Here is a 115343-nt window from a genome sequence, read left to right as displayed (position 1 = left end):
GGGAGGGCCGAGGGGCTAGTACTTTGGTCGTAGACAGTCCTTGTGACGAACGGCGTGGCGGGGACGGACGGCGCAGCGCGCGAGCCCCTCTCCCCCCGGGAGAGGGGGGGATGAGGGTACGGGTGCGAAGCCCTCGCGAAGCCAGCCTGCGCACGAGGCTACGCCCGTACCCTCATCCGCCCCTGCGGGGCACCTTCTCCCGGTGGGAGAAGGGAGAGGCGCGCGCCCCTCTCCCCCCGGGAGAGGGGTTGGGGTGAGGGTACGGGGGCGAAGCCCTGGCGAACCCAGCCTGCGCACGAGGCTGCGCCCGTACCCTCATCCGCCCCTACGGGGCACCTTCTCCCGGTGGGAGAAAGGAAAGGCGCGAGCCCCTCTCCCCTCGGGAGAGGGGTTGGGGTGAGGGTCCGGGGCGCAGCCCTCGCGAAGCCAGCCTGCGCACGAGGCTGCGCCCGTACCCTCATCCGCCCCTACGGGGCACCTTCTCCCGGTGGGAGAAGGAAAAGGCGCGAGCCCCTCTCCCCCCGGGAGAGGGGTTGGGGTGAGGGTACGGGGCGAAGCCCTCGCGAAGCCAGCCTGCGCACGAGGCTGCGCCCGTACCCTTATCCGCCCCTGCGGGGCACCTTCTCCCGGTGGGAGAAGCGAACCAGTCGCCGCAGACGATGGAACGATGGGTTGCGCCGGTCGCGGTTGGCCGCGGTGGCGGCGGCACCCACAGTAGGGAGCTCATCAGGAGATCGTCCGCCATGACCGCTTCCACCACCGTCGCCCCCGCGCGCATCCTGCGTGCCATTCGTGGCCACGCCACCGCCGACGGCGATGGGGTCAAGCTGACCCGCGTCATCGGCGGCGGTGCGCTGCCCGAACTGGATCCGTTCCTGCTGCTCGACGAGTTCGGCACCGACCGGGCCGAGGACTACATCGGGGGTTTCCCCAGCCATCCGCACCGTGGCTTCGAGACCGTCACCTACATGCTCGACGGGCGCATGCGGCACAAGGACAACCATGGCAACGAGGGCCTGCTGACCCCGGGCAGCGTGCAATGGATGACCGCCGGCCGCGGCCTGGTGCATTCGGAGATGCCGGAGCAGGAGCACGGGCGCATGCGCGGCTTCCAGCTGTGGGTGAACCTGCCGGCGCGCGAGAAGATGACCGCGCCGCGCTACCAGGAATTCGCGCCCGAGCGCATCCCGGTGGCGCAGCCGGCGCCGGGGGTGACGGTCAAGGTGATCGCCGGCCAGGTCGGCGAGGTGCACGGCCCGATCGCGCAGCCGGCCACCGATCCGCTGTATCTGGACATCGCGCTGGATGCCGGCACGCGCTGGGCGTTCGAGCTGCCGTCCGGGCACAACGCCTTCGCCTACATGTTCGAGGGCGAGGCGGCGCTGGGCGAGGGCGAGGCGGCGCGCGTGCTGCCGGCGCAGACGCTGGCGGTGCTCGGCGGCGGCGACCTGCTGCAGGTGCAGGCCGGGACGCAGGGCGCGCGGCTGATCCTGGTCGCCGGACGGCCGTTGCGCGAGCCGGTCGCGCGGCATGGGCCGTTCGTGATGAACACGCGCCAGGAACTGATGCAGGCCTTCGTGGATTTCCAGGAAGGGCGCTTCTGAGCGCGCGTTCGCGCCGCATGTGGTGCGAGGGTTTGTTTCCTCGTAGCAGCGGCTTCAGCCGCGACGGCGTTATTGGGAATGCCTTTCGCGGCTGAAGCCGCTGCTACGGGAGACCGCAGTGCGTGGCGCAGTGCGCCGCCTCAGCGCTCCAGCGCCAGGCTCGACTGGCGCATGTCCAGGCCCTGCACCAGCGATTGCAGTGTCTGCAGTTCCTGGGCGTCGGCGGCATCGATCCACACCTGTGCGTACTGGTCCTTCTTCAGTTCCGCAACCGTGATGCGGCGTGTGGCCTGGTTCGGCAACTCGACACCGCCCACATCCGGCCGGTACCAATACACCGCTTCGCCGGCGATGGCACCCTTTTCCTCGCGCAGCGTGCGCTGCAGCGGAATGTTCGGGTCGCGCGCGGTGAGCATCATGCCCAGCACCTGACGTCCGTCGGCGTCGCTGGCGCGGCAGACGATGAAGCCCTTGTCGCTGCGTTCGCTCCATTGCAGTTTGCTCTGCGGCGGCAGCGGTGGGCAGTTCTGTGCCTGCTGCGCGGTGGCGGCAGCGGCGGGCAACGCCGCCGCAGCGGTCAGCAGCGCCTTGCGCAAGAGTGTCTTCATTCGCGATGTTCCCCATACGCCGCGATGCGACGCGTTCGATCCATACGCACGCCTGCGGCGTCGTCTGCGGGAGCGCCCATCCTGTGCGGGATCCCGGCAGTGCATCCCCCGACGCAGTGCGTGTCCCGTGTGCGGTCACGCGTGCGCGGCCGCGTCTGCACCATAGCCCAGCATGGCCGCGCTGACAATTGGGATGCGGATTCCGGAACATCCGTACGCGTGGTACGGCATGCCGGCACCCGCCCGGCTGCGCCGATCAGGCGGTTGCGGGCGCGGATCGCGGGGGGACGAGGGCGGTGGCGCGTCGCGTGTGTGGGGGCGGTGGCCCGATGCAGGCCTGCCGCCGGCTCAGCGGCCGGGTTCGGGCAACGGGATGAATTCCTGGTCGTCGCCGGGGATCGTCCCGAAGCGGCCCTCGCGCCAATCCTGCTTGGCCTGCTCGATGCGTTCCACCGAACTGGAGACGAAGTTCCACCAGAGGTGGCGCGGGCCATCCAGCGGTTCCCCGCCCATCAGCATGGCCTTCAGCGGGGTTTTTGCGCGCAACCGCCCGCGCGCGCCGGGCTCGGGCAGGACCAGGTGCCGCGCCGGAATGTCCACGCCGTCCAGTTGCGCCTCGCCTTCCAGGATGTACAGCGAGCGCTCGACGTGCCGCGCGTCCAGGTCGATGTCGGCGTCCGCCTCCAGGTCCAGGGCCACGTTGAGGGTGTCGGCGAACACGGTGACCGGCGATTCCTCGCCGTAGGCGCGGCCGGCGATCACCCGCAGCCACGCGCCGTCGCGGCGCTGCTGCGGCAGGCTGGCCGCGGCATGGTGGTAGAACGCCGGTGCGGTTTCTTCCGCCGATTTCGGCAGCGCCACCCAGGTCTGCATGCCGTGCAGCGGATGTGCATGCTCACGCAGCGTGGTCGGTGTGCGTTCGGAGTGGGAGATGCCGCGGCCGGCGGTCATCCAGTTGACGTCGCCGGCGCGGATCACCTGGTCGGAGCCGAGCGAATCGCGGTGGCCGATCTCGCCGGACCACAGGAAGGTGACCGTGGCCAGGCCGATGTGCGGATGCGGGCGCACGTCCACGCCGTGGCCCGGCTCGAACACCGCCGGGCCCATGTGGTCGATGAAGACGAAGGGGCCGACGCTGCGCGCCTGCACGCTGGGGACGGCGCGGCGCACTTCGAAGCCGCCGATATCGTGGACGCGGGGGGCGATCAGGGTGGGCATGCCGGCGCTCGTGGTGGCAGGAACGGAGCGCAAGCTTCGCATGCGAACGCGTGGCACGGACGCCGGCGGCGCAAGACGCAATGTTCCGCGTGCCGCGGCGCCTGGTGTGCGCCTCTCTTGCGCAGGTGATGCGCGTTCGCAGGTGCGCATCGCGACACGACGCAGGCGACAGGCGACTGCGTGGATCCACGCCCCCGGGCGGGGGCGACCGATCGACGACGCCGGTGGGGACAACGCCATGTGGTTTCAATCCAACGCGTCCGCTTCGGACGCGACACGACAGTGCGGATGCGGCGATTCTGCCTTCGCAGTCGCGCCAGCGGATGCCGAGGCTACAGCAAGCCCGGCTGGGCGATCGCCACCTCGCCGCGGCGCGATGCCAGCCGATCGGCCAGCCGGGTCGGTTCCGGCAGGCGGTAGCCGCGCAGATAGCGCTGGGTCCACTGCAGCGCGCTGTCCACCGCCACACGATGGCCGGGCGAGACGATCAGCGGATTGCAGCGCAGCTTGCTGCGCAGCGCCCAGCCCACCACCTCGCCGCGATGCACGATGGGGCTGTGGTCGCCGGCCTGCGCGCCGGGCTCCTCGAAGCGGCCGGCCAGCAGGGTCTTGGCCACGCCGATGCTGGGCAGCCCGGTGACCACGCCGAAGTGCGCGGCGATGCCGAGCCGGCGCGGATGGGCGATGCCCTGGCCGTCGACGAACACCAGGTCCGGCCGCTGCCGCAGCAGACCCAGCGCAGCCAGCAAGGCCGGCAGTTCGCGGAAGCTGAGCAGGCCGGGCACGTAGGCCATCGAGGTGGGCACGCGGGCGATCTCGGCCTGGTGCGGCTGCAGGGTCTGCGCGTCGAGCAGTACCGCGGCGGCGCGGGTGACCTGGCCGTCATCCTCGAAGCCGACGTCGAAGCCGGCCAGCCAGCGCGGCGGGTCGGGCACCTCGTCCTGCAGGCTGACCTGGCGCGCCAGCGTCGCCTGCAGCGCGCGCGCCTGCACGATGCTGCCGTCCCAGTCGCCGAATACGGAGTGCGAAGAAGTGTCCATGCGCCGATGATCGCGCCGCCTTCGTGGCTGGGGTGTGGAGGGGCTGGGAATCGGGAATGGGGAATGGGGAATGGGGAATGGGGAATCGCAACGGCTTTGTTCTCCAGCAAGCCGGACAGCCAAGCGCCGCCTGCTGGTCAGAGCCGCGCGGGAACCGCTTCAACGATTCCCCATTCCCGATTCCCCATTCCCAGCCAAGAGCTACAATCCAGGGCCGCACGACCCACGCATCCCCCAACGGAGACCGTCGCAGTGACCCGCAAACTCGTACTGTTGCGCCATGGCCAGAGCCAGTGGAACCTGGATAACCGCTTCACCGGCTGGGTCGACGTCGACCTGACCGAGCAGGGCCGCCAGGAAGCCGTGGCCGCCGGCCGGCTGATGCGCGAGGAGGGGCTGCAGTTCGACGTCGCCCATACCTCGGTGCTCAAGCGCGCCATCCACACCTTGCAGGGCGCGCTGAAGGAGCTCGACCAGGACTGGCTGCCGGTGCACAAGAGCTGGCGTCTCAACGAGCGCCACTACGGCGGCCTGCAGGGTCTGGACAAGGCCGAGACCGCGGCCAAGCACGGCGAGGACCAGGTCAAGATCTGGCGCCGCTCCTACGACATCCCGCCGCCGCCGATGGACGCCGAGGATCCGGGCCATCCGCTGCATGACCGCCGCTATGCCACCCTGGACCGCAACGCGCTGCCGGCCACCGAGTCGCTGGCGACCACGCTCGAGCGCGTGCTGCCGTACTGGCACGACGCCATCGCGCCGCAGCTCAAGGCCGGGCAGACCGTGCTGGTCACCGCCCACGGCAACTCGCTGCGCGCGCTGTACAAGTACTTGAACGACGTCTCGCGCGAAGAAATCCTCGAACTCAACATCCCCACCGGCATCCCGCTGCTGTTCGAACTGGACGACAGCCTGCAGGTGCAGTCCTACCGCTACCTGGGCGACCCGGAAGCGGCCAAGAAGGCCGCCGAAGCGGTGGCCAATCAGGGCAAGGCGAAGTAAGCACCAGGATCGGCACGCGGCCGGCAGGAGAACGCGATGGGTGGATTCAGTATCTGGCATTGGCTCATCCTGCTGGTCTTGCTCGCCTTGCCGCTGCTGGTCGGCATGGTGGTGTGGCTGGCGATCCGCGCCCAGCGGCGCCGGCCGGCCGCGGCGGCGCCGTCGTTGCCTCCCGTCGACTCGGTCGAGCAGCGCCTGCGCGCGCTGGAGCAGCTGAAGGCGCAGGGGCTGATCGATGCGGCGGAGTACACGCGCCGGCGCGAGCAGATCCTGGCCGCGTTGTGAGTGTGTGATGCCTCGGCAGGCGCCGCGTTCTCGCGGCCTGCCAAGCGGAAGCGCGGTGTCGACGCCGCGCCGCGTGTTGCATGCAGCGCGCGTTGCCGCAGCTGCGCGGCAACGGCGTAACCCCGGACTACCCTTACCAGACGCAACTGGTGAGCAGCAGCCCGGGCTGCACGTCCACCCAGCGCAGACGGTGCGCTTGTCCGGCCGGCAAGGCCGGCGCCAGCGGCGTGGCGATCCGCGTCTCCACGCTGCCGCTGGCCGGGTCGCAGCCTTCGATGCGCAAGGCGTCGAAATCGAAGAAGCGGCCGACGGTCGCCGCGGTGGCCTTGTAGAAACTCTCTTTCGCCGAGAAGCCCAGGGTCAGCGCATACGGCCAGCCGCGGACGCGGGCGAGCGCAGCCAATGCGTCACAGTCGCTGGCGTCCAGGGCCACGCTGCGGATCGCCTCGAGCTGGTCCGCCGCCACCACACGTTCGATATCCAAGCCGATGCCGTTGGCGCCGGCGAACGTCGGCATGGCGATGGCGACCGCCACGCCGTCGGTATGCGAGAGGCTGCCAAGGAAACCGTCTGGCCAGAGCGGGGCGCGGTCGGGGCCGATCGGAAGGTCGGTGGCCGTGCTGCCGGCCGCCTGCAGCGCGGCGCGCGCCGCGCGCCGTCCGGCCAGGTACTCGGCCTGACGTTTGCGCACGCTGCGCGCGATCGACGGCGGCTGCTGCACCCGGTGGCGCTGGAAATCGTCGTTGTCGAAGGCATCGACCTCGAACGGCAGCAGCCAGGCGTCCGGCACGGCGATGCGATGCGCGCCGAGGGCGAGGCGGGCGAACGGCGGGGCGGCGAGGGCCAGGGCATCCATGGCCCTAGCTTAGAGCGTGCGCTGGCCGTGCGGCGCGTGCGATGCGGCCGGTGAGGCGCCGCATGGCAGGCATCGCTGTGGTGACCTGTTTCCGCAAGGATTCATCCGAATGCAGCTTGTCCGGCAGGAACGGCGCTTGTCCCCTTCTGCGGGATCAGCCGCGACCGGCGTTCCCGGTAACGCCGGTCGCGGCTGAAGCCGCTCCTGCAGCAGACGTTCCGTAGCGTTGCCTTCAGCCGTCGCTGGCGTCCACCCACACCCGCATTTCGCCCTCGCCGCGATTGGCCCAGGCGAAGTAGGGCACGAAGGTCAGGGGCTGCGGCTGCCGCGTCGGCGGCGGCGCATCGTAGCAGTACAGCGGTGCGGCCGCGGCGTCGACGTCGCCGTGCAGGCGTTCGCCGGTGGCTTGCAGCAGCACCTGGCCGGCGAGCGCGCCGGTGCCGGGTACGGCCTGCAGCGTGGCGTTGGCCGGCAGGCGCAGCTGATGCAGGTCGGCGCCGTTGTCGGCCTGCTCCAAGCAGTACACCAGCGGCCCGCGTTGCACCGCGACCTTGCCGGCCAGGTGGCGCACGCGCGGGTGCCCGCTGACCCGCATCGGCGGCATCGGCAGGCGCAGCTGCAAGGTGGCGCCGGACTGCCAGCGCCGGCGCAGCACGCAGTAGCCGTGCTGGCGGTGCGCGTCGATCGCCACCGGCTCGCCGTTGAGCAGCAACTGCGGCGCCTGGCACCAGTCCGGCAGGCGCAGCGCCAGCGCCGCCTCCACCGGGGCGCCGCACTCCACCTCGAAGGCGATCGTGTCCTGCCACGGATATTCGCCGCGCTGGCGCAGGGTCAGGGTCTGCCCGCCGACCTCGAACCGCGCGTCGCTGCCGACATAGAGGTTCACGTACAGCGTGTCGTCGCGGCGGGTGTAGAGGTAGTGGCCGAGCGAGGTCAGCACGCGGGCGATGTTGGGCGGGCAGCAGGCGCAGCCGAACCAGCGCTGGCGCACGGGCTTCACATGATCGAAGGTGTGGTTGCCGTGCACGGTGGGCGGGTGCACTTCCAGCGGGTTGACGTAGAAGAAGTGACGCCCGTCCAGAGCCATGCCGCCCAGCACGGTGTTGTACAGCGCCCGCTCCATCACGTCGGCGTAGCGGCCATCCGGCGCCAGCTGCAGCATGCGGTTGGCGAACATCATCAGCCCGATCGAGGCGCAGCTCTCGTTGTAGGCGGTGTCGTTGGGCAGGTCGTAGTCGACGCTGAAGGCTTCGCCGTAGCTCTGCGCACCGATCGCGCCGGTCAGGTACATCTGTCGCTGGGTGGCGTTGTCCCACAGGCGCTCGCAGGCCGCGCGCAGGGTGGCGTCGCCGCTGTGCCGGGCCAGGTGCGCCACGCCGGCGTACAGGTACACGAAGCGCACCGCATGGCCGACCGCGGTGTCCTGCAGCGCCACCGGCAGATGCGCCTGGCTGTAGGCCTTGTCCTGGATCATCCAGGCCGGGCCGTGCCCGCCCCAGAAGAAAGTCTGGCCGCGCTTGGCGTACTCCTCGTCGTAGTAGTGCGGCGCGGTGCCGCGTTGTTCGACGAAGTAGCGCGCCAGTGCCAGGTAGCGCGCCTCGCCCGTGGCCTCGTACAGGCGCATCAGTGCCAGTTCGATCTCCGGATGCCCGGGGTAGCCGTGCAACTGCGTGGGGCCGGGGCCGAAGGTGGCGTCGATGTGGTCGGCGAGCCGGCACACGATGTCGAGCAGGGTGCGTTTGCCGGTGGCCTGGAAGTAGGCCACGCCGGCCTCGATCATGTGCCCGGCGCAGTACAGCTCGTGGCACTCGGCCAGGTTGGTCCAGCGTTCCTGCGGCGCCTTCACCGTGAAGTAGGTGTTGAGGTAGCCGTCGGCCTGCTGCGCGGCGCCGATCAGCTCGATGGTGGCGTCGGCGTCGCGCTCCAGCGCCGGATCGGGATGCTGTGCGAGCAGGTAGGCCACCGCTTCCAGCCATTTGGCCACGTCGCTGTCCTGGAACACCATGCCGTAGAACGCGCCGTCGCTGCGGCCGGCGGCGATGCGGAAGTTCTCGATGGCATGGCTGGGTTCGGCATCGGCGACGTTGTCGTTGAGCGCGTCCCACTGGTAGGGCAGCACCACCTCCTGCACCAGGCGCTGGTAGCGCTGCCAGAACGGATCGGCGATGCGCAGGTGGGCGAGCGGCAGTTCCGGGGACGGCACGGGCGAATGCGGCATGGAGCGGAGATCCTGGAGAGTGGGGAAGGTCAGGGCACCGGGCGTGCGGCCAGATCGGCGGCGATGCTCGCCAGCAGCGGCCGGCGCAGCCGGCAGCGCAGGATCACCGCGGCCAGCAGCAGGTGCAGGCCGGCGGGGATCAGCGTTTCCAGCAGGGTGATGGCCTGCAGCGAGGCGGGGCTCTGCTGCGCGGCGCCGGCGCGGTAGCCGGCGTAGACGAACAGCGCGCTGATCACCACTGCGCTCGAGGCCCAGGCCAGCTTGATGCAGAACAGGTTGAAGGCGAAGTTGATGCCCGAGGAACGCACCCGGTTCTTCCAGGCGCCGTAGTCGTCAGCGAAGGCCATCAGCGAGAAGTGCAGCGGCAGCGCGAAGCCCAGCACCAGGCAGTGCACGAAGATCACCCCCAGCCACAGCGTCTGCTGCGCCGGTCCGGTCGGCAGCCACCATTGCGCCACGCCGAACGCGGCCAGCGCCAGGTTGGTGTGCAGGTACAGCGCCAGCGGATCGAAGCGGCGGCACAGCGCGTTGACCACGATCGCGCCGAGTACCGTGGCCAGCGCCACCATCGCGAAGAACAGCGAGGCGTAGCCGCTGCTGCCGCCGAGCACGTAGGTGATGAAGTACAGATAGGCGCCGCCGCGGATGTTGTAGACGTTGATCAGCAGGAACGACATCAGCAGCACCAGCCGCAACTGGTCGTTCTGCAGCAGGCCACGCAGATGTGCGCCGATGCCGGCGCCGCCGAGCAGGCTGACCGGCACGCGTTCGCGCACGGCGAAGAAGCAGCACAGGAACATCGCCACCGCCAGCACCGCCAGCACGCCCACGCCGAGCTGGTAGCCGCGCGCGGCGTCGCCATTGCCCAGTTCCCGCACCAGCCACGGCAGCCCGACCGACACCAGGAAGCCGGCGATGCCGCACAGCACGAAGCGCCAGGATTGCGCCGAGACCACGTCGCGGTGGTCGCCGGTCATGCTGTTGATCAGCGCGCAGTAGGGCACGTTGATCGCGGTGTAGCACAGCGACAGCAGGAAGTAGCTGGCGAAGGCGTAGGCGATCTTGGCGCCGGCGCTCAGCTGCGGCGCGCTGAAGGTCAGCACGCAGGCGATGCCGATCGGCACGGCGACCCACAGTTGCCAGGCGCGGAACCGGCCCCAGCGGCTGCGGGTACGGTCGGCGATCAGGCCCATCACCGGATCGGACACCGCGTCGGCCACGCGCAGCACGGTGAACAGGGTGCCGACCAGCGCCGGGGTCAGGCCGAACACGTCGGTGTAGAAGAAGGTGAGGAAGTTGGCGATCAGGCAGGTGACCACCGTGCCGCCGGCATCGCCGAGGCCGTAGCCGAACTTCTCCAGGCGCGACAGACGCGGCGTGGTCGCGGCCGGTGCGGCGTCTGCGGTGGCGTGGCCGATGGCGGTCGCGGTCAACGTAACGGCTCCTGGCGCGCCCGGTCCGGCGCCAGCGCAAAGTGGCATGGCGGCGCACCCGCGACAAGAGTCTGTGCGGTATAAAACCGGTACGATTCCGACCACGGCGGCCGCGGCGTCCTTGCGCGGCATCGTTCATTTGAATGCTGCAGTGCAGCGTCGCGCAGGCAAGGGGAGACGTTTCCGACATGCTCGAATTCGCCGTCGCCTATCCGATCCGGGTCCAGAACGGAGGACTGTTCATTTCCCGCGGCGTGGGTGCGCATCCGGCGCGGGTGATCCAGTCCTACGAGCTGATCTTCGTCGAGCGCGGCATCCTCTCGATTCGCGAACAGGACAACGACTTCCACGTCGGCCCCGGCGAGACACTGTTGCTGTGGCCCGGCCGCGCGCACGCCGGCCTGGGCCAGTTCCCGGACGACCTGCGGTTCTATTGGGTGCATTTCGAACTGGAACCGGGCGCGGCGCAGGCGGACAACGCGGTGGCGCTGTCGATGCCGCAGCGCACTGCGATCCGCGATCCGGATCGCTTCGTCGGCCTGTTTCGCTGGTTCCTGGCCGAGCAGGAGGAACGGCGCACGCTGCCGATGCTGGAGCCGATCGTGCTGTCGATGCTGCAATGCGTGGCCGGCGCCTGGCCGGATCCGCACGATTCCGAACGCGCCGGGGTGGCGCTGGCGTACCGTGCCAAGCAACTGATCGGCACGCAGTTCCACACCGCGCTCACCGCCTCGTCGCTGGCCGCGCAACTGCACTGCAATCCGGATTATCTGGGCCGCATCTACCGGCGCAGCTTCGGCACCACGCTGACCGAGGCGATCCACCGCCAGCGCATCGCCTTCGCCGAGAAGCTGCTGCTGGTCAACACCTGCGCGGTGGACGACGTGGCGCAGCGCGCCGGCTTCAGCGACAGCGGCTACTTCCGCCGCGTGTTCCGCCAGCGCCTGGGCATGACCCCCAGTGCGTATCGGCGGCTGTACTGCAAGGAGCACATCAATTCGGGGTGAGGGGGGCTTGCGGGCGCATGTGCGTCGCCGCTTGCCGCGAACCTGCTTGCGCCGCTGCGCGCTGCAAGGTGTGTGGCAGGGACAGGGCTTGGCTGCCCGCGTTTGCAGGAGCGGCTTCAGCCGCGACCGACATTCATGGGAATGCTTCGTCGCGGCTGAAGCGGCTCCTGCGGCAGGGTGGTGCGGCGGCCGGCTGGGCTAGCTCAGCTGCTGGCCGATCTCGCGCGCCATCGCGTTGAGCGGCAGGATCTTCTCCGCGCCGCCGCGCTTGATCGCTTCCTTGGGCATGCCGAACACCACGCTGCTCTGTTCGTCCTGGGCCACGGTGCGTGCGCCGGCCTGGCGCATCTCCAGCAGGCCGACCGCGCCGTCGTCGCCCATGCCGGTCATGATGATGCCCAGCGCGTTGCCGCCGGCGGCGCGCGCGGCGGAGCGGAACAGCACGTCCACCGATGGCCGGTGCCGGTTCACCGGCGGCCCGTCCAGCACTTCGACGAAGTACTGCGCGCCGCTGCGCCGCAGCAGCATGTGCTTGCCGCCCGGCGCGATCAGCGCGCGTCCCGGCACCACGCGGTCGTTGTTGGCCGCTTCCTTCACCGAGATCTGGCACAGCGTGTCCAGGCGCGCGGCGAAGGCGGCGGTGAATTTCTCCGGCATGTGCTGGACGATGACGATGCCGGGGCTGACCCGCGGCAGCGCGGTCAGCACTTCCTCCAGCGCCTGGGTGCCGCCGGTGGAGGTGCCGATCGCCACCACCCGTTCGGTGGTCTGCGACAGCGCGCGGCCGCCCTGTGCGGGCAGGATCACGTCGGCGGTGTGCTTGATCTCAGGTTCTACCACTGGCGTGGCCGGCCGCGCCGACAGGCGCTTGACGTTGGCGCGCGCGGCGCTCTTCACCGTGGCGATCATTTCCTCAGCCGAGTCGGTGAGGAACTGTTTGAGACCGAGCTTGGGCTTGGTCACCACCGCCACCGCGCCGGCGGCCAGCGCGTCCATGGTCACCCGCGCGCCCTTCTCGGTGAGCGTGGAGCAGATCACCACCGGGGTGGGGCGTTCGCTCATGATCTTGCGCAGGAAGGTGATGCCGTCCATCTTCGGCATCTCCACGTCCAGCACGATCACGTCCGGCCACTGCTGGCGCATCTTGTCCATCGCCAGCAGCGGGTCGGCCGCGGCGGCGATGACCTCGATGCCGGGCGCGTCGTTGAGCACGGCGACCAGCACCTGGCGCACCACCGCCGAATCGTCGATCACCATGGCCTTGATCGTGGTCATGCGGGGTTCCCTCCTGGGACGTCGTGGTTCATGGCTTGCGGTACACCGACGGCGCGATCTGCACCACGTCGCCGTTGACGTCGTTGAGGCTTTCGGAGTGGCCGATGCAGAAGATGCCGCCGCGCTTGAGCGTGCCGAGCACCCGCGCCACCACTTCGCGCTTGGTCTGGCCGTTGAAGTAGATCATCACGTTGCGCAGGAACACCACGTCGAACTGGCCCAGGTTGGGCAGCGTCGCGTTGAGGTTGGCGTGCAGGAAGCGCACATGGTCGCGGATCTTGCGGTCGATCAGCATGCTGCCCTCGTACTCGCCGCGGCCCTTGAGGCAGTAGCGCTTGAGCATGGCCGGCGGCATGTGCTCGATGCGCAGCAGCGGATAATGGCCGGTCCGCGCCTTGGCCAGCACGCGCGTGCTGATGTCGGTGCCGACCACCTCGTAGGGGCGGCCCTGCAGGGTATCGTCCAGCACCATGGCCATGCTGTAGGCCTCCTCGCCGCTGGAACTGGCCGCGCTCCAGCAACGGAACGGCGTACTGCCGGTATGCGCGGCGGCGATGCTGCGCAGCAGGTCGAAGTGCTTGGGTTCGCGGAAGAAATAGGTTTCGTTGGTGGTCAGCAGATCGATCGCGGTCTGCACCTCGCCGCTGCCCTCGCGGCTTTCCAGCAGCTTGAGGTACTGGGTGTAGGTCTGCAGCGAATGCGCCTTCAGGCGCTTGCCCAGGCGTCCGCACAGCATGGCCTTCTTGGCCGGCGAGATGGTGATGCCGGCGGCGTCGAAGATGAAGCGCTGGAACCGGCCGAATTCCTGCTCGGTGATGGTGTCGTGGCTGGTCATGGTCATGGCCGGTCGGTCAGTGGGGAGGGGCGGGAGCGGGGACGCTGGCGTTGCCGGTGGGGCCGTGTTCCTGCAGCAGGCGCTGGTGCTCCAGCAGCCAGGCGTGCAGCGCGCCGCCCCCCAACGGGCGCGCCAGCAGGTAGCCCTGGCCGAAGTCGCAGCCCAGCTCCTGCAGCAGGGTCCAGTCCTCCACCGTTTCGATGCCCTCGGCGACGGTGCTCAGGCCCAGCCGCTGGGCCATGCCCAGCGCCGATTCGAGGACCGTGCGCAGGTTGCGGCTGCGGTGCGCGTCGTGGACGAAGATGCGGTCGATCTTCAGTTCGGTGAAGGGGATGCGGGTGAGCTGCTGCAGCGAGGAGAAGCCGGTGCCGTAGTCGTCCAGCGACAGGCCGAAGCCCTGCAGCCGCAGCCGTGCCAGCATGCCCAGTGCGCTGCCGCAGACCAGCGAGCTTTCGGTGATTTCCAGCACCAGGTCCGACGGCGCCAGCCCATGCTGGCGCAGCAGCCCGAGCAGTTCGTCGAGCAGGTTCGGGTCCTGCAGCATGCTCGGCGACAGGTTCAACGCCAGGGTCAGCTGGAACCCGTCCTGTTTCCACGCCGCCAGCCGTGCCATCGCCTGGTCGGCGACGCAGGCGGTGAGCGCATGGATCAGGCCTTCGCGCTCGGCCACGGCGATGAAGCGGTCCGGCGCGATCGGCCCGGCGCTGGGATGGCGCCAGCGCGCCAGCGCTTCCACGCCGCCGACCCGGCCGCTGCGCATGTCCACCTTAGGCTGGTAGGCCACCTCGATCTCGCCGCGTTGCAGTGCCTCGCGCAGCATCGCCGCCATGGTCGCCTCGCCGGGCGCCTCGGCGTCGTCACGTGGTGCCGGTGCGCTCGGCGCGTGGGCGCGCACCGCGGCCGCGAGCTGGGCGGCGCGCAGCGGTTTCTCCAGCCCCGCCAACACCTGCAGGCCGTTGCTGCGCCCGACCTGCAGCACCGAGTCGATCAGGGCCGCGCCGCGCTGCGAGGCGACCACGATCGGCACGCGCACGCTGCAGCGGGCCAGTGCGTCGAGCAATTGCACGCCGTCCATGCCGGGCATTTCCAGATCCACGATCAACAGCCCCAGCGGCGGCCCCTGGGTCACCCGTGCCAGCGCGGCATGGCCGTCGGCCGCGCCTTCCACCGCCACCGCCCCCATGCGCTGGCACAGGGCCAGCGCATGTTCGCGCTGGACCTGGCTGTCGTCGACCACCAGGACCGTGCCGAAGTGGTGCAGGGCGGCGGTGTCGGGGGACGTGGGCATGCGAAATCCGTTTCGAGGAAAGGGCGGGGCGCTAAGTGGCAACGGCCGCTCAGGCGGCGATGCCTTCTTCCAGGTGGGCGTCGAGCGCGGTCATGCTGGCGAACTCCTGGGGCGCCAGCACCGCATCGGCGGCGAGCAGGATCACGAAGCGCTCGCCGACCTTGCCCATGCCGTGGATGAAATCGCGGCGGATGCCGGTCCCGAAGGCCGGCGGCGGCGCGATGTCGGCGGTGGCGATCTCCAGCACCTCGCTGACCGCATCCACCAGCAGGCCCAGCACCTGGCGTTCCTCGCCGCTGGCCACCTCGATGATGACGATGCAGGTGCGCTTGCTGATCTCGCTGGGCGCGCGGCCGAAGCGTTGCTGCAGGTCCACCACCGGCACCACGGCGCCACGCAGGTTGATCACCCCGCGCAACGCGGGCGGCATCATCGGCACGTCGGTCGGCGTGCGGTACTCGATGATCTCCTTGATGCCGAGGATGCCGACGCCGAACATTTCCTTGCCGAGCAGGAAGGTCAGGAACTGGTCCGTGGCCAGGTCGCCGGCGTCGGAGGGTGAGAGCGAAGCGGGAGCGTTCATGGCCATGTCTCAGAAGGTTTCGAAGTGGGCTTCGTCGAGCGAATCCGCCAGGACCAGCTGGCCGTTGGCGACGCGCGCGATCGGCTTGGGACCGGCCTGCCCGTTGCGGCCGCGCCCGGCGCCGGGACGTCGCGCCGCGGTCCTGGCCGGCGGGGCGCCCTGCACCTTGAAGAAGCTCATCAACTGCTGCAGCTGTTCGGCCTGCGCGCTCATCTCCTCGGCCGTGGCGGCCAGCTCCTCGGAGTTGGACGCGGCCTGCTGGGTGGTCTGGTTGAGTTGGCCGACCGCGGCATTGATCTGACCGACGCCGGAGGTCTGCTCCTCGGAGGCGGCGGTGATCTCCTGCACCAGGTCGGAGGTGCGCTTGATCGACGGCACCATCTCGTCCAGCAGCTTGCCGGCGTTCTCGGCCAGTTCCACGCTGGAGCTGGCGACGTCGCCGATCTCCTGCGCCGCGATCTGGCTGCGTTCGGCCAGCTTGCGCACTTCCGCGGCGACCACCGCAAAGCCCTTGCCGTGCTCGCCGGCACGCGCGGCCTCGATCGCCGCGTTCAGCGCCAGCAGGTTGGTCTGGTAGGCGATGTCGTCGATGATGCCGATCTTCTGCGCGATCTGCTTCATCGCCTGCACGGTCGCCCGCACCGATTCGCCGCCGTCCAGCGCCTGGCTGGAAGCCTTGCTGGCCATGCCGTCGGTGATCTTGGCGTTTTCGGTGTTCTGCGAGATCGACGCGGTCATCTGCTCCAGCGAGGCGCTGGTCTCTTCGACGCCGGCGGCCTGCTCGCTGGCCGCCTGGCTCAGCGACTGCGCGGTGGCGCTGACCTCTTCCGACGCGCTGGCCAGCGATTCGGCATTGCCGTTGACCTCGCTGACCACCTGCGACAGGCGGGCGATGGTGTCGTTGATGTAGTTCTTCATTTCGGCGTAGGCGCCGTCGTAGTGCTTGTCGATGCTCTGGGTCAGGTCGCCCTCGGCCAGGCCGCCCATCACCCGCACCACGTCCTGGATGCTGCCGCCGGTCGTGGTCGCCAGATCGTTCAGGCCCTGGCCCATCTCACGCTGGAACCCGGCCAGGCCATCCAGCGCGATCCGCTCGGAGAAGTCGCCGCGGTTGGCGGCCGCGACCACACGGCGCTGGCCGTCGATCACCAGCTTCAGCCGCTCGACCATGGTTCGCATCGCATACAGCGCGCTGCCGCTGTCGTTGGCGCGTACCGCCACCTCCAGGTTGAGGTCGCCCTGCGCCACCTTGTTGGCGATCTCGGCCACATAGGCCGGCTCGCCGCCCAGCAGGCGGGTGAGGATGCGCACGATGAAGAACGCCACGACCGCGCCCAGCAGCACCGCCGCCACGATGGTCGCGATGATCAGTGAGCGCGCGGACGCATAGAGTTCGTCGCCGCGGTCGCTGGCGTCCTGGCCGCCCTTGACGTTCAGGTCCACCAGCTTGTCGATCGCGTCGGCGGTGCTGCGGAAGATCTGCCGCTGCTCACCGTTCAGCACGGCCGTCGCCTCCTGGGTCTTGCCCTGCGCGGTGAGCGCCAGCAATTGCTTGTGCAATTCGGTGTAGCGATCGAAGTTCTTGGCGAAATCCGCGTACAGCGCCTGCTCCTCGGGCGAGGAGATCAGCGGGACATAGGTCTTCCTGTTGTTCTCGAACGCCTCCAGTGTCTTGAGCATGCGCGTGTCGTAATCCTGCATCTCGGCTGGACTGGTGGCGACGACCCGCTGCAACTCGAGCAGACGCAGCTTGTTGAAGTTCGCGCTCATCTCCTCGACGTTGCGCACGCTGGGCATCCAGTTGGTGGCGAGCTCCGTGGACGAGCCGTTGATCCTGGCCATCTGCATCGTGGCGAAAATGCCGGTCCCCAACAGCAGCAGCAACACTAGGCCGAAGCCGATGCCGATGCGCGTGCCGATCTTCATGTGCTGGAACATCGTGATCCCCCTGGATGTGATGTCGTGAAAGTGGATGTCAGAACGTATCGAAATGGGCTTCGTCCGGCCCCGACACCAGTGCCAGGCCGACCTCGCCGAACCCACGCTTGCGCGCCGGCGCCGCCCTGCGGGACGGACCGGCGGTGACTGCCTTCGGACGCCGCGGCGCCACGACCTGGTTGGTACGGAAGAAACTCATCAACTGCTGCAACTGCTCGGCCTGCCCGCTCATTTCCTCGGCCGTGGCGGCCAGCTCCTCGGAGTTGGCCGCGGCCTGCTGGGTGGTCTGGTTGAGCTGGCCGACCGCGGCGTTGATCTGGCCGACGCCGGAGGTCTGTTCCTCGGAGGCGGCGGTGATCTCCTGCACCAGGTCGGAGGTGCGGCGGATCGACGGCACCATCTGCTCCAGCAGCTTGCCGGCGTTCTCGGCCAGCTCCACGCTGGACTCGGCGACCTGGCCGATTTCCTGCGCGGCCACCTGGCTGCGCTCGGCCAGCTTGCGCACTTCGGCGGCGACCACGGCGAAGCCCTTGCCGTGCTCGCCGGCGCGCGCGGCCTCGATCGCCGCGTTCAGCGCCAGCAGGTTGGTCTGGTAGGCGATGTCGTCGATGATGCCGATCTTCTGCGCGATCTGCTTCATCGCGGTCACCGTCGAGCGCACCGCATCGCCGCCTTCGTTGGCTTCGCGCGCGGCCTTGGCCGCCATGCCGTCGGTGACCTTGGCGTTCTCGGTGTTCTGTGCGATGGACGCGGTCATCTGCTCCAGCGAGGCGCTGGTCTCCTCCACGCCGGCGGCCTGTTCGCTGGCCGCCTGGCTCAGCGACTGCGCCGTGGCGCTGACCTGCTCGGAGGCGCTGGCCAGTGCTTCGGCATTGATGTTCACCTCGCCGACCACCTGCGCCAGGCGCGCGACGGTGGCGTTGATGCTGTCGCACAGTTCCTTCAGCTGGCCCCGGCACTGCACGTCCGCCAGCCGGGTCAGGTCGCCGGCCTCGATCGCCTTGAGCACGGCGCCGGCTTCGTTCAGCGGGCCGATCACCGTGTCCAGGGTCAGGTTGACGCCGTCGACGATGCGGCGGAAGTCGCCATGGTGCAGGCTGCCGTCGGCACGTACGTCCAGACGGCCGGCCGCGGCGGCATCGACCAGCAGGCTGGTGTCGCGGATCAGCGCGCGCAGGTTGGAACGCACCTGCTCGATCGTGTCGTTGATGAACGCCTTCTTGCCCGGGAGGGCTTCCAACGGCGCGTCGAAGTTGCCGCGGCCGAATTCGGCGATGCAGGCCATCGCCTTCTTCTTGGTGGCGATGTGGTCGCCGACCATGCAGTTGATGCCGTCGGCCATGCTGCGGAAATCGCCTTCAAAGCGGTGGCTCTCGATCACCACGTCGATGTCGCCGGCGTCGTGCTGCGCGGACATGTGCTTCATCTGCGCGATCAGTCCCTGCATGTTGCGCCGCACCTGCTCGATGATCTCGTTGATGAAGACCTTCTTGCCCGGCAGCGTCTCCAGCGGCGCATCGAAATTGCCGCGACCGAACTCGGCCACGCAGGCCAACGCTTTCTTCTTGGTGGCGATGTGATCGCCGACCATGCGGTTGACGCCTTCGGCGATGACCTTGAACTCGCCCTCGAAGCGATGGCTCTCGATCACCACGTCGATGTCGCCGGCATCGTGCTCGCGCGACATGCGCACGATCTCGTCGTTGATCTGACGCATGCCGGTCTGCACCTGGCGCAGTGCCAGCAGCACCTCGCAGGCTTGGTCGTTGCGCACCGTCGGCATCACCACCTCGAAGTTGCCGGTGGCGAAGCGCGCCAGGGTGGTGGTGGCGATCCGCAGCGAGCGGGTGATGGCGTGGACGGTAAAGGCCAGTACCGCGGCGGCGAGCACGGTGGCGCCGATGCCCAGCGCCAGGGTCTGCCCGGCGGGCAGGCCGAGGGCGAACCCGCACACGGCGGCGGCCAATGGCAGCACGATGGCGATGGCCGAGCCGCTCCACAGCTTGGATGACAGCGAAAGGGAGTTGGACATGCCGTGGTACCTGTGCGGGATAGAGAGGCACCGGCCTGCCGGGCCGGTGCGGAGATGGATCAGAACGAGACGAACGCGGCTTCTTCCAGGCGTGCGGCCTGCGCCGTGGCGGCAGGCCCGCCGAAGCTGCGCGCACGTGGCCCGCGTTGCATCGGCGTCGGCAGCCGCCGCGGCTGCGGGGCCGGTGCCGGGGTGGGCGTGGCGCCGGTGGTGAAGAAGCTCATGAGCGTTTGCAACTGTTCGGCCTGGCTGCTTACTTCTTCGGCCGTGGCGGCCAATTCTTCAGCGTTGGCAGCGGATTGCTGTGTTGTCTGGCTGAGCTGCACTACCGCGGTGTTGATCTGGCCGACGCCGGAGCTCTGCTCTTCTGAGGCGGCGGTGATCTCCTGCACCAGGTCGGAGGTGCGGCGGATCGACGGTTCCATCTCGCCGAGCAGACGCCCGGCGGTCTCGGCCAGGTTCACGCTGGTGCTGGCGACGTCGCTGATCTCGTGCGCGGCGACCTGGCTGCGCTCGGCCAGCTTGCGCACCTCGGCGGCGACCACCGCGAAGCCCTTGCCGTGCTCGCCGGCGCGCGCGGCCTCGATCGCCGCGTTCAGCGCCAACAGGTTGGTCTGGTAGGCGATGTCGTCGATGATGCCGATCTTGCGTGCGATCTCCTTCATCGCCGAGACGGTGGCGCGGACCGCCTCGCCGCTTTCGGCGGCCTCGCGCGAGGCCTTGGCGGCCATGCCGTCGGTGATCTTGGCGTTCTCCGCGTTCTGCGCGATGGAGCCGGTCATCTGCTCCAGCGAGGCGCTGGTCTCCTCCACGCCGGCGGCCTGTTCGCTGGCCGCCTGGCTCAGCGACTGCGCGGTGGAGGACAGTTCCTCGGCGGCGCTGGCCAGGGTGACAGCGTTGCCGTTGACCTCGTTGACGATGCTGGTGAGCTTGTCGATGGTGGCGTTGACGTAGCGCTGCATGTCGGCGAAGGCACCCTCGTAGTGGCCCTGCACCTGGCGGCTGAGGTCGCCCTCGGCCATCGCGCCCATCACCTTGATCACGTCGCCGACGCTGCGCAGGTTGCCGCGGGTCTGTTCGATGATCTCGTTGATGAAGGCCTTCTTGCCCGGCAACTGCGGCATCGGCGCGTCGAAATTGCCGCGGCCGAACTCGGCGACCACGCCCAGCGCCTGCTTCTTGACCGCGATGTGCGCGGCGACCATGCGGTTGATGGCCTTGCCGATCGCGCAGAATTCACCGTCCAGATGGGTGCAGTCGATCTGCACGTCGATGTCGCCCTTGTCGTGCTCGTCGGACATGCGCGCGATCTCGCCGATCAGGCGCTTGAAGTTGCCGCGCACCTGCTCGATGGTGTCGTTGATGAAGGCCTTCTTGCCCGGCAGCGGCGGCATGGTCGCGTCGAAGTTGCCGCGGCCGAACTCGGCGACCACGCCCATCGCCTGCTTCTTGACCGCGATGTGGCTGCCGACCATGCGGTTGATGCCGTCGGCCATGCCGCGGAAGTCGCCCTGGAAGTGGGCGCTGTCGATGCTGGCGTCGATCTCGCCGGCCTCGTGCTGCTCGGAGACGCGGCGCATTTCGGCGATCAGGCCGAGCATGTTGCGCCGCACCTGCTCGATGGTGTCGTTGATGTAGGCCTTCTTGTCCGGGAACGCGGCCAGCGGCGCGGCGAAGTTGCCGCGGCCGAACTCGCCCACGCAATCGATCGCCTGCTTGCAGACGCCGATGTGGGCGCCGACCAGTTGGTTGATGTCGCCGGCCACGGCCCGATAGGCGCCGCTGGACTGCGCGGCATCCAGCATCACGTCGCAGTCGCCGGCGGCGTGCGCGCGGGTCATGTGCGCGACGTCGGCCTGCAACTGCCGCAGCGGTCGCTGCGCGGCGAGCAGGGCCTGGCCGATCTCGCTGCCGCCGGCGGTCGCGTCCACGCGCTCCAGTTCGCCCTGCGCCAGCGCCTGCAGACCGGTGCGGGCCAGGTCCAGTTCGCGCTGCGCGGCAGCGGACGTTTGCTGCGCCGAACGCACGCTGCCGGCCAGCACCAGGCCGGCGACCAGCGTGGCCACGGCGACCGCAGCCCAGGCGAGGCCGCCGGCCAGCGGCAGCGCCAGCGCCGCGACGGCCGCGGCGGCGGGCAGGGCGACGGCGACGACCGCGGCCGTCGGCAGGGTGGTAAGGGGCGTCCGGTTCTGGGACATGACGGCGATTCCTGGTTGATGGCGTGACGTAGGAATGGCGGCAGGCGATGCGACGGTTCAGGCCGCCAGCGATTCGGTGCCGGGTTGCAACTGGCCGATGAGCGACGGCACGTCCAGGATCAGGGCGACCCCGCCGCTGCCGAGGATGCTGGAGCCGCTGATGCCCTTGACCTGGGCGAAGACCTTGGAGAGCGGCTTGATCACGGTCTGCCACTCGCCCAGCAGGGTGTCGACCACCAGGCCGAACCGCTGCGAGCCCTGGCGGATCACCACGATGCTCTCGCGCGCCGGCGGCGCGCCGGCGATGGCGAACAGCGAGCGCAGGCGCACGTAGGGCAGCACGTTGCCGCGCAGGTCGATGTACTCGCTCTGGTAGTTCGGTGCGAACTCCACGCATTCCTCGACCACGTCCAGCGGCACCACGAACACCGACTTGCCGACCCCGACCTGGAAGCCGTTGATGATCGCCAGGGTCAGCGGCAGCCGCACCGAGATGGTGGTGCCGACGTCCTGCTGGCTGCTGATGTCGACGCTGCCGCGCAGCGCGGCGATGTTGCGCTTGACCACGTCCATGCCGACGCCGCGGCCGGACAGGTTGGTGACCTTCTCGGCGGTGGAGAAGCCCGGCTCGAAGATCAGCGCGAACACCTCGCGGTCGGAGAGCTGGCGGCCGGCTTCGATCAGGCCGCGTTCCAGCGCCTTGGCCAGGATCCGGTCGCGGTTGAGGCCGCCGCCGTCGTCGCTGATCTGGATGACGATGCTGCCGGAATCGTGGAAGGCGTTGAGGCGTACCGTGCCGCGCACCGGCTTGCCGCGCGCCTGGCGCACCTCGGCCGGTTCGATGCCGTGATCCATGGCGTTGCGCACCAGGTGGGTCAGCGGATCGGCGATCTTCTCCACCACCGACTTGTCCAGCTCGGTGTCCTCGCCATTGACTACCAGCGCGATGTCCTTGCCCAGTTCGCGGGCCACGTCGTGGACCACGCGGTGGAAGCGGCTGAAGGTGCCGCCGATCTTGACCATGCGCAGTTGCAGCGCGCTTTCGCGCACCTCCTCGACCAGGCCGGCGAGGATCGAGGTGGATTCCAGCAACTGCGCATCGCCGGTGCGCTGCGCGTTGGCGCCGGTGCTGGCGACCGCGATGATCAGCTCGCCGACCAGGTCGATCATGCGGTCGAGCTTGTCGGCGTCGACGCGGATCGAGCCGCCTTCGCCGCGCGCGCCGGCGGCCTTGGCGGGGCCGGCATTGGCGGCGGGGGCCGCTGCCGCGGCCGGCGCATTGGGCATGGCCGGTGCGGCTGCAGCCGGCGCGGCCTCCGGTGTGGCGGCACTCTCGAAACCGGCGAAGTCGTCGGCGCTGGCCTGGCTGCCGGCCTCGGCCACCAGCAGCGGCAGATCCAGGTTGGCGGCGTCGCCGTACGGGTCCACCGCCAGCACCTGCAGGTCGCAGTCGTCGCGCACGAATTCGAAGATGTCCTCGATCGCGGCCTGCTGCGCGTCGCTGCGCAGCAGGATGTCGAAGCCCAGGTAGCAGGCCTCAGGTTCCAGGTCCGGCAGCGCCGGCACGCGCTCGTGACGGGTGCGCACCGCTTCCAGGCTGCCGAGGCTGCGCAGGCAGCGGATCAGGTGCAGCGGCGAGTTGCCGAAGCGCAGCGCATCGGTGAACAACTGCAGCGAGATCCGCCAGTAGCCGGTCTGCGCCGGCGCCGCGGGCGTTGCGGTGGCGCTGGCCTTGGCGGCCGGCGCGGCAGCAGGGTGCAGGTAGGTCTGCAGGCGTTCCAGCAGCGGCGCACCCTCGGTGGCCAGCGTGGCTTCGTCGGCCTCGGCGCCGGCGGCCGCTTCCACCAGGGTGCGGATGTGGTCGCAGCAGGCCAGCATCAGTTGGATGAGGTCCGAGTCCAGCGCGACCGCGTGCTCGCGCACCAGGTCCAGCACGCTCTCCACCACATGGGTGAAGCCGACCAGTTGCGCCAGATCGAACAGGCCGCCGGAGCCCTTGATGGTATGGGCGGCGCGGAAGATCGCGTTGACCGCGTCGGGACCGGCTTCGCCGCGCTCGGCTTCCAGCAGGTTGCGTTCCATGTCCTCGAGCAGGTCGCGGCTCTCGGCGATGAAGGTCTGCAGCAATTGATCCATGTTCATGTCGTGCTGCCGATTAGTGAAGAGTGTCGTCGCCGACGCGCTCGAACGCGTCGCCCAGGCCGAGCAGGTCCAGCGCGTCGCCGACCGCTGTGGTGCAGCCCTCGAGCTGGAATGGCCGTCCCAGCGCGCGCAGCGCGGCCTGGGTGGCCAGCAGCAGTTGCACGCCGGTGGCGTCGATGTCGTTCACCGCCTGCACCTGCAGGCGCAGGCCGCCGGGATGCTCCAGCGCGGGCAGCAGCAGCGGCTTCAGTTCGGCCGCATGGCGGATGGTCATGTCGCCGTCCACGATCAACTGCAGCGGCGGATCCTGTTCGTCGGGGGGCGTCGAGCGCATGGCGGGTCTCCGGCAGTGGCGAGTGGAAAGCCGGCGCCACGCCGTGAAGGGCGTGTGCAGGCCTGGGTACCAGCGATATCGGCGCGGACGGGAAATATTTAGAGATATTTAGCCCGCGTGAAGCATTTGTCTCGCAGGCCGCACGCGAGCCTGAGTGGTTCAGGCCGGTGCCAGGACGCGCATCCCATAACCGCGCCGATGCGGTCGGTCCTTACGTTTCTGCATGCGCCGTGCCAGTCGCGGCAACGGGGAAGGCGTCAAAAAGCCGCGCCATACGTGCGACGTGGCGGCGGTCTTCACGTGAAGACCGCTGCAGGCCAGGGAACACAGCGGTGCGAGCGCCCATACGCCACCGAACGTTGTGGCGGTCCGGGGCGGGGGCGGGGCAGAGGGGTGCGGGGTCGCGGCAGCGGGCCGCGTGCGGGGGGCGGCGCGGGCGGACGCGCCCGCGTCGCTCAGCGTGGCGACAGCGCGGTCAGCAGGCCGCGCGCGGCATTGAAGCGGTCGGCCGCCTCCGGCAGCGGCAGCTTGAGCTTCAGCTTGTCCGGGCCATCCATCGCATACAGCTTGGGCTGCTTCTGGATCATCTGGATGATGGTCATCGGATCCACGTTGGGCTTGGCCTCGAACACCAGGCGCCCGCCGTGCTCGCCAAGTTCCAGCTTGCGGATGCCCAGCACGTTGGCCTGCAGCTTCAGTTCGGCGATCGCGAACAGGTGTTTCACCGGATCCGGCAGCAGGCCGAAGCGGTCGATCATCTCCACCTGCAGTTCGCGCAGGCCGTCGCTGTCGCGGGCGCTAGAGATGCGCTTGTACAGGGTCAGGCGGGTATGCACGTCGGGCAGGTAGTCGTCCGGGATCAGTGCGGGCACGTGCAGTTCCACCTCGGCGCCGCGCGCTTCCTCGCCGGCATCCAGGTCCGGCAGCTTGCCCTGGCGGATGCTGCGCACCGCGCGTTCCAGCAGTTCGGTGTACAGGCTGAAGCCGACCTCGGCCATCTGCCCGCTCTGGTCCTCGCCCAGCAGTTCGCCGGCGCCGCGGATCTCCAGATCGTGGGTGGCCAGGGTGAAGCCGGCGCCCAGTTCGTCCATCGAGGCGATGGCGTCCAGCCGCTTCTGCGCATCGGGGGTGATGCTGCGCCGGTCCGGTACCAGCAGGTAGGCGTAGGCGCGATGGTGCGAACGGCCGACGCGGCCGCGCAACTGGTGCAACTGCGCCAGGCCGAAGCGGTCGGCGCGGTTGATGACGATGGTGTTGGCGTTGGGGATGTCGATGCCCGATTCGATGATCGTGGTCGACAGCAGCACGTTGAAGCGCTGCTTCTGGAAATCCAGCATCACCTTTTCCAGATCGCGCTCGGGCATCTGCCCGTGGGCGATGCCGATGCGCGCCTCCGGCACCAGTTCGCTCAGCTCGCGCTGCATGCGGCCGATGCTCTCCACGTCGTTGTGCAGGAAGTACAGCTGGCCGCCGCGCGCCAGTTCGCGCTGGAAGGCTTCGCGCAACAGCGCGTTGTCCCACTGGGTGACGAAGGTCTGCACCGCCAGCCGGTTCGGCGGCGGCGTGGCGATGATCGACAGGTCGCGCAGGCCGGCCATGGCCATGTTCAAGGTACGCGGGATCGGCGTGGCGGTCAGGGTCAGCAGGTGCACGTTGGCGCGCAGCGCCTTCAGCGCTTCCTTCTGGCGCACGCCGAAGCGTTGCTCCTCGTCGACGATGACCATGCCCAGGTCCTTGAACTTCACGTCCGGCTGCAGCAGGCGATGGGTGCCGACGATCACGTCGATGCTGCCGGCGGCGACCTTCTCCAACTCGGCCTTGATCTCCTTGCTGCTCTTGAAGCGCGACAGCACCTCGACCTTGAGCGGGTAGTCGGCGAAGCGGTCGCGGAAGTTGCGGTAGTGCTGTTCGGCCAGCAGCGTGGTCGGCACCAGCACCGCCACCTGCTTGCCGGCGCTGGCCGCGGCGAAGGCCGCGCGCACCGCGACCTCGGTCTTGCCGAAGCCGACGTCGCCGCAGACCACGCGGTCCATCGGCTGGCTGCTGGCCAGGTCGCGCAGGGTGGCGTCGATCGCGGCCAACTGGTCGGGGGTTTCCTCGAACGGGAAGCCGGCGGCGAACGGCTCGTACATCGCCCGGTCCACCTGCAGCGCCAGTCCGGCGCGGGCCTGCCGGCGCGCCTGGATCTCCAGCAGCTCCGCGGCCACGTCGCGCACCTTCTCGGCGGCCTTGCGCTTGGCCTTGGTCCATTGTTCGCCGCCCAGCGAATGCAGCGGCGCGGTCTCGGCCGAGGCGCCGGAGTAGCGGCTGATCAGGTGCAACTGCGCGACCGGCACGTACAACCGGTCGCCCTTGGCGTATTCGATTTCCAGGAACTCGCCGGGCATGCCGCCGGCATCGAGCACGATCAGCCCGCGGTAGCGGCCGACGCCGTGGTCCTCGTGCACGATCGGCGCGCCCTCGGACAATTCGCCGAGGTCGCGGATGATCGCTTCCGGCTCGCGCCCCACACGGCGGCTGCGCCGCGGCTGGCTGGCACGCTCGGGGAACAACTGGCGCTCGGTCAACACCGCGATCCGCGGCTCCTCCAGCGCGAAGCCGTCGTCGAGCGGCGCAACCGCGATGGCGAAACGTGCAGCAGAAAGCCTCTCTCCCTCCGGGAGAGGGGTTGGGGTGAGGGTCCGACCGCTAGTGGAGTTCGTCTGCGCAACCGTGGAACTTGCCGAAGCACCCGCCTTCTTCGTTCCCGACCGCGCAGACGCCGCACCCTCATCCGGCGCTTCGCGCCACCTTCTCCCGGTGGGAGAAGGGAGGAATGCCGCAAAGCTCGGCAACACCTCCGGCTTCAACTCCGCGGCCGCCAACACTTCCAGCAGCGCCTCGCGGCGGCCCGGCGAATCGGCGGCGATCAGCACCCGGCCCGGGTAGTGATCGAGGAAGCTCTTCAGCGCCGCGCCCGGCGCGGCGTCCTTGGCCGCTACCGGCAGCGGCGGCAGCGGCTGGTCGCCAAGGGCCTGTGCCTCGTCGATGCGCGGGTGGTCGGCGGCCCACACGTCGATGCGCGGCAGCCCGTTGAGGCGCTCGCGCAGCGCGTCCGGCGCCTGGTACAGCTCCTCCGGCGCCAGCAGCGGGCGCTCCACGTCGTGGCGGCGCTGCTCGTAGCGGGCCTGGGTCTGCGCCCAGAACGCATCGGCCGCGGCACCCACGCCCGGTGCGATCAGCGGCAGCACGTGCTCGCCCAGATAATCGAACAGGGTGGCGGTGGCCTCGCGTGCGCCGCTGCTGCGGGTGTCCTGGAAGAACAGCGGCAGGTAGTACTCGATGCCCGACGGCGCCAGCCCGGCCTTCAGGTCCTGGTACAGCGCACTGCGCCGGGTGTCGACATCGAAGCGTTCGCGCAGCGCGGTCAATACCCGCTCCACGCTGACGTCGTCCATCGGCACTTCGCGCCCGGGCAGCATGCGCACCGCCTGCACATGGTCCAGCGAGCGCTGCGATTCCGGGTCGAAGGCGCGGATCGAATCGATGTCCTCGTCCAGCAGTTCGATCCGCAGCGGCGCGTCGGTGCCCATCGGGTACACGTCGAGCAGGCCGCCGCGCACGGCGAAGTCGCCCGGGTCCATCACCTGCGGCACGTTGCGGTATCCCGCGCTTTCCAGTCGGCGCTTCTCCGCGTCCAGGTCCAGGCGCTGGCCCACGCGCAGGTCGAAACTGCCGCCGACGATGTAGCGCAGCGGCGCCACCCGCTGCATCAGCGTCTGCACCGGCACCACCACGATGCCCTGGGTCAGCGTCGGCAGCCGGTGCAGCGCGGCCAGGCGCTGGCTGACGATGTCCGGGTGCGGACTGAACTGGTCGTAGGGCAGGGTTTCCCAGTCCGGGAACGGCACCACCGGCAGGCTCGGATCGTCGCCGAGCAAGCTGTGCAGGTCGGCTTCGAGCTGATGCGCGCTCTGGTTGTCGCGTGCGACCACCAGCAACGGCCCGCGGTGCGCGGACGCCGCGCAGGCGATGTGCCAGGCCAGAGCAGTGGAGGACGCGGGGGCGCGCCAGTGCGCGCGGAGCTGGCCGGACTTGGGCAGCGGCGGAACGGGGAAGGGAAGGGGCGGCATGGACCAACTAGTTTAGCAAGGTCGGGACCCGGGGCCCGGGACCGGGGACACGTAAGAGCAGGAGCTGAAGCTGCCTGCTGAGCTCTGGCTTTTCCGGGTCCCGGGTCCCGGGTCCGGAGTTTTCAGCTACCCAGTTCCAGCACCACCCGCACCAGGTCCGGATTGTCCGGATGCGGCATGCGCTGGAAGCCCAGCGACTCGGCCAACTGCAGCATCGGCACGTTGCGTTCGAGCACATCGCCGTAGAGCCGGTCCAGGTACTTGCGGCGCGCCCACTTGACCAGCTTGCGCATCAGCTGCCGGCCCAGCCCTTGACCCGAGACGAAGCTGCTGACCAGGATCGCGTACTGCGCCTCGCGGGTACCCGGGTTGATCGCGGCGCGCGCCACCGCACCGACCACGGCTTCGCCAGGCGGCAGCGGCTCGGCCGCGACCAGGATCAGTTCCGACTTCGGATTGGGATGGGTGAGGCGTTGCGCCATGTCCTCGGTCAGTTCCTGCGTCGAATGCAGGAAGCGCTCGCGGATCTCGGTCGGCCCGAGCAGGCCGAAGGCACCTTGCAGCGGCGCGCTGTCCTCCGGCCGGATCGGACGGATCAGCAGTTCGCGCCCACTGGGCAGGGTGAAGGTTTCATGCCACGGAGGCATGCGGTTGCGGGTAGCCATGGCCGTATGATCCTCGACGAAGCCTGGATTCTCGCATTACCAAAACCTTACGCCCGTGAACGCAGCGTCCTGCCGATGTGCCGTTCGGGCGGTCTTGCTAGAGTGGCGCTTCGTTCAAGGGAATGCGCGACGATGAAGACATCGCATGCCGTGGCCGTCTCCGCGGCGATCGGGCTGGGCCTGGCCACGCTGCTGGTGGGGCTGCTGGTGGGCGGTGGCAGATGGCTGCTGCGCGTGCAGCACCACGACACGCCGACCGCCACCACCGCCGCTCCAGTCGCCGATGCGGAGCAGCTGGCGACACAGGCATTGGCCCCGTACCAGGCGCGGCTGCAGGCCACGCGCCGGCCGGTGGTGCAACTGCAACTGCGGCCGATGGCGCAGGACGATCGCCTGGCCAGCAAGGTCGGCGGGCGCCCCTACTGGACCGGTGACAAGCCGTATCCGCATGCGGCCGATGGCCAGCCGCTGGCGCTGCTGGCGCAGATCGATCTGGCGCGGATGCCGCCGCTGCCCGGCTACCCGCGCCAGGGCATGCTGCAGTTCTTCATCGGCGGCGACGACGACTTCTATGGGGCCAACTTCGGTGGTGCGCGCAGTGACCTGGCCGCGCTGAGCGAACAACGCAATTTCCGCGTGGTGTACTGGCCGCAGCCGAAGGCGTCGGCGCGGCAGGCCGAGGTGCCGTTGCCAGCGGCCGACACGTTGCCGTTCGATCCGGCGCGGCCGCGGGCGATGCGGTTCGACGCCGGCGAGGAAACCATCGGCAGCAGCGATGTGCGCTTCGAGCAGGTGCTGGGCAAACCACTGGAGGAGGTGGCCGCGGCCTATGCCAAGCGCCACGCGGTGTCGCAGGATACGGTGGACGACGCGCTGTTCGATGCGCTGAGCCGTGGCGGCAACAAGCTCGGCGGCTACCCGGAGTTCACCCAGCAAGACCCGCGAACCCTGCAGGACAAGCAGGTCCTGCTGCTGCAGTTGGACAGCGACGAGGAGATGATGTGGGGCGACAGCGGCGTCGCCAACTTCTTCATCGATCCGGACGACCTGCGGCGCGGCGATTTCAGCCGCATCGCCTACAACTGGGATTGCTTCTGAGCGCGCGCGTGCGCCGCCCCGCGTACCTCATGCTTCGCGCTTGAGCCATTCCAGGCGCGTGCTGGCACCGGCTTCGCCCAGGTGCGCCTTCAGCGGCGGCAGCGCCTGCGCCAGCGCCTGCTCGAACTGCCAGGGCGGATTGAGCAGCAACATGCCGCTGCCGTTGAGCCGCAACGGCGAATCGTCCGGGCGCACCTGCAGTTCGGCGACCAGTGCCGACGCCACCGGCAGGGCCGCGGCCTTGCGGAAGAACGGCTGCAGGCTGCGGCGCTGCTTGATCGGATACCACACCGCGCACACCGCCTGCGGCCAGCGGCTCAGCGTTTCGCGCAGCGCGGTCACGATCAGCGGGTACTCGGCGTCCTGCGCTTCGTAGGGCGGATCGATCAGCACCAGCCCGCGGCCGATCCGGTTGGCCCCGGACTTGGGCGGCAGGAATGCCTTGATCGCCGCATAGCCGTCGCCGGCATGCACCTGCACACGGCGGTCGTGGGCGAACAACGCCTTGAGTTCGGCGGCTTCCTCGGGCTGCAGTTCGCAGGCGGCCAGCCGGTCCTGCGCGCGCAGCGCCTGCGCCACCAGCAGCGGCGAACCAGGGTAGGCGACCAGGGCACCGACCGGATTGTCGGCCTGCACCGCGCGCAGGTAGCGCTCCACCACGTCGGGCAGGGTCGGCTGGCCCATCAACCGCAGCACGCCGGCGGCGGCCTCGCCGGTCTTGCGCGCCTCGTTGGCCGCGAACAGATAGCGGCCGCGCCCGGCGTGGGTATCGAGCACAAAGAACGGGCTGTCCTTGCGCTTGAACGCATCGAGCAGCGCCAGCAGCACGATGTGCTTGAGGACATCGGCATGGTTGCCGGCGTGGAAGGCGTGGCGGTAATTCATCCGCGCAGTGTACGGGGCGCCACGCCGGCCGGCCACGCCTGCCGAGGTGCCGGGCGGGGCGGGTCCGCGGCCGCGGTACACTAGCCGGGCGACCGCTGGCGGCCGCACGGCGCCTAACGGGCATGAGGCCGGAAGGTGTGGACGATGGGCCTGTGCATCCGGGCGCAGGCGTCGTCGGAGCGTTCGGGTGCGCAGTGCCGATACCGCGTGGGCGGCCGGCGGGTCCACGGTTCGCATGCGCATGTCTTCTCCCCTGTTGCTCGGTGTCCTGGCGTTGGCGCTGCCGTTCGCCGCCTGCGGTGCCTCCCGTGCCGAAGCCGCGCCCTCGGGCGCAGCGCAAGCTGCGGCGTTCGATGCGCTGATCGAGGATGTCGGTGCGCACGGCAAGGACATGGCCGCCGACGAGCAGGCCTACCGCGTCGCGCATGCGCGCCTGCAGGCGCTGCTGCCCGCCGGCGACCCGGTGCGGCGGGCGCGCCTGGACGCCTTCGACTGCCAGCATTTTCCGCAGGGCCCGGCCGCGGCGGTGGAGCAGGCGCGGCGCGGCGAGCGCGGCGCGATCGCGCGCACCCATGTGCAGGTCCGCCTGGAGTACCTGCTGTGCGAAACCTATGCGCTCTACAACGACGGCCAGCGCCCGGCCTATCTGCGGCCCGCCACCACGATCCTGGCGCTGACCGACGCGCAGCGGTTCCCGCGACTGCGCGCGGCGGCCCTGCGCATGCGTGCCTTCGCCGAGCGCGACGCCGGCCACTACGCGCAGTCGCTGCGTACCTTGCAGGAACTGCGCGCGCTTGACGCACGGCGCGATGGCGGCTGGGTCGCGCTGCTGACCCTGATCGGCATTGCCGACGCCTACCTGGACATGGGCCTGCCGGATCTGTCGCAGCAGGTCGTCGCCGAGGTCCTGCAGCGGGCCAGGCAGGGCGATGGCGGCTACATGCAGGCGCTGGCGGTGGAGCGCGAAGGCGCCATCGCCGAGCAACGCGGCGATCTGCCGGCGGCGCTGGCTGCCTACCTGCGCGCGGCCGAGCTGCATGGCCGACATCCGCTGGAGGGGTCGCAGGCGTCGCTGTTGCTGCGCGCGGCCCGGGTCAACGCGTTGCTGGGCAACCTGCCGCAGGCGCGGGCGCAGCGGCAGCAGGCCGAAGCGCAACTGGTCGCAATGGGCGCCACGCGGCTGATGCGCGCGCGTCGCGATTACGTCGATGCGCTGATCGCCGAGCGCAGCGGCGATGCGCGGGCCGCGCTGGCGCTGGCCGACCAGGCCGAGCAGGGCTACCGCGCCAACGGCGACCTGCGCAGCCTCAGCGACGTGCTGGACCTCAAGGCCACCGCCTTGCGCGCGCTGGGCGCCTGGCGCCAGGCACTGGATGCGCGCGAGGCGCAGATGCGCGTGCAGCAGGAACTGGACACGCGCATGCAGCGCGAGCAATCGCAGTTCCTGATCGCCGAATCGGAAAGCCGCGAGCGCGACCTGGCGGCGCTGCAACTGGCGCAGAAGGCGGAAACCCAGCGTAACCGGCTGCAGGCGATGGAGCGCGAGGCGACCCTGCGGCGCGCGTTGCTGGGCGCGGCGCTGCTGTTGCTGGCGGTGCTCGTCGGGGTGTTGTTCCTGACCCTCGGGCGCCTGCGCGGCGCCCGCCGCGAAGTGCGGGTCGACAGCCTTACCGGCGTCGCCTCGCGGCGCCAGGTGCTGGCCGAACTCGACACTGCGCTGGCGGCGCTGCCACGCGGCGGGCGCATGCCGCTGTCGGTGCTGGCGCTGGACGTGGACCACTTCAAGCGGATCAACGACGAACACGGCCATGCGGCGGGCGACCAGGTGCTGCGGCTGGTCGCCACCACCCTGCGGCAGAGCCTGCGCAGGAACGACAGCTTCGGCCGGACCGGCGGCGAGGAATTCCTGGCGCTGCTGCCCGGCGCCACCTGTGCCGAGGCACGGGAGCTGGCCGGGCTGCTGCGCGAGGTGCTGGAGCGGCAGTCGTTCGACGCGGTCGTGCCGGGCCTGCGCCTGACCGTCAGCATCGGCATCGCCGAGGCCGGCGCCGGCGAGAGCAGCCAGGCGCTGCTGGCGCGCGCCGATGCCGCGCTGTACCGGGCCAAGCACGGCGGCCGCAACCGGGTGGAACTGGCGTCGGCGCCGGGCGCGGCCAACGCGCGCGGCGGCAGCGACAGCTGACGCGCCGCAGGTGCGCGTCGGGTTCCGTGCCGATCCACGAGCGGTGCCGCGGAATGGCCGGACGGACTGCCGCGGCGCCCGCGCGACGGCTATGCTGCGCGCCATGTCCACGCCTGCCGCCGCCAGTGTCCTCGTGGTCGAGGACGAATCCGCCATCGCCGACACCGTACTGTACGCGCTGCGCAGCGAGGGCTACGCGGTGCGGCATTGCCAGCTCGGGCGCGAGGCCCTGGCGCAGCTGCGCGAGGGCGGCATCGACGTGGTGGTGCTGGACGTCGGCCTGCCGGACCTGAGCGGGTTCGAGGTGTGCCGCACGCTGCGCGGTTTCAGCCAGGTGCCGGTGCTGTTCCTGACCGCGCGCAACGAGGAGATCGACCGCGTGCTCGGCCTGGAACTGGGCGCCGACGACTACATGGCCAAGCCGTTCTCGCCGCGCGAGCTGGTGGCGCGGGTGCGGGCGCGGTTGCGGCGCCCGGCGGTGGTCGTCGGCGATGCCGAGGCCGGCTGGCAGCAGCACGGCGATTTCGCCATCGACCGCGACGGCCGCCGCATCCGCTGGCGCGCTGCGGTGCTGGACCTGACCCGCTACGAGTACGCGTTGCTGGCAGCGCTGCTGCAGCGGCCCGGCGCCATCCTCAGTCGCGCGCAACTGATGGACCGCGGCTGGGACAGCAGCGCCGACAGCGCCGACCGCACCGTCGACACCCATATCAAGACCCTGCGCGCCAAGCTGCGCGCGGCCGGCGCCACCGACGATCCGATCCGCACCCACCGCGGCCTCGGCTACGCGCTGGAGGCCTGAGGTGCGGCTGGGGCTGAAGCTGTTCCTGGGCTTCTTCCTGATCGTCGGCGTGGCCGCCTTCTTCGTGATGCGGGTGTTCGTCAACGAGGTCAAGCCGGGCGTGCGCCAGGCGATGGAATCGACCCTGGTGGACGCGGCCAACGTGCTGGCGCAGATGGCCGCGCAGGATCTCAAGGACGGGCGCATCGCCAGCGGCCGTTTCGCCCGCGACCTGGCCGCGGCGCAGCGGCGCGATCCGCGCGCGATGGTCTGGCGTTTTCCCAAGCACAGCGTCGACTACCGCGTCACCCTCACCGATGCGGCGGGCATCGTGGTGTTCGATTCGCGCGGACAGGACATCGGCCGCGACAACTCGCGCTGGAACGATGTGTACCGCACCCTGCGCGGCGAGTACGGCGCCCGCTCCAGCCCCGAGGCCGACGGCGACCCCAACCACACGGTGATGCACGTGGCCGCGCCGGTCTACGATCCGGCCGACCCGCAGCGGCTGATTGGCGTGCTGACCCTGTCCCAGCCCAACCGCAGCATCGAGCCGTTCATCGTCGCCAGCCAGCGCAGCATCCTGCTGCGCGGCGCCTGGCTGATCGGCATCTCGGCGCTGATCGGGATCCTGATGACCTGGGGCCTGCTGCGCGGCATCGGCCGGCTCAACCGCTATGCGCAGGCGGTCAGTGCCGGTGCGCCGGTGCCGCCGCCGCCGCCGCGCCGCGATGAGATCGGCGATCTCGGCCGTGCGCTGGAGACCATGCGCCGCAAGCTGGAGGGCAAGCAGTACGTCGAGCAGTACGTGCAGTCGCTGACCCACGAGATGAAGAGCCCGCTGGCCGCGATCCGCGGCGCGGCGGAACTGCTGCAGGAGCCGCTGCCGGAACCGGAGCGGCAGCGCTTCGTGCGCAACATCGCCGAGCAGCAGCAGCGCCTCACCGAGACCATCGACAAGCTGCTGGCGCTGGCCGAGGTGGAACAGCACGGCTGGCTGCAGCGGCGCGAACCGGTGGCGCTGGCGCCGCTGTGCGCGGACTTGGCCGAAGCGCTGGCGCCGCAATTGCAGGCGTGCGGCCTTCAGCTGCAGGTGCAGGCGCCGGATCCGACCCTGGTTGTGTCAGGCGATCCCTACCTGCTGCGTCAGGCGCTGCACAACCTGCTCGACAACGCCATCGCCTTTTCGCCGGAGGGCGCGGTCATCGTGCTGCGTGCCGAACGCGGCGCCGACGCGCGCGTGCTGCTGACGGTGGAGGACGCCGGCCCGGGCGTTCCCGACTACGCGCTGGAGCGGGTGTTCGAGCGCTTCTACTCGCTGGCGCGCCCGGCCACCGGCCAGCGCAGCTCCGGCCTCGGCCTGCCGTTCGTGCGCGAGGTGGCGCGCCTGCACGGCGGCGACGCCAGGCTGCGCAACCGCGACGGCGGCGGCGCGGTGGCCTGCCTGGCGTTGCCGCTGGCCTGAGCCGGATCGATTCGCGCGAGAGCGCGTGAAGCGCGGTGCCGGGGCTGCCGCGTCGGGACTGAAGTCCCTCCCACAGTGGGGCGCCGCGTCGACGGGATGCCGGACACCAATCCCGATTCCCCAATCCCCAATCCCGGCTCCTCCCACTTCACACCCACTTCAAATTCGCCTCAAACCCCACCCACGCAGCGGTCGCATGCTGGCCCCCTCCCAACCGAGAGGTCGCCATGAAATCCCTGAAGCTGCTGTTGCGATTCGCCACCATCGGCGGATTGATCCTGTTGTTGCTGATCCCGCTGCTGATGATTCGCGGCACCGTGCAGGACCGCCAGCATTACCGCGACGAGGCGGTGGAACGGGTGTCGCAGAGCAAGGCCGGCGAGCAGCGCCTGCTCGGCCCGCTGCGGGTGATCCCGTGGACCCAGGAACGTGAGGTCGCCGTGCTCGACGCCGACGGCAAGCGGGTGACCAAGCGCGAGACCGAGGCCGGCTACGTGCTGCAGGCGCCGCGGCGGCTGCAGGTCGAAGGCGAACTGAAGCCCGCGCAGCGCCACATCGGCCTGTTCAAGGTGCAGGTGTATAGCTGGCATGCGCGGCTCAAGGCCGAGTTCGACGATCTCGACTATGCCGCTGTCGATCGCCGCCAGTACGGCACGCCGTATCTGGCGATCGGCCTGCAGGACGTGCGCGGCCTGGTCGGCACGCCGAATCTGCGCGCCGACGGCCGCGCGCTGCCGCTGCAGCCGGGCTCGGAAGGGCTGTCCAACATCTCCAAGGGCGTGCACGCGGTGTTGCCGGCATTGCGCGATACGCAGCAGGGCCGGCTGACCGACCTGCACGACGTGCAGATGGAATTCGTGCTCGACGGCACCCAGGCGCTGTCGATCGTGCCGGTCGGCGACGACAACCAGATCGCGCTGAACTCGCCGTGGCCGCATCCGCTGTTCGGCGGCCGCTTCCTGCCCAACGAGCGCCGCATCACCGCGCAGGGGTTCCAGGCGAGCTGGGCGCTGTCGTCGCTGGCGACCGGCGCGCAGGCGCAGCTGGCCTCCGGCGGACAGGATCTCGACGCCTTGCGCGTGGACCTGGTCGACCCGGTGGACGTGTATACCCAGGCCGAGCGCGCCAGCAAGTACGGCCTGCTGTTCGTGGTGCTGACCTTCGTCGCCTTCGGCCTGTTCGAGCTGATCAAGCGCCTGCCGATCCATCCGCTGCAGTACCTGCTGGTGGGCCTGGCGCTGGCGATCTTCTTCCTGCTGCTGCTCAGCCTGTCCGAGCACATCCCGTTCTGGCAGGCGTATCTGGTCTCGGCGGTGGCCTGCATCGGGCTGCAGTTCTTCTACCTGTCCGGGGTCTTGCGCAGCCGCCTGCGCGCGGCCGGCTTCGCCAGCATGCTCACCGTGCTGTACGGCGCGCTGTACGGCCTGCTGGCCTCGGAAGACAACGCCTTGCTGATGGGCTCGCTGCTGTTGTTCGGCATCCTCGGCGCGATCATGTGGATCACCCGCCGGATCGACTGGTACGAACTCGGCGCGTCGCTGCGCTGAGCCGTCGGGGGAGAACCGGACATGGTCGCGCATCGTCATCTGCATCGGCGTCTGCAGGCGCTGCTGCCGCCCGCCCTGGAGACCCATGGCCTGCATCCCGGCAACCTGCCGGGGGCGCTCGCGCGCAGCGCGCAGGCCGCGCTGGTCACCGCCGCCGATCGCGGCGGGGCCCTGTGGCTGCGCTTGAGCGAACGCAGCCGCGCCGCCCTGGCCGGCGACGCGGTGGCGTTCCTGGCCGGCGCGCTGCAGGCGCGTGCGGCCTTGCCGGGCGAAGCCGCGCCGTGGCGCTACTGCCCCTGGCGCGCGGTGCGCCGGGATCCTGCCTGGGCGATGGACGTGGAGCGGTGCGGGGACACGCCTGCGCCGGGGTTCGTGACCTGGGAAGCGGAAGGCCGCGCGCGCTTGCTGGTGCTGCCGGCACAGGCCGCGCTGCTGTGCCGCTGGTGGCGCTGAGGCAGGGCACCCGCATCGATCGCTGCCACGGCGGGCGGATCGGTCGGATGGTCATCGGCCATTGACGGCAGAAACACCGACGGTGGCGGCACGGATGCCGCCACGGGTCACAGGACGGGCAGGGACGCCCACGCAGGGAGGCGGCAAGGGCGCACACGCCAAGGCGCCGCGAGCAGGGCAAGGAAGCGCGTGCGCCACAGGACGGGCAGGACGCCCGCGCAAGGACGCGGCAAGGAGGCACATGCAAGGGCATCGCCAGGCAGGCAGCGCCAGGGAAACGCTTGCGGTAGAGTGCACGGATGCACTCTCCGCTCTCCATTCAGCGCCTGCGCGGTGCCGGGATCGTGCCGTTCCTGGACGCGGTCGCGCAGCTGCGCATCGTGGTGTTCCGCGACTGGCCCTACCTCTACGACGGCGACCTGGGCTACGAACGCGAGTACCTGGCCGCCTATGCGGCGTCGCCCGACAGCGTGTTCGTGCTGGCGCGCGACGGCGAGCAGGTGGTCGGCGCCTCCACCGGGCTGCCGCTGGTCGACGACACCGAGGCGTTCGCCGCGGCCTTCGCCGGCAGCGGCATCGACCCGGCCGAGGTGTTCTATTTCGGCGAATCGGTGCTGTTGCCGCAGTACCGCGGGCGCGGCGTCGGCCATGCCTTCTTCGACGAGCGCGAGGCGCATGCGCGCGCGCTCGGTCGCTTCCGCCTGACCGCGTTCTGTTCGGTGGAGCGGGCGCCCGACGACCCGCGGCGGCCGCCGGAGTATCGCGGCAACGACGTGTTCTGGCGCAAGCGCGGCTACCTGCCACAGCCGGCGTTGCGCATGCATCTGCCGTGGAACGAGGTCGACCGCGGCGAGACGCCGCATACCCTGGGTTTCTGGACCCGCGCGCTGGAGCCTGCCGCATGAAAGTCGCCGTCGCCAAGTATCCGATCGGCGCGCCCGCCGACTTCACCACCTTCGCCGACAAGCAGGCCGCCTTGCTCGGCGAGGCCGCGCAGGCCGGCGCGCAGCTGGCGGTGCTGCCCGAGTACCTGTCGCTGGAACTGGCCGCGACCTTCGGCGCCGAGGTGTCGGCGCGGCTGCCGGCCTCGCTGGCGGCGATCCAGGCATTGCATGCGCCGTACCTGGCCCTGTTCGCCGACCTGGCGCAGCGCCATCGCCTGCACGTGGTCGCCGGCAGCTTCCTGCTCGACATGGGCCAGGGACGCTACCGCAACCGCGCCTACTGGTTCACCCCGGACGGCGGCCACGGCTGGCAGGACAAGCTGCAACTGACCGGCTTCGAGAAGGCCACCGGCCTGATCGACGGCGGCGAGGCGCTGAAGGTGTTCGAGGCCGAGGGCGTGCGCGCCGGCGTGGCGGTGTGCTACGACAGCGAGTTTCCGCTGCCGGTGCGTGCCCAGTACGAGGCCGGGGCGCGGCTGCTGGTGGTGCCCAGTTGCACTGACACCGAGGCCGGCGCCACCCGCGTGCGCGTGGGTTGCCTGGCGCGGGCGCTGGAGAACCGCATCTTCGTCGCTCAGTCGGTGACCGCCGGCGTCGCCGAGTGGAGCCCGGCGCTGGACGTGAACACCGGCGAGGCCACGCTGTACGCGCCGATGGACGCCGGCTTCCCGGCCGACGGCATCGTCGCGCAGACCCATGGCGAGCAGGTCTGGGCGATCGCCGAGCTGGACTTCGCCGCGTTCGAGGCCAGCCGCGCCAATGCGCAAGTGGCCAACGACCGCGACTGGCGCGGGCAACTGGCACCGGCCGTGCTGCGCGCGGAGCTGAGCCGCTTCGCATAGGAGCGTTTCCCGCAACGTGCCGCGCCTCGGCGTGCCATGCCCTGTTCCCGGGGCGAGACGCTGCTTTACCAATCCCGAATCACCAATCCCCAATCCCGCGGCGCCAGCAGGCGCCGCCCCGGCAAGGTAAAATCGCCCGATTCCCGTCGTTTCGAGCGTTCCATGGCCTGCCGCACCCGTTTTGCCCCCAGTCCCACCGGTTATCTGCACATCGGCGGCGCGCGCACCGCGCTGTATTGCTGGCTGGAGGCGCGCCACCGCGGCGGCGAATTCGTGCTGCGGATCGAGGACACCGACCGCGAGCGCAGCACCCAGGCGGCGATCGACGCGATCCTGGAGGCGATGGAGTGGCTGGGCCTGGATTACGACGAAGGCCCGATCTACCAGACCCGGCGCCTGGATCGCTACCGCGAGGTCGCCGAGCAGTTGCTGGCGCAGGGTCAGGCCTACTACGCCTACGAGACCCGCGAGGAACTGGATGCCATGCGCGAAGCGGCGATGGCGCGGCAGGAAAAGCCGCGCTACAACGGCGCCGCGCGCGAACTGAACCTGCCGCACCGCGACGATCCCAACCGGGTGATCCGCTTCAAGAACCCGACCGAGGGCGTGGTGGCGTTCGACGACCTGATCAAGGGCCGCATCGAGATCGCCAACAGCGAACTGGACGACATGGTGATCTTCCGTCCCGACGGCTATCCCACCTATAACTTCGCGGTGGTGGTGGACGACTGGGACATGGGCATCACCGAGGTGATCCGCGGCGACGACCACATCAACAACACCCCGCGGCAGATCAACATCTACCAGGCGCTGGGCGCGCCGGTGCCGAAGTTCGCGCACATGCCGATGATCCTGGACGAGCAGGGCGCCAAGCTGTCCAAGCGCACCGGCGCGGCCGACGTGATGCAGTACAAGGACGCCGGCTACCTGCCGCACGCGCTGATCAACTACCTGGCGCGGCTGGGCTGGTCGCACGGCGACCAGGAACTGTTCGGGCGCCAGGAGCTGATCGACCTGTTCGACGTCAAGGACGTCAACTCCAAGGCCGCGCGCCTGGACATGGCCAAGCTCGGCTGGGTCAACCAGCACTACCTCAAGAGCGACGACCCGGCGACGATCGCGCCGCAGCTGGAGTTCCAGTTGCGCAAGCTCGGCATCGACCCGGCCGCCGGCCCGGCTGCGGCCGAGGTGGTGGTGGCGCTGCGCGAGCGCGTGCAGACGCTCAAGGAAATGGCCGAGAAGGCCGAGGTCTGGTATCGCCCGCTGACCCGCTACGACGACGCGGCGGTGGCCAAGCATTTCAAGCCGGGCGCCGAACTGGCGCTGGGCAAGGCCCGCGAACTGCTGGCCGCGCTGCCGCAGTGGAACCTGGACGGCGTCGCCGCCGCGCTGCACGACACCGCCGCCGCCCTGGAGATCGGCATGGGCAAGGTGGCGCAGCCGCTGCGCGTGGCCATCACCGGCACCCAGGTCAGTCCGGACATCTCGCAGACCGTGTACCTGGCCGGTCGCGAGGAGGCCTTGAAACGCATCGACGCCGCGCTCATCAAGATCCCAGCGGGAAGCTGATTCCCGGGAGACCGCCATGTCCAGCAAGAAGACCGCCTGCACCGAGCCGCACCACCACGTCCACGACGCTGCCGACTTCGTCAAGGTGGTGGAGCGGGTGAGCCGCGAGCGCGGTCTGCGCCTGACCCCGATCCGCGCCAACGTGCTGCGGCTGATCGCCGAGGCCGGGCGCCCGGTCAAGGCCTACGACCTGCTGGAATGGGTGCGCGAAGGCAAGGGCGTGGGTGCCGACGCGCCGCCCACGGTGTACCGCGCGCTGGATTTCCTGATGGCCAACGGCTTCGTGCACAAGCTCGAGTCGGTCAACGCCTTCGTCGCCTGCCACCATCCGAGCAGTGCCCAGCATTCGGTGCCGTTCCTGATCTGCGACCGCTGCCACAGCGCGGTGGAGCTGGAGGACCGCGACGTGGTCAGCCAGCTGGAGCAGCGCGCCAAGGCCCTGGGATTCCAGCCGCAGGCGCAGACCCTGGAAGTGCACGGTCTTTGCGCGAAGTGCGCGGGCTGAGCCGGCGCAATTTGATGGGCGCTGCGTAGCGACCGGGTAGGGCGTTCGATCGATCTGAGCCTGGCTGCCGCACGCGTTGCAGCCCCGGTGTTGCGCCGTCGCGGATAGGGCGGTTCCCCGTCCCCGTCGTTCTCTTGGCCGGCCCGGTTGCGGCCTTTTCGTGTCTCGCAGCGCCGCACGCCGATCGCTCAATCCTGCGCCGCGGCGCGCCCACCCTCGCGCACCTGCTCCCAGTCCAGTCCGAACCGCGCCAGGTACTTGCGCAGGCGGTCGGCGTCGTTGGTGCTGGCGCGCTGCGTGCGGGACACGGCGAACAGTTCGCGTCCGGCCTGCGACAGCGACTTGGCGGTCGCGCAGACCCGCACCACGTCTTCCAGTTGCACGCGGTCGAAACGGTCCAGTTGCGCTGCCACGTCGCCGAGCAGGGCGTCCAGCGGCGAGGGCGGGGTGCCGTCGCGCCATTGCCGGCGCAGGCGCGCGATTTCCTCCTCCACCAGTTCGAGTTGGATGCGCCCGGCATTGGCCAGCGTCGCCAGGCGCATCACCGAGGCGCTGAGGTCGCGGAAGTTGCCGGACCAGCGCGCCTCCGCGCCGGTGGCGAAGGCAAGATAGCGGCTGCGCGCCTCACGATTGAAGGTCACCCGCTGGTGCTGCTCGCGCGACCAGCGCTCCAGTTCGAAGTCCAGGTTCGGCTCGATGTCCTCGCGGCGTTCGGCCAGGCCGGGCAGGTGGTAGGTCCACAGGTTCAGGCGCGCCAGCAGGTCCTCGCGGAAACGGCCCTGCGCGACGTGCTGGTGCAGGTCGCGGTTGGTGCCGGCGATCAGCTGGAATTCGCTTTCCACCTCGCGGTCGCTGCCGACCGGCAGGAAGCGTTTCTCCTCCAGCGCCCGCAGCAGCATGGCCTGCTCGTCCAGGCCCAGTTCGCCGATCTCGTCGAGGAACAGCAGGCCCTGGTGCGCCGAGCGCAGCAGCCCCGGGCGGTCGCTGACCGCGCCGGTGTAGGCGCCCTTGGTATGGCCGAACAGCGCGCTCATGGCGCCGTCGCCACGCAGGGTGGCGCAATTGACCTCGACGAAACGCCCCGGCAACTGGTGCTTGAGCTTCTTCAGTTCGAACACGCGCTTGGCCAACTGGCTCTTGCCGGCGCCGGTCGGCCCCATCAGCAGCATCGGCGCCCTGGAGCGCGTGGCCACGGTCTCGATCTGTTCGATCATGCGGTTGAACGCCGCATTGCGCGTGGCGATGCCGCTCTTCAGCAGTGCGCGGTCCTGCAATTGCTGCTGCTGGAAGCGCTGCGCGATGCGGTCGTAGCGCGACAGGTCCAGGTCGATCACGGCGTAGGCGCCGGCCTCGCCGCTGCCCTGTTTGCGCGGCGGCGAGGTCTGCAGCAGGCGCCCGGGGAAGTGCCGGCTCTCGGTCAGCAGAAAGCCGCAGATCTGGCTGACATGGCTGCCGGTGGTGATGTGCAGGTAGTAGTCCTCTTCGTCCGGGCGGAACGTGTAGCCGGCGAAGAAGTCGTGCAGGGTGGCGTACACCCCTTCGAAATCCCAGGGATCGGCCAGGTAGGTGTCGTGCAGGTGCACCTGTGTGTCGGGCGAGACCTGGCCCAGATCCTCGCGTACCACCTCCGCCAGTTTCTGGTAGCGGCGCAGGTCGGTCAGCAGTTCCAGGCGGCTGAGCAGGAAGTCCTCGTGCATCCCCAGCGCCACCGTCGGGCGCCACTTCTCCCAGCGCCCGGGGCCGCTACCGGAATCCAGCTGGGTGCCGAGCATGCCGAACACCACCTGTGGCCTATCCATATCCATCCTTATAAAAGTCTCGCTGAAGTTATAGGAATATTCGGCGTCGAACAAGCGGGGGTCGCCGCTTGATTCTCGATTTTCTTTTTTTAATCAATGCGTTGAGGTGCTCTCGAAAAAGTTGGCACGGCCATTGCGATACCTTGGCATCACCAACGCGGGCCGTTCCCGCCAGGAGCCTGACATGGCCAACCTCTCTCTGTTCTCTTCCTCGCGTGGCGCGCTGCTGCCCCCGGCGACCGTGCGCAACGACGCCGGTGGCGCCGCGTATGCGCGTTCGCCGCAGGCGGCGCTGGCGCTGTACGCGGCCACCGGCTGCTTGAACGGCACGTTCTATGCGGGTGCCGAGGTGCAACTGCAGCAAGTACTCGGGCTGTGCGCGCAGGTCGATCCGGCCTTCGTCGCGCAGACCGCGATCTACGCACGCCAGGTCGCGCACATGAAGGACATGCCGGCATTGTTGTTGGCCACGTTGACCACCCGCGATCCGGACCTGTTCGCACGGGCCTTCCCGCGCGTGATCGACAACGGCCGCCTGCTGCGCAACTTCGTGCAGATCTTGCGCAGCGGGCAACTGGGGCGCAAGTCGCTGGGGTCGAGGCCCAAGCGCCTGGTGCGGCAGTGGCTGCAGCAGGCGTCGGCGCAGACCATCGTGCAGGCGGCGATCGGCCAGCAGCCGTCGCTGGCCGATGTGATCCGCATGGTTCACCCGAAGCCGGCCGACGCCGAGCGCGAGGCGCTGTACGCCTGGGTCGTGGGCAAGCCGTACCGCGAGGACGCGCTGCCGGCGATGCTGCAGGCGTACGAGGCGTTCAAGCGCGCACCGTCCGGCCCGTTGCCGGAGTTGCCGTTCCAGTACTACACCGCCCTGCCGCTGACCGCGGCGCATTGGGCGGCCCTGGCCCGCAACGCCTCGTGGCAGACCCTGCGCATGAACCTCAACACCTTCGCGCGGCATGGGGTGTTCGAGGATCCGGCGATGGTGGCGCAGGTCGCGGCACGCTTGCGCGATCCGGCGCAGATCCAGCGCGCTCGGGTGTTTCCGTACCAGTTGCTGGTGGCCAGCACCGCGGCCAGTCAGTTGCCGCCGCCGATCGGCCAGGCGCTGCGCGAGGCGATGGAGATCGCGACGCGGCAGGTGCCGCGGCTGGACGGCAATGTGGTGGTGGCAGTGGATGTGTCCGGCTCGATGGCGGCGCCGGTGACCGGTTTCCGCCGTGGCGCCAGCAGCAGCGTGCGCTGCGTGGATGTCGCTGCGCTGATCGCGGCCTGCGTGCAGCGGGTCAATCCGCGCGCCACGGTGTTGCCGTTCGACACCGAGGTGCGGTCGCTGCCCTTGCGGCAGCGCCAGGACGTGATCGCGCAGGCGCAGCAACTGGCCGCGTTGTGCGGTGGCGGGACCAGCGTCAGCGCGCCGCTGCTGCAGTTGAACGCGCAGCGTGCGCCGGTCGATCTGCTGGTGCTGGTGTCGGACAACGAGAGTTGGCGCGACACCCGTAGCGGCGCGACCGCGACCATGCAGGCCTGGGCCGAGTTGAAGGCGCGGTGCCCGCAGGCACGCATGGTCTGCATCGACCTGCAGCCGGTGGCCACCAGCCAGACGGTCGAACGCGACGACATCCTGCATGTCGGCGGCTTCAGCGACGTGGTGTTCGACCTGCTGGCCACGTTCGCGGCCGAAGGCGCCGGCGCCAAGCGCTGGGTCGAGCGGATCGGCTCGATCGTGGTGTGAGGCCTTGAAGGAACGTGTTACCCGGCGGGCAATGGGGCCCGCCGGGCTGCGGGAGAACCAAGATTCGCGTTGACGGAGGCGGCGATGGCAGCCTCCATGTTTCGCCGCCGGCGTCCACGAATGCCGATGGAACTACAGCCTCCGAAGCTCCATGTCGCGGGTTCGATTCCCGCCCACTCCAGGGATGGGGTCGGTAGCTCAGTTGGTAGAGCGGGAATGTTCCATCTCTCTTGTCGCGGACGTCGTCGGTCCTGTTGTGTGCGTTGCATGGAAGCACTGGACCCGGCGGGCAATGGGGCCCGCCGGGCTACAGGAGAACCAAGATTCGCGTTGACGGAGGCGGCGATGGCGGCCTCCATGTTTCGCCGCCGGCGTCCACGAATGCCGATGGAACTACAGCCTCTTAAGCTCCAGGTCGCGGGTTCGAGTCCCGCCCACCCTACGATGGGGTGGTAGCTCAGTTGGACAGAGCGGGAACGTTCCATCTCTCTTGTCGTGGCCGTCGTCGGTCCTGTTGTGCGCGTTGCCTGGCGGATGCAGGCGGAACTCCATCGGTCGCGGGTTCGAATCCCGCCCGCCCTATGGCGGTAGCTCAGCGGTAGAGCGAACGTTCCGCACATGGACTTGCCGCGTGAGGCGATGCGTTGGTTTTGCGGTGAATGCAGGTGGAACTCCATCTGGTAGCCCTTTAAGGGTCGGGTTCGAGCCCCGGCCGCACGGCAGCTATGCCGCCATGCGGAAGGTTCCACCCTCCCTCGTCACCGCGTTTTTTTTTTGAACATGCGTTACACAAGGAGCAACACCATGAACACCGAGCAGTACGACGTCATCGCGCAGCCGGGAGCGGCGCCGATCAAGCTGTGGACCCGCGGCGTGCCGCTGGAGGACGAGGCGCGCCAGCAGCTGCAGAACATCGCCAAGCTGCCCTTCATCCATCGCTGGATCGCGGTGATGCCGGACGTGCACCTGGGCAAGGGCGCGACCGTCGGCTCGGTGGTGCCGACCATCGGCGCGATCGTGCCGGCCGCGGTGGGTGTGGACATCGGCTGCGGGATGATCGCCGCGCGCACCTCGCTGGTCGCCAGCGACCTGCCGGATAATCTGGCGCCGATCCGCAGCGCGATCGAGCGCGCGGTGCCGCACGGGCGCACGCCCGGCGCGCGCGACAAGGGCGCGTGGCAGACGCCGCCAGGTGCGGCCGTGGACGGCTGGGCGCAGCTGGCCAGCGACTTCGCGCTGATCTGCGAGCGTCATCCGCGCCTGCGCAAGACCAACAACCTGCAGCATCTCGGCACCCTCGGCACCGGCAACCACTTCGTCGAGATGTGCCTGGACGAGGCGCAGCGGGTCTGGTTCATGCTGCACTCCGGTTCGCGCGGCGTCGGCAATGCGATCGGCAACCACTTCATCCAGCTCGCCAAGGAGGAAATGCGGCGCTGGATGATCAACCTGCCGGACCAGGACCTGGCCTATCTGCCGGAAGGCAGCCAGTACTACGGCGACTATGTGTTCGCGGTGGACTGGGCGCAGCGCTATGCGCGGATCAACCGCGAGATCATGATGCGCAGCGTGGTCGAGGCGGTCCGTACCGTCATTGCCAAGCCGTTAGAGGCGCAGGCCGAGGCGGTGAACTGCCACCACAACTACGTCAGCCGCGAGCATCACTTCGGCAAGGACGTGTTCGTGACCCGCAAGGGCGCGGTGAGCGCGCGCAAGGGCGAGCTGGGTATCATTCCGGGCAGCATGGGCGCCAAGAGCTTCATCGTGCGCGGGCTGGGCAATGCCGACAGCTTCCACAGCTGCAGCCATGGGGCCGGCCGGGTGATGAGCCGCACCGAGGCGCGTCGCCGCATCAGTGTCGACGAGCACGTCAAGGCCACCGCGCATGTGGAGTGTCGCAAGGACCAGGACGTGGTGGACGAGTCGCCGGCGGCCTACAAGCCGATCGAGGCGGTGATGGCCGCGCAGCGTGACCTGGTGGAGATCGTGCACACCCTGCGGCAGGTGGTGTGCGTCAAGGGCTAGTCACAGGTGCCGGCCGGCACGCACTGCGGTCGGTCGGCGCCGATCGTCCGCGCGGGTTGGCCCGCACGGGCGTTTTCAACGATGGATTGCGTTGCAATGGACATGATCGAACTCGACGGTGCGGCGGGCGGCGGGCAACTGCTGCGCACCGCGCTGACGCTCAGCCTGTGCACCGGCACCGGCTTCACCTTCCGCAACATCCGTGGCGCGCGTCCGCGGCCGGGCCTGATGCGCCAGCACCTGACCGCGGTCGTGGCGGCCGCCACGGTCGGCCAGGCGCGCACGCACGGGGCGCAGATTGGTGCGACCACGCTGCGCTTCGAGCCGGGAGCGGTGGTGCCCGGCGACTATCAGTTCGCCACCGGCAGTGCCGGCTCGACCACGCTGGTGCTGCAGACGGTGCTGCCGGCGCTGTGGCGCACCGCCGCGCCGTCGCGTCTGACTCTGGAGGGCGGCACCCACAACCCGCTGGCGCCCTGCGCCGATTTTCTCGCCGAGACCTGGCTGCCGGCGCTGCAGCGCCTGGGCGTGAGCGCTGCGCTGACGCTGGACCGGCACGGCTTCTATCCGGCCGGCGGCGGCGCGCTGCGGGCCAGCATCGCGCCCTGTGCGCAGTTGCAGCAGGTCTGCTTCGATGCGCGAGGCGACCTGCAGGCGATCGAGGCGCAGGTGCTGGTCTCGGGCCTGTCCGGCAAGATCGGCCGGCGCGAACTGGCGGTGCTGGCCGAGCGACTTGGCGTGGACGCCAATCCGCGCCACGTGCACAGCGTGCGTCCGGCGCAGGGCCCGGGCAACACCGCGCTGGTGCGGGTGCGGCATGCGGCGCACATGGAGGTCTTCGCCGGCCACGGCGAGCGCGGTGTCTCCGCCGAGCAGGTCGGCGAACGCCTGGCGGCGCAGGTGCGCCACTACCTGGACAGCGGCGCCTGCGTCGGCGAGCACCTCGCCGACCAGTTGCTGCTGCCGATGGCGTTGGCTGGCGGCGGCGCCTTCACCACCGACACGGTCAGCGCGCACCTGTCCAGCAATGCCCGCCTGATCGAGAAATTCCTGCCAGTGGAGATCGCTTGGGAGCCGGTGGATGCGCGGCAGTGGCGGGTGGTCGTGTCCAGCTGATGGCAGCCACCGGCGGGTAGTGCCACCTTGCCGGCGCCTGCAGGCTGCAGGCTGCAGGATGTGAGATGCCCACAGCGGTGCTGTCTACGCGCGGCGCCGTTTGATGCCGGATGCAGGACCATAATGACGCGGCGCGGGCGCAGTCCCGCGCGGTGCCGGCGGTGTGCCGGCTTCCTGCCGCAGGATCAGGCGCAATGGAGGATGCACATGGACAAGAACGTGCGCGTGCTGTGCTGGATGTTGTCATCGACGCTGCTGCCGATCGCGCAGGCAATGGCTGATCCCCCCACCGAACTCATGCAGCCGCTGCCCGCGTCGCTGATCTTCAACGACGACAACGGCAAGATCCTCGGGACGTCCGGGCCGCAGCAGCCCACCGCGTACGCCCTGGCGCAATGGGGCGCCAATCCGAACAGTTCGGATACCTTGCAGCCGGTGATCGGCGGTTCGGCGCAGGGCTGGCAGGCCGAGAGCGTGCGTGCGCGGGTGAAGTACTACCCGGTCTACGCTGGTCACGCCAACGCCTACGAACTGGCGCAGGCCGACAACAAGTGCGCCGGTTCGGATCCGGGCAATCCGAATCCATACGACGGCGAGAAGGATCTGTTCCTGGTGACCGCCGATTCGAGGTTCTGGGGCAGTAACGCACTGCTGGGTTTCACGCCGAGCGCGCCGCTGTCCAGTCTTGGCGCCATTCGCGTGCGCGTCGGGTTGAGCAGGACCTACGAAGACGATGTCCGCTGCGGCGGGACGGCGCCCAGCGGCACCGGCTATGCCTTCAGTTTCATCCTCGGCAATACGCAGGGACAGACCCTGTTCTACCAGATCGACCTGGGCCATACCGGCGCGCCCCCTGCGCAGGATCCGTCCACGCCGTGGTGCCCGCATGGGTACGAAGACACGCAGAGTCTGGACTTCTGCCTGGACGACGACATCCGCAACATGGGCGGGCAGTGGAACCTCGCCGGCACGGCAACGTCCAACGATGTCGATTTCCTGCCCAGGCTGCTGCAGGTCATCGGCAAGGGCCACACCAAGCCGGTGCGCGACAAGCAGGGCAATCCCATCAACCTGGACCGCGATCCGAGCCACTGGACGCTGACGTCGGTGTACATGGGCCATATCACCCAGGGCAAGACCATCAGCACCACGATCTGGTACGACCCCAGCGTCAAGACCTGGCCAGGTGGCACCTTCTGCAGTGCGGCAGGCACGCTGACCCAGTACACCTGCAACATGAGCGCGCAGGATGCGAACCAGCTTGGCGCGGGATGGGTCGCAGTCGGCAATGCCTGCTATCACCGCAACGCGGGCACGTCCTGTCCGCCGTGACGTGTGGCGGTAGCGTGCTACACGCGTTCCGGTGCGGCGTTGCCGCGCTGGAAATCGGAGCGACGGCGTAGCGGAGCCCCGCAGCGAGTGCCTGAGAACCGCGTTGCGCGTCCCGGGTTGCTATTCTGATCGGCGCTACCGCATTGCCAGGAAGGTCGTTCCGATGCGCACTCCCGTCGCTTCCGTCCCGATCGCGCCCGACCGGGCGCGTGCGCTGTGGCTGCATGCGCAGCGCCTGACCACGCCGGCACCGTTCGGCAGCGGTGCCGAAGCGGTGCGGCAGGCGACCGCGCACCTGGGCTATGTGCAGATCGACACCATCCACGTGATCGCGCGCAGCCACCACCACGTGCTGTACACGCGCATTCCCGAGTACCGCGAACGGGATCTGGAACGGGCGCAGTCGCAGGACAAGTCGCTGTTCGAGTACTGGACCCATGCCTTGGCCTACGTGCCGGTCGCCGACTACCGCATGTACGTGGCGCAGATGGCGCGCCGACGTGCACAGGCCGACGCCCGGGGCGCGGTGGATGCGCAGGACTATGCGCGGTTGTTGCGGCGCATCCGCAACGAGGGGCCGTTGTCGATCCGCGACATCGACGACGAGGTGCTGGTCGAGAAGACCCACCCCTGGGGCAGCCGCAAGCCGTCGCGGGCCGCGTTGCAGTACGGTTTCTTCAGCGGCGACCTGGTGGTCAGCCAGCGCAGCGGCATGCTCAAGACGTACGAATTGGCCACGCGGCATTTTGGCTGGCGGCAGCGGCCGCGTGCGGTCAGCGACGCGCAATATGCGCGTTACCTGCTGCAGCGAGCGTTGCGCGCGCAGGGCATCGTCGGCGTGGACTCGGTCTGTTATGGCGAGACCGCCGCCAAACCGGCGGTGCGAGCGTTGATCGCCGCGGAAGTGGCGCGCAAGCGCCTGATCCCGGTGCATCTGCAGGGCCAGGAAGGTGTGGCCCTGTGGGCCGAGCCGGAGCTGCTGGACAGTAAACCGCCGCCACCGGATCCGACGCGGGCGCAGTTGCTGTCGCCGTTCGATCCGCTGGTGATCCAGCGCAAACGGTTGCAGCAGTTCTTCGGCTATACCCATCGCTTCGAGGCCTATGTGCCGGCGCCACAGCGGGTACTGGGCTACTTCGCGCTGCCGGTGCTGGTCGGCGACCGCATCGTCGCCGCGCTCGACCTGAAGATGGACCGTCGCGCCGGCCGCCTGCTGATCCAGCAATGGACCTGGCTGGCGCCGCAGCGACCGGCGCTGCAGGCGAGGATCGACGCGGCGTTGCAGCGGTTCGAACGCTTCCATCTGCTGTAGCCGGGTGCTGCTGCCGCAGGGGTATGGCTTGCGGCGGTGCAACTCGCGCCAAGGGCATCCGCGGCGCAGCGCCGGACTTCGGCAGGATGCCGCGCATTCCCGATCGCATGCCTACTTCGGTTGTTGCCCAAACGTACCGCTGTTGCCGCGAACCGACGCTCACACGCGGCGGCCAGGGTCACCTCGCGACCACAGGCTGCCGCTTAGGCTCGGGTTTCCCACGTTGCCTGTGCCGCCGCATGTCCGCTGCCCGACACTGTCTCCATGCTGCAATCGACGCCTGCCGCCGCGGCACGCCCGCGGTCCTGGCCGTGGCGATGGCCCGCGAAGGCTCCACCTACGCGCATGCCGGGGCGATGGCCTTGTTCGGCCCCGATGGTACGCAGCAGGGTTGGCTCAGCGGCGGTTGCCTGGAGCCGGAGATCGCGCGCTGCGCCGCGGAGGCCGCCGTCGCCGGCATGCCGGTGTGGATGGAGATCGATACGCGCGAGGACGAAGACCTGCTGTCGGGTTCGTCCGCCGGTTGCCGGGGCCGCCTGCACTTGGCCTTGCTGCCGCTGCTCGCCTTGCCGGGCTTCGACGGGCTGGCCCAGGCCTGGCTGCAGGGGCGCGGTGGATTGACCCTGGCGCTGGAGGCCGACGGTCGCATCGCCGCCAGCGTGGCCGAGCAGGCGTTGCGGTGGTGCCTGCCTTGGCACACGCTGTCTGCGGCGCCGCCGCGCGTCGGCGAAGTGCAGGTGCCGCCGCCGCCGAGGGTCAGCGTCTTCGGTGCCGGCCCGGAAACCACCGTGTTGCTGCCGCTGCTGCGTCAATTGGGTTGGATGACGACCCTGGTCGAGCAGCGGCCGCGCTGGTCTGCGTTGGCGGCGCTGGCCGACCGCGCCCTGGCATGCACGCCGACCCGCGCCCTGGCCGACTGTGACGGCAGCGATGCGGCACTGGTGATGCACCACAATTTCGAACTGGATCGTGAAGCGCTGGACGCGTTGGCCAGTAGCGCGATCCCGTTCCTCGGCCTGCTGGGACCGGTGCGGCGGCGCGAGGACCTGTTCCGTTTGCTGAGCCCGACACAACGCGCGCAGTTGTCGCCGCGCCTGCATTCGCCGATCGGGCTGCGCCTGGGAGGCAATGGCGCAGAAGCGATCGCGCTGAGCATCGCCGCGCAGTTGCAGGCCAGCCGGGCGAAGCCGCCGCGGCTGAGTGCGGTCGCGCAGGCGAGCGACAGGCCGCGGCGATCGCACCGCGATGCGCTGACGGCAGCGCCGCGATTGCTGGCCGAGGGTGCCAGGTGATGGCGCAGGCGCACGCGGCGCTGATCCTGGCCGCGGGTGGCAGCCGCCGCCTCGGCCGTCCCAAGCAGACGCTGACCAGCGACGGCGAGCCGCTGCTGCGCAAGGTCGTGCGCCTGGCGCTGTCCACGGCGCCGGCGCGCTGCGTGGTGGTGCTGGGTGCGCAGGCCGAGGCGCTGCACCCGCTGCTGGAGGGATTGCCGGTGGGATGCGTGCGCAATCCGGACTGGTCCACCGGCATGGGCGGCAGCCTGGACTGCCTGCGTGCGGCGGTAGGCGACGATGCCGCGATCACCCATAGCCTGGTGCTCGGTTGCGACCAGCCGGCGTTGGCAGCGGCGCATCTGCAGGATCTGCTGGCGGCGGCCGCACGGGCGGCGTCCGGTTGCGCGGTGAGTGCCTACGCCGGCGTGCGTGGCATGCCCGCGGTGGTGGCGCAGCAGCGCTGGCGCGGGCTGCCATTGGGCGGCGACCAGGGCTTGCGCACGCTGTTCGCGACGCTGGCACCGGATAGCCTCGGTTGCATCGTCGCGCCGGCATTGGCGCTGGACCTGGACACGCCGGAGGATGTACAGGCGGCAGTGGCGAAAGGGTGGCTGGATCCATAGCGGTCGCCGCAGGGCGCGACGTAGCGATGGTTCCTGCAGGACTTGCTGCGGGATGCGATAGATGCAGCGAAGGCTTCCGTCAGACAACGGGCGACGTTGGATGGCGTCCTACTTTGCTCTTTGCAACGGAATGCCACCTCTGATTACTACGGAAGCGGTGTCGCAGGAGCGGCTTCAGCCGCGACAGGCGCCATGGGTAACGTCTGTCGCGGCTGAAGCCGCTCCCACGAGGGATAGGGCGAACGGCGCAGCACGCGGCGCTCGTGCTCAGCCGATCAACTTGTCCGGGGTGATCGGCAGGTCGCGGATGCGCTTGCCGGTGGCGTGGAACACGGCGTTGGCGATGGCTGCGGGAATGCCGACCATGCCCAGTTCGCCCATGCCCTTGACCCCGAGCGGGTTGACGATGGTGTCGTCCTCTTCGACGAACATGGTCTGGATCTCGTGCACGTCGGCGTTGACCGGCACGTGATAGTCGGCCAGCGAGGCGTTGAGCATGCGCCCGTAGCGATGGTCGATCTCGGTGCCTTCGCTGAGCGCCATGCCGATGCCCATCACCACGCCGCCGATTTCCTGGCTGTGCGAGGTCAGCGGATTCATGATCTTGCCGCAGGCGGTGGCTTCGATGACCCGCGTCACCTGCACCATGCCGGTGTCCGGATCGACCTTGACCTCGATGAACTGCGCGCCGTGTGCGGCGGTGGCGTACTGCTTGCGCTCGGCCGAGGGCTTGGATTCGTGCACCACCTCCAGTTCCTGCAGGCCGTGCTGGCGCATCAGCTTGGCGACCTCCAGGCCGGCCTCGGGCTTGCCGGTCGGACGCAGCTGGCCATCGACCAGTTCCACCGCATCCATATCCAGCCCGCTGAATGCGGCCTGCCCATCCTGCCTGGCCAGTTCCAGCAGCTTGCCGCGGATCTCGCGCGCCGCGCCGTGGATTGCGCTGCCGACGCTGGCGGTGGTCCACGAGCCGCCCTGCGCCGGCGCCTTCGGCAGGCGCGTGTCGCCCAGTTCGAACTGCACGCGCTTGGCGTCGATGCCCAGATACTCGGCGGCGATCAGGGTCATCACCGTGTAGGTGCCGGGGCCGATGTCGGAGGTGGCACTGCCGACCCGGGCGCTGCCGTCGGCCTTCAGCACCACCCGAGCCAGCGCCGGCATCTGCATCGACGCCCAGGTGCCGGTGGCCATGCCCCAGCCGACCAGCAGGCGGCCGTCGCGCATGGAGCGCGGCTCGGGCGTGCGCTTGCTCCAGCCGAAGGTCTCGGCGGCGAGCGCGTAGCATTCGCGAAGCGCCTTGCTCGAGAACGGCTTGCCGCTCTCCGGATCGGTCTCGGCGTAGTTGGCCAGGCGCAGTTGCAGCGGGTCCATCTTCAGCGCGTAGGCCAGTTCGTCCATCGCGCACTCGATGCCGAACATCTGGCTGATGGTGCCGGGCGCGCGCATCGCCTGCGGCGTCGGCAGATCGGTCTCCACCACCTCGAAGCGGTCCTCCACGTTGGGACAGGCGTACAGCGAGCGCGCGTTGCGGAAGATGGCCTCGTTGAACGCCTCGATGCGCGAGGTGTTGAGTACGTGCCGGTAGCGGATCGCCTGCAGCGTGCCCGCGGCGTCGGCGCCCAGGCCCAGTTCCACGCGGTAATACGGGCGGTAGCCATGGCCGCTGAACATCTGCCGCCGGGTGTAGACGATCTTCACCGGCAGGCCGACCGCCTTGGAGACCGCGCCGAGCAGGAAGGTGTAGTAGTTGGGCCGCAGGCAGGAGCCGAACGCGCCGCCGACGAACAGCGAGACTACGTTGACCTTGTCCACCGGAATGCCGAAGTAGCCGGCCAGCTGCTCGCGGTCCTGGTAGACGTTCTGGCTCTTGTTGACCACGGTCAGGGTGTCGCCGATCCAGTAGCCGATGCCGCCGTGCGGCTCCATCGGGTTGTGGTGCTCGACCGGCATCGTGTACGCGGCCTCCAGCTTCACCGGCGCGGCGGCGAACGCGGCCGCCGGGTTGCCGCGCGGCTTGGGCGAGTCTTCCGGGGTCGGATCGTGCGCCTGGTCGAGCAGCGCGTCGAAATCGGTGTGCGCGGCTTCGGTGGCGTACTCCACCTGGATCAGCCGCGACGCATGCCGCGCCTGCTCGAAGGTGGCGGCCACCACCACGGCGATCGGCTGCGCATTGAAATGGATGCGGTCGTCGACCAGGGCACGGAACGACAGATCCTCGCCTTTCTTCTTGACCGCGTCGGAGACCGGCTTGATCGCATTGAGATGGGTCAGCACCTTGATCACGCCCGGCGCGGCTTCGGCGGCGCGGGTGTCGATGCGCACGATGCGGCCCTTGGCGATGGTGCTGGTGAGGATGTAGCCGTGGACCAGATGCGGGATCTGGAACTCCGCCGCATAGCGCGCCTTGCCGGTGACCTTGGCGTAGCCGTCGACGCGGCGCATTTCCTTGCCGATGTAGTTCATTGCCGGTTCTCCGGTTGGCCGCTCACGCGGCGTCGCTGCCGCTGGCGCGGTGCAGGGCGCGGATCATCGCGTGCGTGCCCATCGGGATCTTGTAGGCGTTGTGCGCCAGCGGCCGTGCCGCGGCCATCTCGGCCTGCGCGGCGGCGGCGAAGGCGGCCTCGCCGACATGCTGCCCGACCAGCGCACGTTCGGCGGCGCGTGCGCGCCAGGGTTTGTGCGCCACCCCTCCCATGGCGATGCGCGCGTCGCGGATGCGCCCGTCCGGTTCCAGTGTCAGCGCCGCGGCCACCGAGATCAGTGCGAATGCGTAGCTGGCCCGGTCGCGTACCTTCAGATAGTGGCTGTGCGCGGCGAAGCTCTGCGCCGGCAGGATGATGGACTCGATCAGTTCGCCATGCGCGAGCTGGTTGTCGACATCGGCGCGCGCCTCGGGCAGCAGGTGGAATTCGGGGAACGGGATCTCGCGCTGGGTGCCGGCCGGCGTACGCACCTGCACCGTCGCGTCCAGCGCGGCCAGCGCCACGCACATGTCCGACGGATGCACCGCCACGCAATGCGCGCTGTGGCCGAAGATCGCGTGGGTGCGGTTGAGCCCCTCGCGCGCGCCGCAACCGCTGCCGGGTTCGCGCTTGTTGCAGGGTAGGGCGGTGTCGTAGAAGTAGCCGCAGCGCGTGCGCTGCAGCAGGTTGCCGCCGTTGCTGGCCATGTTGCGCAGTTGCATCGTGGCCCCGGCCAGGATCGCCTGGCTCAGCAACGGATAGCGTTGACGCACCAGCGGATGGTTGGCGGTCTGCGTGTTGTTGGCGAGCGCGCCCAGGCGCAGGCCGCCGTCGGCGGTTTCGGCGATCTCGGCCAGGCCCTTGAGCCGGGTCAGGTCGACGATCTCGTCGGCACCGGTCACCCCTTCCTTCATCAGGTCGAGCAGGTTGGTGCCGCCGCCGAGGAAGCGCGCGTTCGGGTTGGCGGCGACACGGCGCACCGCGTCCTCCGGCGAGGTCGCGCGCTGGTACTTAAACGGCGTCATCGGCCACCTCCTTCGCCATCTTCAGGGCGGTCAGTTCGGACTGGTCGACATAGCGCCAGGTCAGCGGCCGCGGCGCGCCGCCGCTGTGCACGTCCTGGATGGCGGCGACGATCTTCGGGTAGGCGCCGCAGCGGCAGATGTTGCCGCTCATCCGCTCGCGCACCTCGGCGTCGCTGAGTTCGGTGACCGGCAGGCTGACGTCGGCGCTGACGTGGCTGGCATCGCCGCGCCTGATCTCGTTCAACAGCGCCACCGCCGAGCAGATCTGCCCAGGCGTGCAGTAGCCGCACTGGAACCCATCGTGCTGCACGAACGCGTCCTGCATCGGGTGCAGTCGCTCGCCGTCGGCCAGACCCTCGATGGTGGTGATCTGCGTGTCTTCTGCCTGTGCGGCCAAGGTCAGGCAGGAGAGGCGGCGCTCGCCGTCGACGATCACCGTGCAGGCACCGCACTGGCCGTGGTCGCAGCCCTTCTTGGTGCCGGTCATTGCCAGATGTTCGCGCAGCGCGTCCAGCAGCGTGGTCCGTGGATCCAGCTGCAGGGCGTGGCGCTGACCGTTGACCTCCAGGACCACGGGCAAGGCGTTCTGCGGCGGCGCGGCCTTGGCGACGGGGGCGGCGAACGCGGCCTCGCTGAAGAGGATCTGTCCGCCCGCGCTGCTGAGGCCGGCGGCCGAGAGCAGGGCGAGGAATTCGCGGCGCGAGAGGCCGTTGATGCCGAGCCGGCGCGCGAGCGCGGCTTCGTCCTCGCTCAGCGGGGTGTTGCGCGCGCTGTCGGCGGCGCCGGACGCGTCATCGGTACGGTGGGGCTCATGCTGCATCGGTCTCTCCTGCCTGGGGGACCGCCACCGCGCGCGCCGTGGCGCAGCAGGGAGCGAGTCGACCTGGGTAGCGGCGCTGCCATCGCGACGCCGACGTGCGGGCACGCATCGGCACCCGAGCGCGAGCATCGCGGCGGGACCGCGAAGGGACTGCGAAGAGAACGCGAAGGGAGGGTGTCGAGGCAGTGATACGGACGGGTGGCCGTACTGGATCGGGATGCGCGTGCATGCGCTCCTGCAGATGCCATCGCCGCCACGACAGGCGCGCGATTGCGCCTGTCATGGTCGGCGCCACGCGACGCCGGTGCAGCGATGGCGTCGCGTGCGTCTGCGATGCGGCAGGCGCTACCAGCGATACGCCACCGATGCCTGATACTGGCGGCCGGCGATCGGGCGGCCCATGAACACGCCGCCGGTGGCCGCGCCGGGCACGCGGACATTGCCTTCGGTCAGGCCCAGCGTGTCGGTCACGTTGCTGCCGCTGACGGTGAACTCCCAGTGCTCGCCGCTGTGCAGGCTGGCACCGACGTCGAGCATGTCGTAGGACGGCAGGCGCTGGCTGTTGGCCAGGTCGGCGTAGCGTTCGCCGATGTAGGAATAGGTGGCGAACACGCGCAGGTCGCCGAACGGCAGCATCCAGTAGTAGCTCGGCGTCAGCCGGAACTGGCGCTTGGGCTGGCGCATGACCTGGTTGCCGGTGTATTCGCGGTAATTGCGGTACTTCGCGTCCAGCCACACCCCCGTCCCGGCCAGTTCGAAGCCGCCGAACGGGCGGATCGCGCCTTCCACCTCCAGGCCGTAGGCACGCGAATCGCCGACCGTGGTGAAGTTGCTGCCGTTGGCCAGGAAGGCCTGGAACGGCGAATTCCTGAAGGTGTTGTAGAACGCGGTGAGGTACAGATCGTAGTTGGCCGCGCCGGACTTCAATCCCAGTTCGTATTGCCGGATGTCCTGCACCTTGGTCTGGCCGTCGCGCAGATTGTCGAAGCCGGGAAACTTGACCCCGGAATTGACCCGCGCGAACACGCTGTTGTGCGCGTCGAGCTTGACGTTCAGGCCGGCGGTCCACGACAGCGCATTGTCGTCCTGGTCGATGCGTCGCGCGCTCGGCAGCGAGATCGAAGTGGCATTGTCGTAGAGCGTGGCCGGATTGCCGTCCAGGTCCACGGTGGCGGTGTCGTGCACGGTGCCGGCGACGTGCTGGCGTTCGTAGCGCACGCCCAGGTCCAGGCGCAGGCGCTCGTCCAGTTCCCATTCGTCGGCGACGAACACCGCGGCGTTCTCGCCCTCGTAATGCGCGCGCAGCGCCAGGAAGGCGGTGCTGGTGAAGCCGTCGCGCGTCGGCTGGCGGCCGTCGTCCAGGGTCACGTCGATGCGCCGCGCATGGTTCTGCGCGGTCAGCAGCATGGTATTGCCGAGGTACCAGGTGTCGTTGGAGGTGTACCTGGCGTAATAGCTGCCCACGGTCAGCGTATTGCCGGCGAACAGCGCGCGGCTCAGGCGCAGGTCGTTGGTGAAGGAGTTCAGGCGCTTGTCCACCGACCACCAGCCGGCTTCCAGCACTTGTTGGTCCGGATCGACCGCGCCGCCGCCGTTGGTATAGCGCGCGCTGCCGGTGCTGCCGTAGCCGGCGATGAAGTCGCCCAGTCGCTGCGGCGCGTTGCCGGTGAACAGCGCATAGGTCGGTGCGGTGCCGCCCATGACGTTGAAACGGTCGGCGACGGTCCAGTCGCCCACCTCCCAGTTCAGTTCGCCGCCGAACACGTCGATGTTGACGCCGCGGCCGTCGCCGAGGTCGCGCCGGATGGTCTGGCCGTTGGGGCCGACCGGCAGGGTGACGTTGCGGAAGTCGTCGCTCAGCAGCGTGCCGCGCTGAGCATTGAGGCCGGGGAAGCTGGACAGGTCGTTGCCGTTGTTGCGCGACAGCAACGGGATCGCGGTGTAGAAGGCGTTGTTGTCGTCGGTATGGCGCGCATAGAACGACAGTTCGCCGCTGTCCCAGCGCTTGCTCAGGGTCGCGCTGAACTGGCCGCCCTTGTCGGCGGGGAACTGCGGGTCGCGCACGCCGTCGGTCTCGCGGAAGAAGCCGCCGACGCTGTAGTACCAGCCGTTGCCCATCGGCCCGCTGTCGAACAGATCGATGCGGCGCAGTGCATCGCTGCCGCCGGTGAGGCGTACGCTGCCTTCCGGCTCGTCCTGGCCTTTCTTCTGGATGAAGTTGACGGTGATGCCGGCCTGGCCGTTGGAGAAGATCGGGCTGGAACCGCCGCGCAGCACCTCCATGCGTTCGATGGTGTCGTCGGTGCGGAACAGCGTGGAGTTTTCCAGGAACGACAGGGTCGGCGGCGGGAACAGCGGCGCGCCATCGAGCTGGAAAGTGACGAACGGCGCATCGCCTTCGGAGGGCATGCCGCGCACGAAGATGTTGGCGCCGGTGCCGCCGCCGCTGGGTTCGGCCCACACGCCCGGCACGATCTTCAGCAGGTCGGCGCTGCTCTGCGGCACCGCCTGCTGGATCTGTTCGGGTGTGGCGGTGGTGATCGAGAAGCTGGCGTCGCGCTTGCGCAGGCCGCTGAAGCGCGCAGTGCCGCTGACGACCACGGTATCCAGGGTGGTGGCGTCGGGTTGCGTTGCCGGCGCGGTGGGTGCGTCGGCGGTCTGCGCCAACGCGGGGGGCGCGAGCAGGACGGCGGCGATGGACAGGGGCAGCAGATGGCGAAGCGGCGCAAGATGCATGAAGAATCTCTCCTTTCTTCATTCGGAACGATCGGCCGGGATGCGGCACGCGCGTGCAGCGCGCGGCCGCGTCGCATCGGCCGGTACGGCGCGAAGCAGGGGGCGACGCGCGGCGCCCTTTGTAACGCCGTCGGGCGAGCGGAGCGTTGTGCAGCGCGGTACCGGCCGCGTTTGCGTGACAGGTTGCCCAGGCAGGTCGACATCGCACCGCAACCTACGGCGTGCGCTGCGCAGGGCGGCGTCGCTTCGGTTGGTCATGCGTGTGGTCATGCGTGGGGTCGCAGGAAAGGCGCAGCCGTGCCAGAAACGATCGCGGAACGCCGATCGCGGTCGATTTCCAGAAGGGCACAACGCGCCGCTCCTGCGCAGCGTGCATCCGGGGCGATGGCCGTCGCCATCGTCGCCACGCGCCGCTTGCTATCGTGACGCGCTGCGCGTCCAGGAGTGTCCTGCAATGAAGAACTGGCTGTTCCTGCTGGTGGCCATCCTCGCCGAGGTGGTCGCGACCTCGGCGCTGAAGGCCAGCGAGGGCTTCACCCGGCTGTGGCCGACGCTGCTGTCGCTGTGCGGCTATGGCATCGCCTTCTACCTGCTGTCGCTGACCCTGCGCAGCGTGCCGGTGGGCGTGCCCTATGCGCTCTGGTCGGGCATCGGCATCGTGTTGATCTCGCTGCTGGCGTGGTGGCGGTTCGGCCAGGCGCTGGACCCGCCGGCGATCGTCGGCATGGCGCTGATCGTCGCCGGCGTGGTGGTGATCAACGTGTTCTCGCGCAGCGCGCCGCATTAGCGAAAAAAAAGAGGCCGCCCGAAGGCGGCCTCGTCACGCTGCAGCGAAGCTGCCCGATCAGAAGAACAGGCGCACGCCGAACGAGGCGCTGCGGCCGGGCAGCATGACGTCGTCCTTGAGGAACGAGGTATGCACGCGCGCATCCTGGTTGGTCAGGTTGTTGCCGTCCAGGAACACTTCCCAGGCGGTGCTGCCGGCATCGACGTGATAGGCCAGATGCGCATCGACCAGGGTATAGCCGGCGGTGGGCGTCTCGTTGACCGCCACCTTGTCCTGCTTCTGGTAGCGGGTGGCGCCCAGCGCGGCGCGCCAGTTGCTCGCGTCCCAGCGCAGCTGCGCGCCGTAGCGCGCCGGCGCGATGCGCGGCAGGTTGCCGCCGTCCTTCAGGCGTGCGCGCACGGTGTCGCCGAACACCCGCAGGTCCCAGGCGCCGCTGTCGTTGTCGGCCAGGTGGAAGGTGGCCTCGCCCTCGAAACCATGGAACACCGCATCGGCCTGGGTCCACTGGCGGATCGGCAGGAAATCGTTGTCCTCCTCGTGGAACCACTGGCCGCCGGTGTCGACGATGTAGATGAAGTCGTCGTAGCGGTTGTAGTAGCCGGCCACCTTGGCGTCGACCCAGTCGTTCTTGAAGATCAGGCCCAGTTCGGCCTGGTTGGCCTTCTCGGTCTTCAGGTCGGGGTTGCCGATCTCGTAGGCGAGGGTGGCGATGTGCGGTCCGTTGGCGAACAGTTCTTCTTCGGCCGGGGCGCGCTCGGCGTGGTCGAGGTTGGCGGTCAGACGCCACTGCTCGTTGAAGCGGAAGCCGCCGCTCAGCGACAGGCTCTTCGGAGTGAAATCGCGGTCCACGCCGGTGTCGGTCTCGTACTTGGTCCTGTCCACGCGCGCGCCGACCTCGGCCTGCACGCGGTCCCAGCTGTTGCGCGCCAGCGCGAACACGCCGACGGCGCGGGTGTCGGTCTTCGGCACGAAGGCTTCTTCGCCGGTGGCCTGGAAGGTCGAGTCGCTGCCTTGCACGCCGACCGCGGTCTGCCAGCCGCCGCCCAGGCCGAAGGAGGCCTCCACGCGGCCTTCGTTGGCGCGCTTGTCGAACTTGGTGCCCACTTCCGCGCCTTCGAATTCTGTGTGGGTGTAGGCGGTGTGGCCGAAGCTGTAGCGCAGTGCGCTGCCGTCGCCCCACGGGTCGTTCAGCGCACCCTTGAGCTCGAAACGGTCCTGGTGCAGCTGCAGCGACACGCCACGCTCGCCGGCGGCCGGATCGCCGGGCTCGCCGGGGTTGCCGTAGTTGTCGCGGAAGCGCGAGATCGACACGCCGACGAAGCCCCAGTCGCCGGCCAGCGAACTGCCGATCGAGCCGACCTTGGACTTGACGAACGAGTTGAGCTGCGGGCCCTGCGGCGTGTCGTAGTCCTTCAGGTTGCGGTACACGCCGTCGGCATGGATCGACAGGCCGCTGCCGTTGCCGGCATCGACGCGGAACATGTCGGTGTTGCCGCTCTTGTCGCCGCCTTCCCAGCGCGCTTCGGCACGACCGTGCACGCCGTCGACCGGAGTCTCGGCGATGCGCCCGTCGACCACGTTGACCACGCCGCCGATCGCGCCGGAGCCGTACAGCAGGGTGGACGGGCCCTTCAGCACTTCGATCTGGTCGGCCAGGAACGGCTCAACGGCAGGCGAATGATCCTGGCTGACCGTGGACACGTCCTGCGAGGACAGGCCGTCGTTGAGCACCGCCACGCGCGGGCCGTCGAGGCCGCGGATGATCGGCCGGCCCACGCCGGGGCCGAAGTTGGAGCTCTGCACGCCCGGCAGGCTGGCCACGGTCTCGCCGATGCTGGCGCCGCGGTTCTCGTCCAGGCGCTCGCCGGCCAGCACGTCCACCGGCTGGCTCAACGCACCGGCGGCATCGCGCAGCGGGCTGGCGGTGACCACCACCTGGTCCATGTCCTTCACGTGCCGGTCCTGCCTGTGGCCTGCGCCGTGGCGGCTGTCGCTGGCCGGCGGCGTGGCGTCGGTCGCGGTCGTCGTGGTGGTCGGGTCGGCGGCCAGGGCAAGCGACGGGCTCAGCAGGCCAAGCAGGGCCAGGGACAGGGCAGAACGGCGGAACTGGACGGCACGGGGAGAGGGCATGGGCATTCCACTAGGAGGGACAGTCGGGGGCGACGTGCGCGCTGCCGGCACCGCACAGCGGCGGTGGACGGTCGGGGAAGGGGCGCGGGACGCGCTGGTCGCCGGCGGCCGAATGTTATATTATTCCGTAACACTTTCAACCCGTGCCGACCGTCATGTCCTCATCGTTCGATCTGCGTGCCGCGCTCGACCGCCTCGGCGCCACCGGTTCGCTGCTGTGCGCGGTGCATTGCGCGGTGTTGCCGCTGGCGCTGGCGGTGCTGCCGTCGCTGGGTCTGGCGATGTGGCTGGGCGAGGGCGTGGAGCGCACCCTGGTCCTGTTCGTGACCTGCCTGGGCCTGTTCAGTCTGGTGCTCGGGTATCGCCGGCACCGCGTGTGGCAGGCGCTGGGATTGCTCATCCTCGGCCTGCTGGCCCTATGGGCCGGGCTGCTGGTGCCGGCGCTGCATCATGCGGTGGCGCCGCACGCGGCGATCATGACCTTCGGCGGCACCCTGGTCGGCCTGGCGCACCTGCTCAACCTGCGCTTGAACCACGGCCACGTGCACGACGCAAGCTGCGCCCATTGAGCGCACGTGGTAGGCTTGCCGCCCTTGCGCGAGGGCGCTGACCGCGTTGGCCTCGCCAAACCCCGTGCATCTCGCGGGGGTTTTCGCAAACACATTCAGGAGTCGATGAGCATGGGTAAGGGTGACCGCAAGACCGCCAAGGGCAAGCGCTACAACGCCAGCTACGGCAATTCGCGCTCGCACAGCGTGAGCAAGGTGGCCGTGGGCGCTGCATCGCCGGCCGCGAAGAAGTCGGTGGTCAAGGCGCCGGCGGTGAAGAAGGCCGTGGCCAAGAAGACGGTCGCCAAGGCCGGCTGAGCCAGCCACTGGTTGCGACGAAGAACGCGGCGCTTGCGCCGCGTTTTTTTATGTCTGTCTGTTTTTACCTTGGCCGTCGCTGCCAGGCGGCAGGCGGCGGTCTTGCGTCGGAAGCGGGCAGCAGTGGCGCGCGTTCCGATCGCACCAGCGCCTGGCACGCGCCGCCAATCAGTGCGGACGCGGCGCGCTGGGGCCGTCGTCGCGGTCGTCGTGCTCGCTGCCGGCCAGGTCGGCCACCAGCGAGGTCGGCGTTTCCTCTTCGGCAGGCGGCGTGGGCGCCGGCGGTGGCGCCACCAGCAACAGTTCGGCCAGGCCGCGGTAGATCGGCGTGCGGCAGACCAGCGCCGAAGCGCCGCGGGCGATCAGCACCGTCGCCAGGATCGGCAGCAGCATGTCGCTGCTGTCGGTGAGTTCCAGCGAGATCACCGCCGAGGTCAGTGGCGCCTGGGTCACGCCGGTGAGATAGGCGCACATGCCCAGCAGCACGAAGATGCGCGGGTCCACGCCCGGCATCAGCACGGCCAGGTTGTGGCCGAGCCCGGCGCCGACCGCCAGGGCCGGCGAGAACAGGCCGCCGGGGATGCCGGCCACGTAGGACACCAGGTTCGCCAGCAGTTTCATCAGGCCGAATTCGTGGCCGACGCTGGCGTGCCCCTGCACCAGGCTGCGCGCCTGCTCGTAGCCGGTGCCGAACGCGCCGGCGCCGAAGATCAGGCCCAGCAGCACCAGCGCCAGACCGCACAATGCGGCCAGCAGCACCGGCTGGCGCCGGCGCAGCTCGCCCAGCCAGCGCGGCTTGCCGGCGACGGTGAGCAGCACCATGCGCGCGAAGGCGCCGCCGAGCAGGCCGGCGACCACGCCGCACAGCAGGATCGCCAGCCACGCCTTGCCCAGCGGCAGGCCGGCGGTGGCGACCCGGCCGAAGTAGGTGTAGTCGCCGAGCAGGCCCAGCGAAATCACGCCGCCGACGATCACCGCGGTCAGCAAGGTGCCGGAGAAGTGGTGCTCGAAGCGTCCGCTCAGTTCCTCGATGGCGAACACCACGCCGGCCAGCGGCGTGTTGAACGCCGCGGCGATGCCGGCGGCGCCGCCGGCCAGCAGGAAATGGCTGGCCTGGCGCGCATCGCGAAAGCCGAACCAGCGCCCGAACACGTACATCAGGCTGGCGCCGACGTGCACGGTGGGACCTTCGCGGCCGATCGAGGCGCCGCCGAACAGGGCCATGGTGGTCAGCATCAGCTTGCCCGCGGACACGCGCAGCGACAGGTTGGCCTGGCGGAAGCCGTCGTCGGGACGTTCCAGCGCGGCGATCACCTGCGGGATGCCGCTGCCGCGGGTGGGGCGCAGCGCGCCGTTGGTCAGCCAGGCCAGCAGGGCGAACACGCTCGGGGTCAGCAGCAGCGCCCACCATGGCGAATGCGCGGTGACGCGCTGGAACACGTGGAAGGCGGCGTCGCTGGCCTTGGCGAAGACGATGGAGACCAGGGCCACCGCTACCGCGCCGCCCCACAGCACGGCGCGCTGCTTCCAGCTCTCCTGCGAGATCAGCGGGCGCAGACGATGGCGCAGGCGCGGCGGTTGCGCGGAGTCGGGCGAATGCATGCCGCCATTGTCGCACGCGTTGCCATGGGCGGGCGTGGCTGCGCCGCGACCGTTGTCGTGGCGCTCAGGGCGTGTCACCCATTCCCGAGTATGCCGCGCGCCTGCCAGACCCAACCCGAAGGGCCGCGCTTGCGCGCGCCCGTGGTCGCGTCATCGCTCGGGCGTGGACGCACGTCCACTTCCTCGCTCTTCCTTGCCACAGGCACGCGCAAGCGCAGCGCGGCATGCTCGGGGAATGGTGGCCCCCCTAGCGCAGCGCCGGCAGCAGCGCCTGCGGATCGCCGTCGTTGGGGGCGGCGGGAATGCCGAGCAGGCGGGTCAGCAGCGGGTAGACGTCGACGTTGTCGATCGGCGCCAGGGTGACGCCCTGGCGGAACGCCGGGCCGCGGGCGACGAACACCGCGCGCATCGACGGCAGTGCCGGGTCGTAGCCGTGGGAGCCGCGCAGGCTGCGCGGCTTCTCGGCGATGCGCGCACGCGGCAGCGCATCCCAGCCCTCGTGCATCTGGCACACGATCGGCGGGATGCGCGGATTGCTGCCGTAGTGCCAGCGCGCCGGCAGTTCGCCCTTGCGCCAGCAGTCGTACTGCGGATGCGCGCCGAGCAGGCGCGCCTCGACCGCGGCTTCCTGGCCCGGGCGCGGAACGATGCCCACCGATTGCCCGTAGCTGATCACCGTGACCTGTTGCGGCGGGACCATCTCCTCGACCGCCAGCACCTGCTTGGGCGGCACCGCGGCCATGCCGTGGTCGGAGACCAGCACCAGGTTGATCCGGTCCAGTTCGCCGCGCTGCGCCAGGCCGTCGAGCAGATGTCCGATCGCCGCATCGATCCTGGCGACGGCCTGCGCGTATTCCCGCGACTCCGGGCCATGCTCGTGGCCGGCTTCGTCCACCTGTTCGAAGTACAGGGTCAGCAGCTGCGGACGCGGCGCGCTGGGATCGTCGAGCCAGCCCAGCACCTGGTCAACTCGCGCGTTCGGCGGCATGTCCGCGTCGAAGGCCTGGCGGCGGCTGGGGCGCACGCCCTGGATGGCCGCCTCGCTGCCCGGCCAGGCCCAGGTCGCCGCGTGCAGGCCCGCCTTCTCGACGCCGACCCAGATCGGCTCGCCGCCCCACCAGCGGCCATCGCTGACCGCGGCGCGATCGCTGAGCTGGAACGTGCCCAGCAGCGGGTCCTGCATGCTGTTGTGGACGATGCCGTGATGGTCCGGGCGCAGGCCGGTGGCGATGGTGTAGTGGTTGGGGAAGGTCAGCGACGGATAGGAGGGCGTCATCCACTGCGCGCGCACGCCGTCGTGGACCATGCGGCTCAGGTTCGGGGTGATGCCGCGATCGAGCATGTCCGCGCGCAGGCCGTCGATCGAGATCAGCAGCACCGGCGTGGGCAGCCTCGCCGGTGCGGCGGCGCTGGGTGCGGCGGCCGCGTGCGGCGACGTGGAGGGGGGGGAGGCGCAGGCACCGAGCAGCAGGGTGGCGCAGACGAGCGTGGAACGCAGGACGGAGGACATCATCGCGGCATCATAAGGCGCGGACGGTGACGTGGCGAAGACAGCGCCTGCCGCGCGCGTGCATCGGTATCCGGGGCGCGCGATGCCGCAGCGCTCGCGGCGCCGCCGCCGCAGGCTGCGACGCTCAGCCGAACAGCGGGGCCATGGTGCCGGCGGCCGCATCGCCGCCATCGCGTCGCTCCAGCGCCAGCAGCGCGGCCTTGGTCGGCAGGCCGCCACCGAAGCCGGTGAGCGCGCCGTTGGCGCCGATCACCCGGTGGCAGGGCAGCACGATCGGCAACGGGTTGCGGCCATTGGCGGCACCGACCGCGCGCACCGCACGCGGCTGGCCCACATGCTGCGCCAGTTGCGCGTAGCTCCAGGTCGCGCCGAACGGGATCTCGGCCAGCGCCAGCCACACCCGCCGCTGGAAGTCGGTGCCGTGCGGCGCCAGCGGCAGGTCGAAGTGCTCGCGCTCGCCGGCGAAGTAGGCCAGCAACTGCTCGCGCGCGGCACGCACGGGCGCCGGATCGTGGATCCAGTCGGCGCGGCCGCGGGCGTCGTAGCGGTTCTCGGGGAACAGGATGTGACGCACGCCATCGCTGCCGACAGCGACGGTGAGCATGCCGATCGGGGTGTCGAAACGGTCGTAGGACAGCGGGGACGCGGTCATGCGCGGGTCTCCTCGGGAGGGTCGTTGGCCAGGTGCCACAGGTGCAGCACCGCGTAGGCGCGCCAGGGACGCCAGGCCTGCCCGCGTGCCTCGGTGGCGCGTTCGCTCAGGCGTGCGCCGTCCGCGCCGAGCATGCGCTGCAGGACCAGGTCGCCGGCGGGGAAGGCGTCGGGCTGGCCGAGCGCGCGCAGGGCGATGTACTGCGCGGTCCAGGCGCCGATGCCGGGCAAGGTGATGGCGTGGGCGACGAAGTCGTCAAGGCGCTGGCCGGCACGGAACGACAGACGGCCGTCCAGCACCGCCTGCGCCAGCGCACGGATCGTCGCCGCACGCGAGCGCGGCAGGCCGATGGCTTCCAGCGGCGCGTCGCGCAGTGCCTGCGGGGTCGGGAAGGCGCGGTCCAGCCCCGGCGGCTGGCCGGGCCGCGCGGCGCCGTGCCGATCGACCAGGCGCGCGGCCAGGGTCGCCGCGCCGGCCACGCTGACCTGCTGGCCGAGCACCGCGCGTACCGCCACTTCGAACCCGTCCCAACCGCCTGGCACACGCAATCCGGGGCGCCGGGCGATGGCGCACGCCAGCAGCGGATCCTCGCCGAGCGTGGCGTGCACCGCGCGCAGGTCGGCATCCAGGTCGAACACGCGGCGCACCCGGCGCACGATGTCGGGAATGGCGCGCGGATCGGCCGCGGCGATGTGCAGGCGCAGTTCGTGGCGCTGCGGATCGGCCTCGACACGGATGCAAGTGGAGGCCTCGCAGGGGCCGAGCACGCGCTCGTAGCTGGCCTCGCCGATGCGCTCGATGCCGGGGATCGCACGCTTGCGCAGGAACGCCAGCATCGCCGGGAAGTCCAGCGGCGGCCGATAGCCCAGGCGCAGCACCAGATCGCCGCCGGGACTGTCGGTGCGCTGCTTGCGGATCGCCGAGGGTGGCATGCCGCAGCCGTCGAGGAACGCGGCGTTGAAGCGGCGCAGGCTGTTGAAGCCGGCCGCCAGCGCCACCTGGGTGATCGGCAAGGCGGTTTCGGTGAGCAGTTGCTTGGCCAGCAACAGGCGCCGGGTCGCGTGCACCGCTGCCGGGGTGGCGCCGAGCTGGGCCACGAACAGGCGCTGCAGCTGGCGCGCGCTGATGCCCAGTTCGGCCGCCAGCGCGGCGACGCTGGCGTCCTGCAGCGCGCCCTCGGCGATCAGCGCCAGTGCGCGCCGCACCACTTCTTCGCCCAGGTGCTGCTGCGCCTCCGGCGAGAGTTCGGGGCGGCAGCGCAGGCACGGCCGGTAGCCGGCTGCCGCGGCCGCGGCGGCGCTGGGGTAGTAGCGCACGTTGCTGCGCTTGGGCGGCGGCGCCGGGCACACCGGCCGGCAGTAGATGCCGGTGCTGCGCACGGCGGTGAAGAACACGCCGTCGAAGCGCGCGTCGCGGGACTGGCGGGCGCGGTCGTAGAGGGCGTGATCGGTGGCGGCGAGGGCAGGCATGGCGCCAGTCTAGTCGGCCCCAGCGCAGCGCACTGGCCGTTTTCGGACAGCAATGCCGCGGCTGTCGCGTGGCCGCGGTGCCCGCGGTTTAGGCGCAGTTGGGGAGGTTCCGCGCGGCGGCACTAGACTAGGTCCACAGGCGCCTGGCGCCTGTCTTTTTCGTCTCGTCCGTGGATCCTCCGTTTGGCCGCTCCGTTCAGACTCTGCTGGTTGTCGCTGTGTTGCCTGGGCCTGTTGGCCTGCGGGCAGCAGCCGGCGTCGGCACCGCGGACCGTCGCCGACAGCCCCTCCGCCGATGGCGAGCACATGGTCTCGATCGGTGCGCCGCCGGCACCGCCGCCGCATGCGGTCGCGCCCAAGCGCGACCCGCAGGCCTGGGACGAGGCCACCCTGGAGAATGGCGAGGCCTTCATCAGCTGCGACACCGACTATGCCGCCGACGCCGGCGATGGCCAGCCGCTGGCCGGGCTGGACCGGCCAGCCGTGGAGGCGGCGCTGGCGCCGTGCCGCGAGCGTGGGCTGATGCGGGTGCGCTATGTCGGCAAGATCAACGCCGGCTTCGCCGAGATGGTGCGGCGCCTGGCCGAGGTGGCCAGGCAGACCGGCATCGGCAAGCGCGTGCTCGACCTCGATTCCAGCGGCGGCCAGGTCGAGGCGGCGATCCGCGCCGGCGATGCGATCGGCGAATCCGGCTGGACCGTGTGGGTGCGCGAAGGTTCGGTCTGCCACAGCGCCTGCGTGTTCGTGCTGGCCGCCGGCGACAACCGGCTGATCTCCGGCAAGGTCGGCATCCACCGGATGATGCGGATCAGCTCCACTGCGACCTCGCGCGCCGAGCTCAACCGCGAGTTGCAGGAGGTCTATGGCAACGTCAAGGACTACCTGGAGCGCAACGGCGTGGCGGTGGCGGTGGCCGACCTGATGATGACCGTGCCCAACCGTAGCCTGCGCCTGCTCAGCAGCGACGAGCTCAAGCAGTACGGGCTCGACGGTACCAACGCGGTGCAGGACGACCTGGAGCGGATCAAGCAGTTGCGCAAGTGCGGCGACGATTTCGTGCGGCGCAAGGATGCGTTCCTGGTCGCCTTCGACCAGGAGTGCAAGACCAAAAAAGACGTGGACCTTGAGAGCCTGACCGCCTGCGGCCAGGCGCTGAAGCAGCGCTTCGGGTTCCCGGACCAGGCCTGTCCGGCGGAAAGCCCGCTGTCGGAGATCGACGTGGCGACGCTGCCGCTGGCCTCGCCCGGCGCCTGAACGGCCGCTGCGGCGTGTGCCGCCCATTCACGTGGCGGGCATGGACGCGGGGCTAGCGTCGCCGCATCCCATCCCGGAGCGCGCGCATGGCCGCCGGAACCCGCTTGATGCTGCGGCTGTACCTGCCCCCGGCGTTGCTGGCGTTGGGCGGCTTCGCGATCGCCGAAGTGCTGCTGCACCTCGCCAACGGCCTGCATGCGCCGTGGCTGGCGCGGACCGCCTCGCTGCTGAGTCTGCTCGCCCTGCTGGCGGCGACCGCGTGGGCGCTGTGGGCGAGCTGGCGTGCCTGGCACAGGCAGCGCTATGCCGCCCCAGCCGCGGCCGCGGGAGTGGCGAGCGAGAATACGGTAGTGGCGAGCGAGGAGACGCCATAGGGCCGCTGCGCTGGCCCGCGCAGGCCGCGTAGACTGCGGCCCTTGCCACCGCCGCTGCCGAGCGATGTCCTTGTCCATCTCCGTCCCGTTCCGCCTCACGCTCGTCCTGCTGGCCCTCGTCGCTGGCGCAGCTTCCGCGCAGACCGCGCCCCCGGCATCGTCCGCGCCCGCGCCGACGACTGCCCCGCCAGCGGCACCTGCCGCACCTGCTGCCGCGCCTGCGGCGGCACCGAAACCGGCGCCGCGCCATGCCGCCGCTGCCGCACCCGCACCCGGGCCGCTGGCCAAGCAGGATGCGCAGATGGCGCAGGCCGGCCTGCGCGCCGCGCAACTGGTCGATGCCGGACGCACCGGCGAGCTGTGGGAAGGCGCCTCTGTTGTGGCGAAGAAGGCGGTGACGCGTGCGGTGTTCGTGCGCGAGATCGACGCCGCACGTGCGCGGCTGGGCGCGCTGCTCGGCCGCGGCGTCGCCAGCGTGGCGCGGGTGCAGTACGCCGCCGGCTCGCAGGTGCCGCCGGGCACCTACGTCAACATCAGCTTCCCCAGCCGCTTCGCCAATGCGCCGCAGCCGGTGCGCGAGCTGGTGTCGTTGCGGCTGGACGAGGACAAGACCTGGCGCCTGGTCGGTTATCACGTGGCCATGCCCGATTGAGCGGCATGCTGCGCGCCGTCTTCCTTTCCTCCGAGGCTCCGATGCCCATCGAAATCCGCATGCTGGCCTGGGCGATCCTGCTCGGGATCGCGCAACTGCTGCTCGCCTCCGCCTTCGTCACCGCGCAGCGCGGGCTGAAGTGGAACGCCGGCGCGCGCGATGCGCCGCAACCGCCGCCGGCCGGCGTGGCCGGGCGCCTGGACCGCGCGCTGCGCAACTTCCTGGAAACCTTCCCCTTCTTCGCCGCCGCGGCGGTGGCGGTGGCGGCGCTGGGCAAGGGCGATGCGCACACCGCGCTGTCGGCGCAGATTTACCTGTGGGCGCGTGTGGCGTACGTGCCGCTGTACGCGGCGGGCGTGCCGTACGTGCGCAGCCTGGTGTGGGTGGTGTCGCTGTGGGCGATCCTGCAGCTGGTGTGGGCGCTGTTCTGAGCCCCGCGGGCTGCGACCGATCGTCGCAGCGCTGATCCAGATCAAGGACGCGGTGCGCGGCGGTCGTATCCTGGCCGGGTCCGATCACGGAGTCGCCGCATGCAAGTGGATATCGCCATCGTCGGGGCCGGCCCTGCCGGCCTGTGCTTCGCCCGCTCGCTGGCCGGCAGCGGCCTGTCGCTGGCGCTGATCGAGCCGCAGCCGCGCGCGGCGCTGGCGGAGGCCGCCTTCGACGGCCGCGAGATCGCCCTGACCCATGCCTCGCGAGCATTGCTGGATCAGTTGGACCTGTGGCCGCGGATCGACCCGCAGGCGATCGCGCCGCTGCGCGATGCGCGGGTGATGAACGGTTCCTCGCCGTTCGCACTGACCTTCGCGGCGGGCGAGGGCGGCCGTGGCGATCTCGGCTGGCTGGTGCCCAATCATCTGATCCGCCGCGCCGCGTTCGCCGCGGTGCAGGACCAGCCCGGTCTGACCTTGCTCGATGGTGTCTCGGTGCAGGCATTGCGCCGCGACGCGCGCCAGGCGCAGTTGCAGCTCTCCGACGGGCGCAGCGTGGCGGCGCGGCTGGTGGTGGCGGCCGACAGCCGTTTTTCCAGCACGCGGCGCATGAGCGGGATCGGCGCGCAGTTGCGCGATTTCGGCCGAACCATGCTGGTGTGTCGGGTGCGCCACGAGCGCCCGCACCATCAGACCGCCTGGGAGTGGTTCGGTTACGGCCGCACCATGGCGCTGCTGCCGCTGCACGGCAACGAGGCCTCGGCAGTGCTGACCCTGCCGCCGGAACGCGCGCAGGCGCTGCTGCAGATGGACGAGGCGGCGTTGGGGGCGGAGATCAGTAGCTGCTTCGAGCATCGCCTGGGCGCAATGACGCCACTGGTGCGGCCGCAGGCGTATCCGTTGGTGGCCGTCTATGCGCAGCGCTTCGTCGCCGAGCGCTATGCCTTGATCGGCGACGCCGCGGTGGGCATGCATCCGGTGACCGCGCATGGGTTCAACTTCGGCCTGCAGAGCCAGGCGCGGCTGGCGCGTGCGCTGCACGACGCGGTCGCGCGCGGCGGCGACATCGCCGCGCCGGCCTTGCTGGCCGGTTACCAGCGCGGGCACCGCCTGGCCACGCGGCCGCTGTACGAAGCGACCAACGCGATTGCCGCGCTGTACACCGACGACCGCCTGCCGGCGCGCGCGCTGCGCAGCGCCGCGCTGCGCGTGGCCGACCGGGTCGCGCCGTTCAAGCGTGCCATCGCGGCGCACCTGACCCAGCGCGTGGCGGCCATGGCGCGCTGAGGCGGCGGTCGTGCCGATGCATGCGTGCGTGTCTATCGGTGCTCGGCGCGGCTTGCTTTCAATCCCGAATCCCGAATCCCGAATCCCGATCTCAGCGGCGGCTAGCTGGCGTCGGCGTGCCGCTGTTCCGCACCGGCGACCAGCGCGTCGAGGGCGCTCTGCAGGTCGCCGCTGCGCTGCGCCGCTTCGATCGGCGCGATGGCCCAGGCGCAGCCGGCGTGGCGCAGGTGCTGGCGCCAGTCGCCGGTCCAGCCCTCCAGTTCGTCCAGCGCCAGGGAGATGGAACCGCCGCGCTCCGCGTGGCCGCCGCGGATGGACTGGCCCAGGCGGAACGGCTGCGCTGCGTCGGGGTCGAGCTGCGCGATGTACACGTCGTGGTGCGGATCTTCCGCAGACGGCGCGATGTTGCGGATGCCCAGCGTGATCAGCATCGTGCGGGGATCCGCGCTGTCCGGCGCCACCGGCCGGCGAGTGGCAGGCCAGGGGCGCCGATGGCGGTCATGCCTTGCCGAGCACCTGCACCTGCGCGTCGCCCAGCTGTACCACCTGGCCCGCGCGCACCTTGCAGGCCTTGCGCAGTTCGACCTCGCCATCCACGCGCACTTGGCCGTCGCTGATCACGGCCTTGGCCGCGCCGCCGCTGTCGCACAGGCCGGTCAGTTTCAACAGGTGCTTGAGTTCCACGTAGTCGCTTTCTAGCTGGAGATCGATGGTCTGCATTGGGGCTTGCTCGGAAATCGGCGCCCATTGTCGGTCATTCGCGGGCAAAACGCCCGCCATGTCGGCGGCTGGGGGCTGTCGCCGCTGCCGCAGCCCGCGGCGCCGCGCCTGCTGCAGGCGGCCGCGGTGGCCGGCGTCCGGCAGTGCGGAGAGGGTCACGCCTGAACGGTGTCGTTCACCTGCTTTCGACATGCGGCCCGGCAGGGCGCACAATAGGGGCTTCTTTGCGCCTGCCGGTTCTCTGCGGCGCCCCCGGAGTCTCCCATGTCCCAAGATACCCCCGCGCCGCTGCTGTTCGCAGATCTCGGCCTCTCCCCTGCTGTGATGAAGGCGGTCGCCGACGTCGGCTACGAGTCGCCGTCGCCGATCCAGGCCGCCACCATCCCGGCGCTGCTGACCGGCCGCGACCTGCTCGGCCAGGCGCAGACCGGCACCGGCAAGACCGCCGCGTTCGCGCTGCCGATCCTGTCGCGGCTGGATTTCGCCCAGCGCAAGCCGCAGGCGCTGGTGCTGGCGCCCACCCGCGAACTGGCGATCCAGGTGGCCGAGGCGTTCCACCGCTACGCCGCGGCGATCCCCGGCTTCCAGGTGCTGCCGGTGTACGGCGGCCAGCCCTACGTGCAGCAGCTGTCGGCGCTCAAGCGCGGCGTGCACGTGGTGGTGGGCACCCCGGGGCGGGTGATCGATCACCTGGACCGCGGCACCCTGGACCTGTCCGAGCTGAAGACGCTGGTGCTCGACGAGGCCGATGAGATGCTGCGCATGGGCTTCATCGACGACGTCGAGGCGGTGCTGAAGAAGCTGCCGGAATCGCGCCAGGTGGCGCTGTTCTCGGCGACCATGCCGCCGGCGATCAAGCGCATCGCGCAGACCTATCTGAACGACCCGGCCGAGGTGATCATCGCCTCCAAGACCACCACCTCGGCCAACATCCGCCAGCGCTACTGGGCAGTGAGCGGGCTGCACAAGCTCGACGCGCTGACCCGGATCCTGGAGGTCGAACCGTTCGACGCGATGATCATCTTCGCCCGCACCAAGGCCGGCACCGACGAGCTGGCGCAGAAGCTGCAGGCGCGCGGCCTGGCCGCGGCGGCGATCAACGGCGACATCCAGCAGGCGCAGCGCGAGCGGGTGATCCAGCAGCTCAAGGACGGCAAGCTCGACGTCCTGGTCGCCACCGACGTGGCCGCGCGCGGCCTGGACGTGGAGCGGATCAGCCACGTGCTGAACTACGACATCCCCTACGACACCGAAAGCTACGTGCACCGTATCGGCCGCACCGGCCGGGCCGGGCGCAGCGGCGAAGCGATCCTGTTCGTCAGCCCGCGCGAGCGCGGCATGCTGCGCGCGATCGAGCGCGCCACCCGCCAGCCGATCGAGGAAATGCAGCTGCCCAGCGTCGACGCGGTCAACGACCAGCGCGTGAGCCGCTTCATGGAGAAGATCAGCGAGACCATCGCCGCCGGCGGCATCGACATGTACCGCGATCTGCTGCAGAAGTTCGAGGCCGAGAAGAACGTGCCGATGGTGGAAGTGGCCGCGGCGCTGGCGCGCCTGCTGCAGGGCGAGACGCCGCTGCTGCTGGCCCCGGACCGTCCGCGTCCGCCGCAGGGCGAGCGTTTCGAGCGCCGCGAGCGGCCCGAGCGTGGCGAGCGCCCGGACCGTCCCCGGTTCGAGCCGAAGTTCGAGCGCGAGCCGCGTGCGCCGCGTCGCGACGACGGCGAGCGCCCGGCGCGTCCGGCCCCGGCCGCGCGTGGCGAGGATTTCGACTACCACCGCGACGTCGGCAGCTTCGAGGCGCCGCGCCGCGACAAGGCGCCGAAAGCGCCGCGCGGCGCGCCGGAAGTGGGCATGGAGACCTACCGCATCGAGGTCGGTCACCAGCATGGGGTCAAGCCGGCCAACATCGTCGGCGCGATCGCCAACGAAGCCGGGCTGGAGAGCAAGTACATCGGCCGCATCGACATCCACGACGACCATTCGGTGCTGGACCTGCCGGCGGACATGCCGCGCGAATTGCTGACGCACCTGAAGAAGGTCTGGGTGTCCGGCCAGCAACTGCAGATGCGCAAGCTCGAGGGCGACGATGCCGGCGGCGCGCCGTTCAAGCCGAAGTTCGCCCGTACCGGCAAGCCCGGCGGCAAGCCCAACGCCGCCGGCCCGCGCCCGGCCGGCCGCTTCGCCGCCGACCGCCCGCCGCGCAAGGGGCCGCCGAAGCGCTGAGAGGCGGGGAATAGGGAGTAGGGAATCGGGAATGGGGGCGTCCCCGCTGCCGTTCCCTGCCGTCGTTCCCGACGCTAGCCATGGCCCAGTCGGCAGCAGCCCGCTGTTGCCATTCCCCATTCCCCATTCCCAGCTCCCAGCCCATGTCCGTCCGCCTCAACAAGCACATCGCCGAGACCGGTTTTTGCTCGCGCCGGGAGGCCGATCGGCTGATCGCCGCGCGCCGGGTCACCGTCAACGGCCAGCCGGGTGGGGTCGGTTCGGTGGTGGGCGAGGGCGACGAGGTCAAGGTCGACGGGCAGCCGCTGCGCGCGCGCGCCAAGGCCAAGAGCGGGCGCCGCCACGTCTACATCGCGCTGAACAAGCCGGTCGGGGTGACCTGCACCACCGAGAGCGCGGTCAAGGGCAACATCGTCGACTTCGTCGGCCACGAGCAGCGCATCTTCCCGATCGGGCGCCTGGACAAGGAGTCCGAGGGGCTGATCCTGATGACCAGCAACGGCGACATCGTCAACGAGATCCTGCGCGCCGAGAACCGTCACCAGAAGGAATACCTGGTGGCGGTGAACAAGCCGGTCACCGACGAATTCCTGCGCGGCATGGCGCGCGGGGTGCGCGTGCACGACCAGATGACCCTGCCGTGCCGCACCGCGCGGATCGCCAAGTTCGGCTTCCGCATCGTGCTGGAGCAGGGGCTCAACCGGCAGATCCGCTTGATGGCCGCGGCGTTCGACTACCGGGTCACCCAGTTGCGCCGCGTGCGCATCGACAACATCAAGCTCGGCGCGCTGAAGCCGGGCCAGTGGCGCAATCTCACCGAACAGGAACTGCGCGGCCTGCTGCCGCAGCGCCAGGAGTGGTAACCACGTCGCAGTGTCGGCGTTCGGCTGACGCCGCGCGGCCCAACCGTACAGGCGGCGCGCCCGCCAGGGCTGGCGTCCGTCGCGGATTTGGCCATACTGCGCAACGCGAACCATCGCCGCCGCCGGGTATTCCGTGATCAAGCCCCGCAAGCCCGACAACGAAGCCGCACGCCTGCAGGCGTTGCACGCATTGCAGATCCTCGACACCGAACCGGAAGCGTCCTACGACGATCTGGTCGGCATCGCCGCCAAGCTGTGCGACACGCCCTCGGCGCTGATCTCGCTGGTCGATGACGAGCGCCAGTGGCTGAAGGCGCAGCGCAACGTCTGCCTGTTGAGCACCGCACGCGACGAGTCGTTCTGCGGCCACACCATCCTGACCCCGGAGCAGGTCATGGTGGTCGCCGACGCCACCGCCGATGCGCGCTTCCAGCACAATCCGCTGGTCACCGAGGGCGGGGTGCGCTTCTACGCTGGCGCGCCGCTGCTGACCCGCGAGGGCCTGCCGGTCGGCACGGTGTGCGTGCTCGACAACCGTCCGCGCACCCTGCAGCCGGAACAACTGGCGGCGCTGCAGGCGCTGTCGCGGCAGGTGATGCAGCTGATCGAACTGCGCCGCAGCAGCCATGCGCTGGCGCTGCAGTTGCGCGAACGCGCCTGGTACGAGCAACAGCTGCTGCAATACCAGGAATCGCTGGAATCGCTCAACGCCGAACTGCTGGAACAGGCGCGCACCGATCCGCTGACCGGCCTGCTCAACCGCCGCGCCTTCGCCACCGCGTTGATGATCCATGCCGAGGCGGCGCAGCCGGGTTCGGCGCCGCTCAGCGTGGCGATCCTGGATCTGGACTACTTCAAGAGCGTCAACGACCTGCATGGTCACGACAAGGGCGATGAGGCGCTGCTGGCGCTGGCCGACATGCTGCGCGCGCGCCTGCCGCCCGAGAGCGTCGTGGCGCGCTACGGCGGCGGCGAGTTCGCGCTGTTGCTGCCGGGGATGGACGCGGCGCAGGCCATGCGCGCCTGCGAGCGCCTGCGCCAGGACACCAGTCTGCTGCAGCTCGGCGTGCCGCTCACCGCCAGCATCGGCGTGGCCACGCTGCAGGGTCGCGAAAGCGCCGAGGACCTGCTCAAGCGCGCCGACCAGGGCCTGTACCAGGCCAAGCGTGCCGGCCGCGACTGCGTGTCGCTGGCGGCGTAGGTACGCCACGTCATTCCGGGACGATCCTCAGGTTCCTCCTTGTTCTACGGGAAAAATTCCCCCGCAGGGGTAGGCGCGTCGCCTCGCGAACGCAGACGACGCAGACGCTTTCGCGCCGTACCCTCACCCCAACCCCTCTCCCGGGGGGAGAGGGGCTAGTTCCCGAGCATGCTGCGCCCTTCGCGTTGGCCTGCGGTGATGCCGCAACTGCGCGGAGCGGGGCCAATCCCGACTCCCCAATCCCCAATCCCCAATCCCGAAGTGAGCGCCCCCGTGCTCACTCCACCACGTTCTTCGCCTCGCAGGTGGCCAGCAGCTCCGGGTGCTGCACCGGACGCGTGCGGGTCAGCAGCGGATGCAGGAACACCGCGCCCAGGATCACCGCCACGCCGAGGTAGAACAGCCCGGTGAGCTGGCGCTGCTCGTCCAGCAGCACGATCGCGAACACGATCGCGTAGACCGGTTCCAGGTTGGTGACCAGTTGCACCGCGTAGGCGCTGAGCCGGCGCAATGCGACCAGGGCCAGGGCGAACGGCAGCAGCGTGCACAGCAGCGCCAGCGCCAGCAGCAGCGCGGTGTCGTGCAGGCTGGGCAGCACCAGCAAGGGCCCGCTCAACGCCGGCAGCACGAACGGCAGCAACGGCGCCAGCGCGGTCAGGGTCAGGGTGCCGGCGCCCAGTTCCAGCGCGGTCACGGTCAGCGGATCGGCATGGTCGACCAGGCGCTTGTTGAGCGAGCCGAAGGCCGCCACCAGCAGCGCCGACACCGCGCCGACGGCGACACCGGCGCGCATCCCGTGCGGTACCCCGCCGACCACCAGGGCCACGCCAGGCAGCACCGCCAGGCCGAAGGCCAGTTCGCTGGGGCGGAACGGCCGTTTCGCCACCCAGGGTTCGATCACCGCGGTGAACACCGGCGCCAGCGCGATGCAGGTCGCTGCGACCGAGGCGTTGGCCAGCTTGATCGCGCCGTAGAACGTGAGCCAGTGCAGGCCGACCAGGGCGCCGACGATGGCATAGCCCAGCGCCAGTTTCGGCGTCAGCGCCGCCAGTCCGCGCCACACCCGCGGCAGCAGCGCCAGCGCGGCCACCACCATCAGCATCCGCCACCACACCAGCGGCAGCGCGGGCAGGGTGATCAGCTTGCCGAGAATCGCGGTGATTCCCCACAGCAGGACGCAGAAATGGATTTGCAGCTGGGCTTTGGTGGTGGGGTGCATCGGCATCCGCGTATTGTCGCGCAAAGCGCGCCGCCACGGTCGCGGATCGCCACACGGGTCAGGCGTCTGGCACCGGCGGCGACGCGTTCCGCGCCATCCTGCGCGCATAGGCGGCGGTGAGCGGCGGCACCAGCAGCGCCGTCACCACCACCGAGGTCGCCACCAGTGCGGTCGCGGCCGGCGCGGTGGCCCGGAACTGCGGCGCCACCGCCGCCACCAGCGCGGGCGTGGCCACCGCCGCGCCGGCGGTGCTGGAGGCGGCGAGGCCGGCGCTGCCGTTGCCGCCGGCCAGCCAGCGATCGGCCAGCAGCAGCGGGATCCCGGTCGCCACCATCACCAGCAGGCCCAGCGCGACCCCGGCCACGCCGGCATGGGCGACCATGCGCAGGTCCAGGGTATTGCCCAGGGCGAAGGCGAAGAACGGGATCAGCGCCGGCACCGCACGCGCGAACAGGGCGCGCAGCGCCGGGTCCAGATTGCCGAGCGCGAAACCGGCCAGCAGCGGCAGCACCGCGCCGAGCAGCAGCCGCGGCTCGAAGTTGGCGACGCCGGCGGTGCCGAGGATCAGCATGGTCACCAGCGGCCCGGATTCCAGCGACATCAGCGCCATCGCGCCGGCCTCGCCGCGGCGGCCGTACTGCTGCATGAGCGCGGCGAACAGGCCGGCATTGGTCATGTCCATCGCCGCGACCAGTGCCAGCACCGACATGCCGCTCCAGATGCCGGAGACGATGCCGCCCGGCGGCAGCAGTCGCGCGGCGATCACCGCGGTCAGCCACGCCACCGCGATCTTGGTCAGCACCAGCACGCCGGAGGCGCGCAACACGCGGCCGCCGCTGCGCAGCCGGATCGAGGCGCCCAGGCAGAAGCACCACACCGCCAGGATCGGCACCAGCCCGCCGATCAGGCCTTCGGTGAAGGAGCCGAACCAGGCGCCGGCCTGCGGCCACACGGTGTGGCAGAGCGCGCCGAGCAGCAGCGGCGCCAGCATCATGCCGCCGGGAAGACGTTCGAGCGTGTGCTTGATCCGCATCGAGGGACTCCGCGTGTGCAGGCGCGGCCCGCGGCCGCGGCCCGGCGACGGCGCCGGACGGGCGGTGTTGTACCCCAGCGCGGCGACCGCCAGGTGTCGCCGGGTGCGCGCGCTCGGGGTCCGGTTCAGCCGTCTTGCGACCGCGGCGGCGACGGTCGCGCTTGCGCCGTGCCGGGCGTCGCGTACGCGTGGTCGAGCGCGTCACGCCTGTGCGGCGGACCCCAGCATCTTCAGCAGGGCCATCGCCGCGGCGGGATTACGCTCCTTGGCGGCGCTGATGAAGTAGACGAAGACCTCGCGCGGCGTGGTCTTGGCCACGGCCGTATCGGCGTGCGGCAGCGCCTGCGGATCCTCGCCGCGGCGCCAGGCTTGCGCGTGCGCGGCCCAGGCCTGCAGTTCCTTGGGCGGGTAGCCATGGGCGAGGTCGGCGCGACTGCGCATCAGCCGCGCATAGACGAAGTCGGCGCCCAGGTCGGCGAAGGAGGGGAACTCGGGCGAATCGGTGAACACCGTGGCCACGCCGTGCCGGCGCGTCAGGTGCAGCAGTTCCGGTCCGACGCAGGCCGGATCGCGCACTTCCAGCACGTGGCGCAGACGGCGTCCGTCGGTCCTGCGCGGCAGCAGGTCCAGGAACGCGGCCAGGTCGTCCAGGTCCAGGCGGTGGCCGTGCTCGAACTGCCACAGCAGCGGGCCGAGGCGGTCGCCGAGGCTGGCGATGCCGCCGACGAAATCCTCGATCTGCGTGCCGGCGCCGGCCAGCCGCCGCAATGCGGTGATGCGCTTGGGCGCCTTGGCCGAGAACAGGAAGCCCGGCGGCGTCTCGTCGCGCCAGCGCGCATAGGTCTCCGGCTTCTGCGCGCCGTAGTAGGTGCCGTTGATCTCGATGCTGGTGACGTGGCGGCTGGCGTATTCCAGCTCGCGGCGCTGCACCAGGCCCTGCGGATAGAACATGCCGCCGCGCCATGGTGCGTAGGTCCAGCCGCCGATGCCGATACGGATGCCGTCCGGCGCGGCCGGGGCGGAGTCGAAGAGGTCGTTCATGCGGGCGTGTCCGGCGGCAGGCGGGGAGCGATTGTGCCGCAGCGTGGCGTTGCGGGGTGTGGTCGTGGGAGCCGGCCACCTTGCGGGGTCGCTCGGTGCTGCGCGGCCGCCGCCTGTGCGGCAGGTCGAGGCCTGCGTGATCGCGTGCAGGCATATGCCTGGGGACGGGAGATGTTGCGGAACCGCACTGGCCGCCGCTCGCGAGGTGGACGTCGGCGGCGGTGTCAGCGCCCACCTGTAAGACATCAAGCCCCGCGCGGTGCCGCCGCCCGCCGTGGCGTCGCCGCAAACGGCCCGGCAGGCTCTACACTCGCCGGGACGCGCGCGCCAGTGTGCGGCCTTGGTTTCCCTTCTTCAGGAGCGACGCAGTTGAAGAGCATCTCGATGGGCTGCGGCCTGTTGCTGGCGATGAGCGCCACCGTGCAGGCGCAGACGCCTGTCCCCGCCGCGGCCCCCGCACCGGCCCCGGCCGCATTGCCGCCCGGGCTGCAGGATCTGGACGCGCAGGTGGAGCGCGTGCGCAAGCAGTTCGAGGTGCCCGGCATCGCCATCGCCATCGTCAAGGACGGGCAGGTGGTGCTGGAGCGCGGCTACGGCGTGCGCGAACTCGGCAAGCCGGAACCGGTGGACGCGCAGACCCTGTTCGCCATCGCCTCCAATACCAAGGCCTTCACCTCCGCCGCGCTGTCGATCCTGGCCGACGAAGGCAAGCTCAAGCTCGAGGACCGGGTGGTGGACCACCTGCCGTGGTTCCAGATGTCCGACGCCTACGTCACCCGCGAAATGCGCGTGCGCGACCTGCTCAGCCATCGCAGCGGCCTGAGTCTGGGGGCGGGCGACCTGCTGTTCTGGCCGGCCACCAGTTACAGCAACGAAGAGGTGGTGCGGCGCCTGGCGCATGTGCCGCTGAAGGGCGGTTTCCGCGACCGCTACGCCTACGACAACATCCTGTACGCGGTGGCGCAGAAGCTGATCGAGCAGGTGTCCGGGCAGAGCTACGCCGAGTTCGTGCGCCAGCGCATCTTCGTGCCGGTGGGCATGACCGGCGCGCGCATCAACAGCGACCACCTGCAGCCCGGCGACGAGGCCGCGGTCGGCCACGCCAAGTTCGACTTCCGCGAGCTGCGCACGGTGGCGCCGCTGACCTGGTCCAACAATTCCGGTGCCGGCGGCATCTACGCCAACGTGCACGACATGGCCAAGTGGATGCAGGTGCAGCTCGACAGCGGGCGCCTGCCGGCGGCCGATGGCCAGGCGCGGCAGTTGTTCAGTGCGCAGCGCCAGCAGGAGATGTGGCAGATGATCACGCCGATCGCGATCTCCGAGCCGAGCGTGCCGGAACTGCTGCCGGCCAGGCCCAATTTCGCCGGTTACGGCGAGGGCTGGAGCCTGAGCGACTACCGCGGCGCCAAGCTGGTCTGGCACACCGGCGGCTGGCCGGGCATGGTCTCGCGGCTGACCCTGGTGCCGGAGCGCAAGCTGGGCGTGATCGTGCTGACCAACCAGGAAGTCGGCGCCGCCTTCAACGCGATCACCCTGCGCGTGCTGGACGCCTACCTGGGCGCGCCGGCGACGGACTGGACCGCCGCCTACGCCAAGGCCGTGGCCAAGGCCGACGCCAATGCCGACGAGGACTGGGCCAAGCACGTCGCGGCGCGCGACGCCAAGTCCACCCCGTCGCTGCCGCTGTCCGGCTACGCCGGCACCTACCGCGACCCGTGGTACGGCGATGTGGTGGTACGCCAGCAGGGCAAGCGCCTGGAACTGCAGTTCAGCAAGACCGCGCAGCTGGTCGGCACCCTGGAGCACTGGCAGCACGACACCTTCATCGTGCGCTGGCGCGACCGCTCGCTCAATGCCGATGCCTTCATCAATTTCGCGCTCACGCCCGACGGCAAGGTACGCGAGGCGCGCATGCAGGCGATCTCGCCGCTGACCGATTTCAGTTTCGATTTCCAGGATCTGGTGCTGACGCCGGCGGAGTGACTGCTGGGAATCGGGAATGGGGAATGGGGAATGGTAGGAGCGGCTTCAGCCGCGACCGGGCTTCCTCGGTGAAGCCCGTCGCGGCTGAAGCCGCTCCTGCGAGGGGGAACGATGGAGGAGCCACTGTCGCGAATCCCCAATCCCAAATCCCCAATCCCGGCGCTACCGCGTCGCGACTGAAGCCGCTCCTGCAAGGGAAAGCGATGCGCACGGGCAGCCGCTTTTACGATTCCCCATTCTCCACTCCCCATTCCCAGCGTCACGAAGCGTGACGCCAGATACGCTACCCTGACGCCCCTTTTCAGGCGTGACGTGGCGATGTTCCGCTGGTTCGAGTCCCTGATCGAGGTCTTCCCGAAGATCGAGACGCAGATGCCGCCGCGTGGGGTGGTGCGCTTCTATCTGCACTATCTGCGCCCGCTGTGGCCGTTGCTGCTGGCCACGCTGCTGGCCGGTCTCGCGTTGGCGCTGGTGGAAGTGGCGATGTTCGACTTCCTCGGCCGCATCGTCGACATGGTCGCCGAGCAGCCGGGGCCGGACTTCTTCCAGCGCCATGCCGGCGAGCTGCTGTGGATGGCGTTCGTCGTGCTGCTGGCGCGGCCGCTGTTCGTGGCCCTGCACAACCTGCTGGTGAACCAGGCCATCGTGCCCGGCCTGAGCAACCGCGCGCGCTGGCTGATGCACAACTACGTGGTGCGGCAGAGCCTGGGCTTCTTCCAGAACGACTTCGCCGGGCGCATCGCCAACCGGGTCATGCAGACCGGCACCTCGCTGCGCGAGTCGGCGGTGCAGATGGTCGATGCGCTCTGGTACATCGTGGTCTACACCGGCAGCGCGCTGTACTTGTTCGCCCAGGCCGATCCCTGGCTGATGGCGCCGCTGCTGGTGTGGGTGCTGGCCTACGTGGCGCTGATGGTCTACTTCGTGCCGCGGATGAAGCAGCGCGCCTGGATCGCCTCGGACGCGCGCTCCAAGGCGATGGGCCGCATCGTCGACGGCTACACCAACATCGCCACGCTCAAGCTGTTCTCGCATGCCGGGCGCGAGCAGGCCTACGTGCGCGAGGCGATCGACGAGCTGGCGGTCAAGCACCGCGGGCAGACCCGCATGACCACCGCGATGGACAGCGCCATCGCCATCATCAACGGCTTCCTGATCGCGGTGACCTGCGGGCTGGCGCTGTGGCTGTGGAGCCGCGGACAGATCAGCGTGGGCGCGATCACCCTGGCCACCGGCCTGGTGATCCGCATCCACAACATGTCCGGCTGGATCATGTGGACGGTCAACGGCATCTTCGAGGACATCGGTGCGGTGCAGGACGGCATGGAGACCATCGCGCAGCCGGCGCAGGTGCAGGATCGCGCCGACGCGGTGCCGCTGCGCGTGGAGCGCGGCGAGGTCCGCTTCGAGCACATCCACTTCCATTACGGCAAGCGCGGCGGGGTCATCGCCGGGCTCGACCTGCAGGTGCGCGCGGGCGAGAAGATCGGCCTGGTCGGGCCGTCCGGCGCCGGCAAGTCGACCCTGGTCAACGTGCTGCTGCGGCTGTACGACCTGGAGCAGGGCCGCATCCTGATCGACGGCCAGGACATCGCCGGCGTCACCCAGGAGAGCCTGCGCCAGCAGATCGGCCTGGTCACCCAGGACACCTCGCTGCTGCACCGCTCGATCCGCGACAACCTGCTGTACGGCCGCCCCGACGCCAGCGAGGCGCAGCTGCGCGCGGCGGTGGCCAAGGCGCGCGCCGACGAGTTCATCGAGCAGTTGCAGGACGGCGAGGGCCAGCGCGGCTACGACGCGCAGGTCGGCGAGCGCGGGGTCAAGCTGTCCGGCGGCCAGCGCCAGCGCATCGCCATCGCCCGCGTGCTGCTCAAGGACGCGCCGATCCTGATCCTGGACGAGGCCACCTCGGCGCTGGATTCGGAAGTGGAGGCGGCGATCCAGGACAGCCTGGACGAACTGATGGCCGGCAAGACGGTGATCGCGATCGCCCACCGGCTCTCCACCATCGCGCGGATGGACCGCCTGGTGGTGATGGACCGCGGCGCCATCGTCGAGACCGGCAGCCATGCAGAACTCGTTGCCCGCGGCGGGCTGTACGCGCGGCTGTGGGCGCGCCAGACCGGCGGCTTCGTCGCGGCGGACTGACGCGGCTCGCCATCCAGGATGGCCGGCGACGGCGCGACATCGGTGTCGTGCCGCCAGGGCGGGGCGGCGCCGGGTACGCGCCGCGGCATGGTCCTGGGCGGGGCCCGCGCGTGCATGCCCGACGCGCATCCGACCAGCCGACCGTGGTGTTCCCTGGGCGGCGCACCGCCAGGCGGTTCGGCGCCAACGGCCCGGCAATGCGACAATGCCCGGCTTACCGAGATTCGCCAGACCATGTCCCGATTGCAGTTCCAGCTCCACACCACCGACGGCGCCGCGCGCCGCGGCCGCCTGACCTTCCCGCGCGGGACGGTCGAGACCCCCGCGTTCATGCCGGTGGGCACCTACGGCTCGGTCAAGGGTGTGCTGCCCGAGCAGATCAAGGCGCTGGGCGCGCAGATCATCCTCGGCAACACCTTCCACCTGTACCTGCGCCCGGGCCTGGACGTGATTGGCGATCACGGCGGCCTGCACGGCTTCGCCCGCTGGGACGGGCCGATCCTGACCGATTCCGGCGGCTTCCAGGTGTTCTCGCTGGCGCACCGACGCAAGATCAGCGAGCAGGGCGTCACCTTCGCCTCGCCGACCGACGGCGCCAAGGTGTTCCTGGGGCCGGAGGAGAGCATGAAGATCCAGCGGGTGCTCGATTCGGACATCGTGATGATCTTCGACGAGTGCACCCCGTACCCGGCCACCGAGGACGTGGCGCGGCGCTCGATGGAACTGAGCCTGCGCTGGGCGCAGCGCTCGCGCGACGCGCACGACGCGCTGGGCAACGATGCGGCGCTGTTCGGCATCGTCCAGGGCGGCGTGCATGCGGACCTGCGCAGCCGCTCGATCGAGGGCCTGCAGGCGATCGGCTTCGACGGCTACGCGATCGGCGGCCTGGCGGTGGGCGAGCCGGAGCACGAGCGCAACGCTATGCTCGAGCACCTGCATCCGCGCCTGCCGGGCGACCGCCCGCGCTACCTGATGGGCGTGGGACGCCCGGAGGACCTGGTCGAGGGGGTGGCCCGCGGCGTGGACATGTTCGACTGCGTGATGCCGACCCGCAACGCCCGCAACGGCCACTATTTCACCTCCTTCGGCACGGTGCGCATCCGCAACGCCAAGTACGAGCGCGACCTCGATCCGATCGAGCCGGGCTGCGGCTGCCATGCCTGCAGCAGCGGCTACACCCGCGCCTACCTGCGCCACCTGGACCGCTGCAACGAGATGCTGGCGCCGATGCTGGGCACCCTGCACAACCTCTGGTACTACCAGAAGCTGATGGCCGACATGCGCGCGGCGATCGCCGCGGGAACCTTTGCCCAGTTCCGGCGGTCCTTCTATGCGGCGCGCGGGATGGAAGCCACGCCACTCCCAACGGAGCACGGATAAGCCCCTCTCCCCCCGGGAGAGGGGTTGGGGTGAGGGTTCGGGCGCAGCCTCGTGTTGTTAGGGAGGGGTCGGGGGTGAGGGTCCGGGCGAAGCCTCGTGCCGTTTGGGAGGGGTTGAGCCGAGGGTCCGGCCACCGCCGAACCCTGTTCCTCTCCCGGATCCAACCGCAAGGACCCCGTACGCCAGATCGGCATCGCCCGTCGGTGCCGGCCCCTTCCCGCTGCGCATGGCGCCGTTCCTGTGCCGCAAGGGCAGGGCAGCGGTTCCGGAGGGTGAAGGAAGATCGTGGCATAATCGGCGGCTGCTTGCTGCCGCAAGGCAAACCAGCGGTCCGTGCCCCAGGGCGTCGGGCTGCCCAAACCATAGGACGTACCCGATGAATCCGCTCGATTTCCTGATTCCCGTCGCCCAGGCGCAGACCGCTGGCGGCGCCGCCCCGGCCGGTGGTGGCCTGCAGATGTTCCTGCTGCCCATCATCCTGATCGCGGTGATGTATTTCGTGATGATCCGGCCGCAGATGAAGCGCCAGAAGGAACACAAGTCGATGCTGGACAAGCTCGGCCGCGGCGACGAGGTCATCACCTCCGGCGGCGTGGCCGGCGTGGTCACCGACATCGGCGACAACTTCATCACCATCGAAGTGGCCGACAACGTGCGCATCCGCGTGCAGAAGGGCGCCGTCGGCAATGTCCTGCCGAAGGGCACGCTGAAGTCCGCCTGATCCATTTCTCCTACTGCTAGGCGCGACGCCGGCGTGGCGTCGTGCGGGGTCCCGCAATGCTCGAGTTTCCGCGCTGGAAGTATGTCCTCATCCTGATCGTGCTGGCGTTGAGCGCGTTGTACGCGCTGCCCAACGTGTACCAGAAGGATCCGTCGGTCCAGATCACCGCCAGCCGCGGCGGCAAGATCGACGACGCCCTGCGCGAGCGGGTCCTCGCCGACCTGAAGACGGCCGGGATCACCCCGAAGCTGGTCGACAAGGAAGGCGACAGCCTGATGGTGCGCCTGCCGAACCTGCAGGCGCAGACCCGTGCCAACGACGTGCTGCGCCAGCAGGTGGGCGAGAACTACACGGTGGCGCTGAACCTGGCCTCGACCGTGCCGGACTGGCTGTCGCGCCTGGGCGGCAAGCCGATGGTGCTGGGCCTGGACCTGGTCGGCGGCGTGCACTTCGCCCTGCAGGTCGACCAGAAGGCGGCGCTGGAAAAGCGCCTGGACGCCTTCGCCGAGGACATCCGCACCACCTTGCGCGACAACCGTCTGGCCTACCGCTCGGTCGAGCGCCGTCCCGACAACAGCATCCAGGTCAGCCTGGGCGAGGGCGTCGATGCCAGCGCCGCGCGCGCGGCCATCGCCAAGGCGCAGCCGACCCTGAGCTACGCGGTGTCCGGGCAGACCATCGCCGTGACCGTACCCGAGGCCGAGCTGAAGCAGATCGCCGCCGGCGCCATCGAGCAGAACCTGACCACCCTGCGCAACCGCGTCAACCAGCTGGGCGTGGCCGAGCCGATCATCCAGCGCCAGGGCGACGACCGCATCGTGGTCGAGCTGCCGGGCGTGCAGGACACCGCCGAGGCCAAGCGCATGATCGGCGCCACCGCCACGCTGGAATTCCGCGGCGTGGTCGACGGCAACGCCGAGGACGCGGTGCGCAGCGGCAACATCCCGCCCGACGCCAAGGTCTACCGCCTGCGCGACAGCGGCGCCCCGGTGCTGCTGAGCAAGCGCGTGCTGGTGTCCGGCGACCAGATGGTCAACGCCACCGTCAGCACCGACCAGAACGGCATGCCGGCCGTGGCGGTCACGCTCAACAACGCCGCCGGCCAGCGCATGTTCGACTACACCAGCGCCAATACCGGCAAGCTGATGTCGGTGGTCTACATCGAGCGCATCCCCACCGTGACCATGGTCGACGGCAAGGAAGTGCGCAGCGTGCGCGTCAACGAGGAGGCGCTGGCGCCGACCCGGATCGCCGGCGTGTTCGGCAAGAACTTCCAGACCACCGGCCTGGAGAAGACCGAGGCCGAGAACCTGGCCAAGCTGCTGCGTGCCGGTTCGCTGGCCGCGCCGATGGACTTCGTCGAGGAATACGTGATCGGCCCGAGCCTGGGCGCGGAGAACGTCGAGCGCGGCATCACCGCGGTGGTCTACGCGTTCCTGTTCACCCTGGTGTTCTTCAGCGTGTACTACCGCATGTTCGGCCTGATCACCTCGGTCGCGCTGCTGATGAACCTGCTGATCGTGGTCTCGGTGATGTCGCTGTTCGGCGCCACCATGACCCTGCCGGGCTTCGCCGGTCTGGCGCTGTCGGTGGGCCTGTCGGTGGACGCCAACGTGCTGATCAACGAGCGGATCCGCGAAGAACTGCGGCTGGGCGTACCGCCCAAGTCGGCGATCGCGGCCGGTTACGAGAAGGCCGGCGGCACCATCCTCGACGCCAACCTCACCGGCCTGATCGTCGGCGTGGCGCTGTACGCGTTCGGTACCGGCCCGCTGAAGGGCTTCGCGCTGACCATGATCATCGGCATCTTCGCCTCGATGTTCACCGCGATCACCGTGTCGCGCGCGCTGGCGGTGCTGATCTACGGCCGTCGCAAGAAGATCAAGTCCGTGGCCATCTGAGCCACGCACGCCACCTTCCGCACGTCCCCGCGCCGACAGGCGCGGGGTCCAAAAAAACGCAGAGCGGTCTCCAATGAAAATTTTCCCGCTTCACCTGATCCCCAACGACACCAAGATCGACTTCATGCGCTGGCGGCACCCGACCCTGGTGCTGATGCTGGTGCTGGCGCTGGCCTCGTTCGCGGTGATCTTCGCCAAGGGCTTCAACTACGCGCTGGAGTTCACCGGCGGCGCGCTGGTGCAGACCAGTTTCCAGAAGCCGGTCGACGTGGACCAGGTGCGCGAACAGCTGGCCAAGGCCGGCTTCGAGAATGCGCAGGTGCAGAACGTCGGCAGCGGCAACGAGGTGGTGATCCGCCTGCAGCCGCAGGGCGAGCACAACAACGAGGACATCACCAAGAACCTCGCCGAGCAGGTGCGCAAGGCGGTGAGCACGCCGCAGAACCCGGCCACGGTCAAGCCGGGCGAGTTCGTCGGCCCGCAGGTCGGCAAGGACCTGGCCTTGAACGGCGTCTACGCCACGGTGTTCATGCTGGTCGGCTTCCTGATCTACATCGCCTTCCGCTTCGAGTGGAAGTTCGCGGTGGTGGCCAGCCTGACCGCGCTGTTCGACCTGTTGGTGACGGTGGCCTACGTGTCGGTCACCGGCCGTGAGTTCGACCTGACCGTGCTGGCCGGCCTGCTGTCGGTGATGGGCTTTGCGATCAACGACATCATCGTGGTGTTCGACCGCGTGCGCGAGAACTTCCGCAGCCTGCGCGTGGAGCCGATCGAGGTGCTGAACCGCTCGATCAACCAGACCTTGTCGCGTACGGTGATCACCGCGGTGATGTTCTTCCTGTCGGCGCTTGCGCTGTACCTGTACGGCGGCGAGTCGATGGAAGGCCTGGCGCTGACCCACATGATCGGTGCGGTGGTGGTGGTGGTGTCCTCGGTGATCGTGGCGGTGCCGCTGCTGTCGATCGGGCCGTTCCAGGTCACCAAGCAGGACCTGCTGCCGAAGTCGAAGGACGTCGAGGCGCTGGCGCGCAGGCCCTGATGGGGCCGGGAGTGGGGATCCGGGTTTGGAGATTCGTGAAAGCGTGACGTCCTGGGCCTGAAGCACTCCCTCCTGCGAACAAAAAAGCCGCGCGGATGCGCGGCTTTTTCTTTGTGCGGACGCTGGGGGCGTCGGGTGGGTGCAGCGCGACGTCGGCCGGGTTGCCGTGCGTGGGATGGGACCGTCAATGACGGTCCCATCCCCTCCGTGGCGTGCCTGTCGCGCAGGGCGTCCGCGCTACGTCGCGTTGGCGGTGGCGCGGGCCACCAGTTGCGCCACCATCGGATAGGTCTCGCTGCGCACCTGGAACTGGCCGACGATCTCCACCAGGTCGCCGGCCTGCTGCTCCATCGCGCGTGCCGCGGCAGTGGCTTCCTCGACCAGGGCGGCGTTCTGTTGGGTGGTCTCGTCCATCTGGGTGACGGTGTGGTTGACCTGCTCGATGCCGGCCGACTGCTCCTGCGAGGCGGCGGCGATCTCGCCCATGATGTCGGTCACGCGCTGCACCGAGGCCACGATGTCCTGCATCGTCGTGCCGGCCTGGGCGACCAGCGCCGAACCTGCGTTCACGCGCTCGACCGAGTCGTCGATCAGCGTCTTGATCTCCTTGGCCGCGCTGGCCGAGCGCTGGGCGAGGGTGCGGACCTCGCTGGCGACCACGGCGAAACCGCGGCCCTGCTCGCCGGCGCGTGCCGCTTCCACCGCGGCATTGAGTGCCAGGATATTGGTCTGGAAGGCGATGCCGTCGATCACGCCGATGATGTCGGCGATCTTCTTCGAGGCCGCCTCGATGCCGTCCATGGTGGTGACGACCTGTCCGACCACCGTGCCGCCCTGCGAGGCCACGGAGGCCGCGCCGGCGGCCAGCTGGTTGGCCTGGCGCGCATGCTCGGCGTTCTGCTTCACCGTGGCGGTCAGTTCCTCCATCGATGCGGCGGTTTCCTCCAGGCTGGCGGCCTGCTGCTCGGTGCGGCGCGACAGGTCGTCGTTGCCGCTGGCGATCTCGCCCGCGGCGGTGTCGATGCTGGCCGCGGCCTGCTGGATGCGGCCGACCATGTCGGTCAGTTGCGCGACGGTGGCGTTGGCGTCGTCGCGCATCCGCGCGAACACGCCGTGGAACTCGCCCTGCATGGTCTGGGTCAGGTCGCCGGCGGCGATCGCGCGCAACAGCTGCGACAGCGCCGCCAGATTGGTCTCGGTGCCCGTCATCATCGTGTTGAGGTTGGCGACCATGCCGCGGAAGGCGTGACGGAAACGCTGATCATTGCCGCGGCGGGAGAAGTCGCCCTGCGCGGCGGCGCGCACCAGCAGGTCGATCTCGTCGTTGATCGCGCCGAGATTGCGCTTCACCTTGGCCATGGTCTCGGTCAGGATCGCCTTCTCGCCCGGGAACTGCTCCAGGTCGCGGCTCAGATCGCCTTCGGCATACTCGCCCATCAGCGCGATCAGCTGCTGCTTGACCGAGATATGGCTGTGCACCAGGGCATTGGTGTCGCGGACCATGCGCCCGTAGTCGCCCGGGAAGCGTGTCTCGTCCATGCGGAAGCTGATCCGGCCGGCGTCATGCTGCTTGGCCATCTCGGTCTGCGCCTGGATCACCGTGCGCAGTTCCTCCTGCATCTGCCGCATGTCGTTGAGCAGCGACGGCGCCTGGGTGCGCAGGAGTACGTCCTGCGACAGGTCGCCGCTGGCGATGCGGCGCACCACGTCGGCTGCGTAGGCGGGCTCGCCGCCGAGCTGGCGCATCAGGCTGTTGCGGACCAGCAGGCCGAGCAGGATGGCGGCGACGATACCGATCAGCATCCCGCCGAGGCTGGTCCATTCGCCCGACTGCGCGCGCGCCTCGCTCTCGGCCTTGCGCACCTGCAGCAGGGCGCGCTCGGCGTTCTCGTACTGACCGATCGTGTCGCGCAACCCGTCCATCTGCTGCTTGCCGACGCTCCGGAACGCGTCCAGCTGGGCGTCGTCGCTGTCGGCCGCGGTGGTGCGCATGTGCTCCACCGCCTTGCGCTTGGTCGCCATGAACTGCGTGTAGTCCTGCATCAGGGTCTGCAGGCGCGCCTGCTGCGCCGCGTTGTCCGCGGTCAGTTCCTTGGACTCCTGCCACTGTGCGCTGAACTCGCGTTCGCCGAGTTCGAGTGGCGCCAGGTAGGACGGATCGCGGGTCAGGGCGAAGCCGCGCGCGCCGCTCTCGATGTTGAGCAGGCTCACCAGCATGCGGTCGCCGAGGGTGATGACCTTGTAGGTGTGCGCGTCCAGCGCTGCCGCGCTGGTGAACTTGCGGAAGCCGATCAGGCTGGTGATGCCGACCAGCAACAACATGGCGATCACGCCGCAGAAGCCGATTGCCAGGCGCTTGGTGACGGTGAGATGATGGAAGGACACGCGAGATCTCCGGAAGATGCGAGAGAGCGGCGCTATCGGCTCCATTGCCGCAGGGACGGCAATGCAGGCACGGATCAGCGGGGAAGTTCGGGCAAAGACCCGCATCGGTATCGGCCGCGTTCCGTGGATCTTTAGGGCTGCGTTCGCCGATTGCGTCGGGCGCATCGCACATGCCGTTTTGCCTGCACGTAGCGCGTCGTGTGCCGTTTTCTACGCAAGCGCCGATCAAGCAGGAGTGAAGCGCGCAGCGTCCAATGCGTGAGTGCGGTGTGACGGAAAAACGGCCCGTGCGTTCTGCGTTCGACGGGATTTCCTGGATGGTGGCTGGCCTGCGCGAGGCCAGGCGGATGCTGCGAAAGGACCTGTGCGGAGGTCGTGCGCCGGTCCGATCGGCGGATGACGGACATAAAAAAAGCCGCGCGAGTGCGCGGCTTTTCTGTTGTTGCGGTGTCGCTGCGCCGGCGTAGCGCCGGTCGCCTCGCTCAGAACTTCGCGTCGAACTCCCCGGCGAAGCCGGTATTGACGATCAGCTTCTGCAGCGCGTCGCCGACCTTGAGGTTGCCGGCGACCACCTGGAACTGCTGTGGGCCGCGGTCGTCGATGCGGCCGAGGGTGCCGCCCTTGAAATCGGTGACGCGGCCACCGGCCTCGCGCACCAGCAGCACGCCGGCGGCGATGTCCCAGGCCTTCACGCCGGCTTCGAAGTAGGCGTCGCTGCGGCCGCAGGCCACATAGGCCAGATCCAGTGCCGCCGAACCGGTGCGACGGATGTCCTCGGCCTGCACCAGCAGCGCATCCACGCACTTGAGCTGGGGGCTGGTGCGCTTGCGCTCGCGCGGCGCGAAGCCGGTGTGGACCATGGCGCCGTTGAGTTCCTTGCGCTCGCTGACACGGATGCGGCGGTCGTTGAGCACGGCGCCGTTGCCGCGGCTGGCGGTGAACAGTTCGTTGCGGAGCGGGTCGAAGATCACCGCGTCGACCGGCTCGCCGTTCTCGACCAGGGCGATCGACACGCAGTAGTGCGGGAAGCCGCGCAGGTAGTTGCTGGTGCCGTCGAGCGGGTCGATCACCCACATGTAGCGGCCGCCGCCCTGCACGCCGCTTTCCTCGCCCATCACGCCGTAGTCGGGGTAGGCGCGGCGCAACTCCTTGACGATCACCTTTTCCGCATCGGCATCGACTTCGCTGGCGTAGTCCATGCGGTCCTTCTGCACCACGTTCAGTGCTTCCAGGCGGTTGATGTGGCGCAACAGCACGTTGCCGGCGAGGCGGGCGGCCTTGACCATGACGGTGACGGCGGGTTTTTGCATGGCAACGGCTCCCGAGAAGGCGGAGGTGGGTCTGGAGGAGGAAAAGAGCAGTCCGGCGCGAAGGCCGGCCGCACAGTTTACCATCTACGCCCCCGTTCGCTTCGCCTGCCGTGCCGCCATGACCGATTCCCTCCGTATCCGCTTCGTCCTGGTCGGGACCCAGCACCCCGGCAACATCGGCGCGGCGGCGCGCGCGATGAAGACCATGGGGCTGTCGCGGCTGGTGCTGGTGGCGCCGGAATGCGAGCTGGAGACCGAGGCCTACCGGCGTTCTGCCGGGGCCGAGGATCTGTTGCAGCAGGCGCCGGTGCTGCCGGCGCTGGCCGACGCAGTGGCCGATTGCCGGTTGGTGCTGGGCTGCACCGCGCGCAGCCGCCGCGTGTCGCTGGAGGAGTTGCTGCCGGCCGATGCCGCGCAGCGCCTGACCGCGACCAGCGCCGAACCGGCGGAGGTGGCGCTGGTGTTCGGCCGCGAGCGCACCGGCCTGACCAACGAGGAACTGCAGTTGTGCCATGCGGCCGTGCACATTCCTTCCGATCCGTCGTTCAGCTCGCTCAATCTGGCCGCGGCGGTGCAGGTGCTGGCCTACGAACTGCGCCTGGCGCAGCTGCGCGGCGCCGCCCCCGCGCCGGCGCCGGCACCGGGGTTTCGCGAGGCACCGGCCAGCCACGCACAGGTGGAAGGGCTGTTCGGGCAGTTGGCCGAGACCCTGGACGATATCGACTTCCACAAGGGCCGCGCCCCGGATTCGGCGATGCGCAAGTTGCGCCGGCTGTTCCTGCGCACCGAGCTGACCGAGCAGGAGGTGCGTCTGCTGCGCGGCGTGCTGTCCGATGCGCAGCGCATGGCGCGACTCGCCGGGCAGGCCGGAAACTGAGGCCAGGCAAGGCGCGAAGGCATCCATCGCGGCGCGCGCGCCGACGCGTGCGCCCAGGGCGGACTGCATGCGCGGCAGGCGCCATTCTGTGACGCTGTCACCGGCATGCGCTTTCGGCTAGGCTTTGCAAGGTCTACTTGGGGATCGTGGTTTGTCCAGTTCGCGTTGGCGGGTGGTCGTGGTGTGGCTGGCGCTGGCGATCTGCTGGCCCGCGTCCGTGCACGCGCGGCCCTCGGTCCTGGTGCTGGGGCGCATCAGCGACAATCCCAAGGCCCATTACGAGCAACTCAAGCCGCTGCTGGACTACGTGGTGCCGCGCATGCGCGAGGTCGGCATCACCTCCGGGCAGATCCTGATGGCCCGCGACAGCCAGCAGATGAGCAGTTACCTGCGTCGCGGCCGGGTCGACTGGGTCACCGAGACCGCTGCCACCGCGATGGCGCTGGAACAGCGCGGTGGCGCCAAGCCGCTGCTGCTGACCGAGCGCAACGGCGTGCGTCAGTACCACACCGTATTCTTCGTGCGCAATGACGCGCCGGTGCACGACCTGTCGGATCTGCGGGGGCGCACGCTGGCGCTGCAGAGCACGCTGTCCACCAGCGCCTACCTGGTGCCGATGATGACGCTGTTCGAGCGCGGCCTGCATCCGGAGATCCTGCTCTCGACCAAGGACCAGCCCTCGGCGGAAACGGTCGGTTACGTGTTCGCGCGCTCGGAACTCAACATCGCCGCCTTCGTGCACAAGCACCTGGTGGATGCCGGGGCGTTCAGCAATCTCGACTGGGACGACGATCGCCGCATTCCCCCCGCGTTCCGCCGCGACTTCCGGGTGATCTACCGCAGCGAACCGTATCCGCGCGCGGTGGAGATGGTGCGCAGCGATCTGCCCACGGACGTGGAGACGCGCCTGCGCGAGGTGCTGCTGCACGCCGCCGACGATCCGCAGGGGCGCGCGGCGCTGCGCCAGTTCTTCGGGACCTCCGGCTTCTACCCGATCGATCCGGCGTCGCAGAAACGCCTGGATGCCCTGCGCGCCGGCGTGGCGCGGGTGAGGCTGGAAGTGGAATGAAGACCATGCGTTTCGGGTTGCAGGCCAGGTTCCTGCTGGCCATGGGCGTGGCTGCGCTGCTGGTGATGGCGATCCTGGCCCTGCTGCTGGAGCGCCAGGCGGCGATGCAGCGCGAGGTGCGCACGCTCAGCGGCAACGCCATCCACAGCCTGTTCGACAGCAGCATGCGCACCCGCGGCGAATCGCTGGCGCGGCAACTGGCCGATTCGCTGGCCAACCCTGTGTACTACTCCGACCTGGATGCGATCGGCACGCAGGTGCGTGGGGCGCTGGGCTATGTGGCGGTGGCCTACGTGCTGGTCTACGACGCCGACGGGCGGCTGATCCACGACGGCAGCAAGGACCTGGTGGGCTACGGGCAGCGCATGCGCGGGCCGATGGCCGACGCCGCGATCCGCGCCAAAGGCCTGCTGGCGCAGGAGTCGCCGGAGTTCCTCGACGTGTCGATGCCGATCATGATCGGCGACCAGCGCGTGGGCGGGGTGCGGGTAGGCATGTCCTGGGCACGCGCGCAGGAGTACGAGCGCAAGGCCGGGCAGAACCTCGACCAGCGCCTGGGCGAACTGGGCAAGCGCCATCTCGGCTGGTTGCTGCTGTTGCTGGCCGCCCTGGGCCTGACCGCGGCGATGGTGACGGTCTACGTGCAGCGCACGCTGGTGGCGCCGTTGCGCTGGATGGCGGCGGCCGCGCGCCAGATCGAGGCCGGCAACTACGCGGTGGAGCGCCGCGACAGCGGCCGCCACGACGAGGTCAGCGAATTGCTGCGCGCGTTCGGGCGGATGAGCGAGGCCATCGCCCGGCACGACCGCGACGTGCGCCACATGGCCTACACCGATGCGTTGACCGGGCTGACCAACCGGCTCGCGTTCCGCGAGGCGCTGGACCATCGCATGCTGTCGGCGCGCGCCTCGCAGCGCAGGCTGGCGCTCCTGTTCGCCGACATCGACGATTTCAAGCGGATCAACGACACCCTGGGTCACGAGGCCGGCGATGAAGCCCTGCTGCAGTTCGCGCGGCGCATCCAGCTGGCGGTGGAGCAACTGGGCGGCGACGATGCGCTGCTGGCGCGTTTCGGCGGCGACGAGTTCGTGATCCTGGTGGAGGATGCGCAGGCGGCCAAGGTCGCCACCGCGCTGGCGCAGCGGCTGGTGCAGGAGCTGCGCGAGCCGCTGCGGATCCAGGGCCGCGAGGTGTTCATGGGTACCTCGATCGGCATCACTGTCTACCCGGGCGATGCCGAGGACGCCTCGGCGCTGCTGAAGAACGGCGACATCGCCATGTACCAGGCCAAGCTGGCCGGCAAGAACTGCCACCGCTTCTACAGCCGCGCGATGGACTATGCGGTGGAGCGGCGCGTGCACATGGAGCACGAGCTGCGCGGCGCCTGGGAGCGCGACGAACTCAAGCTGGCCTACCAGCCGATCTTCCGCACCCAGGACCGGCGCATGGTCGGCGTCGAGGTGCTGCTGCGCTGGCAGCATCCGGCGATGGGCACGATCTCGCCGACGGTGTTCATCGACGTGGCCGAGCAGAGCGGGCTGATCGAAAGCATCGGCCCCAAGGTGCTGCGCGCGGCCTGCAGCGAGGCCACCCAGTGGCGGCGCGCCGACGGCAGCGCCGACCTGTTCGTCTCGGTCAACGTCTCGCCGCGGCAGTTGCGCAGCGGCGATCTGCCCGAAGTGGTGGCCGAATGCCTGCGCGAGTCCGGGCTGCCGGCGGCGCAATTGCATCTGGAGCTGACCGAGACCGCGGTGATCGGCGACGAGCTGCAGGCGGCGAGCATGCTGGCGCGGCTGCATCGCACCGGCGTCAAGGTCTGGCTGGACGACTTCGGTACCGGCTTCTCCGGCCTGAGCCATCTGCGCCAGGTGCCGGTGGACGGGGTCAAGATCGACAAGAGTTTCGTCGCCGACCTGCAGCGCGACCCGGACGACCTGGCGCTGACCACGGCGATCATCGCCATGGCGCATTCGCTGGACATCACCGTGGTCGCCGAGGGCATCGAGCAGGAGACACAGTTCGAGTTGCTGCGCGAGCGCGGTTGCGAACTGGGGCAGGGCTTCTGGCTCAGCCGGCCGCTCAGCGCGGAGGAATTTCGTCAGCTGCTCGCCAACGAGGACGCACCGCCCGCCAGCGTGTGATCGCCGCTGCGGCGTCGTGGCCGGCGTGCGCTGTGCCTGCGGCGGTCCCGGCCAGGCGGGTCAGGGCAGCAGCGGGCGCTTGCCGCTGTCGCCGGCGATCTCGCGCACCAGCTTCGGCACGAGATAGCCGGACAGGCGCGCGGCCAGCCCCTGGTGCAGCGCCAGCGCGGTGGCATCGTCCACTTCGAAATGGGCCACGCCCTGCACCCGGTCCAGTTGGTGCAGGTAGTAGGGCAGCACGCCGGCGGCGAAGCTGCGCTCGCTCAGCGCGGCCAGCGCCTCCACGCTGTCGTTGACCCCGCGCAGCAGCACCGCCTGGTTGAGCAGGTGCGCGCCGGCCTCGCGCAGGCGCGCCAGCGCGGCATCGACGCCGGCATCGAATTCGTTGGCGTGGTTGGCGTGGATCACGAACGCCAGCGGCCACGGCAGCGTGCGCAGCCAGGCCAGCAACGGCGCATCGACGCGCTCGGGCAGCACCACCGGCAGGCGGCTGTGGATGCGCAGGCGCTTGAGCTGCGGCAGCGTCGCCAGCGCCTCGGTGAGTTCGGCCAGCTTCGGTGTGGCCAGCGACAGCGGATCGCCGCCGGACAGGATCACTTCCTCGATGCTGGGGTCGGCGGCGATAGCCGCCACCGCCGTGCGCCAGCCATCGCGCGCGGCGGTCTCGTCGGCATAGGGAAAGTGCCGGCGGAAGCAGTAGCGGCAGTGCACCGCGCAACTGCCGGTGGCCACCAGCAGGGCGCGGCCGCGGTACTTGTGGATCACCCCGTCGGCCTTCTTGGCTGCGGTGTCGCCGACCGCATCGAGGGCGAAGCCGGCGACCACGCGCTGCTCGTCGTCGATCGGCAGCACCTGGCGCAGCAGCGGGTCGTGCGGATCGCCCGGGCGCATGCGTGCGACGAAGCTGCGCGGCACGCGCAGCGCGAACTGCGTCGCAGCCTGTTCGGAGACGCCCAGCGCCTGCGGATCCAGGTCCAGCAGGGCCAGCAGCTCGCGCGGATCGCGCACGGCGTCGCGCCAGGCCTGCTGCCAGCGCGGCGGCGCGGCGGCGGGCAGGGGCGGGGACGGCTGCATCGGGCGGGGGGCTGCGGTTATCATAGGCGGTCATCACACGAGCGCCCGCCGTTGCGGCGGAGCTTCCATTCTATCCGGCCGGCCGCCGAACGCGGCGGGTTTGCCTTACCCGAGGAGTTTCAGATGGCCAGCTACGGCATGAACGACGTCAAGAACGGGATGAAGATCCTGGTCAACAGCGAGCCTGCGATCATCACCGATACCGAATACGTCAAGCCCGGCAAGGGCCAGGCGTTCACCCGCGTCAAGTACCGCTTCATCAAGTCCGGGCGCGTGGTCGAAATGACCATGAAGGCGACCGACAGCGTGGAAGCGGCCGACGTGGTCGACACCGACATGCAGTACCTGTACAGCGACGGCGAATACTGGCACTTCATGCAGCAGGAAACCTTCGAGCAGGTGCAGGCCGACAAGGCCGGCGTCGGCGACGCCGCCAAGTGGATCAAGGGCGAGGAGGATTGCGTGGTGACGCTGTGGAACGGCACGCCGATCCAGGTCACCCCGCCGAACTTCGTCGAACTGAAGATCGTCGAGACCGACCCGGGCGTGCGCGGCGATACCTCCGGCGGCGGCGGCAAGCCGGCGACCCTGGAGACCGGTGCGGTGGTGCGCGTGCCGCTGTTCGTCGGCCAGGAAGAAGTGATCCGCGTCGATACGCGTTCGGGCGAATACGTTTCGCGCGTCAAGTAAGTCGGCATGCCCGCGGCCGCAGCCGGCCGCGGGCATGCGCACGCGCTGGCGTGCGGCGGCCAGGCAGCGCCATGCGCCGGATCGCCGTGCGGCGGTGATGGACCACCTCGCTCCCAGGAAACGCCCGTGACGACCAGCCACGCCGACAGCGCCGACAGCAAGTACCCGCACGACCGCGTCGTGTTCTTCAGCGATGCGGTCTTCGCCATCGCCATCACCCTGCTGGCGGTGGAAATCAAGGTGCCTGGACACGCCGAGGTCGCGGCGGCCGGCGGCATCCTCGCCGCCCTGCACCGGATGCTGCCGCTGTTCATCGGTTTCGCGGTCAGCTTCCTGGTCACCGCGCTGTTCTGGAAGTCGCACCTGCAGCTGTGCCGGCACATCCGCCAGTTCGACGACCGGCTGATCTGGCTCAACGTGCTGCAGTTGCTGCTGATCGGCCTGCTGCCGTTCTCCACCGCGCTGTACTCGGACTATTTCGGCAGCCACGAGGCGTTCTCGGTGTACTGCGCGCATCTGGCGGCGATCGGCCTGGCCGGGTACTGGCTGCATGCCTATGCGGTGCGCAAGGAAGGCCTGGCGCAGCGGCTGGGCGCGCTGCAGGCGCAGGCGATGAAGCTGCGCGCGGCGGTCTCGCCGGTGGTGTTCGCGTTATGCATCCCCGTGGGCATGGTGGCACCGTGGCTGGGCCGCTTCGGCTTCCTGGCGGTCTTCCTGCTGCAGTGGGGGGTGATGCGCGTGTACCAGCGGCGCATCCGCCAGGCCCAGGCGGCACCGGCACCGTGACCCTCCCTTTTCTAGAGTCCCTGCGATGACCTCCATACCCGAATCCTGCGACCTGCTGATCGAAGCCGGCTACGTGGTCCCGATCGAACCGCATGCGGTGGTGCTGGAAGACCACGCGGTGGCGGTGCGCGGCAGCGAGATCGTGGCGGTGCTACCCACGGCCGAGGCACGCACGCGCTTCGCCCCCGCGCGCACCGTCTCGCGCCCGGACGCGGCGCTGCTGCCGGGGCTGGTCAACGCGCATACCCACAACCCGATGACCCTGCTGCGCGGCATCGCCGACGACCTGCCGCTGATGGTGTGGCTGCAGCAGCACATCTGGCCGGTGGAGACCGCGGTGATCGGCCCGGAGTTCGTCGCCGACGGCACCGCGCTGGCCATCGCCGAGATGCTGCGCGGCGGCACCACCTGCGCCAACGAGAACTACTTCTTCGCCGACGTGCAGGCCGCGGTGTACAAGCAGCACGGCTTCCGCGCGCGGGTCGGCACGGTGATCATCGATTTCCCGACCGCCTGGGCCAAGACCTCCGACGAGTACTTCGCCCGCGCCTGCGAGGTGCACGACCAGTGGCGCGACGATCCGCTGGTCGGCATCGCCTTCGCCCCGCATGCGCCGTACACGGTCAACGACGCCAACTTCGAGCGGGTGCGGATGCTGTCCGACCAGCTCGAGGTGCCGGTGCACCTGCACACCCACGAGACCGCGCAGGAAATCGCCGACTCGCTCAAGCAGTACGGGCAGCGCCCGCTGGCGCGGCTGGACCGTTTGGGCCTGGTCAACGACCGCCTGATCGCGGTGCACATGACCCAGCTCACCGACGCCGAGATCCACCTGTGCGCCGAGCGCGGGGTCAGTGTGGTGCATTGCCCCGAATCCAACCTCAAGCTCGCCTCCGGCTTCTGCCCGGCCTGCGCGCTGCAGCGGGCGGGCGTGAACCTGGCGATCGGCACCGACGGCTGCGCCAGCAACAACGACCTGGACATGTTCAGCGAGAACCGCACCGCGGCGATCCTGGCCAAGGCGGTGGCCAACGACGCCACCGCGCTGGACGCGGCCAGCACGCTGCGCGCGGCCACCCTGGGCGGCGCGCGCGCGCTGGGCTTCGGCGAGACGATCGGCTCGATCGAGCCGGGCAAGCAGGCCGACCTGATCTGCGTGGACCTGTCGGCGCTGGAGACCCAGCCGCTGCACAACGTGCTGTCGCAACTGGTGTACGCCACCGGACGCCAGCAGGTCAGCGACGTGTGGATCGCCGGCCAGCCCAAGCTCAGCCAGCGCGTGCTGGTGGACATGGACGTCGACGCGCTGGTCGCCAATGCGCGCGAATGGCGCGAACGTATCCGCAGCGTCCACGCCTGATCCGCTATGTTCGCCGTGCCGCGCCGCGTGCGCGGCCCCAACGAGAATCCGTTATGACCGCTTCCGCCGCCAACGCCTCCGCCAACTTCGATCAGGCCGAACTGGACAAGTTCGGCGCCCTGGCCACCCGCTGGTGGGATGCCGACGGCCCGCAGAAGCCGCTGCACGCGCTCAATCCTGTGCGTCTGCGCTACGTCGCCGAGCGCCTGCCGCTGCGCGGGGCGACGGTGCTGGACGTGGGCTGCGGCGGCGGCCTGCTCAGCGAGGCGCTGGCCAAGGAGGGTGCGCAGGTCACCGCGATCGACCTGTCGCCGGAGCTGATCAAGGTCGCGCGGCTGCACCAGTTCGAATCCGGGGTCGAGGTCGACTACCGCGTGCAGTCGGTCGAGGACCTGGCGGCGGCGCAGCCGGGCAGTTTCGATGCGATCACCTGCATGGAGATGCTCGAGCACGTGCCCGATCCGGCGGCGATCGTGCGCGCCTGCGCAACCCTGCTCAAGCCGGGCGGACAGCTGTTCCTGTCCACCCTCAACCGCACCCCGGCCGCGTTCGCTTTGGCCATCGTCGGTGCCGAATACGTGGCGCGGCTACTGCCCACCGGCACCCATCGCTACCAGGATTTCATCAAGCCGGCGGAACTGGCCGCCTGGTTGCGCCAGGCCGAACTGCAGCTGCGCGACGTCAGCGGCCTGGCTTACGAGCCGTGGCGCAATCGCGCGCGGCTGTCCTCGCGCACCGAGGTCAATTACCTGGCGTGTGCTGCAAAGCCGTGATTCGGGATTGGGGATTGGGGATTGGCAACGGCGGGTGCGCGTGGGCGTGATGCCGCTCGAGCGCGATGTGGCCCGTGGTTACCCGCGGGTGGTGCTGTTCGATCTGGATGGCACGCTGCTGGACAGTGCGCCGGATCTGCTGGCCGCGGCCAATGCGGTGCTGGCCGAGCATGGCCGTGCGGCGTTGACCCTGGCGCAGTTGCGGCCGGTGGTGTCGAAGGGCTCGCGGGCGATGCTCGGGGTCGCCTTCCCGGATCTGCCCGCCGCGCAGCGCGATGCGCTGATTCCGGCATTCCTGCGCTACTACGAGGCGCTGATCGGGCGCCATTCGCAGCCGTTCGACGGCATCCCGGAACTGCTGCAACGCCTGGAAGAGGCCGGCAGCGTGTGGGGCATCGTCACCAACAAGCCCGAGGCGCTGGCGCGGTTGATCCTGCCGCAGTTGCAGTGGGAGCAGCGCTGCGCGGTGCTGATCGGCGGCGACACGCTGCCCGAGCGCAAGCCGCATCCGCTGCCGCTGCAGGTCGCCGCGCAGCGCCTGAGCGTGGCGCCGCAGGAAGTGGTCTACGTCGGCGACGACGAACGCGACATCTTGGCCGCACGTGCCGCCGGTATGGCGTCGGTGGCGGTGCTGTGGGGTTACCGGCTGGACGAGGACGATCCGCTGGCCTGGCGCGCCGACGCGATGGTCGCCGCGCCGGCCGAGCTGTACGACGCCGCGGCCTGGCCGGTCAGCGCAGCCGCGTCCTGAAACCGCTGCTGTCGCCGCGTTCGCGGTGATGCACGACCGCCGCTTCGCGGCCTGCACGCCGACGCCGCTCGGCATCCACCGGTCGCGCACGTACACTGCGCGTTCTGCGCGGCAGCCGCGCTCGTTCTCCCATTGCGCGATGCCGTCGGCGCGCGCCTGACTCCGGATTCACCGATCGCATGAGCAGTTCGTCCGCCCTGGATGCCTTCCTCGACAAATGGCGCCGCCGCTGGCCGGAATGGGCCGTGGCCGAGGCGTTCGTGCCGGCGCCGCAGCGCGCCCGCACCGTGGCCTGGTTCGCGCTGCTGCAGGAGTTCGACGACATCCTCAACATCGCCGGCGACCCGCTGCCGGCCGACGCCAAGCTGGCGTGGTGGGGCGAGGAACTGCGCAGTTGGGCCGGGCAGCGTTCGCGGCATCCGCTGGGCCGGGTGCTGGAGCCAGTGGCTGCGCCGTGGACACAACTGGCCGAGGCCTTGCCGAGCCTGCCGCAGTCGCGCGCGGCCGCGGCCGACACCGCGCATGCGCTGGAGCGGCTGGAGCCGTTCGCGCAGGCGGTGGTCGCGGTCGAGCGCGCGTTGTTCGAGGCCTCGGCCGAGGGCGCTGCGGTGCCGGTCGCGCTGCAGGTGCTGGCGCAGCGCCTGGTCGAGGGCGGCGCCGCCACCGCGCCGCTGGCGCTGCGCGGCGGCGATGAGGCGCAGCAGCGGCAGCGCTGGGCGCAGGCATTGCTGAAGCCGTGGCCGCGCCGCGTGCGCGGGCCGCGTCCGCGGCGCATCCTGTCGGCGCTGGCGCGTGCGCGGATGGTGCAGCAGGCGGCCGCCATGCCCAGGCCGCCGGGACAGATGGCGACGCTGTGGCGCGCCTGGTGGGCCGGGCTGGGCTGAGCGACCAACACTCTTCGACTACGTCGGGTTGGCCCGCCAGGCCCAACCCGAAGGGCCGCGGTTGCGCGCGCGTCGCGGTGTCATCACTCAGGTCCGGACGGACGTCCACGTCCTCGCGCGTCCTTGCAACGGGTACGCGTAACCGCGACGCGGCATGCGCGGGCAGGACGACACGCGCCAGCCCGCGCCGCCGCCTGGCTTCAGGGCGCGCTGCCGGCGCCGCTGTTGGCGTACTCGTAGAAGCGATTGGCCGAGGTGCTGCAGTTGCTGCTGCAGTACGGACGGCCAATGGTCGAGGCGTTCCATGGCGCGCTCTTGCGGATGTGCTCGCCCAGCGTCGAGTCGCGGATCACCACCTTGCCGTTGGGCGAGGTGCCGTCGACGTAGTTGGACAGGCTGCCCACGCTCTCGTCCCAGGCCCGGCCCAGCCACACCGTGCCGCTGCCCGGATTGCCGACCGCATCGAAGGTGCTGCCGATCGCCAGGAAGCCGTAGCTGCTGCCCGGGCGGGTGCTGGGTGCGAAGATCACCCCGCCATCGTTGGCGCCGCGGCGGGCGGCGGTGTAGCGGATGGTGCTGCCGGCGAACACCGCCACGCCCGAGCCGAAGATGAAGTCGGTGTCGCCCTCGATGGTGCCGCCCTTGAAATAGGCGCGGATCACCGTGTTGGCGCTGCCGGCGCTGACCAGCAGGGTGTCCTGGTTGCCGGTCAGCACCACGTTCTCCAGCACTGCCTTGTCGCCGCGCAACGCCAGCGCCACCGCCGACTGGTTGCTGCCGCTGTAGGTGCCCTCGACATAGTTGTTGACGATCGCCAGGTTGCGCGCCTGGAACTGCGCCGCGCGCACGGTGACGGTGCCGCTGTCGGAGGTGCCGATGGTGCTGCTGGCGGCGTTGCTGGCGCACGGATGGGTGGCGCTGCCGGTGGGTTTCGGGGTGGGGTTGGCGTTGCCGAAACGGATCGTGGTGCTGGCCGGGCTGCCGCCGAGGCCGAACAGCGTGAGCGGCGGCGCCGCGGCGGGCACGCAGACCACTTCGGTGTAGGTGCCGGGCGCCACGCTGATGTAACGGCGCATGCTGCCACCGGCGGCGACCGCGGCGTCCACCGCGGCCTGCACGGTGCGGTAGCGGGTGCTGCCGTCGGCCGCCACCGCGTAGTCGGCCTGCAGCAGCGCAACGCCGGCGCTCGGATCCCAGTTGTCGGTGACCAGCGCGCCGATCGGTCCGGCCTGGGCCAGGTGGCGGGCGACGGTCTGATTGGCCGCCTCGCTGCTGGTCAGCTGCGGGCGCGACGCTGTGCCGGTCAGGGCCGGGGCATCGGTGACGACCCCGGCCGCCAGGGCGAGGGTGGAGGAAAGCAGCAACCAGCGCGATACGGTCATGGGAAGCCTCCGCTCAAGGATAAGGGCCCGCGGCAACGCTTGGAATGATACCGGTGTCATCCGGTCGCCTGATCCGGCGTCGTCAGCGGACCGGCGATGGTAGGGGCGTTCGCGCGCCGATGCCGGCCGATGTCGCAGCCAGAGCTCGGTTGTGCCGCTTCCATCACGATCGCGGATCCGCCGCACGTGCGGCGCGCCGGTTGGTGGGGGCGTGGAGGGCGATTCCCAGGCCAAAACGCGACGGCTGCAGGCGCTCCAGACCCGGCGCCGGCGGACGGTCGCCGCACTGCGGCATGGATCTGCGCGCCGTGTGCCACCCCACTTTCTGGCGTGACGGGGTCGTGAATTTGGATACGAGCGCCGTCGCGGCTTGCGCTACCCTCGACGCCGATCCCACTTGGAAGTCATCGATTGAAGCGCCTGTGCCGTTGGTGCTGCCTGTTGCTGTGCCTGGGGCTGGTCGGGTCGGCGCTGGGGCAGGAACTGCTGTTGCAACGGCTGGCCGCCGACCCTCCGGCATCGGAGGTGGTGGCGGGGCGTGACGATGCCGCGTTCGTCGACGCCGGTCATGGTGCGATCCTGTACGAGCGCAGCAAGCAGCCCACCTGGTGGCGGATCCGCGCCGACCATGCGATCGGTCGCGACGGCCAGCCGCAACTGGTGCTGCAGTCGCCGTATCTGACCCGGGTCGAGGCCTGGGTGCCGGGGCGCACCGGGCCGACCCGGCACGCGATCTACGGCGCCGACGCCGACCTGCGCTACTCCACCCGGGCCCTGGTGATCGCCTTGCCGCAGGGGTTGCCGGCCGGTGCCTCGATCTGGCTGCGGGTGCATGCGCCGGCGGCGATGCCGATGCCGGTGGGCATCGCGCCGCTGGCGCAGGTGCAGCGCGAGGATCTGCACTATGTCGGCTGGCGCGCCTTCATCCTCGGCTCGACCGCGGTGCTGGCGATCCTGGCGATCGCGTTGTGGGCGCGTCTGCGCGAGCCGATCTACGGCTACTTCACCGCCAACGTGATGTGCGTGCTGCTGTACCTGCTCGGCCTCGGCGGCGAGGCGCGCGCGGTGCCGGGCCTGGCCAGCGTGTTCGCGTCCTCGCCGACGCCGATGCGCATCGTCGCCGCGCTCGGCGGCTTCTTCATCATCACCTTCCAGCGTCGGCAACTGGAGATGCGGCGGCAACTGCCGCGGCTGGACCAGGTGCTGCGGCTGTGCGCGCTGTTCCTGCTCGGCATCGCCGTGGCCTGCCTGCTGTCGGACGCGGCGGTGCTGAGCGTGCTGGGCAATCTCGGGCTGATCGTCGGTGCGGCGCTGCTGCTGCCGTGTTGCCTGCTGCTGGCCTTGCGCGGGCAACGCTACGCCTGGCCGCTGCTGGCTTCGTGGACGCCGCTGTGGATGCTGTGCGTGCTGCGCTGCCTGGAACTGACCGGGTGGTTGCGCCTGGACGTGGCCGCGCCGGTGCTGGCGCATGGCATCAGCCTGGCGCTGGCGATCTCCTGCCTGCTGGTGACCTTCGGTCTGGCCGAGCAGATCCTGGAGCTGCGGCGCGACCGCGACCGCGCCAGCCGGATGGCGACGGTGGACGAACTCACCGGCATCCTCACCCGCGCCGCCCTGCAGCAGCGTCTGGCCGAGGCGCTGCAGGACGCCGCGCGCGGCGTCCGGCCGCTGGCATTGGCCTATATCGATATCGACCATTTCAAGCGCATCAACGACATCCACGGCCACGCCGGCGGCGACGCCTGCCTGCGCTGGGTCGCCGCCTGCGCGCGGGCGCGCCTGCGCAGCAGCGACACGCTCGGCCGCCAGGGCGGCGACGAGATGTTGCTGCTGATGCCCGGCGCCACCCTGGAGGCCGCGCGGCGCGTGGCCGAGGACATCCGCCAGCACGTCGCCGCGCAGCCGCTGCCGCGCGAAGGCCAGGCGCTGTCATGCACGCTGAGCGTCGGCGTGGCGCAATGGCAGCGCGGCGAGAGCGTGGCGGCGCTGTTGCAGCGGGCCGATGCCGCGCTCTACGCCAGCAAGGCCGCCGGCCGCAACCGCGTCAGCGTTTCCACCCCCAGCCACCACGTCACCCACCAGGAGCCTCAACCATGACTGCGCAGACCGATTTGCCCGCGTTCGCTCCCGATCAGTTGCAGGTCGGCGACATCCTGTTGCAACTGGGCTGCGGCCCGGTGTCCGAACTGATCGCCTGGTGCGGCGACAGTATCTACAGCCATGCCGCCATCGTCGCCGATCAGGGCGATCTGATCGAGGCGGCGGCCAGCGGCGTGCGCCGCTATCCGCTGTCGCAGCGGCTGACCGACACCACCAACTACCTGATCATCGACGCCTACCGGCCGCTCAGCTACGCCTGCGTGGCGCTGGACGACGCCGATCGCGCCAGCGTGCTGGCCAAGGCGCAGTCGCTGCTGGGCGTCCCGTACCCGCTGGACAGCCTGGCCACGCTCGGCCTGCTGGTCGCCATCCGCGGCAAGTGGCCGCAGCACTGGCTGGCGCGGATCGTGGTGCGCGAGGCGCTGGACCATCTGGTCCGCGACAACCCCTCGCACATGGTGTGCAGCGAAGTGGTATACCGCGCGCTGGCCGAATGCGATGCGACGCCGCCGGGCCGGCTGGCGCCGCAGATCGTGCTCAGCGGGCCGACCCATATGCCGTTCCCGCACCTGGACTGGAAGGCGTTGTGGGAGGAAGTGTGGCAACTGCTGCATCCGCACCGGCAGCAGGCGCTGGGCGATATCGCGCAGCGCCTGGCGGCGGTGGAGGGCGCACCAGCCAGCCTGGCCGCCTCGGCGCTGACCACGGTCGCCGACGACGACCTGCTCAGCCGCGCCAACGCGGTCCGCGCCGGCCTGGGCCTGCCGCCGCTGGCGCCGGTCACCGATCAGGTGGAAGACAACGGCAGCCTGCTGCGCGAAGCCGGCGAAGAAGCGCCGGGCGCGCCGTTGCCGCATCCCAATCCCAAGCTGGTCATGCCGCTGGATCTGGCCAACAGCCCCTCGCATGTGGTGCTGGGGCGCCTGCTTGAGGTGCCCACGTCGGCGTAGCTGAAAGGCTGCGCGCCAGCGCAGTGCGCGAGGCTGCGCCCGTACCCTCATCCGCCCCTTCGGGGCACCTTCTCCCGAGGGGAGAAGGGAGAGCGCTTGCCCCTCTCCCATTGGGAGAGGGGGCGGGATGAGGGTGCGGCCTCCCGGCCACGCGCGCCAACGCACCTGACCCACCAGCGCTTTACTGTTGCTTTGTCCGCTCCAGCACCAACAACGGATCGATGCGCACATCGAACCAATTCATCCCCCAATGCAGATGCGGCCCGGTCGCACGACCCGTGGCACCCACCGCGCCGATCACCTGGCCCTGGGCGATGCGGTCGCCGACCTTCACGTCGATTCGCGACAAATGCAGGAAGTTGGAACTGACGCCGTAGCCGTGATCCAGCAGCACGGTGCCGCCGGTCAGGTACAGGTCGGGAGCGGCGAAGGTGATGACGCCGGCGGCCGGGGCCTTGACCGGGGTGCCGGTGGGCACGGCGATGTCCATGCCCGAATGCCCGGCGCCGGGCTGGCCGTTGTAGACCCGGGCATTGCCGAAGCGGCCGCTGATGCGGCCCTGCACCGGCCAGATGAAGGGTGCGGCGAAATCGGTGCGCGGGTCGTCGCGGTCGCGCGCGGCGGTGACCTGGGCCTGTTCGCGCTTGATCCGCTCGGCGATCGCCGGCGGCGGGTTCACCGTCTTCGGCGGCACCCCGTTGACCTGTTCCAGCGGCCAGTCGCGCGGCGTCACCGCGATCTCGACCGTCTCAGTCCCGCCATCCGGGCGCTGCACGGCGATGCGCAGCGGGCCGCGCTCGTCGCGGCCGATGCCGAACACCACGCTGCCGTAGTCGCTGACTCGCAGGGTGCGTCCGGCGTACTGCACGCGGCTGCCGGGCGCGACCTTGCCGATCACCAGCGCGCCCTGCGAGGCGCTGCGCGGGAACACGCTGCGCGCTTCGGCGCCGGCCGTGGCCGGCGTCTGTGCGTGCAGCGCAGGGGCGAGCGGTGCAGTCAGCAGGGCCAGCGCCAATGCGGCGCCGGACACCAGGGCGCCGCGCATCAGCGGTCGAACGCCAGGCGCTGCCCGTTGGGGCTGCCGACCAGGCGGGTGCCGTCCCAGGCCAGCACGCCGTTGACCCAGGTCGCGGCGATCCTGGAGCGGAAGCTGCGGCCTTCGAACGGCGACCAGCCGCACTTGGACAGCACGTCCTCGCGGCGCACGGTGAACGCGGTGTCGTCGATCAGCACCAGGTCGGCGTGGTAGCCCTCGCGCAGGAAGCCGCGTTCGTGCACGTCGAACAGCAGCGCCGGCGCGTGCGCGAACTTGTGCACCACCTGGGCCACGCTGAGCCGGCCCTCGTGGACCAACTCCAGCGCCGCGACCAGCGCGTACTGCACCAGCGGCAGGCCCGACGGCGCCTGCGCGTACGGTTTGCTCTTCTCTTCCCAGGTATGCGGGGCGTGGTCGGTGGCGAGCACATCGATCACGTCCTCGGCGATCGCGCGGATCAGCGCCTCGCGGTCGCTGGCGTCCTTGATCGCCGGGTTGCACTTGATCAGGTTGCCGAGCGTGGCGTAGTCGGCGCGGTCGAAGCGCAGGAAATGGATGCAGGTCTCGGCGGTGATGCGCTTGCCCTGGATCGGGCCGGGGGTGAACAGCGCCAGCTCGTCGGCGGTGGAGATGTGCAGCACGTGCAGGCGGGTGCCGTGCTTCTTCGCCAGCGACACCGCCAGCTGCGAGGACTTCAGGCAGGCCTCGCGCGAGCGGATGTCCGGGTGCATGTCCGGGGTCAGCGCCTCGCCATACTTTTCCTTGAACGCGGCCAGGGTCGCGTCGATGGTCGGGGTGTCTTCGCAGTGGGTGATGATCGGCGTCGGCGCGTCGCGGAAGATCGCGTCCAGGGTCTGCGGGTTGTCGACCAGCATGTTGCCGGTGGAGGCGCCCATGAACACCTTGATGCCGGGCGCGGTCTTCGGGTCCAGGGTCTGGATCGCGGCCAGGTTGTCGTTGCTGGCGCCCAGGTAGAAGCCGTAGTTGCCCCAGGCGCGGCCGTGCGCGGCGTCGTACTTGGCCTGCAGCGCGGCGGCGTCGAGCGTCGGCGGGTTGGTGTTGGGCATGTCCATGAAGCTGGTCAGGCCGCCGGCCACCGCCGCCGCCGATTCGGTGGCGATGTCGCCCTTGTGGGTCAGGCCGGGTTCGCGGAAGTGCACCTGGTCGTCGATCATGCCGGGCAGCAGCCAGCGCCCGGCGGCATCGACCACGGTCTCGCCCTCGCGCGCGGCCAGCTGCGGGGCGATCGCGGCGATGCGGCCGTCGGCGATGCGCAGGTCGCCCTGGGTTTCGCGGCCTTCGTTGACCAGGCGCGCGTTGACGATCAGTGTGGAAGCGGACATCAGTGTTTTCCTTGGCAGCGGCAGGGTGGCGGCGCCGTGGGGTCGGGCACCGGGTCGAACCCGCCAGGATGGAAGGGGTGGCAGCGGCCGACGCGGCGGGCGGCCATCCAGCCGCCGCGCAATGCGCCGAAACGGGCGATGGCGGTCACCGCATACGCCGAGCAACTGGGCACGAAACGACAGCGCGGTCCCAGCAGCGGGCTGATGAAGCGCTGGTACAGGCGCAGCAGGGCGATGAGAGCGCGGGCGATCACATCACCATGATATGCCACTGTGCTGGACTAGGCGGGTCGCTCGGCGTATACGCCGCGTTGTTGCCGCGGGGGGTAGGGTAGGCTATAAAGGCCCGCTTTCCCGGGCCCCGGGAAGACCAAGGAAGAGCGTTCGTGGCTGCTAAAAAACCTGCAAAGAAGGCCGTCCAGGCCGCCAAGAAGCCTGCCAAGCCCGTCGCCAAGAAAGCGACGGTGTCCGCCGCCAGCAAACCGCTGAAGAAAGCCGCGCCTGCGAAGTCGGCAGCCAAGGCCGCGCCGGCCAAATCGGCCAGCAAGGCCGTGGCCAAGAAGCCGGCGGCCAAGCCGGTCGCTGCGTCGCCGGCCAAGTCCGCTCCTGCCAAGAAGGCGCCTGCCAAGCCGGTCGCACCGGCGAAGGCCGCCGCCAAGCCAGCGCCCGCCGCCAAGCCGGCAGCGAAGACGCCCGCGGCCAAGCCTGGCGCCAAGGTCGTCAAGACCGCGGCCGCTCCCGCCAAATCCAAACCGGCCACCGCCCCCGTTGCACCCGCGGTGACCACCTCCGTACCGAAGTCGGCGCCCAAGCCGGCTGCGGCCAAGCCTGTCCCGGTCAAGCCCGCCGCGCCTGCCGCAGCACCGGCCCCCAAGCCCGTTGCCGCCAAGTCCGCCGCGCCGTCGACCCCGCCACAAAAGAATCCCGTGTCCGTTTCGAAATCCTCCGCGAAAACCCCCACCAAGTCCGAATCCACCCCGAAGGCGCCGGTCGCCAAGCCCACCGGCAAGGTCGCCGTGGCCGTGACCGCCAAGTCGAATACGCCGGCCAAGCCGGCCAAGTACAAGGTGGTCGAGTACAAGACCGACGAGGCCACCGGCCGTCCGATCCTGCCCAAGGGCTACAAGCCGGCGGCGGACGAGGAGTACATGAGCGCGCTGCAGCAGGAGTACTTCCGCCAGCGCCTGCTCACTTGGCGCGCCGACCTGGTCGAGGAATCCAAGCAGACCATCGAGAACCTGCGCGACGAAGTCCGCGACATCGGCGACGAGGCCGAGCGCGCGACCCGCGAGACCGAGAACTCGCTGGAACTGCGGACCCGCGACCGCTACCGCAAGCTGATCGGCAAGATCGACAGCACCCTCAAGCGTCTGGACGCCGGCGACTACGGCTACTGCGTGGACACGGGCGAGGAAATCGGCCTGGAGCGCCTGGAAGCGCGTCTGACCGCCGAGCGCACCATCGACGCGCAGGAGCGTTGGGAACATCTGCAGAAGCAGCAGGGCGACTGAGTCCGCGCCGCCCCGGCGTGTCAAGGCAAGGCCCCGCTCGCGCGGGGCTTTGCGTTTTCGGCCCCCTCGTCAGGGCGAAGCGCCTGCCGTCTGCTGCCGCGAGTAGCGGTGGTGCCACTCTTGCTGCACGACCGCCCATCGATGCGCGATGCGCAGCCGAGCGCCTGTCCAGCCGCCGCGGCCGTTCGCGGCCGCGTGGACAGACTTCCGCTGGCAGGCGGGCCCATGCCGGCATGGACGACGGCGCCCTTCAGCGCACGCCGTTGATCAGGCCGCTTTGCGCGTCCTTGCGCAGTTGCACGCCGGGCAGGGCGAAACTGTCCAGGTCCTGCTTGGTGGCTGCAAGGTCCAGCCCGACGATCGCCGACGTCTCCGGATCGACCTCCAGGCCCAGTGGCATCGCGGCGAACTGCACGTAGTCGCGGCTGGCGTTCCATTGCGGCTGCCCGCCGATGGCCTGCAATACCGGATCGACGGGCGTACCGGCCGGCTGGCCGAGCAACTCGAACGGCAACGGCGCATCTGGAGTGGCGAAGGCGATCAGGTTGGTGACCCGGTCGTTGCGAAAGCGCACCGCCAACTGGCTGTAGCGGAGAGCGGTCGCCGGCCGCGGTTGCTGCGCCAGCAGCGCATTGAGCCCGCGCGGGTACAGATACACCACACTGAGCGTCTCCGGATGTGCTGCATCGCTGCGGGTGATGTCCGGCTGGCCCAGTGCGGCCAGCACCTGTTGTCTGCGCATGCCAAGCGCGACGGGTCCCAGACGCGCGCACGGAGGGGGCAGGGTGGCGGCGCTGCTGGTGCCTGCAAGGGCCTGATGCAGCGCGTGCGTGCAGGCCGCCGCATCGCCGCCGGCGGCATGGGCCTGCGAGTAGGCCATGCACAGCGCGAGCAGGCCGAACAGCGGGAAGAACCGGGATGCCATGAGAAATCTCCGTGACGGATGATGCGTGGCGAGGACGGGAGCGCTCCCGTCCTCGCCACGGGGGGAGTTAGTTGCCGTGCCAGCCTTCGCGCTGCCCGTCGGCGGTGATGAACGCGTTGCGCTGGTCGCTGCTCAACGATGACCACTGATCGGACGGATTCAGGCCCGAATTGGTGGTGATGGTGGTGATCATCTCCGAGGTCGGATTTTCGCCACTGCGCCTGCAGCGACGTCGCAAGCGCCTACGTGGCGGTTACATCCGCTGCGTCTTCGGCGCTTCTTCGCTGGAGCACGCCAAGGTCAGATCCAGGCGACGTACCGTCCAATGCGACGGCGTGTCCATCGTCCCCAGCGCATGGATGTGATAGGCGGGGCAGTCCGCATCTTCTTCTGGGTTGTTCTTGATGTCGCAGTTGCCTTCGATCAGGAAGGTGTTGTTCCCTTCGACACCGGTGCGGGCAAATTTCAATGCGGGGCAACTACCGAAGAGCCTCGACAGGGCGAGGTCGTTCTTCAGCACATACGCGATCGCCTGTTCTCCATCTGCGCGGGAAGAGGCTGGATTCGCCTGCAGCGATCCTGGCACGGCAATGGCGAATGCCAACGCCATGCGTATGCACGGTAATCCAAAGACTTTCATGTGGAGAACTTCAATAGGTGGTTGTCTGCCGGGTCGGCGGCGTCGGTGCCTAGTGCGATGCAACTCCGCGCCCGAGTCGAAAGTGGCGTTGCCAGTGCCGCCGTCTCCAGCCATGCCTGGCTTCGGGCGTCCACTGCCGCGTCACGGAAAAGCGAATGTTCCATTCGGCTGATTCCATCCATGTTTCATATGGGGGCCGCGCGTTTCGATGCGCGTCCATTTTCCAGAAGTGGGGTGAAACTTGATTCGGAAGAGATAATTTCGGAGGCTTCTTTCGTCTTCCTTTCTGTGTTTGCGGACTTTCCATCTTTTCTGCAAAATGCGTTCTACCGGTGCTGGTTGGTGGGAAGGTGATCCAATAAAATCAGTTGCTTGTGATCGGAATTTCAGTGCCGTGCGTGGCTTTGGAAAAGCTTTAAATGCGCCTGTCATGACGGTGTCGCATAATGGCGACTGTGGTACATCGCCATGTCGACGCCGACAATCAATGTCACTGCTTGAAAATTATTTCCATTATGTATCCTCGCTCAGTTCGATAACGGAGCGTCGCGCTTGAACGGTCATTCCGACGTGGCCGGATCGGGTGCGCGCAAACCCCGCCGTCGCTGGCGCTGGCCGATCCTGATCGCCCTGTCACTGCTGGCGGTCGTTGCGCTGGGGCCGCGGGTCAGCGTGGCCTTGCCGCAGGTGGCGGCGCCGGCGGTGCCGCAGGATCCGCTGGCGCTGCAGGCCTGGATCGATGCGCGCGAACGTGCCACGCCGGGGCTGCGCCCGGACAACCAGGCGCGGATCGTCTGGGCCGATCCGGCGCATCCCGGGCGCCGCGCGTGCGCCATGGTCTATCTGCATGGCTTCACCGCCAGCCAGGGCGAGGGCGCGCCCACCCACGTGCGGCTGGCGCGCAGCTTCGGCTGCAATCTGTATCTGCCGCGCCTGCCCGGGCACGGCCTGGTCGCAGCCGATGCGCTGCGCGGCGTCGATGCCGGCCGCCTGCTCGCGGGTGCGGCCGAGGCGCTGGCGGTGACCCGGGTGCTGGGCGACCGGGTGGTGGTGATCGGCAATTCGATGGGCGGTGCGCTGGCGACGCAGGCGGTGGCGGCGAATCCGCGCCAGGTGCAGGCGCTGGTGCTGTGGTCGCCGCTGGTGCGCGAGTACGGCGATCAGCTGCAGCCGATGTTGTGGCCGTGGGGCGCGCAGTTGCTGGCGTGGACGCACAACGGTGGCGATCCGATCCTGCGCTATCCGGTCGACAGCGCCTACTGGGCCGACGCCACGCACCTGGACGGCTACCGCGCGCTGGCGGCGCTGACCCGCGGCGGCATGCGGCCGGCGACCTATGCGCGGATCCATGTGCCGGTGTTCCTGGGCTACTACTATCGCGATCCGCAGCACCAGGACCGCACGGTGTCGGTGGCGGCGCTGCAGGCGATGTTCAAGCAGTTGGGAACGCCACCGGCCTTGCGTCAGGCAGTGGACTTTCCTGGGGCGGACAATCACGTGCTGGCCTCGCCGATCCGCTCGCACGCCGTGCCGGCGGTGTTCGCCGCCACCTGCCGGTTCCTGGCGGGGCAGGGCGGCCTGGTGCAGCCGGCCGGCGTGCCGGATTGCGCGCATGCCTGGGCCGACGACGAGGCGCAGGCGCGCGCGGTGGCGGCCGCGCGCTGAGC

The 115343-nt window shown here is 69.8% G+C and carries 93 protein-coding genes and 2 pseudogenes; 51 read left to right on the top strand and 44 right to left on the bottom strand.

Translation table 11 applies throughout. The features are described 5' to 3' along the window. The first annotated feature begins 743 nt into the window (after positions 1–743). Positions 744–1604: a pirin family protein gene (locus SLW56_RS00700; RefSeq protein WP_267099562.1), complete on the top strand. Its 861-nt coding sequence runs from the start codon at positions 744–746 to the stop codon at positions 1602–1604. A 140-nt stretch (positions 1605–1744) separates the two neighbouring features. Here SLW56_RS00700 and SLW56_RS00695 read toward each other — a convergent pair whose 3' ends face one another. The 3 genes from SLW56_RS00695 to nfi all read right to left on the bottom strand — a co-directional run bounded on the left by SLW56_RS00695 (position 1745) and on the right by nfi (position 4470). Next, positions 1745–2212, bottom strand: a complete 468-nt coding sequence (locus SLW56_RS00695) for a hypothetical protein (protein ID WP_010342081.1) — start codon at positions 2210–2212, stop codon at positions 1745–1747. A gap of 348 nt (positions 2213–2560) precedes the next feature. After that, positions 2561–3430, bottom strand: a complete 870-nt coding sequence (locus tag SLW56_RS00690; protein WP_320694207.1) for a pirin family protein — start codon at positions 3428–3430, stop codon at positions 2561–2563. 332 nt (positions 3431–3762) lie between these two features. Further along, complete coding sequence (gene nfi / locus SLW56_RS00685) at positions 3763–4470, bottom strand: deoxyribonuclease V (RefSeq protein ID WP_017909380.1); 708 nt, start codon at positions 4468–4470, stop codon at positions 3763–3765. A 252-nt stretch (positions 4471–4722) separates the two neighbouring features. On the opposite strand from nfi, the gene gpmA reads away from it, so the two are divergent. Continuing rightward, positions 4723–5472: a 2,3-diphosphoglycerate-dependent phosphoglycerate mutase gene (gpmA, locus tag SLW56_RS00680; RefSeq protein WP_010342084.1), complete on the top strand. Its 750-nt coding sequence runs from the start codon at positions 4723–4725 to the stop codon at positions 5470–5472. Positions 5473–5508: 36 nt separating this feature from the next. Continuing rightward, entirely contained in the window at positions 5509–5757 is a 249-nt protein-coding gene (locus tag SLW56_RS00675) for an SHOCT domain-containing protein (RefSeq protein ID WP_267099565.1), read from the top strand. Between the two features lie 133 nt (positions 5758–5890). On the opposite strand, the gene SLW56_RS00670 is transcribed toward SLW56_RS00675, so the two are convergent. The 3 genes from SLW56_RS00670 to SLW56_RS00660 all read right to left on the bottom strand — a co-directional run bounded on the left by SLW56_RS00670 (position 5891) and on the right by SLW56_RS00660 (position 10264). Continuing rightward, positions 5891–6613 (bottom strand): 4'-phosphopantetheinyl transferase superfamily protein, encoded by a 723-nt coding sequence (locus SLW56_RS00670; RefSeq protein ID WP_267099566.1) that lies wholly within the window; start codon positions 6611–6613, stop codon positions 5891–5893. A 232-nt stretch (positions 6614–6845) separates the two neighbouring features. Further along, the gene (locus SLW56_RS00665) at positions 6846–8831 is read right to left on the bottom strand and encodes a beta-L-arabinofuranosidase domain-containing protein (RefSeq protein WP_320694206.1); all 1986 of its coding nucleotides are present in this window, start codon (positions 8829–8831) and stop codon (positions 6846–6848) included. Positions 8832–8860: 29 nt separating this feature from the next. Then, a complete protein-coding gene (locus SLW56_RS00660) occupies positions 8861–10264 on the bottom strand; it encodes an MFS transporter (protein WP_320694205.1) in 1404 nt (467 codons plus the stop codon). A 188-nt stretch (positions 10265–10452) separates the two neighbouring features. Between SLW56_RS00660 and SLW56_RS00655 the strand changes: the two genes are divergently transcribed. Next, positions 10453–11271, top strand: a complete 819-nt coding sequence (locus SLW56_RS00655) for an AraC family transcriptional regulator (protein ID WP_017913264.1) — start codon at positions 10453–10455, stop codon at positions 11269–11271. A 198-nt stretch (positions 11272–11469) separates the two neighbouring features. Here SLW56_RS00655 and SLW56_RS00650 read toward each other — a convergent pair whose 3' ends face one another. The 12 genes and pseudogenes from SLW56_RS00650 to SLW56_RS00595 form a co-directional block, all read right to left on the bottom strand. Continuing rightward, positions 11470–12546: a chemotaxis response regulator protein-glutamate methylesterase gene (locus tag SLW56_RS00650; RefSeq protein WP_017916834.1), complete on the bottom strand. Its 1077-nt coding sequence runs from the start codon at positions 12544–12546 to the stop codon at positions 11470–11472. A gap of 28 nt (positions 12547–12574) precedes the next feature. Further along, positions 12575–13381 carry a CheR family methyltransferase gene (locus SLW56_RS00645; RefSeq protein WP_026143818.1) on the bottom strand — a complete coding sequence of 269 codons (807 nt, stop codon included), beginning with the start codon at positions 13379–13381 and terminating at the stop codon, positions 12575–12577. 16 nt (positions 13382–13397) lie between these two features. Further along, complete coding sequence (locus tag SLW56_RS00640; protein WP_152237930.1) at positions 13398–14669, bottom strand: EAL domain-containing response regulator; 1272 nt, start codon at positions 14667–14669, stop codon at positions 13398–13400. A gap of 49 nt (positions 14670–14718) precedes the next feature. After that, positions 14719–15252 carry a chemotaxis protein CheW gene (locus tag SLW56_RS00635; RefSeq protein WP_026143817.1) on the bottom strand — a complete coding sequence of 178 codons (534 nt, stop codon included), beginning with the start codon at positions 15250–15252 and terminating at the stop codon, positions 14719–14721. Between the two features lie 9 nt (positions 15253–15261). Beyond that, positions 15262–17178, bottom strand: coding sequence for a methyl-accepting chemotaxis protein (locus SLW56_RS00630; protein WP_309252722.1), 1917 nt, complete (start codon positions 17176–17178; stop codon positions 15262–15264). A gap of 49 nt (positions 17179–17227) precedes the next feature. Next, entirely contained in the window at positions 17228–19222 is a 1995-nt protein-coding gene (locus SLW56_RS00625; RefSeq protein WP_320694204.1) for a methyl-accepting chemotaxis protein, read from the bottom strand. Positions 19223–19281: 59 nt separating this feature from the next. After that, entirely contained in the window at positions 19282–21420 is a 2139-nt protein-coding gene (locus SLW56_RS00620; RefSeq protein ID WP_295964984.1) for a methyl-accepting chemotaxis protein, read from the bottom strand. 57 nt (positions 21421–21477) lie between these two features. Continuing rightward, positions 21478–23562, bottom strand: a complete 2085-nt coding sequence (locus SLW56_RS00615) for a chemotaxis protein CheA (RefSeq protein WP_320694203.1) — start codon at positions 23560–23562, stop codon at positions 21478–21480. Between the two features lie 13 nt (positions 23563–23575). Beyond that, on the bottom strand, positions 23576–23896 hold the full coding sequence (locus tag SLW56_RS00610; protein ID WP_267096724.1) for an STAS domain-containing protein: 321 nt from the start codon (positions 23894–23896) through the stop codon (positions 23576–23578). Positions 23897–24351: 455 nt separating this feature from the next. Continuing rightward, a pseudogene (gene mfd / locus SLW56_RS00605) lies at positions 24352–26529 on the bottom strand (transcription-repair coupling factor); the annotation flags it as partial. A gap of 168 nt (positions 26530–26697) precedes the next feature. After that, positions 26698–28008, bottom strand: a pseudogene (locus SLW56_RS00600) (transcription-repair coupling factor); the annotation flags it as partial. 122 nt (positions 28009–28130) lie between these two features. Next, entirely contained in the window at positions 28131–28673 is a 543-nt protein-coding gene (locus SLW56_RS00595) for a GNAT family N-acetyltransferase (RefSeq protein WP_017909572.1), read from the bottom strand. A 132-nt stretch (positions 28674–28805) separates the two neighbouring features. Here SLW56_RS00595 and SLW56_RS00590 point away from each other — a divergent pair, with 132 nt between their 5' ends. Further along, positions 28806–29771, top strand: a complete 966-nt coding sequence (locus SLW56_RS00590; protein ID WP_267099574.1) for a YwqG family protein — start codon at positions 28806–28808, stop codon at positions 29769–29771. A 27-nt stretch (positions 29772–29798) separates the two neighbouring features. Here SLW56_RS00590 and rlmJ read toward each other — a convergent pair whose 3' ends face one another. Further along, positions 29799–30656: a 23S rRNA (adenine(2030)-N(6))-methyltransferase RlmJ gene (gene rlmJ / locus SLW56_RS00585; RefSeq protein ID WP_320694202.1), complete on the bottom strand. Its 858-nt coding sequence runs from the start codon at positions 30654–30656 to the stop codon at positions 29799–29801. Between the two features lie 241 nt (positions 30657–30897). Between rlmJ and SLW56_RS00580 the strand changes: the two genes are divergently transcribed. The 9 genes from SLW56_RS00580 (at position 30898) to SLW56_RS00540 (ending at position 40944) form a co-directional block, all read left to right on the top strand. Then, positions 30898–32838, top strand: coding sequence for a GGDEF domain-containing protein (locus tag SLW56_RS00580; RefSeq protein ID WP_320694201.1), 1941 nt, complete (start codon positions 30898–30900; stop codon positions 32836–32838). 91 nt (positions 32839–32929) lie between these two features. Then, complete coding sequence (gene creB, locus SLW56_RS00575) at positions 32930–33640, top strand: two-component system response regulator CreB (RefSeq protein ID WP_267084770.1); 711 nt, start codon at positions 32930–32932, stop codon at positions 33638–33640. Between the two features lies 1 nt (position 33641). Continuing rightward, complete coding sequence (creC, locus tag SLW56_RS00570; RefSeq protein WP_267084769.1) at positions 33642–35084, top strand: two-component system sensor histidine kinase CreC; 1443 nt, start codon at positions 33642–33644, stop codon at positions 35082–35084. 227 nt (positions 35085–35311) lie between these two features. Continuing rightward, positions 35312–36631 (top strand): cell envelope integrity protein CreD, encoded by a 1320-nt coding sequence (creD, locus tag SLW56_RS00565; protein WP_295973395.1) that lies wholly within the window; start codon positions 35312–35314, stop codon positions 36629–36631. Between the two features lie 21 nt (positions 36632–36652). Beyond that, complete coding sequence (locus SLW56_RS00560; RefSeq protein WP_267099579.1) at positions 36653–37084, top strand: hypothetical protein; 432 nt, start codon at positions 36653–36655, stop codon at positions 37082–37084. Between the two features lie 299 nt (positions 37085–37383). Further along, positions 37384–37989: a GNAT family N-acetyltransferase gene (locus SLW56_RS00555; protein WP_150410340.1), complete on the top strand. Its 606-nt coding sequence runs from the start codon at positions 37384–37386 to the stop codon at positions 37987–37989. Beyond that, positions 37986–38870: a carbon-nitrogen hydrolase family protein gene (locus SLW56_RS00550; RefSeq protein ID WP_320694200.1), complete on the top strand. Its 885-nt coding sequence runs from the start codon at positions 37986–37988 to the stop codon at positions 38868–38870. Before SLW56_RS00555 ends, SLW56_RS00550 begins: the two co-directional genes overlap by 4 nt. A gap of 162 nt (positions 38871–39032) precedes the next feature. Continuing rightward, on the top strand, positions 39033–40439 hold the full coding sequence (gene gltX / locus SLW56_RS00545; protein WP_295943213.1) for a glutamate--tRNA ligase: 1407 nt from the start codon (positions 39033–39035) through the stop codon (positions 40437–40439). Between the two features lie 16 nt (positions 40440–40455). Further along, positions 40456–40944, top strand: a complete 489-nt coding sequence (locus tag SLW56_RS00540; RefSeq protein ID WP_017907264.1) for a transcriptional repressor — start codon at positions 40456–40458, stop codon at positions 40942–40944. Positions 40945–41132: 188 nt separating this feature from the next. On the opposite strand, the gene rtcR is transcribed toward SLW56_RS00540, so the two are convergent. Next, positions 41133–42743, bottom strand: coding sequence for an RNA repair transcriptional activator RtcR (gene rtcR / locus SLW56_RS00535; protein WP_320694199.1), 1611 nt, complete (start codon positions 42741–42743; stop codon positions 41133–41135). Between the two features lie 184 nt (positions 42744–42927). Here rtcR and SLW56_RS00530 point away from each other — a divergent pair, with 184 nt between their 5' ends. From SLW56_RS00530 to SLW56_RS00500, 7 genes are all read left to right on the top strand, one after another. Then, positions 42928–44475, top strand: coding sequence for a VWA domain-containing protein (locus SLW56_RS00530; RefSeq protein ID WP_320694198.1), 1548 nt, complete (start codon positions 42928–42930; stop codon positions 44473–44475). An 804-nt stretch (positions 44476–45279) separates the two neighbouring features. Next, positions 45280–46500 carry an RtcB family protein gene (locus SLW56_RS00525; RefSeq protein WP_320694197.1) on the top strand — a complete coding sequence of 407 codons (1221 nt, stop codon included), beginning with the start codon at positions 45280–45282 and terminating at the stop codon, positions 46498–46500. A 96-nt stretch (positions 46501–46596) separates the two neighbouring features. Next, positions 46597–47616 carry an RNA 3'-terminal phosphate cyclase gene (rtcA, locus tag SLW56_RS00520; RefSeq protein ID WP_320694196.1) on the top strand — a complete coding sequence of 340 codons (1020 nt, stop codon included), beginning with the start codon at positions 46597–46599 and terminating at the stop codon, positions 47614–47616. Positions 47617–47823: 207 nt separating this feature from the next. Continuing rightward, positions 47824–48948 (top strand): hypothetical protein, encoded by a 1125-nt coding sequence (locus SLW56_RS00515; RefSeq protein WP_267093871.1) that lies wholly within the window; start codon positions 47824–47826, stop codon positions 48946–48948. 163 nt (positions 48949–49111) lie between these two features. Further along, positions 49112–50260, top strand: coding sequence for a crosslink repair DNA glycosylase YcaQ family protein (locus SLW56_RS00510; protein ID WP_295908981.1), 1149 nt, complete (start codon positions 49112–49114; stop codon positions 50258–50260). Between the two features lie 86 nt (positions 50261–50346). Continuing rightward, positions 50347–51552: an XdhC family protein gene (locus tag SLW56_RS00505; protein ID WP_320694195.1), complete on the top strand. Its 1206-nt coding sequence runs from the start codon at positions 50347–50349 to the stop codon at positions 51550–51552. After that, positions 51552–52157, top strand: coding sequence for a nucleotidyltransferase family protein (locus SLW56_RS00500; protein ID WP_320694194.1), 606 nt, complete (start codon positions 51552–51554; stop codon positions 52155–52157). The genes SLW56_RS00505 and SLW56_RS00500 overlap by 1 nt, the downstream gene beginning before the upstream one ends. 267 nt (positions 52158–52424) lie before the next feature. Here SLW56_RS00500 and SLW56_RS00495 read toward each other — a convergent pair whose 3' ends face one another. The 4 genes from SLW56_RS00495 to SLW56_RS00480 all read right to left on the bottom strand — a co-directional run bounded on the left by SLW56_RS00495 (position 52425) and on the right by SLW56_RS00480 (position 59200). Further along, on the bottom strand, positions 52425–54620 hold the full coding sequence (locus SLW56_RS00495; protein ID WP_295845960.1) for a xanthine dehydrogenase family protein molybdopterin-binding subunit: 2196 nt from the start codon (positions 54618–54620) through the stop codon (positions 52425–52427). Between the two features lie 22 nt (positions 54621–54642). After that, on the bottom strand, positions 54643–55644 hold the full coding sequence (locus SLW56_RS00490) for a xanthine dehydrogenase family protein subunit M (protein WP_295845961.1): 1002 nt from the start codon (positions 55642–55644) through the stop codon (positions 54643–54645). Beyond that, positions 55631–56464 (bottom strand): 2Fe-2S iron-sulfur cluster-binding protein, encoded by an 834-nt coding sequence (locus SLW56_RS00485; protein WP_295845962.1) that lies wholly within the window; start codon positions 56462–56464, stop codon positions 55631–55633. Before SLW56_RS00485 ends, SLW56_RS00490 begins: the two co-directional genes overlap by 14 nt. Before the next feature lie 345 nt (positions 56465–56809). Continuing rightward, the gene (locus SLW56_RS00480) at positions 56810–59200 is read right to left on the bottom strand and encodes a TonB-dependent receptor (protein ID WP_320694193.1); all 2391 of its coding nucleotides are present in this window, start codon (positions 59198–59200) and stop codon (positions 56810–56812) included. Between the two features lie 454 nt (positions 59201–59654). On the opposite strand from SLW56_RS00480, the gene SLW56_RS00475 reads away from it, so the two are divergent. Then, a complete protein-coding gene (locus tag SLW56_RS00475) occupies positions 59655–59987 on the top strand; it encodes an SMR family transporter (protein WP_320694192.1) in 333 nt (110 codons plus the stop codon). Between the two features lie 57 nt (positions 59988–60044). Here the strand turns inward: SLW56_RS00475 and SLW56_RS00470 are convergent, their stop codons facing one another. Beyond that, positions 60045–62117, bottom strand: coding sequence for a TonB-dependent receptor (locus SLW56_RS00470; protein ID WP_320694191.1), 2073 nt, complete (start codon positions 62115–62117; stop codon positions 60045–60047). A 155-nt stretch (positions 62118–62272) separates the two neighbouring features. On the opposite strand from SLW56_RS00470, the gene SLW56_RS00465 reads away from it, so the two are divergent. Both SLW56_RS00465 and SLW56_RS00460 read left to right on the top strand, forming a co-directional pair. Then, entirely contained in the window at positions 62273–62686 is a 414-nt protein-coding gene (locus SLW56_RS00465) for a MerC domain-containing protein (protein ID WP_017907253.1), read from the top strand. 111 nt (positions 62687–62797) lie between these two features. Continuing rightward, the gene (locus SLW56_RS00460; RefSeq protein WP_017911843.1) at positions 62798–62983 is read left to right on the top strand and encodes a 30S ribosomal protein THX; all 186 of its coding nucleotides are present in this window, start codon (positions 62798–62800) and stop codon (positions 62981–62983) included. A gap of 168 nt (positions 62984–63151) precedes the next feature. On the opposite strand, the gene SLW56_RS00455 is transcribed toward SLW56_RS00460, so the two are convergent. The 4 genes from SLW56_RS00455 to SLW56_RS00440 all read right to left on the bottom strand — a co-directional run bounded on the left by SLW56_RS00455 (position 63152) and on the right by SLW56_RS00440 (position 68216). After that, positions 63152–64585 carry a chloride channel protein gene (locus tag SLW56_RS00455; protein WP_320694190.1) on the bottom strand — a complete coding sequence of 478 codons (1434 nt, stop codon included), beginning with the start codon at positions 64583–64585 and terminating at the stop codon, positions 63152–63154. Positions 64586–64832: 247 nt separating this feature from the next. Further along, entirely contained in the window at positions 64833–66098 is a 1266-nt protein-coding gene (locus SLW56_RS00450) for an ectonucleotide pyrophosphatase/phosphodiesterase (protein ID WP_320694189.1), read from the bottom strand. A gap of 121 nt (positions 66099–66219) precedes the next feature. Further along, the gene (locus tag SLW56_RS00445) at positions 66220–66747 is read right to left on the bottom strand and encodes a methylated-DNA--[protein]-cysteine S-methyltransferase (RefSeq protein ID WP_320694188.1); all 528 of its coding nucleotides are present in this window, start codon (positions 66745–66747) and stop codon (positions 66220–66222) included. Then, on the bottom strand, positions 66744–68216 hold the full coding sequence (locus SLW56_RS00440; RefSeq protein WP_320694187.1) for an AlkA N-terminal domain-containing protein: 1473 nt from the start codon (positions 68214–68216) through the stop codon (positions 66744–66746). Before SLW56_RS00440 ends, SLW56_RS00445 begins: the two co-directional genes overlap by 4 nt. 225 nt (positions 68217–68441) lie before the next feature. Here SLW56_RS00440 and SLW56_RS00435 point away from each other — a divergent pair, with 225 nt between their 5' ends. From SLW56_RS00435 to ubiM, 5 genes are all read left to right on the top strand, one after another. Then, entirely contained in the window at positions 68442–69470 is a 1029-nt protein-coding gene (locus SLW56_RS00435; RefSeq protein ID WP_225851644.1) for a hypothetical protein, read from the top strand. A gap of 86 nt (positions 69471–69556) precedes the next feature. Further along, positions 69557–69844, top strand: a complete 288-nt coding sequence (locus SLW56_RS00430) for a hypothetical protein (protein ID WP_267118262.1) — start codon at positions 69557–69559, stop codon at positions 69842–69844. A gap of 64 nt (positions 69845–69908) precedes the next feature. Beyond that, positions 69909–70496 (top strand): DUF4019 domain-containing protein, encoded by a 588-nt coding sequence (locus tag SLW56_RS00425; protein ID WP_320694186.1) that lies wholly within the window; start codon positions 69909–69911, stop codon positions 70494–70496. 41 nt (positions 70497–70537) lie between these two features. After that, positions 70538–70927: an MAPEG family protein gene (locus SLW56_RS00420; protein WP_026143987.1), complete on the top strand. Its 390-nt coding sequence runs from the start codon at positions 70538–70540 to the stop codon at positions 70925–70927. 99 nt (positions 70928–71026) lie between these two features. After that, entirely contained in the window at positions 71027–72214 is a 1188-nt protein-coding gene (gene ubiM, locus SLW56_RS00415; RefSeq protein WP_148829040.1) for a 5-demethoxyubiquinol-8 5-hydroxylase UbiM, read from the top strand. Between the two features lie 101 nt (positions 72215–72315). Here ubiM and SLW56_RS00410 read toward each other — a convergent pair whose 3' ends face one another. Together SLW56_RS00410 and SLW56_RS00405 are read right to left on the bottom strand one after the other, a co-directional pair. Beyond that, positions 72316–72645: a hypothetical protein gene (locus SLW56_RS00410; protein ID WP_043095855.1), complete on the bottom strand. Its 330-nt coding sequence runs from the start codon at positions 72643–72645 to the stop codon at positions 72316–72318. A 67-nt stretch (positions 72646–72712) separates the two neighbouring features. After that, positions 72713–72934 carry an RNA-binding S4 domain-containing protein gene (locus SLW56_RS00405; RefSeq protein WP_295924692.1) on the bottom strand — a complete coding sequence of 74 codons (222 nt, stop codon included), beginning with the start codon at positions 72932–72934 and terminating at the stop codon, positions 72713–72715. A 264-nt stretch (positions 72935–73198) separates the two neighbouring features. Here SLW56_RS00405 and SLW56_RS00400 point away from each other — a divergent pair, with 264 nt between their 5' ends. From SLW56_RS00400 to SLW56_RS00390, 3 genes are all read left to right on the top strand, one after another. Beyond that, positions 73199–75157, top strand: coding sequence for a DEAD/DEAH box helicase (locus tag SLW56_RS00400; RefSeq protein ID WP_153751941.1), 1959 nt, complete (start codon positions 73199–73201; stop codon positions 75155–75157). Between the two features lie 143 nt (positions 75158–75300). Further along, positions 75301–76020: a pseudouridine synthase gene (locus SLW56_RS00395; RefSeq protein WP_010343505.1), complete on the top strand. Its 720-nt coding sequence runs from the start codon at positions 75301–75303 to the stop codon at positions 76018–76020. Positions 76021–76153: 133 nt separating this feature from the next. Further along, positions 76154–77221 carry a sensor domain-containing diguanylate cyclase gene (locus SLW56_RS00390; protein WP_152180665.1) on the top strand — a complete coding sequence of 356 codons (1068 nt, stop codon included), beginning with the start codon at positions 76154–76156 and terminating at the stop codon, positions 77219–77221. Between the two features lie 277 nt (positions 77222–77498). On the opposite strand, the gene SLW56_RS00385 is transcribed toward SLW56_RS00390, so the two are convergent. The 3 genes from SLW56_RS00385 to SLW56_RS00375 all read right to left on the bottom strand — a co-directional run bounded on the left by SLW56_RS00385 (position 77499) and on the right by SLW56_RS00375 (position 80514). Then, positions 77499–78446 carry a DMT family transporter gene (locus SLW56_RS00385; protein WP_148829689.1) on the bottom strand — a complete coding sequence of 316 codons (948 nt, stop codon included), beginning with the start codon at positions 78444–78446 and terminating at the stop codon, positions 77499–77501. 52 nt (positions 78447–78498) lie between these two features. Continuing rightward, entirely contained in the window at positions 78499–79473 is a 975-nt protein-coding gene (locus SLW56_RS00380; RefSeq protein ID WP_267084750.1) for a 2-keto-3-deoxygluconate permease, read from the bottom strand. 201 nt (positions 79474–79674) lie between these two features. Continuing rightward, positions 79675–80514 (bottom strand): DUF72 domain-containing protein, encoded by an 840-nt coding sequence (locus tag SLW56_RS00375; RefSeq protein ID WP_267093886.1) that lies wholly within the window; start codon positions 80512–80514, stop codon positions 79675–79677. A gap of 369 nt (positions 80515–80883) precedes the next feature. On the opposite strand from SLW56_RS00375, the gene SLW56_RS00370 reads away from it, so the two are divergent. The 6 genes from SLW56_RS00370 (at position 80884) to secF (ending at position 89689) form a co-directional block, all read left to right on the top strand. After that, complete coding sequence (locus tag SLW56_RS00370; protein ID WP_320694185.1) at positions 80884–82500, top strand: serine hydrolase; 1617 nt, start codon at positions 80884–80886, stop codon at positions 82498–82500. 318 nt (positions 82501–82818) lie between these two features. Next, positions 82819–84648, top strand: coding sequence for an ABC transporter ATP-binding protein (locus tag SLW56_RS00365; protein WP_267084747.1), 1830 nt, complete (start codon positions 82819–82821; stop codon positions 84646–84648). Positions 84649–84882: 234 nt separating this feature from the next. Beyond that, positions 84883–86028, top strand: coding sequence for a tRNA guanosine(34) transglycosylase Tgt (gene tgt, locus SLW56_RS00360; RefSeq protein ID WP_026144018.1), 1146 nt, complete (start codon positions 84883–84885; stop codon positions 86026–86028). A 376-nt stretch (positions 86029–86404) separates the two neighbouring features. Continuing rightward, positions 86405–86749: a preprotein translocase subunit YajC gene (yajC, locus tag SLW56_RS00355; RefSeq protein ID WP_017910689.1), complete on the top strand. Its 345-nt coding sequence runs from the start codon at positions 86405–86407 to the stop codon at positions 86747–86749. A 56-nt stretch (positions 86750–86805) separates the two neighbouring features. After that, on the top strand, positions 86806–88650 hold the full coding sequence (gene secD, locus SLW56_RS00350) for a protein translocase subunit SecD (protein WP_152237865.1): 1845 nt from the start codon (positions 86806–86808) through the stop codon (positions 88648–88650). A gap of 73 nt (positions 88651–88723) precedes the next feature. Then, on the top strand, positions 88724–89689 hold the full coding sequence (gene secF, locus SLW56_RS00345; protein WP_017910687.1) for a protein translocase subunit SecF: 966 nt from the start codon (positions 88724–88726) through the stop codon (positions 89687–89689). 237 nt (positions 89690–89926) lie between these two features. On the opposite strand, the gene SLW56_RS00340 is transcribed toward secF, so the two are convergent. Together SLW56_RS00340 and SLW56_RS00335 are read right to left on the bottom strand one after the other, a co-directional pair. Continuing rightward, positions 89927–92074, bottom strand: coding sequence for a methyl-accepting chemotaxis protein (locus SLW56_RS00340; RefSeq protein WP_267084745.1), 2148 nt, complete (start codon positions 92072–92074; stop codon positions 89927–89929). 482 nt (positions 92075–92556) lie between these two features. After that, a complete protein-coding gene (locus tag SLW56_RS00335) occupies positions 92557–93384 on the bottom strand; it encodes an inositol monophosphatase family protein (RefSeq protein ID WP_026144017.1) in 828 nt (275 codons plus the stop codon). A 118-nt stretch (positions 93385–93502) separates the two neighbouring features. Here SLW56_RS00335 and SLW56_RS00330 point away from each other — a divergent pair, with 118 nt between their 5' ends. The 3 genes from SLW56_RS00330 to SLW56_RS00320 all read left to right on the top strand — a co-directional run bounded on the left by SLW56_RS00330 (position 93503) and on the right by SLW56_RS00320 (position 97471). Further along, positions 93503–94261 (top strand): RNA methyltransferase, encoded by a 759-nt coding sequence (locus SLW56_RS00330; protein ID WP_320694184.1) that lies wholly within the window; start codon positions 93503–93505, stop codon positions 94259–94261. A gap of 178 nt (positions 94262–94439) precedes the next feature. Then, a complete protein-coding gene (locus tag SLW56_RS00325; RefSeq protein ID WP_152237866.1) occupies positions 94440–95330 on the top strand; it encodes a phosphate/phosphite/phosphonate ABC transporter substrate-binding protein in 891 nt (296 codons plus the stop codon). Continuing rightward, on the top strand, positions 95327–97471 hold the full coding sequence (locus SLW56_RS00320) for an EAL domain-containing protein (protein WP_267084744.1): 2145 nt from the start codon (positions 95327–95329) through the stop codon (positions 97469–97471). Before SLW56_RS00325 ends, SLW56_RS00320 begins: the two co-directional genes overlap by 4 nt. Before the next feature lie 60 nt (positions 97472–97531). On the opposite strand, the gene epmB is transcribed toward SLW56_RS00320, so the two are convergent. Then, positions 97532–98569, bottom strand: coding sequence for an EF-P beta-lysylation protein EpmB (epmB, locus tag SLW56_RS00315; protein WP_267123689.1), 1038 nt, complete (start codon positions 98567–98569; stop codon positions 97532–97534). Between the two features lie 99 nt (positions 98570–98668). Here epmB and efp point away from each other — a divergent pair, with 99 nt between their 5' ends. The 6 genes from efp (at position 98669) to SLW56_RS00285 (ending at position 103789) form a co-directional block, all read left to right on the top strand. Next, entirely contained in the window at positions 98669–99235 is a 567-nt protein-coding gene (gene efp, locus SLW56_RS00310) for an elongation factor P (protein ID WP_010343528.1), read from the top strand. A 126-nt stretch (positions 99236–99361) separates the two neighbouring features. Then, positions 99362–100021, top strand: a complete 660-nt coding sequence (locus SLW56_RS00305) for a TMEM175 family protein (RefSeq protein WP_284467461.1) — start codon at positions 99362–99364, stop codon at positions 100019–100021. Positions 100022–100046: 25 nt separating this feature from the next. Beyond that, entirely contained in the window at positions 100047–101381 is a 1335-nt protein-coding gene (locus tag SLW56_RS00300) for a TRZ/ATZ family hydrolase (RefSeq protein WP_017914280.1), read from the top strand. Positions 101382–101434: 53 nt separating this feature from the next. After that, complete coding sequence (gene ubiG / locus SLW56_RS00295) at positions 101435–102154, top strand: bifunctional 2-polyprenyl-6-hydroxyphenol methylase/3-demethylubiquinol 3-O-methyltransferase UbiG (RefSeq protein WP_267123690.1); 720 nt, start codon at positions 101435–101437, stop codon at positions 102152–102154. Positions 102155–102203: 49 nt separating this feature from the next. Continuing rightward, positions 102204–102905 carry a phosphoglycolate phosphatase gene (locus SLW56_RS00290; RefSeq protein WP_320694387.1) on the top strand — a complete coding sequence of 234 codons (702 nt, stop codon included), beginning with the start codon at positions 102204–102206 and terminating at the stop codon, positions 102903–102905. A gap of 179 nt (positions 102906–103084) precedes the next feature. Beyond that, positions 103085–103789 (top strand): phytoene/squalene synthase family protein, encoded by a 705-nt coding sequence (locus SLW56_RS00285; protein ID WP_279361118.1) that lies wholly within the window; start codon positions 103085–103087, stop codon positions 103787–103789. A gap of 200 nt (positions 103790–103989) precedes the next feature. Here SLW56_RS00285 and SLW56_RS00280 read toward each other — a convergent pair whose 3' ends face one another. Continuing rightward, complete coding sequence (locus tag SLW56_RS00280; RefSeq protein WP_320694183.1) at positions 103990–105171, bottom strand: putative acyl-CoA thioester hydrolase; 1182 nt, start codon at positions 105169–105171, stop codon at positions 103990–103992. A 411-nt stretch (positions 105172–105582) separates the two neighbouring features. Between SLW56_RS00280 and SLW56_RS00275 the strand changes: the two genes are divergently transcribed. Both SLW56_RS00275 and SLW56_RS00270 read left to right on the top strand, forming a co-directional pair. Then, positions 105583–107268, top strand: coding sequence for a diguanylate cyclase (locus SLW56_RS00275; protein WP_320694182.1), 1686 nt, complete (start codon positions 105583–105585; stop codon positions 107266–107268). Next, complete coding sequence (locus tag SLW56_RS00270) at positions 107265–108221, top strand: hypothetical protein (RefSeq protein ID WP_267104347.1); 957 nt, start codon at positions 107265–107267, stop codon at positions 108219–108221. Before SLW56_RS00275 ends, SLW56_RS00270 begins: the two co-directional genes overlap by 4 nt. Before the next feature lie 181 nt (positions 108222–108402). On the opposite strand, the gene SLW56_RS00265 is transcribed toward SLW56_RS00270, so the two are convergent. From SLW56_RS00265 to yidD, 3 genes are read right to left on the bottom strand one after another with little or no spacing between them, the layout of a single operon-like run. Continuing rightward, a complete protein-coding gene (locus tag SLW56_RS00265) occupies positions 108403–109266 on the bottom strand; it encodes a M23 family metallopeptidase (RefSeq protein WP_320694181.1) in 864 nt (287 codons plus the stop codon). Then, entirely contained in the window at positions 109266–110600 is a 1335-nt protein-coding gene (locus SLW56_RS00260; RefSeq protein WP_267102666.1) for a dihydroorotase, read from the bottom strand. The genes SLW56_RS00265 and SLW56_RS00260 overlap by 1 nt, the downstream gene beginning before the upstream one ends. Beyond that, a complete protein-coding gene (gene yidD / locus SLW56_RS00255; RefSeq protein ID WP_026144024.1) occupies positions 110600–110872 on the bottom strand; it encodes a membrane protein insertion efficiency factor YidD in 273 nt (90 codons plus the stop codon). Before yidD ends, SLW56_RS00260 begins: the two co-directional genes overlap by 1 nt. Before the next feature lie 114 nt (positions 110873–110986). Here yidD and dksA point away from each other — a divergent pair, with 114 nt between their 5' ends. After that, the gene (dksA, locus tag SLW56_RS00250; RefSeq protein ID WP_267099605.1) at positions 110987–112111 is read left to right on the top strand and encodes an RNA polymerase-binding protein DksA; all 1125 of its coding nucleotides are present in this window, start codon (positions 110987–110989) and stop codon (positions 112109–112111) included. A gap of 250 nt (positions 112112–112361) precedes the next feature. Here dksA and SLW56_RS00245 read toward each other — a convergent pair whose 3' ends face one another. The 3 genes from SLW56_RS00245 to SLW56_RS00235 all read right to left on the bottom strand — a co-directional run bounded on the left by SLW56_RS00245 (position 112362) and on the right by SLW56_RS00235 (position 113646). Further along, positions 112362–113036: a secreted signal peptide protein gene (locus SLW56_RS00245; RefSeq protein ID WP_320694180.1), complete on the bottom strand. Its 675-nt coding sequence runs from the start codon at positions 113034–113036 to the stop codon at positions 112362–112364. A gap of 67 nt (positions 113037–113103) precedes the next feature. Continuing rightward, positions 113104–113229 (bottom strand): hypothetical protein, encoded by a 126-nt coding sequence (locus tag SLW56_RS00240; protein ID WP_320694179.1) that lies wholly within the window; start codon positions 113227–113229, stop codon positions 113104–113106. A 60-nt stretch (positions 113230–113289) separates the two neighbouring features. Beyond that, the gene (locus SLW56_RS00235) at positions 113290–113646 is read right to left on the bottom strand and encodes a hypothetical protein (RefSeq protein ID WP_320694178.1); all 357 of its coding nucleotides are present in this window, start codon (positions 113644–113646) and stop codon (positions 113290–113292) included. Positions 113647–114228: 582 nt separating this feature from the next. On the opposite strand from SLW56_RS00235, the gene SLW56_RS00230 reads away from it, so the two are divergent. Next, complete coding sequence (locus SLW56_RS00230) at positions 114229–115341, top strand: alpha/beta hydrolase (protein ID WP_082028933.1); 1113 nt, start codon at positions 114229–114231, stop codon at positions 115339–115341. The last annotated feature ends 2 nt before the right edge of the window (positions 115342–115343 follow it).

It is taken from the genome of Xanthomonas sp. LF07-6 (assembly GCF_034105445.1).
In the GTDB taxonomy this organism is placed as follows: Bacteria; Pseudomonadota; Gammaproteobacteria; order Xanthomonadales; family Xanthomonadaceae; genus Xanthomonas_A; species Xanthomonas_A sontii.
The sequence above is the reverse complement of the archived record's forward strand: the minus strand, read 5'-3'. Positions and strand labels throughout refer to the sequence as shown.

Bases quoted from the DNA above. Each gene is read 5' to 3' on its own strand.
- SLW56_RS00700 (WP_267099562.1), top strand. From the start codon at position 744: ATGACCGCTTCCACCACCGTCGCCCCCGCGCGCATCCTGCGTGCCATT.
- SLW56_RS00695 (WP_010342081.1), bottom strand. From the start codon at position 2,212: ATGAAGACACTCTTGCGCAAGGCGCTGCTGACCGCTGCGGCGGCGTTG.
- SLW56_RS00690 (WP_320694207.1), bottom strand. From the start codon at position 3,430: ATGCCCACCCTGATCGCCCCCCGCGTCCACGATATCGGCGGCTTCGAA.
- nfi (WP_017909380.1), bottom strand. From the start codon at position 4,470: ATGGACACTTCTTCGCACTCCGTATTCGGCGACTGGGACGGCAGCATC.
- SLW56_RS00675 (WP_267099565.1), top strand. From the start codon at position 5,509: ATGGGTGGATTCAGTATCTGGCATTGGCTCATCCTGCTGGTCTTGCTC.
- SLW56_RS00670 (WP_267099566.1), bottom strand. From the start codon at position 6,613: ATGGATGCCCTGGCCCTCGCCGCCCCGCCGTTCGCCCGCCTCGCCCTC.
- SLW56_RS00665 (WP_320694206.1), bottom strand. From the start codon at position 8,831: ATGCCGCATTCGCCCGTGCCGTCCCCGGAACTGCCGCTCGCCCACCTG.
- SLW56_RS00655 (WP_017913264.1), top strand. From the start codon at position 10,453: ATGCTCGAATTCGCCGTCGCCTATCCGATCCGGGTCCAGAACGGAGGA.
- SLW56_RS00650 (WP_017916834.1), bottom strand. From the start codon at position 12,546: ATGACCACGATCAAGGCCATGGTGATCGACGATTCGGCGGTGGTGCGC.
- SLW56_RS00645 (WP_026143818.1), bottom strand. From the start codon at position 13,381: ATGACCAGCCACGACACCATCACCGAGCAGGAATTCGGCCGGTTCCAG.
- SLW56_RS00640 (WP_152237930.1), bottom strand. From the start codon at position 14,669: ATGCCCACGTCCCCCGACACCGCCGCCCTGCACCACTTCGGCACGGTC.
- SLW56_RS00635 (WP_026143817.1), bottom strand. From the start codon at position 15,252: ATGAACGCTCCCGCTTCGCTCTCACCCTCCGACGCCGGCGACCTGGCC.
- SLW56_RS00630 (WP_309252722.1), bottom strand. From the start codon at position 17,178: ATGAAGATCGGCACGCGCATCGGCATCGGCTTCGGCCTAGTGTTGCTG.
- SLW56_RS00625 (WP_320694204.1), bottom strand. From the start codon at position 19,222: ATGTCCAACTCCCTTTCGCTGTCATCCAAGCTGTGGAGCGGCTCGGCC.
- SLW56_RS00620 (WP_295964984.1), bottom strand. From the start codon at position 21,420: ATGTCCCAGAACCGGACGCCCCTTACCACCCTGCCGACGGCCGCGGTC.
- SLW56_RS00615 (WP_320694203.1), bottom strand. From the start codon at position 23,562: ATGAACATGGATCAATTGCTGCAGACCTTCATCGCCGAGAGCCGCGAC.
- SLW56_RS00610 (WP_267096724.1), bottom strand. From the start codon at position 23,896: ATGCGCTCGACGCCCCCCGACGAACAGGATCCGCCGCTGCAGTTGATC.
- SLW56_RS00595 (WP_017909572.1), bottom strand. From the start codon at position 28,673: ATGGCTACCCGCAACCGCATGCCTCCGTGGCATGAAACCTTCACCCTG.
- SLW56_RS00590 (WP_267099574.1), top strand. From the start codon at position 28,806: ATGAAGACATCGCATGCCGTGGCCGTCTCCGCGGCGATCGGGCTGGGC.
- rlmJ (WP_320694202.1), bottom strand. From the start codon at position 30,656: ATGAATTACCGCCACGCCTTCCACGCCGGCAACCATGCCGATGTCCTC.
- SLW56_RS00580 (WP_320694201.1), top strand. From the start codon at position 30,898: ATGTCTTCTCCCCTGTTGCTCGGTGTCCTGGCGTTGGCGCTGCCGTTC.
- creB (WP_267084770.1), top strand. From the start codon at position 32,930: ATGCTGCGCGCCATGTCCACGCCTGCCGCCGCCAGTGTCCTCGTGGTC.
- creD (WP_295973395.1), top strand. From the start codon at position 35,312: ATGAAATCCCTGAAGCTGCTGTTGCGATTCGCCACCATCGGCGGATTG.
- SLW56_RS00560 (WP_267099579.1), top strand. From the start codon at position 36,653: ATGGTCGCGCATCGTCATCTGCATCGGCGTCTGCAGGCGCTGCTGCCG.
- SLW56_RS00555 (WP_150410340.1), top strand. From the start codon at position 37,384: ATGCACTCTCCGCTCTCCATTCAGCGCCTGCGCGGTGCCGGGATCGTG.
- SLW56_RS00550 (WP_320694200.1), top strand. From the start codon at position 37,986: ATGAAAGTCGCCGTCGCCAAGTATCCGATCGGCGCGCCCGCCGACTTC.
- gltX (WP_295943213.1), top strand. From the start codon at position 39,033: ATGGCCTGCCGCACCCGTTTTGCCCCCAGTCCCACCGGTTATCTGCAC.
- SLW56_RS00540 (WP_017907264.1), top strand. From the start codon at position 40,456: ATGTCCAGCAAGAAGACCGCCTGCACCGAGCCGCACCACCACGTCCAC.
- rtcR (WP_320694199.1), bottom strand. From the start codon at position 42,743: ATGGATAGGCCACAGGTGGTGTTCGGCATGCTCGGCACCCAGCTGGAT.
- SLW56_RS00530 (WP_320694198.1), top strand. From the start codon at position 42,928: ATGGCCAACCTCTCTCTGTTCTCTTCCTCGCGTGGCGCGCTGCTGCCC.
- SLW56_RS00525 (WP_320694197.1), top strand. From the start codon at position 45,280: ATGAACACCGAGCAGTACGACGTCATCGCGCAGCCGGGAGCGGCGCCG.
- rtcA (WP_320694196.1), top strand. From the start codon at position 46,597: ATGGACATGATCGAACTCGACGGTGCGGCGGGCGGCGGGCAACTGCTG.
- SLW56_RS00515 (WP_267093871.1), top strand. From the start codon at position 47,824: ATGGACAAGAACGTGCGCGTGCTGTGCTGGATGTTGTCATCGACGCTG.
- SLW56_RS00510 (WP_295908981.1), top strand. From the start codon at position 49,112: ATGCGCACTCCCGTCGCTTCCGTCCCGATCGCGCCCGACCGGGCGCGT.
- SLW56_RS00505 (WP_320694195.1), top strand. From the start codon at position 50,347: ATGCCGCGCATTCCCGATCGCATGCCTACTTCGGTTGTTGCCCAAACG.
- SLW56_RS00500 (WP_320694194.1), top strand. From the start codon at position 51,552: ATGGCGCAGGCGCACGCGGCGCTGATCCTGGCCGCGGGTGGCAGCCGC.
- SLW56_RS00495 (WP_295845960.1), bottom strand. From the start codon at position 54,620: ATGAACTACATCGGCAAGGAAATGCGCCGCGTCGACGGCTACGCCAAG.
- SLW56_RS00490 (WP_295845961.1), bottom strand. From the start codon at position 55,644: ATGACGCCGTTTAAGTACCAGCGCGCGACCTCGCCGGAGGACGCGGTG.
- SLW56_RS00485 (WP_295845962.1), bottom strand. From the start codon at position 56,464: ATGCAGCATGAGCCCCACCGTACCGATGACGCGTCCGGCGCCGCCGAC.
- SLW56_RS00480 (WP_320694193.1), bottom strand. From the start codon at position 59,200: ATGCATCTTGCGCCGCTTCGCCATCTGCTGCCCCTGTCCATCGCCGCC.
- SLW56_RS00475 (WP_320694192.1), top strand. From the start codon at position 59,655: ATGAAGAACTGGCTGTTCCTGCTGGTGGCCATCCTCGCCGAGGTGGTC.
- SLW56_RS00470 (WP_320694191.1), bottom strand. From the start codon at position 62,117: ATGCCCTCTCCCCGTGCCGTCCAGTTCCGCCGTTCTGCCCTGTCCCTG.
- SLW56_RS00465 (WP_017907253.1), top strand. From the start codon at position 62,273: ATGTCCTCATCGTTCGATCTGCGTGCCGCGCTCGACCGCCTCGGCGCC.
- SLW56_RS00460 (WP_017911843.1), top strand. From the start codon at position 62,798: ATGGGTAAGGGTGACCGCAAGACCGCCAAGGGCAAGCGCTACAACGCC.
- SLW56_RS00455 (WP_320694190.1), bottom strand. From the start codon at position 64,585: ATGCATTCGCCCGACTCCGCGCAACCGCCGCGCCTGCGCCATCGTCTG.
- SLW56_RS00450 (WP_320694189.1), bottom strand. From the start codon at position 66,098: ATGATGTCCTCCGTCCTGCGTTCCACGCTCGTCTGCGCCACCCTGCTG.
- SLW56_RS00445 (WP_320694188.1), bottom strand. From the start codon at position 66,747: ATGACCGCGTCCCCGCTGTCCTACGACCGTTTCGACACCCCGATCGGC.
- SLW56_RS00440 (WP_320694187.1), bottom strand. From the start codon at position 68,216: ATGCCTGCCCTCGCCGCCACCGATCACGCCCTCTACGACCGCGCCCGC.
- SLW56_RS00430 (WP_267118262.1), top strand. From the start codon at position 69,557: ATGGCCGCCGGAACCCGCTTGATGCTGCGGCTGTACCTGCCCCCGGCG.
- SLW56_RS00425 (WP_320694186.1), top strand. From the start codon at position 69,909: ATGTCCTTGTCCATCTCCGTCCCGTTCCGCCTCACGCTCGTCCTGCTG.
- SLW56_RS00420 (WP_026143987.1), top strand. From the start codon at position 70,538: ATGCCCATCGAAATCCGCATGCTGGCCTGGGCGATCCTGCTCGGGATC.
- ubiM (WP_148829040.1), top strand. From the start codon at position 71,027: ATGCAAGTGGATATCGCCATCGTCGGGGCCGGCCCTGCCGGCCTGTGC.
- SLW56_RS00410 (WP_043095855.1), bottom strand. From the start codon at position 72,645: ATGCTGATCACGCTGGGCATCCGCAACATCGCGCCGTCTGCGGAAGAT.
- SLW56_RS00405 (WP_295924692.1), bottom strand. From the start codon at position 72,934: ATGCAGACCATCGATCTCCAGCTAGAAAGCGACTACGTGGAACTCAAG.
- SLW56_RS00400 (WP_153751941.1), top strand. From the start codon at position 73,199: ATGTCCCAAGATACCCCCGCGCCGCTGCTGTTCGCAGATCTCGGCCTC.
- SLW56_RS00395 (WP_010343505.1), top strand. From the start codon at position 75,301: ATGTCCGTCCGCCTCAACAAGCACATCGCCGAGACCGGTTTTTGCTCG.
- SLW56_RS00385 (WP_148829689.1), bottom strand. From the start codon at position 78,446: ATGCCGATGCACCCCACCACCAAAGCCCAGCTGCAAATCCATTTCTGC.
- SLW56_RS00380 (WP_267084750.1), bottom strand. From the start codon at position 79,473: ATGCGGATCAAGCACACGCTCGAACGTCTTCCCGGCGGCATGATGCTG.
- SLW56_RS00375 (WP_267093886.1), bottom strand. From the start codon at position 80,514: ATGAACGACCTCTTCGACTCCGCCCCGGCCGCGCCGGACGGCATCCGT.
- SLW56_RS00365 (WP_267084747.1), top strand. From the start codon at position 82,819: ATGTTCCGCTGGTTCGAGTCCCTGATCGAGGTCTTCCCGAAGATCGAG.
- tgt (WP_026144018.1), top strand. From the start codon at position 84,883: ATGTCCCGATTGCAGTTCCAGCTCCACACCACCGACGGCGCCGCGCGC.
- yajC (WP_017910689.1), top strand. From the start codon at position 86,405: ATGAATCCGCTCGATTTCCTGATTCCCGTCGCCCAGGCGCAGACCGCT.
- secD (WP_152237865.1), top strand. From the start codon at position 86,806: ATGCTCGAGTTTCCGCGCTGGAAGTATGTCCTCATCCTGATCGTGCTG.
- secF (WP_017910687.1), top strand. From the start codon at position 88,724: ATGAAAATTTTCCCGCTTCACCTGATCCCCAACGACACCAAGATCGAC.
- SLW56_RS00335 (WP_026144017.1), bottom strand. From the start codon at position 93,384: ATGCAAAAACCCGCCGTCACCGTCATGGTCAAGGCCGCCCGCCTCGCC.
- SLW56_RS00330 (WP_320694184.1), top strand. From the start codon at position 93,503: ATGACCGATTCCCTCCGTATCCGCTTCGTCCTGGTCGGGACCCAGCAC.
- SLW56_RS00320 (WP_267084744.1), top strand. From the start codon at position 95,327: ATGAAGACCATGCGTTTCGGGTTGCAGGCCAGGTTCCTGCTGGCCATG.
- epmB (WP_267123689.1), bottom strand. From the start codon at position 98,569: ATGATAACCGCAGCCCCCCGCCCGATGCAGCCGTCCCCGCCCCTGCCC.
- efp (WP_010343528.1), top strand. From the start codon at position 98,669: ATGGCCAGCTACGGCATGAACGACGTCAAGAACGGGATGAAGATCCTG.
- SLW56_RS00300 (WP_017914280.1), top strand. From the start codon at position 100,047: ATGACCTCCATACCCGAATCCTGCGACCTGCTGATCGAAGCCGGCTAC.
- ubiG (WP_267123690.1), top strand. From the start codon at position 101,435: ATGACCGCTTCCGCCGCCAACGCCTCCGCCAACTTCGATCAGGCCGAA.
- SLW56_RS00290 (WP_320694387.1), top strand. From the start codon at position 102,204: ATGCCGCTCGAGCGCGATGTGGCCCGTGGTTACCCGCGGGTGGTGCTG.
- SLW56_RS00285 (WP_279361118.1), top strand. From the start codon at position 103,085: ATGAGCAGTTCGTCCGCCCTGGATGCCTTCCTCGACAAATGGCGCCGC.
- SLW56_RS00280 (WP_320694183.1), bottom strand. From the start codon at position 105,171: ATGACCGTATCGCGCTGGTTGCTGCTTTCCTCCACCCTCGCCCTGGCG.
- SLW56_RS00270 (WP_267104347.1), top strand. From the start codon at position 107,265: ATGACTGCGCAGACCGATTTGCCCGCGTTCGCTCCCGATCAGTTGCAG.
- SLW56_RS00265 (WP_320694181.1), bottom strand. From the start codon at position 109,266: ATGCGCGGCGCCCTGGTGTCCGGCGCCGCATTGGCGCTGGCCCTGCTG.
- SLW56_RS00260 (WP_267102666.1), bottom strand. From the start codon at position 110,600: ATGTCCGCTTCCACACTGATCGTCAACGCGCGCCTGGTCAACGAAGGC.
- SLW56_RS00245 (WP_320694180.1), bottom strand. From the start codon at position 113,036: ATGGCATCCCGGTTCTTCCCGCTGTTCGGCCTGCTCGCGCTGTGCATG.
- SLW56_RS00240 (WP_320694179.1), bottom strand. From the start codon at position 113,229: ATGATCACCACCATCACCACCAATTCGGGCCTGAATCCGTCCGATCAG.
- SLW56_RS00235 (WP_320694178.1), bottom strand. From the start codon at position 113,646: ATGGCGTTGGCATTCGCCATTGCCGTGCCAGGATCGCTGCAGGCGAAT.